General features: G+C 71.7%; 94 protein-coding genes and 1 pseudogene. 52 read left to right on the top strand and 43 right to left on the bottom strand.

Annotation, left to right across the window (positions count from 1 at the left end):
• Both FJ694_RS11885 and FJ694_RS11880 read left to right on the top strand, forming a co-directional pair.
• On the top strand, window positions 1-1,114 hold a 1,114-nt coding region (locus FJ694_RS11885), incomplete at its 5' end, for a DNA polymerase Y subunit UmuC family protein (protein WP_157267418.1).
• Complete coding sequence (locus FJ694_RS11880) at window positions 1,098-4,253, top strand: error-prone DNA polymerase (RefSeq protein ID WP_157267416.1); 3,156 nt, start codon at window positions 1,098-1,100, stop codon at window positions 4,251-4,253. The genes FJ694_RS11885 and FJ694_RS11880, both read left to right, overlap by 17 nt.
• Here the strand turns inward: FJ694_RS11880 and FJ694_RS11875 are convergent.
• Window positions 4,246-5,061, bottom strand: a complete 816-nt coding sequence (locus FJ694_RS11875; RefSeq protein WP_157267414.1) for a ceramidase domain-containing protein — start codon at window positions 5,059-5,061, stop codon at window positions 4,246-4,248. The genes FJ694_RS11880 and FJ694_RS11875 overlap by 8 nt on opposite strands.
• A gap of 178 nt (window positions 5,062-5,239) precedes the next feature.
• Between FJ694_RS11875 and FJ694_RS11870 the strand changes: the two genes are divergently transcribed.
• Entirely contained in the window at window positions 5,240-6,970 is a 1,731-nt protein-coding gene (locus FJ694_RS11870; RefSeq protein WP_157267412.1) for a hybrid sensor histidine kinase/response regulator, read from the top strand.
• 17 nt (window positions 6,971-6,987) lie between these two features.
• Window positions 6,988-7,386, top strand: a complete 399-nt coding sequence (locus FJ694_RS11865; protein WP_157267410.1) for a PAS domain-containing protein — start codon at window positions 6,988-6,990, stop codon at window positions 7,384-7,386.
• A 68-nt stretch (window positions 7,387-7,454) separates the two neighbouring features.
• Here the strand turns inward: FJ694_RS11865 and FJ694_RS11860 are convergent, their stop codons facing one another.
• From FJ694_RS11860 to FJ694_RS11840, 5 genes are all read right to left on the bottom strand, one after another.
• On the bottom strand, window positions 7,455-8,291 hold the full coding sequence (locus tag FJ694_RS11860) for a sensor histidine kinase (RefSeq protein ID WP_157267408.1): 837 nt from the start codon (window positions 8,289-8,291) through the stop codon (window positions 7,455-7,457).
• A 239-nt stretch (window positions 8,292-8,530) separates the two neighbouring features.
• Window positions 8,531-10,084 (bottom strand): DegQ family serine endoprotease, encoded by a 1,554-nt coding sequence (locus FJ694_RS11855; RefSeq protein WP_157267406.1) that lies wholly within the window; start codon window positions 10,082-10,084, stop codon window positions 8,531-8,533.
• A gap of 82 nt (window positions 10,085-10,166) precedes the next feature.
• On the bottom strand, window positions 10,167-11,495 hold the full coding sequence (locus FJ694_RS11850) for an ATP-binding protein (RefSeq protein WP_157267404.1): 1,329 nt from the start codon (window positions 11,493-11,495) through the stop codon (window positions 10,167-10,169).
• A gap of 169 nt (window positions 11,496-11,664) precedes the next feature.
• Complete coding sequence (locus FJ694_RS11845) at window positions 11,665-12,324, bottom strand: response regulator (protein ID WP_157267402.1); 660 nt, start codon at window positions 12,322-12,324, stop codon at window positions 11,665-11,667.
• Between the two features lie 20 nt (window positions 12,325-12,344).
• The gene (locus FJ694_RS11840; RefSeq protein WP_157267400.1) at window positions 12,345-13,025 is read right to left on the bottom strand and encodes a DUF2076 domain-containing protein; all 681 of its coding nucleotides are present in this window, start codon (window positions 13,023-13,025) and stop codon (window positions 12,345-12,347) included.
• 204 nt (window positions 13,026-13,229) lie between these two features.
• Here FJ694_RS11840 and FJ694_RS11835 point away from each other — a divergent pair, with 204 nt between their 5' ends.
• Genes FJ694_RS11835 through FJ694_RS11805 form a run of 7 tightly spaced genes read left to right on the top strand, consistent with a single transcriptional unit; the run spans window position 13,230 to window position 19,765 of the window.
• Complete coding sequence (locus FJ694_RS11835; RefSeq protein ID WP_157267398.1) at window positions 13,230-14,135, top strand: STAS domain-containing protein; 906 nt, start codon at window positions 13,230-13,232, stop codon at window positions 14,133-14,135.
• 4 nt (window positions 14,136-14,139) lie between these two features.
• Window positions 14,140-14,550, top strand: coding sequence for an STAS domain-containing protein (locus FJ694_RS11830; protein WP_157267396.1), 411 nt, complete (start codon window positions 14,140-14,142; stop codon window positions 14,548-14,550).
• A complete protein-coding gene (locus FJ694_RS11825) occupies window positions 14,531-14,932 on the top strand; it encodes an anti-sigma regulatory factor (RefSeq protein WP_157267394.1) in 402 nt (133 codons plus the stop codon). The genes FJ694_RS11830 and FJ694_RS11825 overlap by 20 nt, the downstream gene beginning before the upstream one ends.
• A 44-nt stretch (window positions 14,933-14,976) precedes the next feature.
• Window positions 14,977-15,972: a SpoIIE family protein phosphatase gene (locus FJ694_RS11820; RefSeq protein ID WP_157267392.1), complete on the top strand. Its 996-nt coding sequence runs from the start codon at window positions 14,977-14,979 to the stop codon at window positions 15,970-15,972.
• A gap of 3 nt (window positions 15,973-15,975) precedes the next feature.
• A complete protein-coding gene (locus FJ694_RS11815) occupies window positions 15,976-17,745 on the top strand; it encodes an ATP-binding protein (protein WP_157267390.1) in 1,770 nt (589 codons plus the stop codon).
• Window positions 17,742-19,517, top strand: a complete 1,776-nt coding sequence (locus FJ694_RS11810) for a response regulator (protein ID WP_157267388.1) — start codon at window positions 17,742-17,744, stop codon at window positions 19,515-19,517. The genes FJ694_RS11815 and FJ694_RS11810 overlap by 4 nt, the downstream gene beginning before the upstream one ends.
• A gap of 44 nt (window positions 19,518-19,561) precedes the next feature.
• Complete coding sequence (locus FJ694_RS11805) at window positions 19,562-19,765, top strand: DUF3079 domain-containing protein (RefSeq protein WP_157267432.1); 204 nt, start codon at window positions 19,562-19,564, stop codon at window positions 19,763-19,765.
• On the opposite strand, the gene FJ694_RS11800 is transcribed toward FJ694_RS11805, so the two are convergent.
• From FJ694_RS11800 to FJ694_RS11755, 10 genes are all read right to left on the bottom strand, one after another.
• Window positions 19,766-20,353 carry an O-methyltransferase gene (locus FJ694_RS11800; protein ID WP_157267386.1) on the bottom strand — a complete coding sequence of 196 codons (588 nt, stop codon included), beginning with the start codon at window positions 20,351-20,353 and terminating at the stop codon, window positions 19,766-19,768.
• 17 nt (window positions 20,354-20,370) lie between these two features.
• The gene (locus FJ694_RS11795; RefSeq protein WP_157267430.1) at window positions 20,371-21,006 is read right to left on the bottom strand and encodes a glutathione S-transferase family protein; all 636 of its coding nucleotides are present in this window, start codon (window positions 21,004-21,006) and stop codon (window positions 20,371-20,373) included.
• Window positions 21,007-21,033: 27 nt separating this feature from the next.
• Window positions 21,034-21,429 (bottom strand): type II toxin-antitoxin system death-on-curing family toxin, encoded by a 396-nt coding sequence (locus tag FJ694_RS11790; protein WP_157267384.1) that lies wholly within the window; start codon window positions 21,427-21,429, stop codon window positions 21,034-21,036.
• Window positions 21,426-21,650, bottom strand: a complete 225-nt coding sequence (locus FJ694_RS11785; protein WP_157267382.1) for an AbrB/MazE/SpoVT family DNA-binding domain-containing protein — start codon at window positions 21,648-21,650, stop codon at window positions 21,426-21,428. Before FJ694_RS11785 ends, FJ694_RS11790 begins: the two co-directional genes overlap by 4 nt.
• 93 nt (window positions 21,651-21,743) lie before the next feature.
• Window positions 21,744-23,012, bottom strand: a complete 1,269-nt coding sequence (locus FJ694_RS11780; RefSeq protein WP_232539997.1) for a cation:proton antiporter — start codon at window positions 23,010-23,012, stop codon at window positions 21,744-21,746.
• Window positions 23,013-23,208: 196 nt separating this feature from the next.
• Window positions 23,209-23,754, bottom strand: a complete 546-nt coding sequence (locus tag FJ694_RS11775; RefSeq protein ID WP_198320803.1) for a hypothetical protein — start codon at window positions 23,752-23,754, stop codon at window positions 23,209-23,211.
• Between the two features lie 41 nt (window positions 23,755-23,795).
• A complete protein-coding gene (locus FJ694_RS11770; protein ID WP_157267376.1) occupies window positions 23,796-24,074 on the bottom strand; it encodes a hypothetical protein in 279 nt (92 codons plus the stop codon).
• Between the two features lie 793 nt (window positions 24,075-24,867).
• Window positions 24,868-25,404 carry a peroxiredoxin family protein gene (locus tag FJ694_RS11765; RefSeq protein ID WP_157267374.1) on the bottom strand — a complete coding sequence of 179 codons (537 nt, stop codon included), beginning with the start codon at window positions 25,402-25,404 and terminating at the stop codon, window positions 24,868-24,870.
• A 349-nt stretch (window positions 25,405-25,753) separates the two neighbouring features.
• On the bottom strand, window positions 25,754-28,447 hold the full coding sequence (locus FJ694_RS11760; RefSeq protein ID WP_157267372.1) for a bifunctional acetate--CoA ligase family protein/GNAT family N-acetyltransferase: 2,694 nt from the start codon (window positions 28,445-28,447) through the stop codon (window positions 25,754-25,756).
• A 73-nt stretch (window positions 28,448-28,520) separates the two neighbouring features.
• A complete protein-coding gene (locus FJ694_RS11755; RefSeq protein WP_157267370.1) occupies window positions 28,521-29,447 on the bottom strand; it encodes a histone deacetylase family protein in 927 nt (308 codons plus the stop codon).
• Between the two features lie 191 nt (window positions 29,448-29,638).
• Between FJ694_RS11755 and FJ694_RS11750 the strand changes: the two genes are divergently transcribed.
• Both FJ694_RS11750 and FJ694_RS11745 read left to right on the top strand, forming a co-directional pair.
• Window positions 29,639-30,013 carry a hypothetical protein gene (locus FJ694_RS11750; RefSeq protein WP_157267368.1) on the top strand — a complete coding sequence of 125 codons (375 nt, stop codon included), beginning with the start codon at window positions 29,639-29,641 and terminating at the stop codon, window positions 30,011-30,013.
• A gap of 174 nt (window positions 30,014-30,187) precedes the next feature.
• Window positions 30,188-31,354, top strand: coding sequence for a hypothetical protein (locus tag FJ694_RS11745; RefSeq protein ID WP_157267366.1), 1,167 nt, complete (start codon window positions 30,188-30,190; stop codon window positions 31,352-31,354).
• On the opposite strand, the gene FJ694_RS11740 is transcribed toward FJ694_RS11745, so the two are convergent.
• A complete protein-coding gene (locus FJ694_RS11740; protein WP_157267364.1) occupies window positions 31,326-32,444 on the bottom strand; it encodes an NADH:flavin oxidoreductase/NADH oxidase in 1,119 nt (372 codons plus the stop codon). The two genes, FJ694_RS11745 and FJ694_RS11740, sit on opposite strands and share 29 nt — an antisense overlap.
• 153 nt (window positions 32,445-32,597) lie before the next feature.
• On the opposite strand from FJ694_RS11740, the gene FJ694_RS11735 reads away from it, so the two are divergent.
• Window positions 32,598-34,124, top strand: a complete 1,527-nt coding sequence (locus tag FJ694_RS11735; RefSeq protein ID WP_157267362.1) for a DNA recombination protein RmuC — start codon at window positions 32,598-32,600, stop codon at window positions 34,122-34,124.
• A gap of 12 nt (window positions 34,125-34,136) precedes the next feature.
• Here FJ694_RS11735 and FJ694_RS11730 read toward each other — a convergent pair whose 3' ends face one another.
• Window positions 34,137-35,123 carry a polyprenyl synthetase family protein gene (locus FJ694_RS11730; protein WP_157267360.1) on the bottom strand — a complete coding sequence of 329 codons (987 nt, stop codon included), beginning with the start codon at window positions 35,121-35,123 and terminating at the stop codon, window positions 34,137-34,139.
• Between the two features lie 254 nt (window positions 35,124-35,377).
• Between FJ694_RS11730 and FJ694_RS11725 the strand changes: the two genes are divergently transcribed.
• From FJ694_RS11725 to FJ694_RS11710, 4 genes are read left to right on the top strand one after another with little or no spacing between them, the layout of a single operon-like run.
• Window positions 35,378-36,667, top strand: coding sequence for a glycosyltransferase (locus tag FJ694_RS11725; RefSeq protein WP_157267358.1), 1,290 nt, complete (start codon window positions 35,378-35,380; stop codon window positions 36,665-36,667).
• The gene (gene crtY / locus FJ694_RS11720; RefSeq protein ID WP_198320802.1) at window positions 36,657-37,853 is read left to right on the top strand and encodes a lycopene beta-cyclase CrtY; all 1,197 of its coding nucleotides are present in this window, start codon (window positions 36,657-36,659) and stop codon (window positions 37,851-37,853) included. Before FJ694_RS11725 ends, crtY begins: the two co-directional genes overlap by 11 nt.
• Complete coding sequence (locus FJ694_RS11715; protein ID WP_232539996.1) at window positions 37,850-39,364, top strand: phytoene desaturase; 1,515 nt, start codon at window positions 37,850-37,852, stop codon at window positions 39,362-39,364. The genes crtY and FJ694_RS11715 overlap by 4 nt, the downstream gene beginning before the upstream one ends.
• Window positions 39,361-40,362 carry a phytoene/squalene synthase family protein gene (locus FJ694_RS11710; RefSeq protein WP_232539995.1) on the top strand — a complete coding sequence of 334 codons (1,002 nt, stop codon included), beginning with the start codon at window positions 39,361-39,363 and terminating at the stop codon, window positions 40,360-40,362. The genes FJ694_RS11715 and FJ694_RS11710 overlap by 4 nt, the downstream gene beginning before the upstream one ends.
• Window positions 40,363-40,689: 327 nt before the next feature.
• Here FJ694_RS11710 and FJ694_RS11705 read toward each other — a convergent pair whose 3' ends face one another.
• Entirely contained in the window at window positions 40,690-41,178 is a 489-nt protein-coding gene (locus tag FJ694_RS11705) for a sterol desaturase family protein (RefSeq protein ID WP_157267356.1), read from the bottom strand.
• 81 nt (window positions 41,179-41,259) lie between these two features.
• Between FJ694_RS11705 and FJ694_RS11700 the strand changes: the two genes are divergently transcribed.
• Together FJ694_RS11700 and FJ694_RS11695 are read left to right on the top strand one after the other, a co-directional pair.
• Entirely contained in the window at window positions 41,260-41,997 is a 738-nt protein-coding gene (locus FJ694_RS11700; RefSeq protein ID WP_232539994.1) for an ABC transporter ATP-binding protein, read from the top strand.
• Window positions 41,994-43,202: an ABC transporter permease gene (locus tag FJ694_RS11695; RefSeq protein ID WP_157267354.1), complete on the top strand. Its 1,209-nt coding sequence runs from the start codon at window positions 41,994-41,996 to the stop codon at window positions 43,200-43,202. Before FJ694_RS11700 ends, FJ694_RS11695 begins: the two co-directional genes overlap by 4 nt.
• An 82-nt stretch (window positions 43,203-43,284) precedes the next feature.
• On the opposite strand, the gene FJ694_RS11690 is transcribed toward FJ694_RS11695, so the two are convergent.
• Window positions 43,285-44,037 carry a fatty acid desaturase gene (locus FJ694_RS11690; RefSeq protein ID WP_157267352.1) on the bottom strand — a complete coding sequence of 251 codons (753 nt, stop codon included), beginning with the start codon at window positions 44,035-44,037 and terminating at the stop codon, window positions 43,285-43,287.
• Between the two features lie 87 nt (window positions 44,038-44,124).
• Here FJ694_RS11690 and FJ694_RS11685 point away from each other — a divergent pair, with 87 nt between their 5' ends.
• Together FJ694_RS11685 and pncB are read left to right on the top strand one after the other, a co-directional pair.
• Window positions 44,125-45,489, top strand: coding sequence for a glycosyltransferase (locus tag FJ694_RS11685; RefSeq protein WP_157267350.1), 1,365 nt, complete (start codon window positions 44,125-44,127; stop codon window positions 45,487-45,489).
• Window positions 45,489-46,676, top strand: coding sequence for a nicotinate phosphoribosyltransferase (gene pncB, locus FJ694_RS11680; RefSeq protein ID WP_157267348.1), 1,188 nt, complete (start codon window positions 45,489-45,491; stop codon window positions 46,674-46,676). Before FJ694_RS11685 ends, pncB begins: the two co-directional genes overlap by 1 nt.
• Before the next feature lie 16 nt (window positions 46,677-46,692).
• Here the strand turns inward: pncB and FJ694_RS11675 are convergent, their stop codons facing one another.
• From FJ694_RS11675 to FJ694_RS11660, 4 genes are all read right to left on the bottom strand, one after another.
• Complete coding sequence (locus tag FJ694_RS11675; protein WP_232539993.1) at window positions 46,693-47,718, bottom strand: TRAP transporter substrate-binding protein; 1,026 nt, start codon at window positions 47,716-47,718, stop codon at window positions 46,693-46,695.
• A gap of 60 nt (window positions 47,719-47,778) precedes the next feature.
• On the bottom strand, window positions 47,779-48,720 hold the full coding sequence (locus FJ694_RS11670; protein ID WP_157267346.1) for a Dap2 family DHDPS-related protein: 942 nt from the start codon (window positions 48,718-48,720) through the stop codon (window positions 47,779-47,781).
• A 110-nt stretch (window positions 48,721-48,830) separates the two neighbouring features.
• Window positions 48,831-49,775, bottom strand: a complete 945-nt coding sequence (locus tag FJ694_RS11665) for a ribokinase (RefSeq protein WP_157267344.1) — start codon at window positions 49,773-49,775, stop codon at window positions 48,831-48,833.
• 52 nt (window positions 49,776-49,827) lie between these two features.
• A complete protein-coding gene (locus FJ694_RS11660) occupies window positions 49,828-50,577 on the bottom strand; it encodes a GntR family transcriptional regulator (protein WP_157267342.1) in 750 nt (249 codons plus the stop codon).
• Between the two features lie 161 nt (window positions 50,578-50,738).
• Between FJ694_RS11660 and FJ694_RS11655 the strand changes: the two genes are divergently transcribed.
• Window positions 50,739-50,900 carry a hypothetical protein gene (locus FJ694_RS11655; RefSeq protein WP_198320801.1) on the top strand — a complete coding sequence of 54 codons (162 nt, stop codon included), beginning with the start codon at window positions 50,739-50,741 and terminating at the stop codon, window positions 50,898-50,900.
• Window positions 50,901-50,916: 16 nt separating this feature from the next.
• Here FJ694_RS11655 and FJ694_RS11650 read toward each other — a convergent pair whose 3' ends face one another.
• The 5 genes from FJ694_RS11650 to FJ694_RS11630 all read right to left on the bottom strand — a co-directional run bounded on the left by FJ694_RS11650 (window position 50,917) and on the right by FJ694_RS11630 (window position 57,601).
• Window positions 50,917-53,052 (bottom strand): alpha/beta hydrolase domain-containing protein, encoded by a 2,136-nt coding sequence (locus FJ694_RS11650; protein WP_157267340.1) that lies wholly within the window; start codon window positions 53,050-53,052, stop codon window positions 50,917-50,919.
• Between the two features lie 35 nt (window positions 53,053-53,087).
• Window positions 53,088-54,707 carry a tannase/feruloyl esterase family alpha/beta hydrolase gene (locus FJ694_RS11645; protein WP_157267338.1) on the bottom strand — a complete coding sequence of 540 codons (1,620 nt, stop codon included), beginning with the start codon at window positions 54,705-54,707 and terminating at the stop codon, window positions 53,088-53,090.
• 152 nt (window positions 54,708-54,859) lie between these two features.
• A complete protein-coding gene (locus FJ694_RS11640; RefSeq protein WP_157267331.1) occupies window positions 54,860-55,849 on the bottom strand; it encodes a Bug family tripartite tricarboxylate transporter substrate binding protein in 990 nt (329 codons plus the stop codon).
• A 37-nt stretch (window positions 55,850-55,886) separates the two neighbouring features.
• A complete protein-coding gene (locus FJ694_RS11635) occupies window positions 55,887-56,258 on the bottom strand; it encodes an AtuA-related protein (RefSeq protein WP_157267329.1) in 372 nt (123 codons plus the stop codon).
• Window positions 56,255-57,601: an acyclic terpene utilization AtuA family protein gene (locus FJ694_RS11630; RefSeq protein WP_157267327.1), complete on the bottom strand. Its 1,347-nt coding sequence runs from the start codon at window positions 57,599-57,601 to the stop codon at window positions 56,255-56,257. Before FJ694_RS11630 ends, FJ694_RS11635 begins: the two co-directional genes overlap by 4 nt.
• 114 nt (window positions 57,602-57,715) lie before the next feature.
• On the opposite strand from FJ694_RS11630, the gene FJ694_RS11625 reads away from it, so the two are divergent.
• Window positions 57,716-58,627, top strand: coding sequence for a LysR family transcriptional regulator (locus FJ694_RS11625; protein WP_157267325.1), 912 nt, complete (start codon window positions 57,716-57,718; stop codon window positions 58,625-58,627).
• Between the two features lie 43 nt (window positions 58,628-58,670).
• On the opposite strand, the gene FJ694_RS11620 is transcribed toward FJ694_RS11625, so the two are convergent.
• Window positions 58,671-60,392, bottom strand: a complete 1,722-nt coding sequence (locus FJ694_RS11620; protein ID WP_157267323.1) for an AMP-binding protein — start codon at window positions 60,390-60,392, stop codon at window positions 58,671-58,673.
• Window positions 60,393-60,647: 255 nt separating this feature from the next.
• Here FJ694_RS11620 and FJ694_RS11615 point away from each other — a divergent pair, with 255 nt between their 5' ends.
• Window positions 60,648-62,087 carry an NAD-dependent succinate-semialdehyde dehydrogenase gene (locus FJ694_RS11615; protein ID WP_157267321.1) on the top strand — a complete coding sequence of 480 codons (1,440 nt, stop codon included), beginning with the start codon at window positions 60,648-60,650 and terminating at the stop codon, window positions 62,085-62,087.
• Between the two features lie 40 nt (window positions 62,088-62,127).
• Here FJ694_RS11615 and FJ694_RS11610 read toward each other — a convergent pair whose 3' ends face one another.
• From FJ694_RS11610 to FJ694_RS11600, 3 genes are read right to left on the bottom strand one after another with little or no spacing between them, the layout of a single operon-like run.
• Window positions 62,128-63,339: an acetyl-CoA C-acyltransferase gene (locus tag FJ694_RS11610; RefSeq protein WP_157267319.1), complete on the bottom strand. Its 1,212-nt coding sequence runs from the start codon at window positions 63,337-63,339 to the stop codon at window positions 62,128-62,130.
• Between the two features lie 45 nt (window positions 63,340-63,384).
• Entirely contained in the window at window positions 63,385-64,521 is a 1,137-nt protein-coding gene (locus FJ694_RS11605) for an acyl-CoA dehydrogenase (protein WP_157267317.1), read from the bottom strand.
• Window positions 64,522-64,544: 23 nt separating this feature from the next.
• Complete coding sequence (locus FJ694_RS11600) at window positions 64,545-65,312, bottom strand: SDR family NAD(P)-dependent oxidoreductase (RefSeq protein WP_157267315.1); 768 nt, start codon at window positions 65,310-65,312, stop codon at window positions 64,545-64,547.
• A gap of 185 nt (window positions 65,313-65,497) precedes the next feature.
• Here FJ694_RS11600 and FJ694_RS11595 point away from each other — a divergent pair, with 185 nt between their 5' ends.
• The 5 genes from FJ694_RS11595 to FJ694_RS11575 all read left to right on the top strand — a co-directional run bounded on the left by FJ694_RS11595 (window position 65,498) and on the right by FJ694_RS11575 (window position 73,346).
• On the top strand, window positions 65,498-66,550 hold the full coding sequence (locus FJ694_RS11595) for an AraC family transcriptional regulator (protein ID WP_157267313.1): 1,053 nt from the start codon (window positions 65,498-65,500) through the stop codon (window positions 66,548-66,550).
• 277 nt (window positions 66,551-66,827) lie between these two features.
• Window positions 66,828-68,081: an efflux RND transporter periplasmic adaptor subunit gene (locus FJ694_RS11590; RefSeq protein ID WP_157267311.1), complete on the top strand. Its 1,254-nt coding sequence runs from the start codon at window positions 66,828-66,830 to the stop codon at window positions 68,079-68,081.
• Window positions 68,082-68,105: 24 nt separating this feature from the next.
• Window positions 68,106-71,264, top strand: coding sequence for an efflux RND transporter permease subunit (locus FJ694_RS11585; RefSeq protein ID WP_157267309.1), 3,159 nt, complete (start codon window positions 68,106-68,108; stop codon window positions 71,262-71,264).
• Window positions 71,265-71,287: 23 nt separating this feature from the next.
• On the top strand, window positions 71,288-72,745 hold the full coding sequence (locus FJ694_RS11580) for an efflux transporter outer membrane subunit (RefSeq protein WP_157267307.1): 1,458 nt from the start codon (window positions 71,288-71,290) through the stop codon (window positions 72,743-72,745).
• Between the two features lies 1 nt (window position 72,746).
• The gene (locus tag FJ694_RS11575; protein WP_157267305.1) at window positions 72,747-73,346 is read left to right on the top strand and encodes a TetR/AcrR family transcriptional regulator; all 600 of its coding nucleotides are present in this window, start codon (window positions 72,747-72,749) and stop codon (window positions 73,344-73,346) included.
• Window positions 73,347-73,813: 467 nt separating this feature from the next.
• On the opposite strand, the gene FJ694_RS11570 is transcribed toward FJ694_RS11575, so the two are convergent.
• The gene (locus FJ694_RS11570; protein WP_157267303.1) at window positions 73,814-74,161 is read right to left on the bottom strand and encodes a hypothetical protein; all 348 of its coding nucleotides are present in this window, start codon (window positions 74,159-74,161) and stop codon (window positions 73,814-73,816) included.
• A gap of 210 nt (window positions 74,162-74,371) precedes the next feature.
• Here FJ694_RS11570 and FJ694_RS11565 point away from each other — a divergent pair, with 210 nt between their 5' ends.
• Window positions 74,372-74,797: a hypothetical protein gene (locus FJ694_RS11565; protein ID WP_157267301.1), complete on the top strand. Its 426-nt coding sequence runs from the start codon at window positions 74,372-74,374 to the stop codon at window positions 74,795-74,797.
• A gap of 38 nt (window positions 74,798-74,835) precedes the next feature.
• Here the strand turns inward: FJ694_RS11565 and ada are convergent, their stop codons facing one another.
• On the bottom strand, window positions 74,836-75,972 hold the full coding sequence (gene ada / locus FJ694_RS11560; protein ID WP_157267299.1) for a bifunctional DNA-binding transcriptional regulator/O6-methylguanine-DNA methyltransferase Ada: 1,137 nt from the start codon (window positions 75,970-75,972) through the stop codon (window positions 74,836-74,838).
• Window positions 75,973-76,077: 105 nt separating this feature from the next.
• Window positions 76,078-76,401: an H-NS family nucleoid-associated regulatory protein gene (locus tag FJ694_RS11555; RefSeq protein WP_157267297.1), complete on the bottom strand. Its 324-nt coding sequence runs from the start codon at window positions 76,399-76,401 to the stop codon at window positions 76,078-76,080.
• Window positions 76,402-77,056: 655 nt separating this feature from the next.
• On the opposite strand from FJ694_RS11555, the gene infA reads away from it, so the two are divergent.
• Both infA and FJ694_RS11545 read left to right on the top strand, forming a co-directional pair.
• Window positions 77,057-77,323: a translation initiation factor IF-1 gene (gene infA / locus FJ694_RS11550; protein ID WP_157267295.1), complete on the top strand. Its 267-nt coding sequence runs from the start codon at window positions 77,057-77,059 to the stop codon at window positions 77,321-77,323.
• Window positions 77,320-77,556 (top strand): hypothetical protein, encoded by a 237-nt coding sequence (locus tag FJ694_RS11545; protein WP_157267293.1) that lies wholly within the window; start codon window positions 77,320-77,322, stop codon window positions 77,554-77,556. The genes infA and FJ694_RS11545 overlap by 4 nt, the downstream gene beginning before the upstream one ends.
• A 48-nt stretch (window positions 77,557-77,604) precedes the next feature.
• Here FJ694_RS11545 and FJ694_RS11540 read toward each other — a convergent pair whose 3' ends face one another.
• The 4 genes from FJ694_RS11540 to FJ694_RS11525 all read right to left on the bottom strand — a co-directional run bounded on the left by FJ694_RS11540 (window position 77,605) and on the right by FJ694_RS11525 (window position 82,242).
• Complete coding sequence (locus FJ694_RS11540) at window positions 77,605-78,603, bottom strand: trypsin-like serine peptidase (protein WP_157267291.1); 999 nt, start codon at window positions 78,601-78,603, stop codon at window positions 77,605-77,607.
• 89 nt (window positions 78,604-78,692) lie between these two features.
• Window positions 78,693-80,222, bottom strand: a complete 1,530-nt coding sequence (locus FJ694_RS11535) for a hybrid sensor histidine kinase/response regulator (protein ID WP_198320799.1) — start codon at window positions 80,220-80,222, stop codon at window positions 78,693-78,695.
• A 164-nt stretch (window positions 80,223-80,386) separates the two neighbouring features.
• Window positions 80,387-81,223, bottom strand: a complete 837-nt coding sequence (locus FJ694_RS11530) for a CAP domain-containing protein (RefSeq protein ID WP_157267287.1) — start codon at window positions 81,221-81,223, stop codon at window positions 80,387-80,389.
• Window positions 81,224-81,303: 80 nt separating this feature from the next.
• Complete coding sequence (locus FJ694_RS11525) at window positions 81,304-82,242, bottom strand: NYN domain-containing protein (RefSeq protein WP_157267285.1); 939 nt, start codon at window positions 82,240-82,242, stop codon at window positions 81,304-81,306.
• 240 nt (window positions 82,243-82,482) lie between these two features.
• On the opposite strand from FJ694_RS11525, the gene FJ694_RS11520 reads away from it, so the two are divergent.
• The 3 genes from FJ694_RS11520 (at window position 82,483) to FJ694_RS11510 (ending at window position 85,801) form a co-directional block, all read left to right on the top strand.
• Window positions 82,483-83,607: a zinc-dependent alcohol dehydrogenase family protein gene (locus FJ694_RS11520; protein WP_157267283.1), complete on the top strand. Its 1,125-nt coding sequence runs from the start codon at window positions 82,483-82,485 to the stop codon at window positions 83,605-83,607.
• A 116-nt stretch (window positions 83,608-83,723) separates the two neighbouring features.
• Window positions 83,724-84,728, top strand: a complete 1,005-nt coding sequence (locus tag FJ694_RS11515) for a tyrosine-type recombinase/integrase (protein WP_157267280.1) — start codon at window positions 83,724-83,726, stop codon at window positions 84,726-84,728.
• Window positions 84,725-85,801 (top strand): hypothetical protein, encoded by a 1,077-nt coding sequence (locus FJ694_RS11510; RefSeq protein WP_157267278.1) that lies wholly within the window; start codon window positions 84,725-84,727, stop codon window positions 85,799-85,801. The genes FJ694_RS11515 and FJ694_RS11510 overlap by 4 nt, the downstream gene beginning before the upstream one ends.
• Here FJ694_RS11510 and FJ694_RS11505 read toward each other — a convergent pair.
• A complete protein-coding gene (locus FJ694_RS11505) occupies window positions 85,798-86,289 on the bottom strand; it encodes a flavodoxin family protein (protein ID WP_157267275.1) in 492 nt (163 codons plus the stop codon). The two genes, FJ694_RS11510 and FJ694_RS11505, sit on opposite strands and share 4 nt — an antisense overlap.
• Window positions 86,290-86,379: 90 nt before the next feature.
• Between FJ694_RS11505 and FJ694_RS11500 the strand changes: the two genes are divergently transcribed.
• Window positions 86,380-86,724, top strand: coding sequence for a thioredoxin family protein (locus tag FJ694_RS11500; protein ID WP_157267272.1), 345 nt, complete (start codon window positions 86,380-86,382; stop codon window positions 86,722-86,724).
• A gap of 21 nt (window positions 86,725-86,745) precedes the next feature.
• On the opposite strand, the gene FJ694_RS11495 is transcribed toward FJ694_RS11500, so the two are convergent.
• Window positions 86,746-87,123, bottom strand: coding sequence for a hypothetical protein (locus FJ694_RS11495; RefSeq protein WP_157267269.1), 378 nt, complete (start codon window positions 87,121-87,123; stop codon window positions 86,746-86,748).
• A 158-nt stretch (window positions 87,124-87,281) separates the two neighbouring features.
• Between FJ694_RS11495 and FJ694_RS11490 the strand changes: the two genes are divergently transcribed.
• The 4 genes from FJ694_RS11490 (at window position 87,282) to FJ694_RS11475 (ending at window position 91,795) form a co-directional block, all read left to right on the top strand.
• Complete coding sequence (locus FJ694_RS11490; protein WP_157267266.1) at window positions 87,282-88,277, top strand: tyrosine-type recombinase/integrase; 996 nt, start codon at window positions 87,282-87,284, stop codon at window positions 88,275-88,277.
• An 80-nt stretch (window positions 88,278-88,357) separates the two neighbouring features.
• Window positions 88,358-89,698 (top strand): toll/interleukin-1 receptor domain-containing protein, encoded by a 1,341-nt coding sequence (locus tag FJ694_RS11485; protein ID WP_157267263.1) that lies wholly within the window; start codon window positions 88,358-88,360, stop codon window positions 89,696-89,698.
• 155 nt (window positions 89,699-89,853) lie between these two features.
• Complete coding sequence (locus FJ694_RS11480) at window positions 89,854-90,663, top strand: SDR family NAD(P)-dependent oxidoreductase (protein ID WP_157267260.1); 810 nt, start codon at window positions 89,854-89,856, stop codon at window positions 90,661-90,663.
• A 118-nt stretch (window positions 90,664-90,781) separates the two neighbouring features.
• Window positions 90,782-91,795 carry a TRAP transporter substrate-binding protein gene (locus FJ694_RS11475; RefSeq protein WP_157267258.1) on the top strand — a complete coding sequence of 338 codons (1,014 nt, stop codon included), beginning with the start codon at window positions 90,782-90,784 and terminating at the stop codon, window positions 91,793-91,795.
• Window positions 91,796-92,069: 274 nt separating this feature from the next.
• On the opposite strand, the gene FJ694_RS11470 is transcribed toward FJ694_RS11475, so the two are convergent.
• Complete coding sequence (locus tag FJ694_RS11470; RefSeq protein WP_157267255.1) at window positions 92,070-92,771, bottom strand: GntR family transcriptional regulator; 702 nt, start codon at window positions 92,769-92,771, stop codon at window positions 92,070-92,072.
• Window positions 92,772-92,861: 90 nt separating this feature from the next.
• Between FJ694_RS11470 and scpA the strand changes: the two genes are divergently transcribed.
• The 11 genes and pseudogenes from scpA (at window position 92,862) to FJ694_RS11420 (ending at window position 107,001) form a co-directional block, all read left to right on the top strand.
• Window positions 92,862-95,015 (top strand): methylmalonyl-CoA mutase, encoded by a 2,154-nt coding sequence (scpA, locus tag FJ694_RS11465; RefSeq protein WP_157267252.1) that lies wholly within the window; start codon window positions 92,862-92,864, stop codon window positions 95,013-95,015.
• Between the two features lie 98 nt (window positions 95,016-95,113).
• Window positions 95,114-95,326, top strand: a pseudogene (locus tag FJ694_RS37095) (GIY-YIG nuclease family protein); the annotation flags it as partial.
• Window positions 95,327-95,974: 648 nt separating this feature from the next.
• The gene (gene meaB / locus FJ694_RS36685; RefSeq protein ID WP_232539998.1) at window positions 95,975-97,006 is read left to right on the top strand and encodes a methylmalonyl Co-A mutase-associated GTPase MeaB; all 1,032 of its coding nucleotides are present in this window, start codon (window positions 95,975-95,977) and stop codon (window positions 97,004-97,006) included.
• Window positions 97,007-97,061: 55 nt separating this feature from the next.
• Window positions 97,062-98,594: an acyl-CoA carboxylase subunit beta gene (locus FJ694_RS11455; protein WP_157267246.1), complete on the top strand. Its 1,533-nt coding sequence runs from the start codon at window positions 97,062-97,064 to the stop codon at window positions 98,592-98,594.
• 85 nt (window positions 98,595-98,679) lie between these two features.
• Window positions 98,680-100,707, top strand: a complete 2,028-nt coding sequence (locus tag FJ694_RS11450; protein WP_157267243.1) for an acetyl-CoA carboxylase biotin carboxylase subunit — start codon at window positions 98,680-98,682, stop codon at window positions 100,705-100,707.
• Window positions 100,707-101,180, top strand: coding sequence for a VOC family protein (locus FJ694_RS11445; protein WP_157267240.1), 474 nt, complete (start codon window positions 100,707-100,709; stop codon window positions 101,178-101,180). The genes FJ694_RS11450 and FJ694_RS11445 overlap by 1 nt, the downstream gene beginning before the upstream one ends.
• A 185-nt stretch (window positions 101,181-101,365) precedes the next feature.
• Window positions 101,366-102,763, top strand: a complete 1,398-nt coding sequence (bioA, locus tag FJ694_RS11440; RefSeq protein ID WP_157267237.1) for an adenosylmethionine--8-amino-7-oxononanoate transaminase — start codon at window positions 101,366-101,368, stop codon at window positions 102,761-102,763.
• Window positions 102,729-103,937: an 8-amino-7-oxononanoate synthase gene (locus FJ694_RS11435; protein WP_157267234.1), complete on the top strand. Its 1,209-nt coding sequence runs from the start codon at window positions 102,729-102,731 to the stop codon at window positions 103,935-103,937. Before bioA ends, FJ694_RS11435 begins: the two co-directional genes overlap by 35 nt.
• Window positions 103,934-104,677, top strand: a complete 744-nt coding sequence (gene bioD / locus FJ694_RS11430) for a dethiobiotin synthase (protein WP_157267231.1) — start codon at window positions 103,934-103,936, stop codon at window positions 104,675-104,677. Before FJ694_RS11435 ends, bioD begins: the two co-directional genes overlap by 4 nt.
• A gap of 48 nt (window positions 104,678-104,725) precedes the next feature.
• A complete protein-coding gene (gene bioB, locus FJ694_RS11425; protein WP_157267228.1) occupies window positions 104,726-105,775 on the top strand; it encodes a biotin synthase BioB in 1,050 nt (349 codons plus the stop codon).
• Window positions 105,772-107,001 (top strand): cytochrome P450, encoded by a 1,230-nt coding sequence (locus FJ694_RS11420; RefSeq protein WP_157267225.1) that lies wholly within the window; start codon window positions 105,772-105,774, stop codon window positions 106,999-107,001. Before bioB ends, FJ694_RS11420 begins: the two co-directional genes overlap by 4 nt.
• The last annotated feature ends 567 nt before the right edge of the window (window positions 107,002-107,568 follow it).

The following is a 107,568-nucleotide window of genomic DNA, read 5'->3' as shown; positions in this document are numbered from 1 at the left end:
GGCGCTGGCGCGCGCGGGCCACGGCGGTTGCGCGCTCGACGGCGGCGACGGCGACGGTGCCGCCGCCCCGGCGCTGGCCTGTGCGCTGCTCGACGCGCTGCCGCTGGAGGTGCTCAGCGCCGCGCGCGCGCATGTCCCGACGCTGCTGCGCAGCGGCTGCGCCACGCTGGGCGCGCTGCGGCAGCTGCCGCGCGCCGGCGTGGCGCGGCGCTTCGGCGCGGAGCTGCTGCAGGCGCTGGACCAGGCCTACGGGCTGCGGCCCGAAGCCTGGCGCTGGGTGGTGCCGGCCAAGCGCTTCGAGCTGGCGCTGGAGTTGCCCTGGCGCGTGGAGCAGGCCGGCGCGCTGGCGCAGGGCGCGCGCCGGCTGCTGCTGGCGCTGTGCGGCTGGCTGGCCGCGCGCCACGGCGGCGCCACTGCCTTCACCCTGCGCTGGGCGCATGACGCGATGCGCAGCCGCGCCGCGGGCGCCGGCGGCGAGCTGACTGTGCGCACGGCCGAGCCGACGCGCGACGTCGCCTTTTTGCACCGGCTGTTGAGCGAGCACCTGCACCGCACCGTGCTGCAGGCGCCCGTGGGCGCGCTGGCGCTGGCGCTGCTGGAGTGGCGCTCGCTGGCGCCGGCCAGCGCCGGGCTGCTGCCCGCGGGCCCCGGGTCAGCCGGCAGGGGCGAGCCGCTGGGGCAGGTGCTGGAGCGGCTGTCGGCGCGGCTGGGCGTGGAGCAGGTGTGCCGCCCGCTGCTGCTGGCCGATCACCGGCCGGAGTGGATGCAGCGCTGGCTGGGCGTGCACGAGGCGCTGCCGCGCGCGGCGCAGGCCGGCCCGGCGCCGGGCTGGGCGCTGCCGCAACCCGGTTTCGTGCTCGCGCAACCGCTGCGCCTGGCGGTGCAGGGCGACCGTCCCCTGTACCAGGGCCCGCTGCAGCTGCTGGCCGGGCCGCACCGCATCGAGGGCGGCTGGTGGCACCGCCTGGCCGGCGAGGCCGGCGCCGAGCGCAGCGGCCACGTGCAGCGCGACTACTGGCTGGCCTGGAGCGCGCACGCCGGGCTGCTGTGGATCTTCCAGACCCGGCTGGCCGACGACGCCACGGCCTGGTACCTGCATGGCAGCTTCGCGTGAGGTAGCGCCCGCAGCGGGCACAACGGCCGCGCTGCCCGACTACGCCGAGCTCTGGTGCCTGTCCAACTTCAGCTTCCTGCGTGGCGCGAGCCACCCCGAAGAGCTCGTCGAGCGCGCCGCGCAGCTGGGCTACCGCGCGCTGGCGCTGACCGACGAGTGTTCACTCGCCGGCATCGTGCGCGCGCACGGGGCGGCCAAGAGGCACGGCCTCAAGCTGCTGGTGGGCGCGCAGTTCGGCGTCGCGCCCGACGCCGCGCGCGGCACGCCCGGGGCCACGCTGGTGCTGCTGGCCTGCCACCTCGACGGCTACGGCAACCTGTGCCAGTTCATCACCCGGCTGCGCCGCGCCAGCGGCAAGGGCACGTACCTGCCGCCCCGGCTGGAGGATTTTGACTCCGCGGCGTTGGCCGATTGCCTGCTGCTGGCCGCGCCGGACCGGGCCGCCGCTGTCGAGCCGATCGAAGCCTTGGCGCATTGGCAAAGTAAGAACTTCGCCGGCCGCTGCTGGCTGATCGCGAACCTGCTGCGCCAGGTGGACGACGCCGTGCACCTGGAGCGGCTGCGCGAGGCGTCGCGGGCCAGCGGCGTGCCGCTGGTGGCCGCGGGCGACGTGCACATGCACCGGCGCTCGCGCAAGGCGCTGCAGGACGTGCTCACCGCCACGCGGCTGAAGCGGCCGCTCGCGCACTGCGGCTTTGGCCTGCAGCCCAACGCCGAGCGGCATTTGCGCACGCGGCTGCGGCTGGCGCAGACCTGCGCGCCGGCGCTGCTGGCGCGCACGCTCGAGGTGGCGGCGCGCTGCGAGTTCTCGCTCGACGAGCTGCGCTACCGCTACCCCAGTGAACTGATCCCCGCGGGCCACACGCCGGCGAGCTGGCTGCGGCAGCTCGCCTGGGAGGGCGCGGGGCGGCGCTGGCCGGGCGGCATCCCCGCGGGCGTGCAGGCGCAAGTGGCGCACGAGCTGGCGCTGATCGAGGAGCTGGGCTACGAGCACTACTTCCTGACCGTGGCCGACATCGTCGAGTTCGCGCGCTCGCGCGGCATCCTGTGCCAGGGCCGCGGCAGCGCCGCCAACTCGGTGGTGTGCTACTGCCTGGGCGTCACGGAGGTGGACCCGGCGCGCATGAGCCTGCTGTTCGAGCGCTTCATCAGCCGCGAGCGCAACGAGCCGCCGGACATCGACATCGACTTCGAGCACGAGCGGCGCGAGGAGGTCATCCAGTACCTCTACGCCCGCTACGGGCGCGAGCGCGCGGCGCTGGCGGCCACCGTCATCACCTACCGCGTGCGCAGCGCCGTGCGCGACGTGGGCAAGGCGCTGGGCCTGTCCGACGCCACCGTGGAGGCGCTGGCGCGCGACCACCAGTGGTGGGACGGCCCGCAGTTGCGCACGCAGCGTTTCGCGCAGCTGGGCCTGGACGCCGGCTCGCTGCTCATGCGCCAGTTCACCGAGCTGACCGGGCAGCTGGTGGGCTTTCCGCGGCACCTGTCGCAGCACACGGGCGGCTTCGTGCTGACGCAGGGGCCGCTGTCGCGGCTGGTGCCCATCGAGAACGCCGCCATGCCCGATCGCACCGTCATCGAGTGGGACAAGGACGACCTCGACGCGCTGGGCCTGCTCAAGGTGGACGTGCTGGCGCTGGGCATGCTCACCGCGATCCGCAAGGCGCTGGACTTCATCGGCGCGCTGGAGGGCCGGGCCTTCGGCGTGCAGGACATCCCGGCCGAGGACGAGGCCACCTACGACATGGTGTGCCGCGCCGACACGGTGGGCGTGTTCCAGATCGAGAGCCGGGCGCAGCAGGCGATGCTGCCGCGACTGAGGCCGCGCTGCTTCTACGACCTGGTGATCGAGGTCGCCATCGTGCGCCCGGGGCCGATCCAGGGCGGCATGGTGCACCCCTACCTGAACCGGCGCGAGGGCAAGGAGGCGGTGACGTTCCCGGGCCCGGCGCTGGAGCAGGCGCTGGGCCGCACGCTGGGCGTGCCGGTGTTCCAGGAGCAGGTGATGCAGGTGGCGATCCTGGCCGCGGGCTTTACAGCCGGCGAGGCCGACCAGCTTCGCCGCAGCATGGCGGCCTGGCGGCGCAAGGGTGGGCTGCAGCAGTACCACGACAGGATCGTGCACGGCATGACCGCGCGCGGCTACGAGGAGAGCTTCGCCCGGGCCATCTTCGAGCAGATCAAGGGCTTCTCGGAATACGGCTTCCCGGAGAGCCATGCCGCGTCCTTCGCGCTGCTGGTCTATGCCAGCTGCTGGATCAAGCGGCACCACCCGGCGGCCTTCCTGGCGGCGATGCTGAACTCGCAACCGCTGGGTTTTTATACGCCCTGGCAGCTGGTGCAGGACGCGCGCCGCCATGGCGTGGAGGTGCGCCCGGCGGACGCGATGCACAGCCACTGGGACTGCACGCTGGAGCCGGGAGCGGATCAGCCCGCCGTGCGGCTGGGGCTGCGGCTGGTGGTGGGTTTCAGCGAGGCGGCGGCCGTTCGCGTCGTGGCCGCGCGGGCGCAGGCGCCCTTCGACGATGCCGAGGACCTGGCCCGCCGCGCCCGGCTCGACGCGCGCGCGCTGCGGCTGCTGGCCGGCGCCGACGCGCTCATGAGCCTGGCCGGGCACCGGCGCCAGCAGGTGTGGGAGGCGGCGGCCTGGGCGACGCCGCCGCAGCTGCTGAGCGAAGCGCCGGTGCACGAGGACTTCATCGAGCTGCCGGCCGCGCCGGAGGGCGAGGAGATCGTGTTCGACCATGCCGCCACGGGGCTGACGCTGCGCCGGCACCCGCTGGCGCTGCTGCGCCCGCTGCTGGAGCCGCGGCGGCTGCTGTCGGCGGCGCAGTTGAGCGCGCAGCCGCATGGTCGGCTGGTGCGCGCCTGCGGGCTGGTGACGCTGCGCCAGCAGCCCGAGACGGCCAAGGGCACGGTGTTCGTGACGCTGGAGGACGAGACCGGCTCGGTGCAGGTGATCTGCTGGAAGCGCATCCGCGAGCGTCAGCGCGAGGTGCTGCTGCGCGCGCGGCTGCTGGCGGTGCACGGGCGCTGGCAGCGCGAGGGAGACGTTTGCGCCCTGGTGGCGGGCTGGCTGCAGGACCTCACGCCGCTGCTTGGGCGCTTCGTGGCGGGGAGCCGGGATTTCAGGTGAGCTTCAGGTGCGCCTCGCCGAGCGCCGCGCGCGGCCGCCGCCTGCTCATTCCCGCCACCATGCACCACAGGCTTCCCGCCGCCAGCAGGTGCTTGAGCGTGTGGCCGCTGAGCCCGCCCAGGTGCTCGTACAGCGCCGCGTCGAAGTGTTCCACCCCCTTGGCCACGACGTACAGCGCCAGCAGCAGCCACAGCCAGCCCACGCGCGTCAGCCGCGAGGGGAACAGCAGCAGGATCAGCGGCGTCAGCAGCACCGGCAGGAACTGCACCAGCAGGTACGGGCGCAGGTCCGAACCACCCAGCCGCTCGGACAGCACCCAGTACAGCACCGAGCCCAGGCCCGCCAGCAGCAGCGCCGGCAGCGCGCGCCGCGCCAGCCGCACGCCCAGGTGCTCGCCCAGCACGATGGCGAAGAAGGCCATGAAGGCCACGGTCATGGGCAGCCGGTCCCACGCCAGCGTGGCGCTGTCCGGACGCAGGTGGTACCACGCCGAGCCCAGCCCGATGCCCACCGCGCCGGCGAAGAAGGCGGCGTGGCAGGCCGCCAGCCCGGGCAGCACGCCCGGCGGCCGACGCCGCAGCCGCCACAGCCCGGCCAGTCCGAGCAGCACGAAGGGCAGGTTGGAGACGACGTTCCAGAAGTTCGGGATGCCCAGCAGGGTGCGTTCGTCGGCGAAGGCGTGGTAGCTCACCGGCTGCGCGATGGGCCCGTGCAGCGCGAGCGCCGCCAGCGCCGCGGCGGTGATGCCCCACAGCAGGCCCACGCGCCAGGGGAAGCGGACGGCAGCAAGGGAAGAGTCGGTGTGCATGGCTCATGGTCCCCGTGAAAGCCGGCCGTGACAAATCGTGACGAATTCACGGACCGTGCGGTTTCGCACATTCCGGCCCGGGCGGGCGGGAACGGGCTTCCTAGACTGCCCTGCCGAGCATGCCGGCCGCTTGCCGCGGCGGCATCCGGCCCTTTCCCCTGATTTCCGCGCCAGACCCATGGACGACATCCCGGACAAGCCCGCACGAGCGCCTGCGACGGCGGCCGAGGCGGCGCTGCGCGAACGCCTGGCCCGGCTCGAAGCCGAGGGCCGGCAACGGGACGCCTTCCTGGCGACGCTGGCGCACGAACTGCGCAACGCGCTGGCGCCGCTGCGCAGCGCGGCGCGGCTGCTGGAGCACGGCCCGGCGCCGGACGCCACCGCGCAGCAGGCCCGCGCCGTGATCGGGCGCCAGAGCGCGCAGCTTGCGCGCATGGTGGACGACCTGCTCGACGTCTCGCGCGTGGCCGCCGGCAAGATGGTGCTGCGCCGCGCCGTGCACGACGCCCGCGCCGTGGCCGAGGCGGCGGTCGAGGGTGCGCGCTCGGCCGTCGAGGCGCGCCAGCAGCGCCTGGAGTTGCGGCTGCCGCCGGCCGGCACGCTGTGGGTGGACGGCGACATGGCGCGCCTGGCGCAGGCGCTGGCCAACCTGCTGCTCAACGCCTCGAAGTACACGCCCGCGTACGGGCGCATCGAGCTGGCGCTGGCGGGCACGCAGGCGCAGTCGCTGGCGTTCTCGGTGAGCGACGACGGCGTGGGCCTGGACGCCGCGCTGCTGCCGCGGGTCTTCGAGCCCTATGCCCAGGCCGACGTGGCCTCGCAGCGCAGCGGCGGCGGCCTCGGCCTGGGCCTGGCGCTGGTGCGCAGCCTGGTCGAGATGCACGGCGGCAGCGTGGCCGCGCACAGCGACGGCCCGGGCCGCGGCGCCCGTTTCACCTTGCATCTGCCGCAAGCCTTGCCCCCGGCCGTCCCGGGCTGCCCGGGCTGCCCGGGCGAGCCGGACGCATCTCCCCGGCCGCCGCTGCGGCCGCGCCGCGTGCTGCTGGTGGACGACAACCCCGACGCCGGCCTGGCCCTGGCGCTGCTGCTGGAGCTCGACGGCCACCGGGTGACGCGCTGCCTGCGCGGCATCGAGGCGCGCGAGCGCGCGGGCGCCGAGGCCTTCGACGTGGTGCTGCTCGACATCGGGCTGCCGGACCTGGACGGCCTGTCCGTGGCGCGCGCCATCCGCGCCGGCGGCGCCAGCCGCCGCGCGCAGCTGATCGCCATCTCCGGCCTGGCCCAGCCCGAGGACCGGGCGGCGAGCATCCAGGCGGGCTTTGACGCGCACCTGGTCAAGCCCGTGGACGAGGCCGCGCTGCAGGCGCTGTTTGCCGCCGAGGACGCGCGCCGCAGCGTCGAGGAGCGCGTGGCGCAGCGCCTGGGCGACGCGCGGCTGCACCGCTTCCTGGACGCGTGGCAGGAGGTGCGCGGCGCGGCGCGCTGGGCGCCGCTGGCGCCGCTGCTGGACGCCACCGCCGCGCTGGAGCCGCAGCGCGCCGTGGCGCTCATCGAGGGCCGCCATCCCGCCTTCGCCATGCGCTTCATCGCCGTGGGCGCCGGGCTGGACGCGCTGCTGCCGCAGTCGCTGCTGGGCCGGCGCTTCGGCGATACCGACGTGGCCAGCGGCCGCCTGGAGGCGGCCTACCGCCTGGTGGCCCTGTCGGGCGAGCCCGGGCACGAATGCGTCGAGTACGACTTCGGGCCCGGCGACCGGCTGCGCTTCGAGCGCCTGATCGTGCCGGCCACGGCCGAGCCCGGCTCGGCGCTGCCCACGCACCTCGTGGCGATGGCGTGCTTCGACCCGCCGCCCGACACCGGATTTCCTGCCACACCCACAACGGCCCCGCCCGGGCCGGCGCCAGCCTGAGCCCGGGACCCGCCGCCATGACGACCCAAGAGACGATGACTGCCGACCCGCCCGACTACGACGATCCCGACCTGGCGCGCCGCGTCGAGGCGATGGCGCCCGCGGACATCGACGCGCTGCCTTTCGGCGCGCTGCGCGTGGACGCCGACGGGCAGGTGTGCTTCTACAGCCGGCGCGAGGCGCAGCTGTCCGGGCGCGACCTGCGCCCCACCGTGGGCCTGCACTTCTTCACTGAGATCGCCCCGTGCATGGACACGCCGCTGGTGCGCGGGCGCATCGAGCGCGCGCTGGCCGCGGGCACGCTGGACGTGCGCCTGCGCCACGTGGGCGACTTCGCCGACCGCAGCCGCACACTGGAGATGCGCGCCCTGTCAGCCGCGGGCGGCGGCTTCTGGCTGTTCCTGCGCCGGGTCTGACACCCATTGCTCCAGTCCGTGAAACCACGGCCGGGACAGGGTTCGGACCCGGCCGGCGCCTTCTTCAGTCAGTTCGGCGCCAGCGGCAGCTCGGCCACGATCAGGCCGCCGCCGCCGTCGGTGGCGCGGCGCGCCCAGACCCGGCCGCCGTGCAGCTCGACCAGGTGCCCGGCCAGCGACGCGCCGATGCCGGCCACGTGCAGCGGCTCGCGCTCGCGGGGCGGCGGCTGCAGCAGCGCCAGCAGCCAGTCCTCAGTGGCGTCCGCGCCGCTCTCGAACAGGCCGGCGACGGCCTGGCCCGCGACGACGCGGGTGGCCAGGTGCACGCGTGCGCCTGACGGCAGGCGGCGCGACGCCTCGATCAGCAGGTCGGCCAGCGCCTGCGCCAGCCGGGTGCGGTCGCCCAGGACCCAGGCCTCGGCCGGGCCCGGGTCGAGCCGCAACTGCTGGTCCTGCGCGCCCAGGTAGGGCTGCGCCACGGCGATGGCCACCTCGGCGGCGGCCTGCAGCGCGAAGCGGTCGCGGCGCAGCGCCAGGCTGCCGTCGCGCGCGCGGGCCAGGTCGCTGACCTCCTCCAGCAGCCGCGCCAGGTGGCTGAGCTGGCGCTCGATGAGCGGCTGCACCTGCGCGGCCAGCGCCGCGCCGCCGTCAGCGTTGCCGTCGCCGCGGGCACCGGCGCGCTGCAGCAACGAAAAGCCGCTGCGCAGCGAGGCCAGCGGGTTGCGCAACTCGTGCGCGAGCATGGACAGGAAGCCGTTGCGGGACTGCCGCTCCTGCTCCAGCTGCTGCGACACGGCCTGCAGCCGGGCGCGGGCTTCGCGCAGCTCGGCGGTGCGCCGGGCCAGGAGCGCCTCCATGCCTTCCACGCTTTCAATGTCGAGCTGGGCGGGTTCCAGGGATTCCATCGGGGGGGTCTCCAGGATCGTTCTCGTTGGTCCGGTGCGTGCTGCCGGTACTGCGGCCAGCCGGCCAGCCTAGCAGCGCGCAGGGCGCCAGGAGCCTCGGAAAGGCCGATCAAGGCAGATGCGGTGCGAATTACGGCCGGGAATCGGGCCGACCGCAATGGAAAAAGGCCGGCGCGTCGGCGCCGGCCTCAGGCTCTGGCCAGGAGCTGCCCGTCAAGCAATTCGCACCGTGCCGGACCTCACCCGATCCTCACCGGCACGAAGATCCGGCTGTCTCCGCGCTGGATCAGCAGTGCCACCGACTTGTCGGACTTCGAGACCACCTCGCGCACCTGCTCGATGCTCTTCACGGGCGTGCCGTTGACGGCCACCAGCACGTCGCCGGGCTGCACGCCGGCGCGCGCCGACGGGCCGGTGGCGTTCTCGACCACCAGGCCGTTGCCCACGCCGGCGCCGGCGCGCTCCTGCGGCTGCAGCGGGCGCAGTGCCAGGCCCAGCTTCGGCTGCTGACCCGCCGCGCCGGCGCCCTCGTCGGCCTGCGCCACCTGGGCCGGCCTCTCCGCGGCGTCGCCCAGCTTCGCGCTGAGCTCCTCGCGCTTGCCGTGGCGCCACACTTCCAGCGTGACCTTCTCGCCCGGCCGCGACTGGCCGATGAGCGCGGGCAAGTCGCCCGAGGCGACGATGGGCTGGCCATCCACCTTGCGGATCACGTCGCCGACCTGCAGGCCGGCCTTGTCGGCCGGGCCGCCCGGATCGACCGAGGCCACCAGCGCGCCCTCGGGCCGGTCGAGCTTGAAGGAGTCGGCCAGCGTCTGGTTCACCTCCTGGATCGCCACGCCCAGCCGCGCGTGGCTGGCCTTGCCGGTGGCCACGATCTGGTCCTTCACCTTGGTCGCCAGCTCGATCGGGATGGCGAACGACAGGCCCATGTAGCCGCCGGAGCGGCTGTAGATCTGCGAGTTGATGCCCACCACCTCGCCGCGCGCGTTGAAGAGCGGGCCGCCGGAGTTGCCGGGGTTCACCGCTACGTCGGTCTGGATGAAGGGCACGTAGCCGTCGTCGGGCAGGGAGCGGCCCTTGGCGCTGACCACGCCCACGGTGACGCTGTTCTCGAAGCCGAAGGGCGCGCCGATGGCCGCCACCCACTGGCCCGGGCGCAGCTCGCGCGTGCTGCCCAGCGGCGCCACGGGCAAATCCTTGGCGTCGATCTTGAGCACGGCCACGTCGGTCCGGGCGTCCTCGCCCAGCACCCTGGCCTGGAACTCGCGCCGGTCGGTGAGCTTGACCGTCACTTCCTTGGCGCCGTGCACGACGTGGGCGTTGGTCAGGATGACGCCGTCGGCGCTGACGATGAAGCCCGAGCCCTGGCCGCGGGTGAACTGCTGCGGCGCACGCGGGCCCGGCGCGCCGAAGCCCGGCGCCGGGATGCCGAAGCGGCGGAAGAATTCCTGGAACGGGTCGTTCGGGCCCATGCCGCCATGCGGCGCCGCGGCGGCCTGCTCGTCGTCCTCGTCATCGCCGGACGCGGTGCGCGTGCCGCTGACGGTGATGTTGACCACCGCCGGGCCGTGGCGCTCGGTGATCTGCGAGAAGTCGGGCGCGCCGCCGATGGCCTGGGCCTCGGTGGAGGTCGCGGTCGCGGTGGCGGCGGCCGCGGCAGGCGCCGGCGGCAGCGCCGCGCCGGCATGGCGGCTGGTGATGAAGGTGGCGCCGGCGCCGCCGATCGCGCCGGCCGCCAGCAGGGCCAGCGTCAGGCGGGCGGGGGTCATGGCCACGGGGGTGCGGGTGCTCATCGGTTGCGCTCCTGGAGTGAGTGACTCGTTGGACATGCAACCAATGTGGGGGGCGCTACTTAGGCGGCACTTAAACCCCGCTTCAACCCCGTGCCTTGAACTCCACCTCCACCCGCAGCCCGCCCAGCCGCGCCGACTGATCCAGCCGCAGCGCCGCCCCATGCATCTCGGCAATCGCCTTGACGATGGCCAGGCCGAGCCCGCTGCCCGGCGCCTCGCTGCCCGGCACGCGGTGGAAGCGGTCGAAGACACGCTCGCGCTCGGACGCCGGGATGCCCGGGCCACTGTCCTCGACCACCAGCCGCAGCCGCCCGTCCTCGCGCTCCACGCACAGGTCCACCGTGCCGCCGCCGGGCGTGTACTTCAGGGCGTTGTCGAGCAGGTTGCGCATGAGAATGCGCAGCGCCTCGGCGTGGCCCTCGATGTCGCCCGCCTCCAGGCGCGGCGCGCCCAGGTCGATGCCGCGCGCCTGCGCCAGCGGCGCGGCGTCGGCCAGCGCCAGCCGCGCCACCTCGGCCAGCGCCACCGGCTGCGCCGGCGTGGCCGCAGCCGTGCCGGCCTGGTGCCGCGCCAGGATCAGGAGCTGCTCCACCAGCCGCGTGGCGCGGTCGATGCCCGCGCTCAGGCGCTGCACGGCGCGCTCGCGCGCGGCGTCGTCGCCCGCGCGCTGCAGGCCCTGCACCTGCAGCTTCAGGGCCGCCAGCGGCGAGCGCAGCTCGTGCGCGGCGTCGGCGACGAAGCTCTGCTGCGCCTCGAAGGCCTGGCGCAGCCGGGCGAACAGCAGGTTGAGCTCGTCCACCAGCGGCCGGATCTCGTCGGGCAGGTCGCGCACGCCCAGCGCCGACAGGTCGTCGGCCTGGCGCGAGGCCACCTGGCGCCGCACGCGCTGCACCGGCGCCAGCGAGCTCGTCACCACGGCCCAGGCCAGGAGCATCAGCATCGGGGCGAGCACGCCGATGGGCGCGACCGTGCGCAGCGCCAGCGCGCGCGCCATGTCGCGGCGCACGGCCATGTCCTGCGCCACCTGGATCACCTGCGTGCGCGTCTGCAGCGAGAACACGCGGTAGGTGCTGCCGTTGGCTTCCAGGTCGGAGAAGCCCAGCACCGCGCGCTGCGGCAGCACGGCGCGGTGCGCGGACTGGAACACGCGCAGCCCGTCGGCGGTCCAGACCTGCACCATGAAGTCGAAGTTCTCGGCTTCCTCCAGGTCCGAAGGCAGGCCGCGCCCGGTCAGTCCCGGGCGCAGCGCCAGCGCCATCTGCTGCATGTGGTAGTCGAAGACCTGGTCGGCCTCGGCGCGCGCGGTGGCGTAGGCCGTCCAGCCCTGGGCCAGCGCCGTCAGCACGATGGCCGCCAGCAGCAGGCCCAGCAGGCGCGCGCGCAACGAGGGGGGCAGCGCCGTGTCGCGCATCGGGCCTGTTCCGCTTTCTGCCTTCATTTCATTCAGAAAAGTATTCCGTTCGCCCTGAGGTATCGAAGGGTGACGGCCCTTGCTGTCATGCCGCTATCCCCGCCTGGCGGATTCGTACTTCGATACCTCAGTACGGACAGGTCATTTCACCAGCACCGAACAACCGGAATCAGGCCTTGGGCACCATGTAGCCCAGGCCGCGCACGTTGAGGATCACGTCGGCGCCGAGCTTCTTGCGCAGCCCGTGGATGTAGACCTCCACGGCGTTGGAGCTGACGCCGTCCCTCCAGCCGTAGAGCTTCTCCTCCAGTTGCGCGCGCGACAGCACCAGCCCGGGCCGCGCGATGAGCGGCTCCAGCACGGCCCATTCGCGCGCGGACAGCACCACCGGCTGCCCGCCCACGCTGGCCTCGCGCGTGGCCGGGTTCAGCGCCACGCCCTTGTGCTCGTACACCGGCTCGGCGCGGCCCGCGGCGCGGCGCAGCAGGGCGCGGATGCGCGCCAGCAGCTCGTCGAGGTCGTAGGGCTTGAGCACGTAGTCGTCGGCGCCGGCGTCCAGCCCCTCGATGCGCTGCGCCACGGCGTCGCGCGCGGTCGTGATCAGCACGGGGGTGCGGTCCTTGCGGGCGCGCAAGGCGCGCAGCACCTCCAGCCCGTCGCGCCGGGGCAGGCCCAGGTCGAGCAGCAGCAGGTCATAGGCCTGGGTGCGCAGCGCCGTCTCGGCCATCTCGCCGTCCTTGACCCAGTCCACGGCGTAGTGCTCGGCGCGCAGCAGGTCGAGCACGGCCTCGCCGATCATCGTGTCGTCTTCCACCAGCAGCAGGCGCATGGCCTCGGGGTCCTTTCAGCTCAGGTCCAGTCCTCATCCCCACCGCCGTCAAACCCGCCGTCGCCCAGCATGTCCCCGCCGAGCAGGTCGCCGCCGCTGGGGTCGTTGGCCGGGTCGATGAAGTCGTTGCCGCTGAGCGCGTCCAGCGGCGCCTGCATGTCGCCCGACAGCAGCCCCTGGCCCGCGCCGTGGATGACGTCGCCGTGGTCGTGGAACAGCGAGTCCAGCCCGTGGAAGAGCAGGCTGCCGCCCAGCACGCCCGCGCCCACCGCGGCGGCGTTGCGCAGGAAACCACCGCCGGCGGACGGGGCCGCGCCCATCGGCGTGCCCGCACCCCAGGCCGGGCCCTGGCCCTGGCCCGCAAAGGCGCCCATGCCGGGCTGCCAGCCGCCGGCCGGGCGCAGCGGCGCGCGTGCCGTGCCGCCGGAGAAGGGCTGCAGCTGGCCGGCGCCCGGCGCCTGCCCGTGGCCCGAAGGCTGCTGCCCCGGCGCCTCGCCGCGCAGCTGCGCCAGCTCGGCCTGGGCGCGCTCCAGCGCCAGCTCCAGCATCAGCGCGCGCTGCATCAGCAGGTAGGGCGCGTCCGGGCGCACCTTCAGCAGCGCCGCCAGCTCCAGCGCGGCCTCCTCGTCCTGCGGCGTCTCGGCCTGGCGCGCCAGGCGCGTGACCAGGCGGGCCACCCGGAGCTTTTCGTCGGCATTCATGGTCGGTCTCCTTGGAAGGCTGTCGCGGCAGGGGGCCGCTGCCGGGACGGCGGCGGAAGAGTGCCCACCCGGCGCGCTCGATGTTCAGGGGCAACCCTTAGGCCGGACTGAATCCGGCGACCGGCGCCGACGCGTGCTCCCCCGCCGGGGGAGGCAAGGCTTCGCCTATGATGCCCCTACACCCCCAAGGGAGCGATGAAACACATGACACAGGCAGGCACGCAAGTCACTTCCACGCTGCTCGAAGCCCACGAGGCCGAGGTGCTGCAGCAGTGGATGCAGCAGCTCAGGGAGGACGGCGCCTTGCACAGCGGCCGCATCCGCGAGGCCGAGCTGCAGACCCAGTGCGGCCAGTTCCTGCGCCTGCTGCGCGAGGCGCTGGCCGGCGGCTCGCAGGACATCGAGTCCGCCGCCTTCGCCCCGCTGCGCGACCTGCTGGCCGACATCTCGGCCTCGCGCGCCACGCAGGGCTTCACGCCGCGCGAGACCACGCTCTTCATCTTCTCGCTCAAGCAGCCGCTGCTCGACGTGTTCGCGCGCCACGCCGGCGCCAGTCAGGCCGACGCGCTGGCGGCCAACTGGTCGATCGGGCTGCTGCTCGACCGGCTCGGCCTCTACACCATGGAGGCCTTCCAGAAGACGCGCGAGGAGCTGATCGTGCGCCAGCAGCAGGAGATCGCCGAGCTGTCCACGCCGGTCATCAAGCTCTGGGACGGCATCCTGGCGCTGCCGCTCATCGGCACGCTCGACAGCCAGCGCACGCAGGTGGTGATGGAGAACCTGCTGGAGTCGATCGTGCAGCAGAGCGCGGGCATCGCCATCATCGACATCACCGGCGTGCCCACGGTGGACACGCTCACCGCGCAGCACCTGCTCAAGACGGTCGCCGCGGCGCGGCTCATGGGCGCCGACTGCATCATCAGCGGCATCCGCCCGCAGATCGCGCAGACCATGGTGCACCTGGGCGTGGAGCTCGACGTGGTGTCCAAGGCCACGCTGGCCGACGCTTTTGCATTGGCGCTGTCGAAGCAGGGCCGCATGGTGGCGCGGCGCCGCACCGAGGCCGCAGCCTCCGCTCCCGCCCTGTCCGGCGGCCCGCGCCAGGGCTGAGCGCATGGAACGCATCCCGATCCTGAAACTCGGCGACGTGCTCCTGGTGACGATCCAGGTGGACATGCACGACGAGCTGGCCTCGGCGCTGGAGGAGGACCTGACGCAGCGCATCGTGGCCGTGGGCGCGCGCGGCGTGCTCATCGACATCTCGGCGCTGGAGATCGTGGACAGCTTCATGGGCCGCATGCTCGACAACATCGCCGCGGTGTCGCGCATCCTCGATGCCGACACGGTGGTGGTGGGCATGCGCCCGGCGGTGGCCATCACGCTGGTGGAGCTGGGGCTGTCGCTGCACGGCGTCAAGACCGCGCTGGACGTGGACCGCGGCCTGGCGCTGATCGCCAACTCGGCCCGCCACGCCTGGCGCCTGGCCGGCGGCGGCGACGACGAGGATGCCGACTACGGTGAGTGACACGCTCGACATCCGCAGCTCGGAGGACGTGGTTCGCGTGCGTCAAAGGGTGCGGGCCCTGGCCGTGGAGGCGGGCCTGAGCCTGGTGGACCAGACCAAGATCGTCACCGCCGCCAGCGAGCTGGCGCGCAACACGCTCGACTACGGCGGCGGCGGCACCGTGCGCATCGAGCTGACCATGGCGCCGCGGCGCGGCGTGCGCATGACCTTCGAGGACCAGGGCCCGGGCATCCCCGACATTGCCGCCGCGCTGCGCGACGGCTTCACCACCGGCGGCGGGCTGGGCCTGGGGCTGGGCGGCGCCAAGCGGCTGGCCAGCGAGTTCGCCATCGACTCCGCGCCCGGGCAGGGCACGCGCATCACCATCGCGCGCTACAAGTGAAGTGATCCCGTGATGGCAGCGACATTCGGAAAGCAGGCCGGCGCATGTTCGAAGTAGTGGTCAACGACTCCAGCGCCGTGGCGGAAGGCCGGCGCCGCGCCGTGGCCGCGGCGACGGCTTCCGGCTTCGACGAGCTGCGCGCCGGGCAGCTGGCCATCGTCGCCACCGAGCTGGGCACCAACCTGATCAAGCACGGTGGCGGCGGGCGGCTGCTGGTGGGCAATGGCGGCGAGCGCATCGAGCTGCTGGCACTGGACCGCGGCACGGGCATGGCCGACATCGGCGCCTGCCTGGCCGACGGCTTCTCATCGGCCGGCACCGCCGGCAACGGGCTGGGCGCGGTGCGGCGGCTGGCGCAGCAGTTCCACGTCGCGTCCTGGACGGGCAAGGGCACAGCCGTGTACGCCTGCCTGTCGCGCCAGGGCGAGACGGCGTGCGAGCCGCCGGCGGACGAGCCCATCGGCGGCGTGTGCATCGCCAAGCCGGGCGAGCAGGCCTGCGGCGACGCCTGGGCCTCGCACCTGGACGAGGCCGGGCGGCGCACGGTGTTCATGGTCGATGGCCTGGGCCACGGCACCGAGGCGGCGGTGGCGGCCAACGAGGCCGTGGCGCAGTTCCAGCGCAGCCGCCACGAGCCGCCGGCGCAGATCCTGCACGCCGTGCATCAGGCCCTGCGCCACACCCGCGGCGGCGCGGTGGCGGTGGCGCGCATCGACCCGGCCAGCGCCACGGTGGCCTATGCCGGGCTGGGCAACATCGCCGGGGCGGTGGTCACGCCCGGCGCGGCGGTGCGGCGCATGGTCTCGCACAACGGCACGGCCGGGCACAACGCGCGCAAGCTGCAGGCCTTCGACTACCCGTGCGGGCGCGGCGCGCTGCTGGTGATGCATTCCGACGGCCTGTCCGGCGGCTGGGCGCTCGACGCCTACCCGGGCCTGGCGCGCCAGCACCCGCTGCTGGTGGCCGGGGTGCTGTATCGCGACTTCGCGCGCGGGCGCGACGACGCCACGGTGGTGGTGGCGCGCGCAGACGGGGCCTGAGCCATGGAGCGGGTGCTGGCGCGCATGCCCGTGGCCGCCGCGGCCGACGTGGTCACGGCGCGCCAGAACGCGCACCGCGTGGCCGAGCGCCTGGGGCTGGACCGCCAGGCGCAGACGCGCATCGCCACGGCCGTGTCGGAGATCGCGCGCAACGCCTTCATGCACGCCGGCGGCGGCGAGATCGAGTTCGCCGTCGATGCCCCGGCGCAGCCGCAGCAGCTGTGCGTGACGGTGCGCGACCGCGGCCCGGGCATTCCCGAGCTCTCCGCCGTGCTCAGCGGCCAGAAGGCGCTGCCGGCCGGGCGCGGCACCGGGCTGCCCAGCGCGCGGCGCCTGGTGGACCGCTTCGAGATCGAGTCCGCGCCCGGCGCCGGCACCCGGGTGCGGCTGTGGCAGCGCATCCCGCGCGCGGCCGCGGCGCGGCTGACCGCACCGGCGCTGCAGGCCGTGGGCGCGGGGCTGTCGGGCACGCGCGCCGACCCGCTGGCGGCGCTGCACGAGCAGGACCGCGAGCTGATCGACAGCCTCAATGACCTGCAGGAGCGCCAGGCCGAGGCCGCGCGCCTGAACCGCGAGCTGGAGGAAACCAACCGCGGCGTGGTGGCGCTGTACTCGGAGCTGGACCAGAAGGCCGAGCAGCTGCGCAGCGCCAGCGACATGAAGTCGAAGTTCCTGTCGCACATGAGCCACGAGTTCCGCACGCCGCTGAACTCGATCCTGGCGCTGTCCAGGCTGCTGGCCGATGGCGTGGACGGCGAGCTCAACCACGAGCAGCAGCGCCAGGTCGAGTACATCCGCCGCTCGGCGCAGGGGCTGCTCGACATGGTCAACGACCTGCTCGACCTGGCCAAGGTCGAGGCCGGCAAGCTCGACATCCGGCCCAGCACCTTCAGCATCGAGGCGCTCTTTGCCGGGCTGCGCGGCTCGCTCAAGCCGCTGCTGGGCAATGCCGCGGTGGAGCTGGTCTTCGACGACCCGGCGGGGCTGCCCGACCTGCACGCCGACGAGCAGAAGGTGACGCAGGTGCTGCGCAACCTGATCTCCAACGCCCTGAAGTTCACGCCGCGCGGCCACGTGCGCGTGGGCGCGCGCTGCGACGCCGCGGCGCGGCGCCTGGTGTTCACGGTGGAGGACACGGGCATCGGCATCGCGCCGGAGCACCTGCAGGCCATCTTCGAGGAGTTCCAGCAGGTCGAGGGCGTGCTGCAGCGCGGCGGCACGGGGCTGGGCTTGCCGCTGTCGCGGCGGCTGGCGCAGCTCATGGGCGGCGACGTCACGGTGCGCAGCACGCCGGGGCAGGGCTCGACCTTCGAGCTGTTCCTGCCGGTGCGCTTCGGCGACTTCGCCGAGCCGCTGCCGGCCGAGGGCGACGACGCGGCGGCCATGGCGGCGGCGGCGCAGCTGGTGGTGATCGACGACGAGGAGGCCTTCCGCTACGTCATCCGCCACATCGCGCAGGACGCGGGGCTGCGCGTGCAGGAGGCCGCCGACGGCGAGGCGGGCCTGGCGCTGCTGCGGCAGGCGGCGCCGGACGTGGTGATCCTGGACCTGCACATGCCGCGCCTGGACGGCTTCGGCGTGCTGCAGGCGCTCGCCGCCGACGCCGCGCTGCGCGCCGTGCCCGTGATCGTGTGCACCTCGCAGGCCCTCAGCCTGGACCAGAAGCGCGCGCTGGCCGCGGCCTACGCCATCGTCCCCAAGCACGACGTGTCGCGCGAGGGCCTCACGACGCTCATTCACAACGTGGTCAACGAACGCCGGGGAAGCACATGAACGGCAACGACGACGCAAGCCCGGGCGGCTCCGGCGGCCAGGCCGCCGGCACGCAGGACGCCGCCATCGGCAAGGACAACGACAACGACAACGGCATCGAGGGCGCCACGATCCTGAACGTGGACGACACCGAGGCCGCGCGCTACGCCAAGAACCGCACGCTGCGCCACGCGGGCTTCAACGTGGTGGATGCCGTGTCGGGGCACGACGCGCTGGCGCAGCTGGAGGCGCTGCGTCCGGAGCTGGTGCTGCTGGACGTGCGGCTGCCCGACATCAACGGCATCGAGCTGTGCAAGATCATCAAGCAGCGCTGGCCCACGACCATGGTGCTGCAGACCTCGGCCACCTTCACCAGCGCCGCGGACCGCACGCGCGGGCTCGAAGGCGGTGCCGACGCCTACCTGATCCAGCCCATCGACCCCGAGGAGCTGGTGGCTGCCGTGCGCGCGCTGCTGCGGCTGCACGCGGCCGAGAGCGGCACGCGCGCGCTCAACGAGACGCTGGAGCGGCGCATCGAGGAGCGCACGCGCGCGCTGCACCAGGCCAACGTGCGGCTGCTGGAGCAGATCGCGCAGCGCGAGCGCGCCGAGGCGGTGCTGGTGCAGTCGCAGAAGATGGAGGCCATCGGCCAGCTCACGGGCTCGATGGCGCACGACTTCAACAACATCCTGGCTTCGATGGTGGGCTACATCCACCTGGTGCAGCGCCTGGCCGGCGACGCCAGGATCTCCGGGCTGCTGGACAAGGCGCTGGCCGCGGCCGAGCGCGGCAAGCAGCTCACGCTGCGGCTGCTGGCGTTCTCGCGCAGCAACGACCTGGTCACCGGCGCCATCGACGTGCGCGCGCTGCTGCTGGGCATGCGCGACTGGCTGCAGCAGGCGGTGGAGAGCGCCATCGCGCTGGACATGGCGGTGGAGGACGGCGCCGAGCTGGTCGCCGTGACCGACGCCAACCAGCTGGAGCTGGCGCTGCTGAACCTGGTGCTCAACGCCAAGGACGCCATGCCCGAAGGCGGCAGCATCACCATCGAGGCGCGCGCGCGCGTGCTCGACGCGGCCGAGGGCGACATCGCCGCGGGCCGCTACGTCGTCATCACGGTCGCGGACACCGGCACCGGCATGCCGCCGGAGGTGGCGAGCAAGGCCTTCGACCCCTTCTTCACCACCAAGCCGGTGGGCCGCGGCACGGGCCTGGGGCTGGCGCAGGTGGCCAACGTGGCGCGGCTGTCGCGCGGCGGGGCGCGCATCGACAGCGCGCCGGGCGCGGGCACGCGGGTGTCGCTGTGGCTGGCCGCGGGCAGCGGCGCGGTGGTGGCGCCGGTGGCCGAGGCCGGCGCGCCGGCGGACCTGGCCGGGCGCGGCGAGCGCATCCTGGTCATCGACGACGAGCCCGACATCCGCCGCACCATGGCCGAGCTGCTGCGCGGCAACGGCTACGAGGTGCTCAGCGCCGCGGAGGGCGGCGCGGGGCTGTCGGCCTATGGCGACTTCGCGCCGCAGGTGGTGCTGCTGGACCTGGGGCTGCCGGGACTTAGCGGCATCGAGGTGGCGAAGCGGCTGCGCGCGCTGGAGCCAGCGCTGCCGATCGTCTTCGTCAGCGGCCATGCCGAGCGCGAGCTGCTGTGGACCGCGGTGCCGGGCGTGCGGCTGCTGAGGAAGCCCTTCCAGAGCGCGGATCTGTACGCGGAGGTGCGGCGCTGCCTGGATGAAGACCGGGACCGGGACCGCGCCCCGGCCTCGGGCGCCGGGGCGGGCGACAGCGCGGCGGCTTGAAGCAGTTCAAGGCGCCCTGGGCGGCCGCGGTCTCCAATGCCGCCATGGCTGCCAAGAAATTTCCGCTCCATCCCGCCAACCCGCACCGGCTGTGCTGGGGCTGCGACCAGTACTGCCCGGCCGACTCGATGGCCTGCGGCAATGGTTCCGTCCGCACCCAGCACCCGGTGGAGCTGTTCGGGGAGGACTGGGCGGCGTGGGGGCTGGAGGCGGAACAGGAGGCGCCGCCACCGTCCCCCGCAGCCTGATCAGGCCCCCGCCTTCACCGCCAGCAGTTCCCCCTTGCCCACCGGCACCAGGCTGGTCGTGAAGCCGGCATCCGCCGCCAGCAGCGCCGCGAAGGGCGCCATCTCCTCGACGTGGGACGTGGCGTTGTCCACCACCAGCAGCCCGCCCGGGCGCAGCACGCGGCGCAGGTCCGGCCACCAGCCGGGGTACTCGGTGCGCTCGGAGTCGAGGAACACCAGGTCGAAGGCGGCGTCGGGCGTGCGCTGCAGCAGCGCGCCGGCGTCGCCGAGCACCTGCGTGATCGCCTCGTGCAGCCCGGCGCGCTCGAAGTTCAGGGCGGCCAGGTCCGCTTTCCACTCCTGGAACTCCACCGTCGTGACGTGCCCGCCGATGGCACGCGCGGCCTCGGCCAGCCACAGCGTCGAGTAGCCGTTGGAGGTGCCGACCTCCAGCACCCGGCGCGCGGCGGTGGCGCGCACCAGCACCGACAGGAACTCGCCCGTGTCGCGGGTGATGTTGAGCATGCGCCGCGGGCGGTCGCCGGTGCCGCGGTCGTTGTCCTCGCCGAAGCGCTCCAGCTCGGCCTTCAGGTCGTCCAGGGGAGTCATGGGCAGAAGTCGGTTGTTCAGGAAACCGCCTGCATCGCGGTCTCGCCATGCGGCGCGGCGCGGAAGGCGGGCAGGCTCTCGGCATGGGCAGACAGCGCCGCCAGCGCCGGGCAGTCCGCCTCGCCCACCAGACCAGGCAGCGCGCGCTGCGTGAAGTTCCAGAACACGGCGGCGCTGAGCGCGGGCTGCGCCAGCGTGTCGCCGTCGAGCCGCGGCGGGCGGCGCTGCAAGTCGGCCTCCAGCGCGGCGTAGGCGGCGCGCACCTGGCCCTCGATGCGCTGCGCCCAGGGCGCGTGCTGCTTCTCGGCCGGGCGCAGGTTGCGCTCGTAGAACAGGGCCACGCTCTTGTCGCCGGCGGCCAGCGCCAGGCCCAGGGCGTGCAGCGCGTGCTGCCATTCCAGCGGGTCGGCCGGCATGAGGCTGCGCGGGCGCGCCAGCCGCTCGGCATAGTCCAGGATCAGCGTGGAGTCCATCAGCACGACGCCGTCCTCGCTCACCAGCGTGGGCACGCGCACGACCGGGTTGAGCTGGCTGAACTCGTCGAAGTGACGGAAGACGGACAGCGCCCGATGCTCGAAGCGCAGTCCCAGCATCTGCAGCGACACCGCGACGCGGCGGACGTAGGGCGAGTCGAGCATGCCGACGAGTTTCAACATGGCGGGTCCTCCTTCGGTTGGGAATCAGTGGCGCGGCTGGACATGGTTGCGCAGCCAAGCCGCCAGGGTGGGTTCGTCAATGTCGCCGGCGGCCACGGCAAACATGGTCAGCGTCGCTTCGGCCTGCGTGGCCACTAGCCGGTGCCCGTTAAGCAGCAGGAACAGGCCGATGGCCAGGAAAGCCACGCGCTTGTTGCCGTCCACGAAAGGATGGTTCTGTGCCAGCCCGCTGCCGTAGGCCGCGGCCAGCGCGGCCAGGTCCGGCTCGGGCTGCCCGTAGGCCGCCAAGTGTTGCGGCCGGGCCAGGGCGGACTCCAGCAGGCCTTCGTCGCGCAGCCCCGGCGCGCCGCCGTGCTCGGCCAGACTCTCGTCGTGCAGCAGTTCCAGCGCCTTGCGGCTGACCCAGCGCCAGCCGCTCACTTGGCGAGCTGGTGGAAGGTGTCGCGGAACTCGCGCATGAATTCGCGCCCAAGCTTGAGCTGCTCGTCGAGCGCCGGGTCGTAGGGCGTGAGCAGCACGCCGTTGGCCGCATCGGTGACGAACACCGTGTCGCCCTTCTCCAGTTTCAGTTTGGCGAGCACTTCCTTGGGCAGGATGACGCCGACGGAGTTGCCGATCTGGGTGAGCTTCAAGGCCGTCATGAGATCTCCTTGGTGGTTCTAACGGTTGTTATACCAAGGCAGTGCCCGATTTCGTCCAGCGCGTTCTCTGCGGAAGCGGCCAGCGCGTGGCGCTCAACCCGAGTGCCGCAGCCGCCGCTGATACAGCGCCATCGCCGGCGTGGCCGTGGAGCCGTGCAGCAGCACCGACAGCGCGATGGTGACCAGCACCGCCTCGCCGACGAGGCGGGTCTCGGCCGTGAAGGCGCCGTGCGACTCGGCGTAGGCCAGGTAGTAGAGCGAGCCCACGCCGCGCACGCCGAACCAGCAGGCCAGCACCCGCTGCAGCCGGCTCCAGGGCAGGTGCCACGTGCTCAGCCACACCGCCGCGGGCCGCGCCACCAGCAGCAGCACCGCCGCCACGCCCAGGCTGTGCCAGCCCAGCATGGCGGCATTGAGCAGGCTGCCGATGAGGAGCATGACGGTCAGCTCCACGAGCTTCTCCAGGTCGAGCGCGAACTCCAGCGCCGCCGGCGCGATGTAGGGCTGCTCGCCGGGCTCGACGGCTGCCTCCTCGTCGGCCGGCTGGGCCGGGTGGTCCACGTGCTCGACGTGGCGCATCGCCAGCCCGGCGGCGAACACGGCCAGGAAGCCGTAGGCGTGGAGCTTGAGCGCCACGCCGTAGGCCAGCGCGATGAGGCCCAGCGCCAGGAAGTTCTCCATGCCGATGGCCTGCAGGCACTCGCGGCGCATCCACAGCACCAGGCGCGCGAAGCCGGTGCCCATGAACCAGCCCAGCAGCAGCCCGCCGGCGATGGCCCAGGCCACGTCCACCGTCCACCAGCGCCAGCCGTGCTCGCCCAGCTCGTGCAGGCCCAGCAGCCCCAGCGCCAGCATCACGAAGGGGAAGGCCGTGCCGTCGTTGAGCCCGCCCTCGGCGGTGAGGCTGAAGCGCAGCCGGTCACGGTCGCCGACCTCCTCGACCTGCACCTCCGAGGCCAGCACCGGGTCGGTCGGCGCCAGCACCGCGCCCAGCAGCACCGCGGCGCCCAGCGACAGGCCCAGGCCCCAGAAGCCCAGCGCCGTGATGGCGGCGATGGTCAGCAGCATGGCGACGCTGGCCAGCAGCACGGGTGCGCGCCAGAGCCGGTCGGTGAGGTGCACGCGCAGCCGCAAGCCCACGGCGAACAGCGACACCAGCACCGCCACCTCCGTGACCCGCTCGATGAGCTGGGCGTCGCGCACGAAGTCGAGCTGGACGAAGCCCAGCGCCTGCGGCCCCAACAGGTAGCCCACGGCCAGGTACAGCATCGCCGCGTTGATGGGCAGCCGCTTGAGCAGCGAGCCCGACAGGCCCATCACGACCAGCAGCGTGCCGATGAGCAGGCACCAGGTGGCGAACAAGGGGCGGCTCCTGGAGGCGGAGGCCGGGGCGCCCGGCGGGGCGGCGGTCTGCCGGGGCGGCAGCGGCAGCCTGGGCAAGGCAATGGGCATGCCGAATTGCGGCCTGCGGCCCGCACCGGGCCCGAACGGAAAACGGCCGCGCAGGCGGCCGTCCCGTGCGGAGGGGCCGGCGCCTGCCGGCCCGCTCAATGCCCGATCAACGCGGCTGGGAAATGCGCCCCGAGAAGCTCACGAAGCCGGTGGCCGGCACGGGGTTGGTGATGTCTTCCAGCACCTCCAGCTCGCCCTTGCCACGCACGCCCGCGAAGCGCCCGGAGCCGCCCGTGATGTTGAAGGTGCCCGACAGTTTCAGCACCGTTGCCGAGCCGATGATTTCCGGTGAGCCCGAGCCCTGGTAGCTGCCCCAAAGATGCTCGCCGGACTCGGTGGTGATCAAGAATTCGCGGCTCTTGAAGGTGAAAGGCGGCTGGAAAAAGGCACTGCGCGACGTGACGCAATCCACGGCCTTGAAGGTGAACTTGCCGATGAGATTGCCCAGGCCGGCGCCTGAATTGATGCCTATCGCGGCGCTGCCGCCGGCGGGGGCCTCGCTTTCGCAGCCGTTGTTGGGCAAGGGATTCAGGAATTCGGTCAGCGAGGCCTGGGCCTGGAAAGGCACCATATTCTGGGCCTGCGCCGCGGACCAAGGGGCGGCCAAAGCCGCGACGGTTGCGAAACACGCGGCAAAGCGTTGGATCGACATGGTTTTCATGCTCCCGAAAATGATATGGGTGTCAGGGAGCTTCAAGCCGAAAGCGCCGGCTTGAAGTCCGGCGCGGAGCATATCGGGAGCTGGGGGTAACAAATATCGTTCGGGTAAATATGCGACGGCTGACCCCCTGAATGGATGGTAATGTGGTTACAGAATGTTTTGAATACTGGAGTTAAAGGCTTGGTTTTCATGGGTTGGCGGAAGAAAACATCAAGTGTTGAGTTTTCTTCAGCAATTTTGTTGAGCTGAATCTTGCCGAAGTGCCCGAAGCAGAAGGCTTCCGACATCGAGGAGGCCACGATGATTCGCACCCGGACCGGTCATGCCGGCGTGAGCGGGAATCCACGCGTGCTGCTGTGGCGGCATGGTGGGCATCGGCATGTGACAGCACTGCCCGGTGAAGCATCGCGGCATTCGCGGATTCCGGCTTGCGCCGGAATGACGACGCCATTTTACTGGCGCGTGGGGGCGTCACGGCCATGCAGCAGGTTTTGATCCGGTGTTTTGGAAAACTTCCCGCGCGAGCGGCGATGCAGGCCGTAAGAGGAAACATCGTCATGCCCGCGGACGCGGGCATCCAATTTTGGCCGTCCGACAGGACGGCGGATTCATGCAGCGGCGTTGGATCCGGACCCTAGGGGCCGGTCTGGCAGCCGGCATGAAATTGAATGTCCGCATTCTCGCGCCGCTATCCAGGGGAAACGGGGAGTGGCTGGTGGCCCATGGGCACGGGCGGTCCGCACCCCGCTCCGTCATTCCCACGAAGGCGGGAATCCAGACGGTCCCCAAGCCAGCCGCCAGCTGACGTGCAGCGCCTACCGGGCCTTGAATGTTGATAAGCCAACCGACCGGCTGCTGGCTGCCTTGGGTCCGCTTGGTTCCCGGCCTGCGCGGGCATGACGACATTTCTTCTTCGGCCTGTCAGGCGGGATAGGATGGGTTAAATACAAAGAGGCGCGCTCGAAGATTCTCGCCTTTTGCCTTTCGTCCACCCCGGGATGAGTTTTGCTTGAGGCAGGTGGTAACAAGAGGGGGCAAAAGGCAAGAACTGACCGCCTCCGCGCTCGCTGACCCCCTCCGCGCTTGAAAAAACTGTGGGTCGCCTCAGTGATTCAAGACGTTCGATATGGCGGCATCGATGCCGGATTCGACGCCGCGTCCGGTTTCGAGCTTCGATCTCACGATGCCCTTGGAGTCGAGGATGATGGCCGTAGGGAATTTATAGATTCTCCCGAAATCAACGAGATCCTTCACGCCGAAGGGGCAGGATCGGGGCGGGCAGGTGTCTAGCGCAGGCATTGCAATCGGAATGCCGGTGGTTGCGGCTTCCTGCGCCTTGTGCTCGCGCAAGGCATTGTCGTCCATCGAAAAGAACACGAATTGCAGGCCCTGCGCTTTGTATTTTTGATGTGCCGCCTTGATGGCGGGATAGCCGCGCGTACGGCAAGGCTCGCACCAATCGCCACCGAAGTAGAGAACCGTGGGATGGCCGCGCAGTTTCTCCAGCGAAACCTTCGTTCCGTCGGTGTATTCGACGTTGCCTGGATTGGCGGGTGCTTCTCCAATTTCCGGCTTCCAGGCGTGGGCGGTGCCTGCCGCCATCAACAGGCCTATCTGCAGGAAAGTCAGCAATCTGAACATGCTCGTGCTCATCGAATGGGGTGCGTTGCAGCTTGGAAATGTAATGCCGATGGCCGGCAAAGTCAGCGCCAAAGGGCGCCGGGCGACTGCCTTGCGCTTTTGCGGTGCAGTGGCTCGCGCTGCATCAGGAATACGCTTGAAGCGGGCCTCGCGTCAAGCCGGAATGGGCGGGAAGCAGGAATCGGGACTTTCGGCTTGAAAGAAGGCAAATTGTTTTCGCTGACGGTAATACTCGGGCCCAACATTCCTGGCATTTCATGAAAAACCCGAACGCCATACGGCGATCGGGCTTTTTGCTGCTTATTGAATATTCTTGCTGATTTTTATTTGAACAGCAGGATTGTCGTCATCACAACACATGCGTCACCAGTTTGAAATCCGGATCCTCCTCGAACGCCTTGACGGTGAACCCGAGTGAGCGCATCAGCTTGAGCATGTTCGGATTGTTCGCCAGCACCAGCCCGTCAATCTCCGCCAGCCCCTTGTCCCGCGCCACTTCCATGATGCTTTCCATCATGCGCGAGCCGATGCCCTTGCCGCCGAAATCGTCGGCCACCAGCAGCGAGAACTCGCAGCTGGATTGGTCCGGATTGGTGATGTAGCGCGACACGCCGATGATGCGCTCGGTTTCGACGATGTCCCCGTCGGAATTGGCATTGCGGGTCTTGACCACCGCCACCAGCGCCATTTCCCGGTCGTAATCGATCATGGTCAGCCGCGCCAGCATCGAGGGCGGCAATTCCGTCATCGAGGATACGAACCGGAAATACCGGCTCTCGGGCGACAAACCGTGCACCAGGTCCTGGAGCTTTTGCGCGTCGTCCGGGCGGATCGGGCGCACCAGGTATTCGCCGCCGCCGCGCAGCGGCCAGATCTGCTCGTAGCGCGCCGGGTAGGGCGAGATGCACAGGTGCGGATAGCTCTGGCCGCGGCCGCCGCCAGCGGGCGCCGGGGCGTTGTCGATGACGATGCGCGCGTCCACCGCCACCGCGCCGCTGGCGTCCACGATGATCGGGTTGATGTCCATCTCGCGCAGCTGCGGCAGCGCGCACACCATCTCCGACACGCGCAGCAGCACCTGCTCCAGCGCGTCGAAGTCCACGGCCTCGGCGCCGTGCCACTCGCCCAGCGTCTCGGCCACGCGCGAGCGCTCGATCAGCCGCCGCGCCAGGAAGCGGTTGAGCGGCGGCAGCTCCATCGCCCGGTCGTTGATCAGCTCCACCATCGTGCCGCCGCCGCCGAAGACGATGACGCGGCCGAACGGGTCGTCCGAGATCAGCCCGATGTGGATCTCGCGCCCGCGCCGCGCGCGCGCCATCTTCTGCACCGTCACGCCGTTGATGCGCGCGTTCGGCTCCATGCGGCGCACGCGCTCGACCATGTCGTTGTAGGTGTCGCGCGCGGCCGTCGCCGTCATGATCCCCAGCGCCACGCCGTGCACGTCGGACTTGTGCGTGATGTCGGGCGAGTCGATCTTCAGCGCCACGGGGAAGCCCATCTGCGTGGCGATCATCATGGCCTCGTGCGCGCTGCGGGCCAGCACCGTCTCGGTCACGCCGATGTGGAAAGCCGACAGCAGCGTCTTGCTCTCCATCTCGGTGAGCACCTTGCGCCGCTCGGCCAGCACGCTCTCGATCACCAGCCGCGCGCCCTCGATGTCGGGCTTGGCCAGCGACGACAGCGGCGCCGGCGTCTGCTGCAGCAGCATCTGGTTCTGATAGAAGCTGGCGATGTTGCCGAAGGCGCCCACCGCGGCCTCGGGCGTGCGGAAGCTCGGGATCGCCGCTTCGTTGAGCAGCACCCGCGCCTGCCCCACCGAGGCGTCGCCCATCCAGCACGCCAGCAGCGGCTTGGCCATGGAGCGCTTGATCTCCACCAGCGCCTTGGCCACGTCGTCCGGGTTGGTGCCGGCCTTGGGCGAGAAGATGGCGAGCACGCCGTCCACGTCGCGGTCCTTGTCCGCGGCCTGCAGCGCGGCGCGGAAATGCGCCGGGCTGGCGGTCTCGCCCAGATCGATCAGGTCGGTCAGCGAGGCATGCGCCAGCAGCTGCGGTGCCAGCGCCGCGCGCGTGGCGGCCGAGAGCCGGCCCAGGTCCAGCCCGATCTCGCTGATCCAGTCGGCGGCCAGCACGCCCGGGCCGCCGCCGTTGGTGACGATGGCCAGGCGCCGGCCCACCGGGCGGTAGCGCGAGGCCAGGCACTTGGCCGCGGAGAACAGCTCGACGAAGGAGCGCACCCGCACCGCGCCGGCGCGGCGCAGCGCGGCGTCGAACACCTCGTCGCTGCCGACGATGGTGCTGCTGTGCGTCTGCGCCGCCAGGTTGCCCGCCGACTTGCGCCCGGACTTGAGCACCACCACCGGCTTGGCGTTGGCCGCCGTGCGCAGCGCGCTCATGAAGCGGCGCGCGTCGGCAATGCCCTCCAGGTACACCACGATGGAGTGCGTCTGCGCGTCGTTGGCCAGGAAGTCCAGCACCTCGGCAATGCCCAGCGAGGTGTGCGGGCCCAGCGACACCACGGTGGAGAAGCCCACGCCGTTGCGGTCGGCCCAGTCCAGCATCGAGGCCGTGAGCGAGCCCGACTGCGACACCAGCGCCAGCGGCCCCGGCTTGGCCTGCACGCCCAGGGCGCTGGCGTTGAGCTTGTGGTGCGGGCGCTGGAAGCCCAGGCTGTTGGGGCCCAGCAGCCGGATGCGCTCGCGCCGCGCGATGCGGTGCAGCTCGGCGGCGGTGGCGGCGTCGATGCCGCCGGACAGCACCATGGCGGAGCGGCAGTGCATGCGCCCGGCCACCTCCAGCGCCGCGGCGGCATCGGGGCCGGTGAGGGCGATGATGGCCAGGTCGGCACGCACCTGCGCCAGGTCCGCCAGCGTGGCGCTGCCGCGGATGTCCATGAACTTCAGCTCGCCCTTGAAGGGCTCGGCCGTGAGCGCGGCGTGCAGCGAGCGACCCAGGTCGGTCCAGGTGTCGGGCGCCTCGGGGTCGCCGACGAAGGCAATGATGGAACGCGGGGCGAAAAGCGGGGTGAGGTAATGCTTGTCCATGAGTTGTTCAACCGCCGGTGGGTTCGACTTGCCCCGCGCCGGCCGCGGTTCCAGGTTCCAGGTTTCTTTTTCGTTAATCGGCGCCTATGAGCACCTTGACGTGCGCCGTGGCACTGCGCGCCAGCGGGCTGAGCACGTAGCCGCCTTCCAGGCAGGAGACGATGCGGCCCTGGCAGTGGCGGTTGGCCACGGCCACGAGCTGCTGCGTGACCCATTCGTAGTCGGCCTCGACCAGGGCCAGGTTGCCCATGTCGTCCTCGCGGTGCGCGTCGAAGCCGGCGGAGATGTAGATGAGCTGGGGCCTGAACTCGTCGAGCGCCGGAATCCAGTGCGTCAGCACGGCGTCGCGGAATTCCTTGCCGCCGGTGCGCGTGGGCAGCCCGACGTTGACCATCGTCGTGGTGTGGCCGGTCTCCTCGGGGAAGGGGTACAGGCCCTTCTCGAAGATGGAGCACATCAGCACCCGGTCGTCGTCCTTGAAGATGTTCTCGCTGCCGTTGCCGTGGTGCACGTCGAAGTCGATCAGCGCCACGCGCTCCAGCCCGTGCACGTCCAGCGCGTGGCGGATGCCCACGGCCACGTTGTTGAAGAAGCAGAAGCCCATCGCCGCGTCGTGCTCGGCGTGGTGCCCGGGCGGGCGCACCGCGCAGAACGCGGCCGAGACCTTGCCGCCGAGCACCAGGTCGGTGGCCTGCACCGCGGCCCCCGCGGCACGGCGCGCGGCCTGCAGCGTGAACGGGTTCATGTTGGTGTCGGGGTCCACGTGGTAGTAGCCCTCGCTGGGCGCGTTGCTCACGATCCCGCGCACGTGCAGCGCCGAGTGCGCGCGGCACAGCTGCTCGTCGGTGGCCAGCGGCGCGTCGTACGGGACCATGTAGTCCAGCAGCCCCTTGATGAGGAGCTGGTCCTGGATGGCGCCCAGGCGTTCGGGGCATTCGGGGTGACCGGGTCCCATCTCGTGGCGTGCGCAGTCGGGATGCGTGATGTAGGCGGCGAGCACGTGCAGTCTCCTGTAAGCCGGTCGTCAAGGACCGTGATTTGTTCGCGTTAACCCGAGTCTGCGATGCGAAGGGATGCAATTGCCTGATATGGCTCAATTTCGCGCCGCGCGTGCACGCGCGCGGGAGGCGCGATTGCTGCGCGCGCCATACTCCCGGCCCCGCCGTCCGGCACCCTGCAACCACCGCCCCGATGAAGAAACTCAGCCCCGACGAGGTCGTGCGCCTGGCGCAACTGCGCCCTGAACCCTGCGCCGAATGCGCGCCGCTGGCCTCCAGGGGCTGGGAATCCTTTCCCGGGGACAGGAGCGACGCGGTGCTGGAGCCGGTCGGCACGCTCTGGCTCGCCGGCGAGGAGGAGGAGCCGACGCTGGAGGAGCACCACCCGGGCGGCACGAATTACTGGTCGCCGGACGCGCCCATCGCGCTGGCGTTCTTCCCGGCAAACCGCAGCCAGGTCTGGCGCTGCCGGCATTGCGGGCACGGCTTCCTGCGCTACACGGAATACGGCGGGTATTACGAGGACCGGCGCATACGGTCGCTGCAGCCGGCGTTGATCGTCGAGTAAACCCCGGCCCGCGCCGCGCCGGTTTTCACCCGGGCGCAAATTGCCTTTGAAGGGCTGAAACAGCCGTTTCCGGGTATTCGATTCCGGCCTTGAACCACCGGCCCGGCCGCGGGTTGCGCGGCGCCCCCTGCCGTTCCTACGCTGCCGGCTGGTCAGTGGAGCGGAGAAATCGCCATGCGGGCTTTCTGGACGATGGCGCCGCTGGCGCTGGCGGCGGCCCTGGCGGCTTCCGCCGCGCAGGCCGCGCCGCTGAAGTACCGGGTCGAGGACATCGGCACCCTGCCGGGCAGCACGGCGCAGGAGCTCATCAACCTGAGCCTCAACGACGCCGGCACCGTCGTCGGCAGCGCGGCGCTGCAGGGCGGCGCCGGCCGCGTCGGCAGCTTCGTCTACCGTGACGGCCGCCTGCTGCCGCTGCAGCTCGGCGACCGCTGGGAGCAGGCCTACTACGCCGACGGCGTCAACGCCGCCGGCATGGCCGTCGGGCGCTACTTCGAGACACCCGGCGGCCCCGGCCATGCCGTGCTGTACCGCGACGGCCGGGTCATCGACGTGGGCCTGGCGCCGGGCGGCAGCAGCCGCGTCGAGCCGCGCGTCTTCATCAACGATGCCGGCACCGTGGTCGGCCAGGACGACGCGGGCGGCTTCATCCGGAACGGTACCGTCACGCAGCCGCTGACCATCGGGCCCGGCGCGGCGCCGTTCAGCCCCCGGGCGCTCAACGACCGCGGCCTGATGGCCGGCTGGAGCGGGCGCGACGCCCTGCTGTTCGACGGCACCCGCGCCACGCCGCTGCCGAAGCTGGCGGAGGTCGCGGACCTCACCCTGATGGACCTGAACAACGCCGGCCAGTTGCTGCTGTGGGCTCGCGTTTACGGTCCGGACGGTGCCGCCGCGAGCTTCCAGTCCTGGGTCTGGGATGCCGCGAGCGGCTACCGGGCACTCGGGCCGCTGGCCTCCGGCGCGGACACCCACTACGGCTGGGCCCTCAACGACCGCGGCGAGGTGGCGGGCTCCCGGCCCGCCGGGCCGGGCGGCGAGGGGCACGCCTTCCTGTGGCGCGACGGCGTCACCCACGATCTCAACGATCTGCAGCGCCCCGGCCCCGGCGGCCCGGCCTGGGTGCTGACGGGCGCCTGGGACATCAACGACCGTGGCCAGATCGTCGGCCTTGGCCGCCTCGAAAGCGACCCGGAGAGCGTGCGCCGCGGCTTCCTCGCCACGCCGGTGCCCGAAGGCGGCACGGCGGCGCTGATGCTGGCCGGGCTGGCGCTGCTGGGCGGATGGCTGCGCCGCGGCGCAGCCCCCGTGCTCACCGCTGCCCGAAGCGGCTGTCCTTGAACAAGTCCTTGAACTGCCGCGGCTGGCTGCGCCAGTACTGCTTCGGCGCGTGCACCTGCGCGCCCAGCTCGGCCGCGGCATGCCAGGGCCAGCGCGGGTCGTAAAGCATGGCGCGGGCGAGCGACACGGCGTCGGCCTCGCCGTTGGCGACGATGGCCTCGGCCAGCTGCGGCTCCGTGATTAGGCCCACGGCAATCGTCGGCAACCCGACTTCGGCCTTCACCCGCTGCGCGTAGGGCACCTGGTAGCCGGGGCCGAGCCTGATCGCCTGCGCCGGCGACAGCCCGCCGGTCGTCACGTGGATGGCGGCGCAGCCGCGCGACTTGAGCGCCTTCGACAAGGCGACGGTGCCCTCGATGTCCCAGCCGCCGGGCACCCAGTCGGTGGCGGAGATGCGCGCCCAGACCGGGCGTTCCGCGGGGAAGGCCGCGCGCACCGCGTCGAACACCTCCAGCGGCAGCCGCATGCGGTTGTCCAGGCTGCCGCCGTAGCCATCGGTGCGCTGGTTGGCCAGGGGCGAGAGGAACTGGTGCAGCAGGTAGCCGTGGGCGAAGTGCAGCTCGATGCCGTCCAGGCCCAGGCGCGCGGCGCGGCGCGCGGCCGCCGCGAAGTCGTCGCGCACCTTGGCGATGCCGGCAGCGTCGAGTGCCCGGGGCACGTCCTCGTCGGCGGCATGCGGCACGGGCGAGGGCGCCAGCGTCTTCCAGCCCAGCGGCTCGTCGGGGCGGATCTGCGTGCCACCGTCCCAGGGCGCGCGCGAGGACGCCTTGCGCCCGGCGTGCGCCAGCTGCACCGCGACGGCGATGGGCGAGAACGCCCGCACCGCGCGCAGCACGCGCGCCAGGCCGGCCTCGTTGTCGTCGCTCCACAGGCCCAGGTCGAAGGGCGAGATGCGGCCTTCGGGCGACACCGCCGTGGCTTCGAGGATCAACAAGCCCGCACCCGAGAGCGCGAGCTGGCCGAGGTGGATCAGGTGCCAGTCGCCGGGCGTGCCGTGCTCGTCGGCGGAGTACTGGCACATCGGCGCGATGGCGATGCGGTTGTCCAGGCGCAGGGTGCCGATTTCCAGGGGTTGAAACAGGGCGCTCATGGGGGGTGCGGTCGATGGCGGGAGCCGCGTCGGGGCAAGCCTTGCACCCGGGCGCCGGCTGCGCGCGCCGTGGCGCGCCGGCCCGGCCCGGCGGTTCGCGCAGGAAGCGGCCGGGATAATCCCGCCCTGGCGAAGGGCACGGGGGTAGGGGCGATGGATCTGGCGATGCTGGTGGCGGGCGTGCTCGCGGGCGCCGGGGCGGCGTGGGCGCTGATGCGCTCGCGCCAGCGCGTGGCGGTGGCGCTGGCGCTGGCCCAGGCCGAGGCCGAGGCACAGGCGCGGCTGGCCGCCGTGAGCGCCCGCGCCGACGGCGCCGAAGGCATGGCACGCCAGCAGGCCGAGGAGCTGCGCGTGCTGCGCGGCCGCGCCGAAGGGCTGCAGCAGGTGCTTGACGGCCTGCGCGACGAAGCCGCGCAGCTGCGCGAGCGCGCCGCGCGGCTGCCGCGGCTGGACGACGAGCTGCACGACCTGCGCCTGCAGCTGCAGGACGAGCAGGCCGCCCGCCAGCGCCTGGCCGAGCAGCTCGACGCCGAAAAGCGCGCCGGCGCCGAGAAGCTGGCGCTGCTGACCTCGGCGCGCGAGGCACTGAGCGACCAGTTCAAGGCGCTCGCCGCCGACATCCTGGAAGAGAAGTCGCGCCGCTTCACCGAGCAGAACCAGGTGAACCTGGGCCAGCTGCTGGACCCGCTGCGCACGCGGCTGGCCGACTTCCAGCGCAAGGTCGAGGAGGTCTACGTCAGCGAGGGCAAGGAGCGCTCGGCGCTGGCGCAGCAGGTGCGCCAGCTCGCCGAGCTGAACCAGGCGCTGAGCCAGGAGGCGAAGAACCTGACCTCGGCGCTCAAGGGCTCCACCAAGTCGCAGGGCAACTGGGGCGAACTGGTATTGGAGCGGGTGCTGGAGGCCGCGGGCCTGCGCAAGGGGCAGGAGTACGTGACGCAGGACAGCCGCCTCGGCGCCGACGGGCAGCGGCTGCAGCCCGACGTCGTGATCCACCTGCCCGAAGGCCGGCGCCTGGTGGTGGACGCCAAGTGCTCGCTGATCGCCTACGAGCGCTACGCCAACGCCGCGGACGAGGCGGCGCGCGCGGCCGGCCTGCGCCAGCACCTGGACTCGGTGCGCGCGCACCTGCGCGGCCTCTCCGACAAGCAGTACCAGCACCTGTACGGGCTGCAGTCGCTGGACTTCGTGCTGATGTTCATGCCGGTGGAGCCGGCCTTCATGCTGGCCGTGACGCACGACGGCGAGCTGTTCATGGATGCGTGGCGGCGCAACGTGCTGCTGGTCAGTCCCTCGACGCTGCTGTTCGTGCTGCGCACCGTGTCGCACCTGTGGCGCCAGGAGGCGCAGAACCGCAATGCGCAGGAGATCGCCCGGCGTGGCGCCGAGCTCTACGACCGGCTGTGCGGCTTCGCCAGCGAGCTCAAGCGCGCCGGCGACTCGCTGCGCGCGGCCCAGAAATGCTTCGACGACGCGGAGAAGAGGCTCTCCACCGGGCGCGGCAACGTGATCCGGCAGGCGGAGATGCTGAAGGAGCTGGGCATCAAGCCGGCGAAGCAGCTGCCGCAGCAGCTCACCGAGCGCGCCGAGGCCGACGAGGCCGCCGGCGTGGCGCTGGCGCGGACGGTGGCGGCGATCGAGGCGGGCGTCGGCACGGACGGCCTGGGCAACGGAGCGGGCTGACGGCGCCGCGGATCAGCCCGGCCGGACCGACGAGTCCGTCGCGGGCGGGCGGACGCTGCCAGGGCGCGGGCCTGGTGCCTGTGCTGCTTCGAACCCGCCCCCCAGCCGCAGCAGCCGCAGCACCGAGTCGTCGTCCGGGAAAGCCGCGGCCAGCAGCGACTCCACCCGGCGCAGGTGCCGGCGCAACCGGGCCCGCGCCGCGTCGCGGCCGAGCAGGTTGGGCAGCGTGGCCTTGCCGGCGTCCTGGTGCAGGTCCTTGCCGGTGGCGCCGAAGCCGCCGTCGTCCTTGAGGTCGTCCAGCAGCTGGAAGGCGTGGCCGATCTCGTCGCCGCAGCGCGACAGCAGCGCGCGGGTGCCGTCGCCGGCGCCGGCGGTGAGCGCGGCCATTTCCAGCGCGGCGCGGAACAGCGCGCCGGTCTTGGCCTGGTTCACGTCGGCGGCGTGCTGGGCCGTGCTGGCGTCCGGCGCGGCGCGCAGGTCGCGCAGCTGCCCGCCCACCAGGCCGCGGCAGCCCACGGCGTCGGCCAGCACCACCGTGACCTGCGCGCGCGCGGCCGGCTCCAGTGCGGGCGCGGCCGCCACCAGCCGGAAGGCGTGGCTCAGCAGCGCCACCACGGCCAGCGCCGCCACGTCCTCGCCGAACTGGCGGTGCAGCGTGGGGCGGCCGCGGCGCAGCGCCGCGTCGTCCATGCAAGGCAAGTCGTCCATGGCCAGCGAGGCGGCGTGCACCAGCTCCAGCGCGCAGGCCGCGTCCAGCGCCGCCGCCCAGGGCCGGCCCAGCGCCTGCGTGGCCGCCAGCAGCAGCAGCGGGCGCACGCGCTTGCCCGGCGACAGCACCGCTTCGCGCATCGCCGCCACCACCAGGTCGCCACGCCCGGCGGGCTGCGGCAGCGCCGCGGCGAGATGGGACTCGAAGCCGGCGCGCAGTGCGGACAGCGTCGCCTCGGCGGGCTGCGCGGCGGGGTGGAAGACCATCATCTCGTCGGGCAAACGCTTCATGGTGGGCGGCCGGAGGTCCGGGCGGTCGGTTGATCGGGCACCGGGCTGGCGATGCCTCGGCGCGCTGTTTGCTCCCGGGCTGCTCCCGGGCAACATGGGGACTTGTAGGGCAGGCGGCGCGCCAGCCTCGTTCCCTGCCCGGGTTGTCCCCCGGGTTCCAGCGTGGTCCGGGGCACACACTGTGCAGGAGGGCATCCCTTGAATGAGGCAGCGATGGTTTCCACTGGATCGATGTTTTCGTCTGCAACCAGGCCGTGAGCCACTTCGCCGTCATCGCGCCGCCCTTCCTCAGCCACGTGCGCACGCTGGAGGCGCTGCTGGGCGAGCTGCTGCGCCGGGGCCACCGCGTCACGTGGCTGGCGCGGCCGGAAGTGCGCGCGCTGATCCGCGACTCGCGCATCGGCTTCGCGCCGGTGGGCGCCGTCACCGACTGGAGCCGCCCACTGTCCGAGGTGGCGGCGCGCGCGGCGCGCCCGGGCAGCCCGTGGGGCCTGCGCCACGTCATCGAGGACATGGCCGAGGCCACCACGCGGCTGTGCGCGGCGGGCCGGCAAGCCTTGCGGCAAGCCGGCGCCGACGTCGTCATCGCCGACCAGATGGAAGCCGCCGGCGGCCTGCTGGCCGAGGCGCTGCGGCTGCCCTGCGTGTCGGTGGCCTGCGCGCTGCCGGTGAACCGCGAGCCGCTGGTGCCGCTGCCGGTGATGCCCTGGGCCTACGAGGACAGCGAGCGCGCGCTGCAGCGCAACCTGGCCAGCGCCCGCATCCATGACTGGTTCATGGCGCCGCACGCGCGCGCCGTGCAGGCTGCGGCGCTGGGGCTGGGGCTGCCGCCGCGCCAGGGACTGTGGGAATGCCTGTCGCCGCAGCTGCAGATCAGCCAGACCACGCCCGGCTTCGACTTCCCGCGCACGCAGTTGCCGGCGCATTTCCATGCCGTCGGCCCGCTGCGCGCGCCGCCCGCGGCCGAGCCGCCGCTGGCGCTGCCGGTGCGCGACGGCAAGGCGTTCGTGTTCGCCTCGCTGGGCACGATGCAGGGCAATCGCCTGGCGCTGTTCCGGCGCATCGCCGCAGCCTGTCGCGCGCTGGACGCGCAACTGCTGCTGGCGCACTGCGGCGGCCTGGACGCGGCGCAGGTCGAGGCCGTGGCACGCGCCGGCGCGACCTGGGTCACCGACTTCGCGCCGCAGCGCGCCGCCCTGAAGCGCGCCGACGCGGTGGTCTCGCACGGCGGGCTCAACACCGTGCTGGACGCGCTGGTGGCCGGCACGCCGATGCTGGCGCTGCCCATCGCCTTCGACCATCCCGGCTCGGCGGCGCGGCTGGTGCGCGCCGGCGCGGGGCTGAGCCTGTCGCCGCGGCTGGCCACGGCCGGCGCGATCCGGCGCCGGCTGCGGCGGCTGCTGAGCGACGGCAGCTTCCGCCGTCACGCCGCGCGCGCGGGCGCCGAGGTGGCCGCGGCCGGCGGCGCACCGCGCGCGGCGGACCTGATCGAAGGCACGTTCAATTTGCGCGCCGCGGCGCCGGAGGCACGCCTTGCCGGCTGACCACGCCTCTTCCGCACCGCTGGACGCGGACCTGATCCTCGTCGGCGGCGGCCTGGCCAACGGGCTGATCGCTTGGCGCCTGGCCCTGCAGCGCCCGGACGTGCGGCTGCTGCTGCTCGAAGCCGGGCCGACGCTGGGCGGCAACCACACCTGGTCCTTCCACGCCACCGACCTGACGGCGGCGCAGCAGGCCTGGATCGCGCCGCTGGTGGCGCACCGCTGGGCCGGGCATGAGGTGGTGTTCCCGCAGCGGCGCCGGCACCTGGGCGGCGGCTATGCCAGCGTCACCTCGGAGCGCTTTCACGCCCGGATCGCCGCGCTGCTCGGCGAGCGGGCGCGCCGCGGCGTGGCGGTGGCCGCGCTCGGGCCCACGCAGGTGACCCTGGCTGACGGCACGGTGCTGCGCGCGCGCGCCGTCATCGACGGCCGCGGCGCGCGCCGCAGCCCGCACCTGGTGCTGGGGCACCAGAAGTTCCTGGGCCAGGAGCTGAAGCTGGCCGCGCCGCACGGGCTGGAGGCGCCGGTGCTGATGGACGCCAGCGTGGCGCAGCACGACGGCTACCGCTTCGTCTACCTGCTGCCCTTCACGGCCGACACGGTGCTGGTCGAGGACACCTACTACGCCGACGGCGCCGCGCTCGACGCGCCCGCGCTGCGCCGGCGCATCGCGCAGTACGCGGCCGCGCGCGGCTGGCGCCTGGAGGGCGTGGTGCGCGAGGAGCAGGGCGTGCTGCCGATCGTGCTGTCGGGCGACCCGGAGGCCTTCTGGCGCGAGGCCCGCGGCGTGCCCTGCTCGGGGCTGGCGGCGGGGCTGTTCCATCCCACCACGGGCTACTCGCTGCCCGAGGCGGCGACGGTGGCGGAATTGATCGCGGCGCGGGTTGAACTGTCGGCGCCGGCGCTGTTCGAAAGCCTGCGCGCCCATGCGCTGCAACGTTGGCGGGCGCACGGATTCTTTCGCCTGCTCAACCGCATGCTGTTCCGCTCTGCCCCGCCTCAACTGCGCTGGAAGGTCATGCAACGCTTCTACGGACTGCCCGAACCCCTCATCGCCCGCTTCTACGCCGCGCAGCTCGGCGCCCTGGACAAGCTGCGCATCGTCAGCGGCAAGCCGCCGGTGCCGCTGGGCGCGGCGCTGCGCGCGGCACTGGACCGGCCGTCCTCGCGCGCGGAGGTGCGCCAGTGAATGCCGTGCTGAAAGACACGTCTCCCGGCGCGGCCGAGCGCCGCGCCGTCGTCATCGGTGCGGGCTTCGGCGGGCTGGCGCTGGCCGTGCGGCTGCAGTCCGCCGGCGTGGCCACCACGCTGGTCGAAGCCCGCGACAAGCCCGGCGGCCGTGCCTATGTCTACGAGGACGAAGGTTTCACCTTCGACGCCGGGCCGACCGTCATCACCGACCCGTCGGCGCTCGAAGAGCTGTTCGCGCTCAGCGGCCGGCGAATGAAGGACTACGTCGAGCTGCTGCCCGTGTCGCCGTTCTACCGGCTGTGCTGGGAGGACGGCTCGACCTTCGACTACGACAACGACCAGGCGCGGCTGGACGCGCAGATCCGCGCCCGCTGCCCGGCCGACGTCGAGGGCTACCAGCGCTTCCTGCGCTACTCGCGCGCGGTGTTCGAGGAGGGCTACCTCAAGCTCGGCACGGTGCCGTTCCTGTCCTTCAGGAGCATGGCCGCGGCCGGGCCGCAGCTGGCGAAGTTGCAGGCCTGGCGCAGCGTGTACTCGATGGTGGCGCGCTTCATCCAGGACGAGCAGCTGCGCCAGGCCTTCTCCTTCCACTCGCTGCTGGTGGGCGGCAACCCCTTCGCCACCTCGTCGATCTACGCATTGATCCACGCGCTGGAGCGGCAGTGGGGCGTGTGGTTCCCGCGCGGCGGCACGGGCGCGCTGGTGCGGGCGCTGGTGCGGCTGTTCCAGGACCTGGGCGGCACGCTGCGGCTGAACGCGCCGGTGGAGCGCATCGAGCTGCGCGACGGCCGCGCCTGCGGCGTGACGCTGCGCGGCGGCGAGCGGCTGCCCGCCGACCGCGTCGCCTCCAACGCCGACGTGGTCCACACCTACGAGCGGCTGCTCGGCCACGAGCCGCGCGGCGCGGCGCAGGCGCGCGCGCTCAAGGGCAAGCGCTTCAGCATGTCGCTGTTCGTCATCCACTTCGGGCTCAAGCGCTTCCACCCGGAATTGCGGCACCACATGGTGTGCTTCGGGCAGCGCTACCGGGCGCTGATCGACCAGATCTTCGCCGGGCCCTTGCCGGAAGACTTCTCGCTGTACCTGCACTCGCCCTGCGTCACCGACCCGTCGCTGGCGCCGCCGGGCTGCGGCAGCCACTACGTGCTGGCCCCGGTGCCGCACCTGGGCCACGCGCCGGTGGACTGGAGCGTGGAGGGGCCGCGCCTGCGCGACCGCATCCTGGAGTACCTGGAAGCGCGCTACATCCCGGGGCTGCGCGCCGACCTCGTCACCTGCCGGATGTTCACGCCGGCGGATTTCCGCGACGAGCTGGGCGCGCACCTGGGCTCGGCGTTTTCGCTGGAGCCGGTGCTGACGCAGAGCGCATGGTTCCGGCCGCACAACCGCGACGCCGTCATTCCCAACCTCTACATCGCCGGTGCGGGCACGCACCCCGGTGCCGGGGTGCCGGGCGTGGTGGGGTCGGCCAAGGCCACGGCCCGGCTGATGCTGGAGGACATTTCATGAGCACGATCCGCGATGCCACCGCCGCCGCCATGCGCGCCGCCGCGCTGAAACGCGCCCGCAGCGCCGCTCCGGACGACGCCGCGCGCCACGGCGGGCAGGTCATCCAGGCCGGCTCCAGCAGCTTCGCGGCGGCGGCGAAGCTGTTCGACGAGGCCACGCGGCACAGCACCGTGAAGCTCTACGCCTGGTGCCGGCACTGCGACGACGTGATCGACGGCCAGCAGCTCGGCCACGGCCAGCTCCAGGGCCGGCGCGACGCCGGGCTGCAGCGCCTGGCCGAGCTGGAGGCGCTCACGCAGCGCGCCTGCGACGGGCGGCCTTGCGGCAACGTCGTCTTCGACGGGCTGGCCGAGGTGGTGCAGCGCCACGAGATCCCGGTCTGGCTGCCGCTGGAGCACCTGCGCGGCTTCGCCATGGATGTCGAGGGCGTGCGCTACGAGACGCTGGCCGACACGCTGCTCTACTGCTACCGCGTGGCCGGCGTGGTGGGGCTGATGATGGCGCGCGTCATGGGCGCGCGCGACGCGGCCGTGCTGGACCGCGCCTGCGACCTGGGGCTGGCCTTCCAGCTCACCAACATCGCGCGCGACATCGTCGAGGACGCGGCCATCGGCCGCATCTACGTGCCGCTGCAGTGGCTGCGCACCGAGGGCATCGAGCCCGAGGCCGTGGCCGAGCCGCGGCACCGCGCCGCGCTGGCGCGGGTGGCGGCGCGGCTGGTGGCCTCGGCCGACCCTTACTACGCCTCGGCGCGCCAGGGCCTGGCGGCGCTGCCGGTGCGCTCGGCCTGGTCGGTGGCCACGGCCCGGGGCGTGTACCGCGAGATCGGGCGCAAGGTGTACCGCCGCGGCGAGCACGCCTGGGATGCGCGCGCACGCACCAGCGGCGCCGAGAAGGCCTGGCACGTGGCGCGCGGCATGGCGCTGGCGCTGGCCGCGCGCGCGCTGCCCGAAGCGCCGCGCGCGCCGGGACTGTGGCAGCGGCCGGATCGGGGGTGAGGGTTTTGATCGCCTCGCGCGCCGGGAGACCCTTTCGGGCTGACACGCATCGCTCTTGGTGCTCGAACACCACCCCGTTCGCCCTGACCCTTCGATACCTCAGGACAGGGTGCGCCTGCGGCGCATCGAAGGGTGAAGCCGTCAGGCTGGTACGCGAGCTGAGAGTTTTAAGCCCGTTGACCGGTCGGACTGATGCTTCGATACCTCAGCACAGGGTGCGCTACGCGCATCGAAGGCCGCACCTGACCGGCCCGGATGCCCGCACACGGTGCGGGCCGTTCACCCTTCGATACCCCAGGGCGAACGGGAGAGAAGCCGTTCCGGCGTCTACTTGAGGTCCGCCCCTCCTCCACGCACCTGCCGCAGCGCCTGCAGCTGAGCCCGCAGCCGCTGCGGCGAGGGCGCCCACAGGAAGCCGAAGGAAACCGCCCCCTCGCGGCTGCTCACGGCATGGTGCAGCCGGTGCGCCTGGTACAGCCGCTTGAGGTAGCCGCTGCGCGGCGTGATGCGCAGCGGCCAGCGCTGGTGCACCAGGCCGTCGTGGGCCACGAAATACAGCGCGCCGTAGACCGTCATGCCGATGCCGATCCACTGCAGCGGCGGGTGGCCGTTGAGGCCCAGCCAGATCAGCACCATGGCGGCCGCGGCGGCGAACAGGCCATACAGGTCGTTCTTCTCGAAGGCACCCTGGCGCGGCGCGTGGTGCGAGGCATGCCAGCCCCAGCCGATGCCGTGCATGAAGTACTTGTGCGTGAGCCACGCCAGGGCTTCCATGGCGGCGACGGTGAGCAGGACGATGGCGGCGTTGGTGAGCATCGGCGTGCGGGGGAGGCGAAGATGGAGGGCAGGGCGCTTGCCCGGAAGTCCTCAGATTAGCGCGACAAGGGAGTCGATGCCGTGACCGCTTCGCTGGTGATGAGTTTGCGCGGGGTGCGCAGGAGCTACCGCCTGGGCCGCCACGTGGTGCCGGCGCTGCAGGGCGTGGACTTGGACGTGCGCGCCGGCGAGATGCTGGCGCTGACCGGCCCGTCGGGCAGCGGCAAGAGCACGCTGCTGAATCTTTGCGGGCTCATCGATCGTCCCGATGCCGGCGCCATCGTGCTGCGCGGCGAGCCGGTGCACCGCCTCGACGAGCGCCGCCGCACGCTGTTGCGCCGCGACGCCATCGGCTTCGTGTTCCAGCACTTCAACCTGGTGCCGGTGATGACGGCCCAGGAGAACGTCGAGCTGCCGCTGTTCCTGGCCGGGCTGCCTGACGCCGAGTGCCGCCGCCGCGCGGCCCAGGCACTGGAGCGCGTGGGCCTGCGCACCCAGGCCCGCCAGCGCCCGGACGAGCTCTCGGGCGGGCAGCGCCAGCGCGTGGCCATCGCGCGCGCCCTCGTGAAGCGCCCGGCGCTGGTGGTGGCCGACGAGCCCACGGCCAGCCTCGACTCGCACACCGCCGAGGCCGTGCTGGAGCTGATGCGCGAGCGCTGCCACGGCGAGGGCGTCACTTTCGTCTTCGCCACCCACGACGAGCGCCTGTCCGCGCGCTGCGACCGCATCGTGCACCTGCGCGACGGGCGCATCGAGGACCCGCCGCACGCCGCCGCTTCGAGTGCCGGCCCGGTGGCCGTGGCGCGGAGCCCGGCATGAGGTGGCTGCGCTTCGCCGCACGCAACCTGCTGCGCAACCGGCGGCGCTCGCTGGTGGCGGCCTTCATCGCCGCGCTGGGCACGGCCGCGCTGCTGCTGGCCGGGGGCTTCGCGCTCTACACCTACGCCGCGCTGGAGAACAGCGCCGTGCGCGACAGCGGGCACCTGCTCGTCGGCACGCCGCGGCACTTCGACGCCGACGAGGCCGTGCCGCTGCAGCACGGCCTCGACGATGCCGCCGCGCTGCAGGCGCAGCTGCGTGCCGACCCCGCCGTGCGCCACGTGCTGCCGCGCGTGGAGTTCAGCGGGCTGCTGGGCAATGGCGAAAAGTCGGTGGGCATGACGGCCGTGGGCATCGACGCCGCGGCCGAGCTGCAGGCCAAGGGGCCGTTCCTGAATTTCGTCCAGGGCGGCATGCCCGAAGGCGGCACAGCCGGCTGGGTGCTGGTGGGCAAGGAGCTGGCGCGCACGCTCAAGGCCGAGCCGGGGCGCGAGCTGACCCTGCTGGCCACCGGCACGCGCGGCGCGCTGGAATCGGCGCCGGTCAAGGTGGCCGGCGTGATCAGCACCGGTGTGCCCGACCTGGACCGGCGGCTGCTCTACACCGACCTCGGCACCGCGCAGGCGCTGCTGCGCACGCCGCGCGTGTCGGTGCTGTCGGTGTTCCTGGCCGGCATGGACGACGTGGCACCGGCACAGGCGCGGCTGTCGGAACGATTCCCGGCGCTGATGCTGCGCACCTGGGAAGCGCAGGCCGGCTTCTACGACAGCGTGCGCGCGCTCTACCACCGCATCTTCGGCCTGATGGGCGCAGTGATCGGCGTGATCGTCGTGGTGGTGGTGGCCAACTCGATGGTGTCGGCGGTGATCGAGCGCACGCGCGAGATCGGCACGCTGCGCGCCCTGGGCACGCTGCCCGGGCAGCTGATCGGCGCGCTGGCGCTGGAAGGGCTGATGCTGGGCGCCCTGGGCGCGCTGCTGGGCGCGGCGGCGGCGGTCACGATCTCGACGCTGCTGCGCGTGTTTCCCGTGCAGATGCCGCCGCCGCCCGGGCACAGCGTGGGCTACCCGCTGCAGATCGACCTGGACACGCCGCCCGTGCTGATCACGGTGCTGTCGGTGGCGATCCTCTCCGCGCTGGCCTCGGCCTGGGTGGCGCGGCGCGCGATGCGCCAGCCGATCGTGGAGGCGCTGGCGCACGTGTGAGCCGGCCTGGTTGAGTTGATGGCCGGATCAATGATGGTTATGTCAACTCACTGGCGAGCCCAGCTCCTTGCCACCGGCAGATTCAGCGCTGGCGCACCGCCGGCAGCCGCCACCACGGCACGTGCGGCCACAGGTGGTGCTCGTGGTGGTAGCCGAAGTGGTAGCAGCCCAGCAGCGACGGCAGCCACGGCCAGCGCAGCGAGCGCGTGCGGTGCCGGTCGGCAAAGCTGTCGTCGCCATGGCGGTGCGGCAGCCAGGTGCCCACGGTGAAGAGCTGCAGCGCGGACAGCAGCGCCGGCAGCGCCCAGAACACGATCAGGTTCAAGGCTTGCGCGCCCAGCGCCAGGTACAGGATCAGCACCGCGGTGACGCGGGCGAACTCGGCCAGCCCGAAATGGCGCCGGAAGAAGGCATGCAGCCAGGCGGCGAAGGCGCGCGGCGCCGGGGCGTGGAAGTCCGGGTCGTCGGCGGTGCCCGGCGCCTCGTGGTGCAGCCGGTGCGACGCCGCCAGCCGCGTGAAGCGGAAGCCCGCGTACAGGCCCACGCACAGCTGCCCGATGGCGGCATTGAGCCGCGGCCGGCCCGGTGCCAGCGAGCCGTGGATGGCGTCGTGCGCCACGATGAACAGCCCCGTGGACAGCCAGGCCTGCAGCGCCACCAGCAGCGGTGCGCGCAGCCAGTCGATGCCGCTCCACGCGTGGAAGAACACGCCCCAGACATGCAAGGTCAACCAGCCGCCGACGATGGCCGCCGCCAGCGCCAGGCCACGGCGGCGCTGCTGCGCGGGCGTCACGGGGCTCGTGCCGGGCCGGATCGGGTCTTGGAGTGAAGGCATGGCCGCGCCAGTTTGCGGCATGTCGCGCATCGAATCGGCGCCAAGGGCATGAGCGCATGCCGCGGCCGCTGGCAGACTGGCGACGCCATGGCCCGCATCCTCGTTGCCACCGTCCCGATGACCGGCCACGTGCGGCCGATGGCGGCGCTGGTGCGCGCCCTCGCCGACCGCGGCCACGCCCTCGCCTGGCTGGCCGGGCCCAAGTTCGCGCCGCTGGTCGAGGCCTCGGGCGCGGCCTTCATCGTGCTGGAGGCGCGCCTGGACTGGGACGACGCGGACGTCGAGGCCGCCTTCCCGGTGCTGCGCGGCCGGCGCGGCCTGGCCCGGGTGCGGGCGCAGCTCGACGCGCTCTTCATCGCCCCGGCGCCGCTGCAGTGCCGCGCCCTGGAAGCTGCATCCGCAACGTTCCGGCCCGATGCCGTTCTGGCGGACCAGGCCTTCATGGGTGCGGCGCTGCTGCACGAGAAGGCGGGCCTGCCGTGGGCCGGCCTGGGCGTGAGCGCGCTGGGCATGCCCAGCGTGGACACGGCGCCCTTCGGCTCGGCCCTGCCGCCCGGGCGCGGCGCGCGCAACCGGCTGCTCAACGCGCTGATCCTGCGCGGCCTGTTTGCCGGCACCAACGCCGCGTGGCGCCGTGCCCGCGCAGCCGCGGGCCTGGCGCCGGGCCGGCAGATGTATTTCGAGAGCTTCTCGCCGCAGCTCTACCTGCAGCCCACCGTGCCGGGCTTCGAGTACCCGCGCTGCGACCTGCCGCCGCAGGTGCATTTCATCGGCCCGCTGGTGCTGCGCGAGCCGCCGCGGCCGCAGGCCCTGCCCGACTGGTGGGCTGACGTGGAGGCGGCGCGCCGCGACGGGCGGCCGGTGGTGCTGGTGACGCAGGGCACGCTGGCCACCGACCCGCGCGAGCTGATCGTGCCGGCGCTGCGCGCGCTGGCGCAGGAAGACCTGCTGGTCGTCGCCACCGCGTCGCCCGAAGGCGTGGCCGCGGCGCTGGGCGGCGCCCTGCCGGCCAACGCGCGCCTGGCGCCCTTCATCGCGTATCCCGCGCTGCTGCCGCTGCTGTCGGCGGTGGTGAGCAACGGCGGCTATGGCGGCGTGCAGCAGGCGCTGGCGCAGGGCCTGCCGCTGGTGGTGGCCGGCGGCAGCGAGGAGAAGCCGGAGATCGCCGCGCGCGTGGCCTGGAGCGGCGCGGGGCTGGACCTGCGCAGCGGCCGCCCTGCCCCGAGCCGGCTGCGCGAGGCCGTGCGGCGCGTGCTGCGGGAGCCGGCCTTCACGGCGCGCGCACGCGCGCTGGCGGCCGAGATGGCGGCTTGCGACGCGCCGGCGCTGGGCGCCGCGCTGGTGGAGCGGCTGGCGGCCACCGGCGCGCCGGTGCTGCGGGCCGAGGCGGCCGCGGGCGGCGCGGCGCTTGCTGCGCCCCTGGCGGACATGCCGCGCCGGAGTAGTTCCTGATGTCCCCCGTCATCCACAGCCTGCTCGAAACCGACCTCTACAAGTTCACGATGTGGCAGGCGATGCTGCACCGGCATCCGCAGGCGCAGGCCGAGTACCGCTTCGTGTGCCGCAACCGCGAGGACCTGCGCCTGGGCGAGCTGCTGCCGCAGGTCGAGCGCGAGCTCGACGCGCTGTGCGGCCTGTGCTTCACGAAGGACGAGCTGGCATACCTGCGCGGCCTGCGCTTCATCAGCAGCGACTTCGTCGATTTCCTGCGCATCTTCAAGTTCCAGCGCGAATTCATCCGCGCCTGGTCCGACGGCGGCGAGCTGCACATCGTGGCCGAGGGGCCGCAGGTGCACGTGATGGGCTTCGAGATCTACGTGCTGGCCATTGTCAGCGAGCTGCACCACCGCCGCTTCGAGGCCGCGCCGGCACTGGCCGAGGGGCGGCGCCGGCTGCGCGCCAAGATCGAGCAGCTGCGCGCCTTCGAGAATGAACCGCCGCGCCGCCATCCCTTCAGCCTGTTCGACTTCGGCATCCGCCGCCGCTTCAGCGGCGAGTGGCAGCGCGAGGTGGTGGCCGCGTTCCAGCGCGAGCTGCCGCAGTTCTTCAAGGGCACCTCCAACGTGCAGCTGGCCAGGGAGCTGAACCTGGTGCCGATCGGCACCATGGCGCACGAGTACCTGCAGATGTACCAGGCGCTGGGCGTGCGGCTGCGCGACCACCAGAAGGCGGCGCTGGAGGACTGGGTGCAGGAATACCGCGGCGACCTGGGCACGGCGCTGACCGACGTGGTGGGCATGCGCGCCTTCCTGCGCGACTTCGACCTCTACTTCGCCAAGCTCTTCGACGGCCTGCGCCACGATTCGGGCGACCCGGTCTGGTGGGGCGAGCTGGCGCTGGAGCACTACCGCAAGCTGCGCATCGACGCCCACACCAAGCGCCTGGTGTTCTCCGACGGGCTCGATCCGGACAAGGCGCTGGCCCTCTACCGCCACTTCGCCGACCGGGTGCAGTGCGGCTTCGGCATCGGCACCAACCTCACCAACGACCTGGGCCTGCCGCCGCTCAACATCGTCATGAAGCTGGTGCGCTGCAACGGGCAGCCGGTGGCCAAGCTGTCGGACTCGCCGGGCAAGACGATCTGCGACGACGCCACGTTCCTGGCCTACCTGCGCAGCGTCTTCGACGTGCCGGCCTGAGCCGCACCCCCGGGACCTACTTGCCGCCGCGCACGCGCGCCAGCTCGGCGGCGAGCTCGCCCATCAGCGGCTCGCCGACGTCGCGCGCGTACTTGTCCACCACCGGCTTGATCTTCTCGCGCACGCGCGCCACCTCGGCCGGCGGCAGCTCGCTCACCTTCATGCTCTTCTTCAGCGTCTCCAGGGCCTTGTCGTCCTCGGCACGCGCCACCTGGCGCTGGTAGGCCTGCGACTCGGTGGCGGCCTGCTGGATGATCTGCTGCTCGTCCCTGGACAGCTTGTCCCAGCTCTTCCTGCCGATCAGCAGCGACAGCGGGCTGTAGATGTGGCGCGTGAGCGCCAGGTGCGGCTGGACCTCGTAGAACTTGGAGAGCTGGATGCTGATGAGCGGGTTCTCCTGCCCGTCCACCGCCCGCTGCTCCAGCGCCGAATAGACCTCGGGGAACGGCATCGGCACGGCGTTGGCGCCCAGGGTGTTGAAGAGATCGATGTAGATCGGCGACTGCACCACGCGGATCTTGAGGCCCTTGAAGTCGTCGAGCCGCGCCACCGGGTGGCGGCTGTTGGTCAGGTTGCGAAAGCCCAGCTCCCAGTAGCCCAGCGGCACCAGGCCCTTGTCCAGCAGCTTGTCGCCGAGCTTCTTTCCGATGGGGCCGTCCACCACCGCGTCGGCCTCGCGGCCGCTGCCGAACATGAACGGCAGGTCGAAGAGCACGAACTCCCTGGCCTGGCCCGACAGCAGCCCCGAGCTCAGCGCCGTCATGTCGATCACGCCGCCCTGCAGCGCCGACACCACTTGCAGGTCACCCCCCAGCGTGCCGTTGGGAAACAGCTTCACGTTGATCTTGCCGTCGCTTTTCCGCGCCACCAGGTCGGCGAACCTCTGCGCGCCCACGCCGATCGGGTGGTCCTTGTTGCTCTGGAACGCGAAGCGCAGCGTGCGCTCCTTGACGTCCGCCGCGTGCCCGGCCGCCGCGGCGGCCAGCGCCAGCGCGGCGACGCAGGCCTGCGCCCAGACGGTCATCGAAGGCTTCTTCTTCATGTGCAGTCTCCTTGCTTGAATGGATGGGGATGGGGCTGAGGGGGGGCGCGGCGCACGGCTTCAGGCCGCAGTGGTTGCTTGCGCAATCCTGTCGCGCATCGCCTGCGTGCCCGCGGCGATGCGGTCCAGCACCTCGTCCAGCGCCCAGTGGCGCTCCCGGATGTCGTAGCTGACGGCGCGGCTGTGGATTGACTTGAACGTGCCCAGCCGCTGGTGGTAGAGCTTGGCCAGCGCCGGGTAGCCCAGCGACTCGCTCACGGCCGACAGCACGCAGAAGGTGTTCACTTCCTCGGCCAGCGCCGGGTGCCGCGCGCCCGACGTGCGCAGCCACTGGTACAGGTCGGGGTGGAAGTTGGTGAACACGCCGGTGAAGCCGCGCGAGCCCGCCTTCATCGCGTCGAAGGCAATGGCGGCGTTGGCGTTGACCACCGCCAGCGGCGAGCCCGCCGCCAGCGCCACGCGGCGCTCGACGGTGGCGAGGTCGCAGGAGACGTCCTTGAGCAGCACGAAGCGGCCGGAGTCCACGCAGGCCGACAGCTCCGCATCCGACAGCAGCCGCCGGTACGGCGCCGGGCACTCGTACAGGCCCAGCGGCACGTCCGCGGGCAGCCGCTTCAGCAGCAGCTCCAGGTTGCCCAGGAAGGCCTCGCTGCCGCGCCGGTGCGGGTCCAGGTGGTTCGTGACCAGCACCACGGCGTCGGCGCCGCTGTCCACCGCGGCGGTGAGCTCCTGGACCTGGCCGTGCAGGTCGTCGCTGACGTGACCCGACACCACCACCGGCACCCGCCCGGCGACGCGCTCGACCACGAAGCGGCCCAGCGCCGCGCGCTCCTCCAGGCTCAGGAACTGCATCTCGCTGGACTGCGCCACGGCGAACAGCGCATCGGCGCCATGCGCGAGATACCACTCGATGAGCCGCTCCAGCCCGCCGTAGTCGATGCGGTTGTCGTCATCGAAAGGCGTGAGCATGACGGGAATGATTCCCTCGATGGGGCGGGACATGGCTGTTTCCTTGGCAGATGAAGACGCGCGCACGCAACGGGTGCGCCGCGTCGTTGAAGGGCGGCACCGCAACCGGCCCGGGGCCGGTGCGGCGCAGGCGATGAAAGGGGTCAGGCCGCGGGCGTCGGCTCCAGCAGCGCGCGGGTGCGCGCCAGCGTCGGCATGGCGCCGATGGCGCCGCGGCCGGTGACGGACAGCGCGGCGGCCGCGTTGGCCCAGCGCAATGCCTGCGGCAGCGGCTCGCCGCGCGCCAGCGCCGCAGCCAGGCTGCCGGTGAAGGTGTCGCCGGCGCCCACGGTGTCGGCCACGGCCGGCATGCGCCAGCCGGCCACGGCGTGGCTGGCGCCGCCGTCATCCAGCCACAGCCGGCAGCCCTCGGCGCCCAGCGTCGCGACCACCGCGCCGACGCCGCGGCGCAGCAGCGCCTGCGCGCCCTGCTCCAGCGTGGCCCTGTCCAGGCCAGCCAGCGCCAGCAGCTCGGTCTCGTTGGGCGTGAGCACGTCGGTCAGCGCCAGCAGCGCGTCGGGCAGCGGCCGCGCCGGCGCGGGATTGAGCAGCGTGCGCACGCCATGGGCGCGCGCGATGCGAAAGGCCGCCAGCGTCGCATCGAGCGACACCTCGCACGAGGCCATCACGACCCGCGCCGCGGCGATGGTGGCCGCCGCCGCCTCAACCTGCCGCGCGCCCAGCCCGCTGCCGGCACCCGGCGCCACGGCGATGCTGTTGTCCCCGTCCGGATAGACCAGGATCTGCGCCACGCCACTGCGCTCGCCTGGCGCGACCTCGACGTGGCGCGCGTCGATGCCCTCGGCGACCCAGAGCTGCAGACCGTTGCGGCCGAAATCGTCGTCGCCGATGCGCGCCACCAGCGCCACGCGCGCACCCTGGCGCGCGCAGGCGATGGCGGCATTGGAGCCCTTGCCGCCGGGCGTGATGTCGAAGGCGTCGGCCAGCAGCGTCTCTCCGCGCGCCGGCGGGCGCGGCACGCGGCTGACGAGGTCGGTGTTCCAGCTGGCAATGCAGACCACGTCCGCGGTGATGGGCTCGTGCGCCATGTCGATCAGGCTCCGGGAGGAAAAGCTCGGGGAAGGCGGCGTCGTGCGCGGGTCACGGCCGCGCGGGCGCGCCAGGATCCAGCCGCTGCGGATGGTCTTCGAGCCGGAACGGGACTTCGGGCCGCGGCAGGCCCAGCACGCGGTGCTGCGCGCTGGTGATGTGCAGCTCGATGCGCTCGACCACGGCCCGCGTGTCGCGCGCCTTGAGCGCCTGCAGGAACCACAGGTGCTCGCGCAGCGCCGCCAGCAGGATGTCGGCATCGAGCGTGGCGCCCTCCAGCCGGATCAGCCGCACGCGCAGGCTGTTGATGCGGTAGGCATCCGACACCAGCTCGTTGTCCAGCGCATCGATCATGAGGTCGTGCAGGCCCCAGTCCACGGCCGTGGCATCGGTGAGCAGCTGCTCGTCGATGCCGTCGCGCAGGGCGCGCCGCACCAGCGCCCAGTGCGCCTCCTCGATGGCGTCCAGGTCGGCGTCGGTCGCCGTGGCGCAGAACTGCTCGGCGGCGTGGCGCTCCAGCACCCGGCGCAGCCCGAAGGCGTTCTTGACCAGCCGCATGTCCACGTGCGCGATCTGCAGCCCGCGCTGCGGCACGGTGCGCAGCAGCCCTTCCGCTTCCAGCCGCGGGATGAGCTCGCGCACCGCGCCCAGCGGCATGTCGAGCAGCTGCATGAGTTCGCGCTGCGTCACGAACTGCCCGGGCCGGATGTTGGCCTGCAGGATCTGCTGCCTGAAGTTCTCGTAGGCCTGCACCCGCAGGCTGGGCGCGGCGCCGGCGGCGCGGGGGCTGGGCAAGGACATGACGGACCGGGTTCGTGGCGGCACAACGACTGGTTGATGGCTGACATGTTAGCCGAATGCCAGTGACGTGGCGCTGGGGCAAACCCGCGCGCCGCGGCAGGCACGGCGCGAGCCCGGGCGCCCGGCCCTTCGTGCCGGAGAGGCGGGGTGCGGTGGCGGGCGTGTCGAACCTGCCGGTCTACGCCGTCACGCGCGGGCAGACGCTGGAAGCGTTCCAGGCCGCGCGCAACGCGCCCGGCGCGATGTATCCGGTGACGGGCAAGGACCCGGCCGTTACGTGGGACGGCGGCCAGCCGGCACGCTGGCGCGGCCGGCCGCCATGATCGTGCCCGGCCGTTGTTACGGCAGGATGGGCGTCGCCACCGCGCGCTGCACGATCAGGTCGGCGTCGCGCTGCAGCAGCAGCCGCTGCGACACCAGCTCCGCCGCGGCGGCGCGCACGGCGGCCTCGTAGCCGGCCTGCGTGCCATAGAGTTCCTCCAGCGAGGGCCGCGCGTCGCCCGCGGCCAGCCGCGCCGCCGTGGTCTTGTGGAAGGGAATGAAGCTGCCGGTGAGGTTGGACAGGTCCGTGATGCCCGGCGTGGCCACGTAGTTGAACTCGATGCTCGTGCCCAGCGGCACGCGCGCCTCCACGCTGCGCAGGCCCGCCAGCGTCAGGCCCGTCGATGGGCTGACCTGCGGCACCAGGATGGCGTAGTCGCGGTTCAGGTAGGCCGGCGGCAGCAGCGTGGCGATGCCCGACTCGTCCTGCGGCCGGTACTGCGGCCCGAAGTCCAGCAGCGGGAAGCCGTTGTGGCGCGCCAGGTACGTGAAGTCGGGGATCGGCGTGGCCGTGCCGTTGACGGGCCAGGTCAGGCCCTTCATCGCCGGGAAGGCGACCGCCTCCGGGCGCACCAGCGTGCCGTCGGCGATCTTCGGCACCTGGCTCGCCGGCGGTTCGACGCCGCGCACCACCCAGTCCTCCAGCGCCACGAACAGCGCGCGGAAGGTGTCGTTGAAGTGCACCACCGTGCCGGACGGGTAGACGTTGCGCGTGGGCGCGAAGGCGATGCTGGCCGTGCCGCCGGCGCCGCCGTGCTGCGTGCTGCCGTAGTAGTAGATGCGCGCGTTGGCCGGCTGCTGCAGGTCGCGCAGGCCGTACGCGTCGGTGAGCACCGGCGAGCCCTGCAGCTGCCAGAACTCGGTGCCCGACAGGCCCAGGAAGAACTTCGGGCAGGTGGCCGTGGCCTCGCAGCGCGCCATCACGCCGCCCTTGCGGCCGCTGACCTCGTCCACGTAGTCCTTGTCCAGCCCGCGCGGCGCGGTCTGGCCGAAGGCGGTGTGGTCGGTGCGCAGGCCGCCGCCACCGCCCGGCACCGCGAAGCGCGTGTTGATGTTGGTCTGGCGCGCGGCCACGTGCGCATACAGGCCGTCGAACACCTTCGAGCCGTCCAGCGCCTGGTTGAAGCCCAGGTGCAGGAAGGTCTTCATGGCGTTGCCCGACTGCGAGGTGCCCTGGCCGATGGTGTTGACGATCTTCCCGGCCACCGGGTTGGCCTTGCCGTCGGCGTCAGCCGCCGCGTGGCGGAAGAAGCTCACCGTGTCGCGCAGCGCGGCCAGGCCCACGCCCATGACCTTCGGGTCCTTGGCGACGTAGACCACCTCGTAGAGGTACTTCGGGTCGAAGCCGCCCTTGAGGCAGATGCTGGCGGGATCGGGCGTGCCGGGGAACGGTGTGGCGGCGTCGCACTTGGCGAACTTCCAGTCGCCGGCCGGGATGAGCTGGCGCGCATCGGTCTCGTTGGCGCGGCGCGTGAGCGAGAAGCCGGGCTGGGTGTTGTCGAGCGTGGCGGGCTCGTAGGGAATCATGCTGCCGTTGAACACGCCGCCGGGCAGCGCCATCGCCGGCGTGGGTGCGGAACCGCCGGGCACGAGCTCGGCGCGGTACGGGCCGGTGATGCTGGTGCCGTCCTTGTTCCTGGCCACCGGCACGGTGGCGGTCAGCCGCGCGGCGCTGCTCTTGGGCACGTCGCCCTGCCACGCGGCGTAGAGCACCACGTAGCCGCGCTCCAGGTACACCGCGTCGCTGGGCGTCGCGGTGGGGTTGATCATGGTGAGGATGTTGCCGCGGTTGGGCGCGTCGTAGCGCAGCACGCCGCTGGCCTTGCTCATGTCCTTGGGCTTGAGCATCACGAACTCGGTCTGGTACTCGACCAGGCCGCGCGCATTGACCGGGGCGAGCTCCAGGTCCTGGATCACGGCGTTCTTCGGGTCCTTCGGGTCCACCTCACCGCTGATCACGCCGGTGAGCTTTTCATAGGCGCCGACGCTGCCGTAGGTGCCGGGAAAGTCCTCGGTGGCCGTGACGGACAGGCGCAGCTGCGGCGCGACCGGCGTCGAAGGGGTGGACGCTGCCGGCGCGTCGCCGTCGCCGCCGCAACCGGCGAGCAGCGCGGCGCCGGCGCACAGCGCCAGCAGGCTTTTCTGGAACTGCATGGTGTCTCCTCTGTGATGAATCGGCTGGGCCGCCTTCAGCGGCAGGTGAAGCTGGCGGCGTCGTCGGTGCTGCCGCTGCCGTTCCAGACGGCCTGCTTCGGATACGGGCACAGCGGCCGCGTGCGCACCGTGCTGCCCGCGACCACGCGCGAGGCGACGATCTGGTCCGGCGCCACGCCCTGCTCGACCCACTGGTCCAGCGCCATGAGCACGTCGCGCTGAGAGCTGAGCACGGGCGAGGGGCCGCCCTGGTTGCCGAAGTGGGCGGTGCCGGTGCCGCCGCCGCAGTGGCCCATGCCGGGCACCAGGAACAGCCGGAAGAAGGCGTCGGTCCCGGCCTGCGAGCCTTGCCGGGCCCGGACCTGCTCGTAGTAGGCGATGGTGTCGGCGGCGTTGACCACCGGGTCGGACCAGCCCTGGTAGACGATGGCCTTGCCGCCGCGCGCCTTGAAGGCGGCGATGTCGGGGTTGGTCTGGTCCACCAGCGCGCCGAGCTTGGCGTCGGTGAAGGCCACGTCACGGTCGTAGTCGAAGGTCCACCAGTTCCACTGCGGGTTCTCGAAGCTCCACAGCCGCCAGAAGTCGGCGCGCACCGGCTCGCTGCCGCCCCAGTAGCCCGGCCAGCCGGCCTCGGTGCCCACCACCAGGCCCGGGTAGATCTGGGCGCCGGTGCGCGGGTTCTTCGGGCCGGCGTAGATCTTTTGCGCCACCGCGACCTGTGCGGCGGTGAGGCAGCTGGCCGTCTCGGCGCCGCTGCATTGCAGCGAGGCGACGTCGAACTTGTCGGCAGTGCAGGCGCGCGGATCGCCGATGACGCCATCGTTCACGCCGTCCAGAGCGTCGCAGGCGGCCACCGCCGCGCCGTTGATGAGCGTGGCCTTGGCCGGCGGCAGGATCAGCGTGGTGTTGTCGCCGGGATGGCGGTTGGAGAGGAAGCGGTGCAGGAACTCGACGTTCAGGCGCACCCGGTTGTTGCCCGGCGCGCCGGCGATCACGCCGTCAAAGTCCTCGGGATAGCGCTGGATTTCCGCGTAGCCCTGGTGCCCGCCGGTGGAGCAGCCGTAGTAGTAGGCCCGGCTGGCGGCCTTTCCCTGCAGCTCGGCCAGCAACTGCTTGCCCGGCACCGTGATGGCGTGGATGGAGCGCGTGCCCCAGTCGGCGATCTTTTCCGGATGCCCCACGCCCCAGAACATCTCGTTGGGGTCGGCCGACTGGTGCCCGGTGTCACCGCCCATGACGGCGTAGCCCTGCCGCATGGCGTAGGCCATGTCGCCGTAGTTGAGCGTGGGGCTGTAGCCGCCGTTGCCGGTGGTCACGAGCTTGCCGTTCCAGGCCGCGCCCGACGGTACCCACAGCTCGAAGTTGACGAGCGAGTCCGCCGTCGGCGTGGCTTGCCCCTTGACCACGCAGAACGCCGGCAGGTTCTCCAGCGCCGCGGTGCCGCCCGCGGGCGTGTAGCTGCCCGCCGGCACGGGCGCGGCCGACTTCACGCTGGCGGCATCCAGCTTGAGCGCGGCGAAGCTGGCCGGGTCGCAGGCCTTGGGCGTGGCGGCCTGGGGTGGCGGCGCCGGGGCCGGAGCGCCGTCCCCGCCGCCGCAGGCGGCCAGCAGCGCCACGCTGGCTGCCAGTGCCAGCGGGGTCTTGCGTGAGTGCATGGTGTCTCCTTGGGTCGTGGTCGGGCACACGGCCGGCTCGTCCGGCAGTGGCTCAAGGGGCCTTCGTTCCGAGCGAAGGCCTGGGGAAATGAAGGGGAGCGGCACCGGCGCCAAGGCCGCCGGCGCTGCCGTCCCGGCTCAGCCGGGCGCGCTCACTCGGCCTCGATGCCGGCGGCCTTGATGACGCGGCCCCACTTCTGCGTCTCCTCGGCCTGGAACTTCGCCAGCTCCTGCGGCGAGGCGCTCCAGGCCTCGGCGCCGCTGCCCTCGAAGAAGGTCTTCGCGGCGGCGCTCTTCACGGCCACGGCCAGCAGCTCGTTGATGCGCGCCACCACCGGCTGCGGCGTGGCCGCGGGCACGTAGGCGGCGAACCAGTAGCCCATGTCGTAGCCCTTGACGCCGGCCTCGGCGATGGTCGGGACCTCGGGCAGCTGCGGGCTGCGCTTCGTGGTGGAGTAGCCCAGCGCGCGCAGCTTGCCGGCCTTGACCTGCGGCACGCCGGTGGCGGTGTCGGTGATCATCAGGTCGATCTGCCCGCCCAGCAGGTCCGTCACCGCCTGCGGGTTGCTCTTGTAGGGCACGTGCAGGATGTCGGTGCCGCTGAGCTGCTTGAACATCTCGCCGGCGACGCGGCTGGAGGAGCTGCCGCTGCCGAAGCTGAGCTTGCCGGGGCGCTTCTTCGCGTCGCCCACGACGTCCATGACGCTGCGGTAGGGCGAGTCCGCGCGCACCACCAGCACCTGCCCGCCCTTGGCCAGGCCGGCCACGGGCGCGAAGTCCTTCACCGGGTCGTAGGGCAGCTTCTTGTACAGGTGCTCGTTGGCGGCATGCGTGGTGTTGGTCGTGATCAGCACCGTGTAGCCGTCAGCCGGCGCGCGCGCCGCGGCCTGCGCCGCCATCATGCCGCTGGCGCCGGCCTTGTTGTCCACCACCACGGCCTGCTTCGTCTGCTCGGTGATGGACTGCCCCAGCGCGCGCGCGAGCTGGTCGGTGGCACTGCCCGCGGCAAAGGGGACGATGAAGGTGACGGGCTTTTCCGGGTATTTCACTTGCGCCTGCGCGGCGGACGCGCCCAGCAGCGCCAGGGTGGCGGCGCAGGCGGTGGCCAGGACGTGGCGGCGGGAAGGCGTGGAACGGTTCATGTCTTGTCTCCTTGGATGTCGATGGGGTCTTGGTGCTTCAGGCCGGTTGCCGCAGCAACGGCACCAGCGCGGCGGGCACGTCGATGTCCATGTCCAGCAGCAGGAAGGCCAGCGCCTTGCCGTGGCTGTCGAGGTTGAGCGCGTCGTTGACGCCGCCGTCGAGCACGCCCTCCAGCACGAAGTTCATGGCGTGCAGCCTGGGCAGCAGGTGGCGCGTGACGCGGCTGGGCCGCCGGTGAGCGAACTGGCGCGCCACGGCGTCCTCGGTCACCTGCGCTACCAGCAGCTCCCACAGCGCCGGGTGCCAGGCGATGACGCTGATGTTGGAAATGTTGCCCTTGTCGCCCGTGCGCCCATGCGCCAGGCATTGCAGGGGCACGCGCACGGCGGCTTGATCGGTGTTGCTCATTCAATGAACTCCAGTTGCGCCTGCACCCGCTCGCGCGGCACCAGGCACGACAGGGTGCCCAGCCGCTGGCGCAGCCCCGTGCGCACGCCGCCGCCGCCGGCCGGGCCGCAGGTGTAGAGCGCGGTGACCTCGCGCGCCAGCCGCTCGGCCTGCGGCTTGTCGGCGTGGTTGAGCGCCACGCGCAGCCGCACGTCGCGCGCATCGCCCACCGGCTGGCTCGACAGCCAGCGCCCGCCGTCGTCGCCGAAGACGCTGGACACGCCGATCAGGTCCACGCGCAGCGCGCCGCAGCCGGCCAGGCGCCGGCGCAACACGTCGCCGGCCAGCCGCGCGCGCGCCTCGGCGCCGCGCCCGGCATAGGAAATCTCCCCTTCGGCCAGCCAGCCCTGGGCATGGAAGACGTTGACCTTCAGGGCCGCGGGCCGCGCATGGCCGCGCACGCCGTGCAGCCGCACGCGGTCGGCGCCCACCGTCTCGACCCAGGCATCGCTGATGTCCGCCACCACGTCCGGCGTGAGGTAGGCAGCCGGGTCGTGCAGCTCGTACAGGAGTTGCTCCTTCACGGTGTGCTCGTCCACGCGCCCGCCCGTGCCCTCGGCCTTGCCGATGACGCAGCCGCCGTCGGTGTCGATCTCGGCAATGGGGTAGCCGACTTCCGCCAGGTCCGGCACGTCCTTGAAACCCGGGTCGGCGAAGTAGCCGCCGCAGACCTGCGCGCCGCATTCGAGCAGGTGGCCGGCCATGGTGGCGCGCGCGAGCCGGTCCCAGTCGTCGCTGGCCCAGCCGAAGTGCGCCAGCGCCGGGCCCACGGTGAGCGAGGGGTCGGACACGCGCCCGGTGATGACGACGTCCGCCCCCGCGCGCAGCGCCTCGGCGATGGCTTCCGCGCCCAGGTAGGCGTTGGCGCTGGCGATCTGCAAGTCCTGCGCCACCGCGCCCAGCGCCTCGTGCAGCAGGCCGCGGTGCGCCTCGTCCGACAGGTCGTCGCCGCTGACCACCGCCACGCGCGGCGCGCGGGTGCCGAGCTCGCGCGCCAGCGCCAGCACCCGGCGCGCCGCGGCGTGCGGGTTGGCCGCGCCGAAGTTGCCGACGATGCGGATGCCGTGCGCCAGGCAGTCGGCCAGCACCGGCGCCAGCAGCTCCGGCAGCAGCGGCTCGTAGCCGGCTTCCGGGTCGGCGCGGCGCGCCAGCTGGGCCAGCGCCAGGGTGCGCTCGGCCAGGGTCTCGAAGATCAGCACGGCGGGCTGGGCGCGCCGGATGAGCGTGTCCACCACGGGGCGGGCGGCGTCGGTGCGGTCGCCGGAAAAGCCGGCGGCACAACCGATGAGAAGGATGTCTTTCATGCACTCCAGCCCGGCGAGGGCCGCTTGGTGAGGCCACGAGGCGATGCGGTCACTGTAGGCAGGTCGGTCAAAGAGGAGAATTCGTTTGTTTGGATCAATTCATCCGCTTCGCAAATGAATGAGCCCGACCTGTCCTCGCGCCAGCTGCGCGCCTTCGTGGCGCTGGCCGAGACGCGCAACTTCACCCGCGCCGCGGCGCGGCTGCACCTGTCGCAGCCGGCGTTCAGCGCGCTGATCCGGGCGCTGGAGGAGGCCGTGGGCGCGCGGCTGTTCGACCGCAGCACGCGCCACGTGGAGCCGACCGTGGAGGGAGCGCTGTTCCTGGAGAGCGCGCAGCGCCTGCTGCGCGACCTGTCATTGAGCGTGGCCGACCTGGGCGAGCACGTGGCGCGCCGGCGTGGGCGGGTGGCCCTGGCCGCGCTGCCGGCGCTGGCCGCCGGCTGGCTGCCGCCGCTGCTGGCCGCGTTTCGCGCCCGCTACCCGGACATCGAGCTGGACGTGGCGGATGCGCTGTCCGAGGGCTGCGTGGAACGGGTGCGCGCCGGCCATGCCGACTTCGCGCTGGCGGCCGTGCGCGCCAGCGCGCCGGAGCTGCTGGCGCAGCCCTTCTGCTCCGACGGCTTCCACCTGGTGTGCCCGCGCACGCATGCACTGGCGCGGCGCGACACGGTGCGGCTGCGCGACCTGGCGGGCGAGCCCTTCATCCACCTGGCCCGCACGAGCAGCGTGCGCCAGCGCGTGGAGTCGGCGCTGGGGCCGGGCGCGCCGGCGCTCAGGCCGGTGATGGAGCTGGAGCAGCTCAGCACCGTGGCCGGCATGGTGCGCGCCGGGCTGGGCATCACGGTGGTGCCGGCGCTGACGCTGTTTCACTTCGAGCACCCGGATCTCGTCACCCGGCCGGTGGACGCGCCCGGGCTGCGGCGGCAGATCTACAGCATCCGCCGCCGCGACCGCAGCCTGTCCATCGCGGCCCAGGCGCTGTTCGACGAGCTGCTGGCGCATCGGCCCGTCCTGCGGGAAACCTGAGGTTCTCGCCGCGCCGCGGGCGGCTCCCGGCGCGGCACGGGGCTCAGGCCGTTCTGCTCTCGCCGAGCCCCAGCTCCTCGATCATGCGCTGGCGCATCACGAACTTCTGCGCCTTGCCGGTCACGGTCATCGGCAACTCGGGCACGAAGCGGATGTAGCGCGGCACCTTGTAGTGCGCGATCTGCTCCCTGCAGAAGGCGCGGATCTCGTCTTCCACGGCCATCTCGCCGGGCTTGAGCACGATCCAGGCGCACACCTCCTCGCCGTACTTCGGGTCCGGCACGCCGAACACCTGCACCGACTGCACCTTCGGGTGGCGGAAGAGGAACTCCTCGATCTCGCGCGGGTAGATGTTCTCGCCGCCGCGGATGAGCATGTCCTTCACGCGGCCGACGATGTTGCAGTAGCCGTCGGCGTCGAGCGTGGCCAGGTCGCCGGTGCGCATCCAGCCGTCCGTCACCGCCAGCCGGGTCTTCTCCGCGTCGCCCCAGTAGCCCTTCATGACCGAGTAGCCGCGCACCCACAGCTCGCCCTTCTCGCCCACGGGCACGGTCTGGCCGGTGCCGTCCACCACCTTGGCCTCCAGGTGTGGCTGGATGCGGCCGACGGTGGAGACGCGGTGCGCCAGGTCGTCCTGCGCCGAGCTCTGGAACGACACCGGGCTGGTCTCGGTCATGCCGTAGGCGATGGTGATCTCGCGCATGTGCATCTGCGAGACCACGCGCTTCATGGTCTCGATCGGGCACGGCGAGCCGGCCATGATGCCGGTGCGCAGCCGGCCCAGGTCGAACCGGGCGAAGTCCGGATGGTCGAGCTCGGCGATGAACATGGTCGGCACGCCGTGCAGCGCGGTGCAGGCTTCCTCGGCCGCGGCCGCCAGCGTTGCACCCGCATCGAAGACCTCGCCTGGAAACACCATCTGCGCGCCCGTGGACACGCAGGCCAGCACCGCCAGCACCATGCCGAAGCAGTGGTACAGCGGCACGGGGATGCACAGCGAGTCCTGCTCGCTGAAGTTCATGGCCTGGGCCACGCAGCGCGCGTTGTTGACCACGTTGTGGTGCGTGAGCGTGGCGCCCTTGGGGTTGCCGGTGGTGCCGCTGGTGAACTGGATGTTGATGGCGTCATGGCAGTCCAGCGCGGCGTCCAGGGCGTCGAGCCCGGCCGTGCCGGCGGCGTCGCCGCGCGCGAGCACGTCGTCGTAGTTGAGCATCCCGGGCGTGCGCTCCTCGCCCATGCGGATCACGATCTCCAGGCCCGGCAGCCGGCTCGCCTTCAGTCGTCCCGGCGCGCAGCCGGCCAGCTCGGGCGCCAGCGCCTGCAGCATGCCCAGGTAGTCGGAGCTGCGCAGTTGCCGCGCCGACACGATGGCGCGGCAGCCCGAGGCATTGAGCGCGTATTCCAGCTCCGCCAGCCGGTAGGCCGGGTTGATGTTGACCAGGATGACGCCGATGCGCGCCGTGGCGAACTGCGTGACGAGCCACTCCACGCGGTTGGGCGACCAGATGCCCAGCCGGTCGCCCGGCCGCAGGCCCAGCGCCGCCAGTCCGGCGGCGAAGCGATCGACCTCGGCCTGGAACTGCGCCCAGGTCCAGCGCACGCCCTGCTCGCGGAACACCACCGCCGGCCGCTGCGGCCAGCGGGTGGCGGTTTGCGCCAGCAGCTGCGCGATGGTGGCCGTGGACAGCGGCGTGTCCGTCGCGCCCCGCACGTGCGACAGCCCTTCGCGCGGCGCCACGCCCAGGGATGCACCGGCATCGACCATGCTTTCGTCTCCTGTGGTTCTTGGAAGCTGGGATCTGGAACAGGGCCGCCAAGTTAATCGGCTGCGGTGCTTCATTGCTGCCGTGGTGGTTGCAGATCCTGCCAATGCGGCCGGTGGCCCATGGGTCGGGACGACGCGCGCGGGGGCGATGCCGCCCGGGCCCCGGCGTCCGGGCACCGCCGTTTAGAGTGCGTGATTCGGGCACACGTCGCCGACGTTTCCACGACCCCCTCCGTTCCCCGCAAGAGGCTCAGCATGACCTACCCCAACACGCAACTCTTCATCAACGGCCAGTGGCGCGACGCCGCGGACGGCAGGACGCTGGCCGTGTTCAACCCGGCCACGGGCGCGGAGATCGGCCGCGTCGCCCATGCCGGTCAGGCCGACCTGGACCAGGCGCTGGAGGCCGCGCAGAAGGGCTTCGAGACGTGGCGCGACATGACGGCCGCCGAGCGCAGCAAGATCATGCGCAAGGCCGCCGCGCTCATGCGCGAGCGCGCCGGCGAGATCGCCCCGCTGCTGACGCAGGAACAGGGCAAGCCGCTGGCCGAAGCCAAGGGCGAGGCGCTGGCGGCGGCCGACATCATCGAGTGGTTTGCCGAGGAGGGTTTCCGCGTCTATGGGCGCATCGTGCCGTCGCGCGCCAACCTGGCGATCCGGCAGATGGTGCTGAAGGACCCGGTGGGCCCGGTGGCCGCGTTCACGCCCTGGAACTTCCCGATCAACCAGGTGGTGCGCAAGGTCGGCGCCGCGCTGGCCGCGGGCTGCTCGATGCTGGTCAAGGCGCCCGAGGAAACCCCGGCCGGCCCGGCCGCGCTGATCCGCGCCTTCGCCGATGCCGGCATCCCGCCCGGCGTGCTGGGCCTGGTCTACGGCAACCCAGCCGAGATCTCCAGCTACCTGATCCCGCACCCGGTGATCCGCAAGGTCACCTTCACCGGCTCCACGCCGGTGGGCAAGCAGCTCGCCGCGATGGCCGGCCAGCACATGAAGCGCGTGACGATGGAGCTCGGCGGCCACGCCCCGGTGATCGTCTGCGACGACGCCGACATCGCGCTGGCCGTCAAGTCCGCCGGCGCGGCCAAGTTCCGCAACGCCGGCCAGGTCTGCATCTCGCCGACGCGCTTCCTGGTGCACGAGAGCATCAAGGCCGAGTTCGCGCAGCAGATGGCGCAGTACGCGCAGGGCCTAAAGGTCGGCGACGGCCTGGCCGAGGGCACGCAGATGGGCCCGCTGGCCAACCCGCGCCGCCTCACGGCCATGGCGCAGTTCCAGGAGGACGCCGTCCAGGCCGGCGCGCAGGTGCTGGCCGGCGGCAAGCGCATCGGCGAGTCCGGCAACTTCTGGGAGCCGACCGTGCTGCTCGACGTGCCGCTGCAGGCCAGGATCTTCAATGACGAGCCCTTCGGCCCGGTGGCGGCGATCCGCTCCTTCGAGCGGCTGGAGGACGCGATCGCGGAAGCCAACCGCCTGTCCTTCGGACTGGCCGGCTACGCCTTCACGAAGTCGCTGAAGAACGCCGACCTGCTCGCGCGCCGCGTCGAGGTGGGCATGCTCTGGGTCAACATGCCGGCCATGCCCAGCGCGGAGATGCCCTTCGGCGGCATCAAGGACTCGGGCTACGGCTCCGAGGGCGGCCCCGAGGCGCTCGATGCCTACCTGAACGCGCGAGCCGTGGCGGTGATGAACGTCTGACCGTGAACATGGCCGCCGGCCAAGCCGGCGGCCATGCGCGTCAGGCCAGCTCCACCGCCAGCGCCGTGGCCTCGCCGCCGCCGATGCACAGGCTGGCCACGCCGCGCCGGGCGCCGCGCTGGCGCAGCGCGCCCAGCAGCGTGACGATGATGCGCGCGCCGGTGGCGCCGATCGGGTGGCCCATCGCGCAGGCGCCGCCATGCACGTTGACGCGCTCATGCGGCAGCTCCAGCTCGCGCATCGCGGCCATGGTCACGACGGCGAAGGCCTCGTTGATCTCCCACAGGTCCACCTCGCCCGGCTGCCAGCCCAGCTTGGCCAGCAGCTTGCGGATCGCGCCCGCCGGCGCGGTGGTGAACCAGGCCGGCTCCTGCGCATGCGTGGCATGGCCGTGGATCACGGCCAGCGGCGCGAGGCCGCGCGCGCGCGCGGTGGACTGGCGCATCAGCACCAGCGCCGCGGCGCCGTCGGAGATGGAGCTGGAGTTGGCGGCCGTGACCGTGCCGTCCTTCGCAAACGCCGGCTTGAGCCCGGCGATCTTGTCGAGCTGCACCTTGCCCGGCGCCTCGTCGCCCTCGACGAGCTTCTCGCCGCCGCGGCCCGGCACCGCCACCGGCGCGATCTCCCAGCGGAACAGCCCGTCGCGCTGCGCCTGCTGCGCGCGCAGCGTGGACGTGGCGGCGTAGGCGTCCTGCTCCTCGCGCGTGAAGCCGAAGTGGCGCGCGCAGTCCTCGGCGAAGGTGCCCATCAGCCGGCCGTTGGTGGCGGCGCCGTAGCGGTCCTCCAGGCCGTCGAAGAACATGTGGTCGAGCATCTGGCCGTGGCCCAGGCGCTGCCCCGTGCGGGCCCTGGGCAGCAGGTAGGGCGCGTTGCTCATCGACTCCATGCCGCCGGCCACGATCACGTCCTGGCTGCCGGCCAGCAGCAGGTCGTGCGCGAGCATGGTGGCCTTCATGCCCGAGCCGCAGACCTTGTTGAGCGTGGTGCAGCCGGCGGACAGCGGCAGGCCCGCGCCCAGGGCCGCCTGGCGCGCCGGCGCCTGGCCCAGGCCCGCGGGCAGCACGCAGCCCATCAGCACTTCCTGCACCGCGTCGGGCGGCAGCCCGGCGCGCTCGACGGCGGCGCGGATGGCGTGAGCGCCCAGCTGCGGCGCCGCCAGCGCGGCGAGCTCGCCCTGCAGGCCGCCCAGCGGCGTGCGGGCCGCGCCGACGATGACGACGGGATCGTGGGGGGTGGCTGAAACGGTGGTCATTCGTGTCTCCTGCATGAGAGGGTCAGTTCACGGGAGCGGCGTGCGTCAGGCCCCGGCCACGGCGCGGGCGATGACCAGGCGCTGGATGTCGGAGGCGCCCTCGTAGATCTGCGTCACGCGCACGTCGCGGTAGATGCGCTCCACGGGGAAGTCGCTGACGTAGCCGTAGCCGCCGTGGATCTGGATCGCGTCCGAGCACACGCGCTCGGCCATGGTCGAGGCGAACAGCTTGGCCATGGACGCCTCCTTCAGGCACGGCTGCCCGGCATCCTTGAGCGTGGCCGCGTGCAGCACCAGCTGGCGCGCCGCCTCGACCTGCGTGGCCATGTCGGCGAGGCGGAAGGCCACGGCCTGGTGCTCGATGATGGGCACGTCGAAAGCGACGCGCTCCCTGGCGTACTTCACGGCCGCGTCCAGCGCCGCGCGCGCCATGCCCACCGACTGCGCCGCGATGCCGATGCGCCCGGCCTCCAGGTTGGACAGCGCGATCTTGTAGCCCTCGCCTTCGCGGCCCAGCAGGTGGTCCGCGGGGATGCGGCAGTTCTCGAAGGTGATGGTGGCCGTGTCCGAGGCGCGCTGGCCCATCTTGTCTTCCAGCCGGGACACGATGTAGCCGGGCGTGTCGGTGGGCACGAGGAAGCAGGAAATGCCCTTCTTGCCCGCGGCCTTGTCGGTGACGGCGAACACCAGGGCCAGCTGCGCGTGCTTGCCGCTGGTGATGAACTGCTTGGCACCGTCGAGCACCCAGTGCTCGCCGTCGCGCACGGCGCGGGTGTGCAGCGCCGAGGCGTCGGAGCCGGCGTGCGGCTCGGTCAGGCAGAAGGCGCCGAGCCACTCGCCGCTGGCCAGGCGGCGCAGGTAGCGGTCCTTCTGCGCGTCGGTGCCGTACTTGAGCGTGATGCCGCAGGCCAGCGAGTTCTGCACGCTGACGATGGTGGAGGTGGCGCCGTCGCCGGCGGCGATCTCCTCCAGCGCCAGCACCAGCGACACGTAGTCCAGCCCGGCGCCGCCCCACTCCTCGGGCACCACCATGCCCATGGCGCCCAGGCCGGCGAGCTCCTGCAGCGCTTCCCTCGGGAAGCGGTGCTCACGGTCCCACTCGGCGGCAAAGGGTGCCAAGCGCTCCTGCGCGAAGCTGCGCATGGCGTCGCGGATCATCTCCTGTTCGGGGGTCGGGATCATGCTGCTCTCTTTTGGCTGCTTGATTACTTAGCCGCCATGCGGATCGCGCCGTCGAGGCGGATGACCTCGCCGTTGAGATACGCGTTCTCGACGATGTGCTGCACCAGGCCCGCGAACTCGTCGGGCCGCCCAAGGCGCGAGGGGAACGGGACCATCCGGCCCAGCGCGTCCTGCACCTCGGTGGGCATGCCCTTGAGCATGGGCGTTTCCATGATCCCCGGCGCGATCGTCACCACGCGGATGCCGTGGCGCGCCAGCTCGCGCGCGATCGGCAGCGTCATCGCCACCACGCCGCCCTTGGACGCCGCGTAGCCGGCCTGGCCGATCTGGCCATCGAAGGCCGCCACCGAGGCGGTGTTGACGATCACGCCGCGCTCGCCGTCCGGGCCGGGCGCGCTCTCGGCAATGGCGGCCGCGGCCAGGCGCAGCATGTTGAAGGTGCCGACCAGGTTGACCTGCACCGTGCGCGCGAAGCTCTCCAGCGCGTGCGGGCCGTCGCGGCCGAGCACCTTCTCGGCCGGCGCGACGCCGGCGCAGTTGACGAGCCCGTGCAGCGCGCCGAAAGCCGCGCGGCACTCGGCCAGCGCGGCCTGCGCGCTGGCGGCGTCGGACACGTCGGTCTTCACGAAGCGTGCCGGCGCGCCCAGCTCGGCCGCGAGCGCGGCGCCGGCCGCGTCGTTCAGGTCGGCCAGCAGCACGCGCGCGCCGGCCGCCACCAGGCGGCGCGCCGTGGCCGCGCCCAGGCCGGAGCCGGCGCCGGTGACGATGAAGTTGCGGTCCTGGATCTGCATGTCGTGTCTCCTCTCGTCCTCTTGTGAAGGGGTGCCCGGGGCAGCGGGCGCCCGATCCGCGCAGCGTAAGCCGGCCGGCCGCGCCTGCCCATGTCCGGGCACGGCAGGCTGCATGGGGCGCGGGGACACTGTCCGGCGCTCAGTAACATCCCGCCATCTCTTTCTGGAGCGACACGGCCCGGCTCATGACGGCGGCACAAGACAAGGGCACGATTTCCGTCGGCCTCGTGCACGAGGCCCTGCTCGGGGCCCGGCAGCGCGGCCTGGACGTCGGCGCGGTACTGGAGCAGGCGCACATCGACCCCCGGCTGCTCGACGCGCCCCGGGCCCGCGTGCCGGCCTTGGCCTATGCCCGGCTGTGGGCGGCGCTGGCCGATGCCATGGACGACGAGTTCTTCGGCATGGACGCGCACCCCATGCGCCGCGGCAGCTACCGGCTGATGTGCCACGCCGTGCTGAGCTGCGACACGCTGGGCCGCGCGCTGCAGCGCATGCTGACCTTCCTGCGCGCCGTGCTGGACGACCTGCGCGGCGAGCTGCGCCTCGAAGGCGGGCACGCCGTCCTGGTGGTGCACGACCAGGGCCCGCCGCGTCGCATGTTCACCTACGCCACCTGGCTGATGCTGGTGCACGGCCTGGCCTGCTGGCTGGTGCGCCGGCGCCTGCCGCTGCTGGAGGCCCAGTTCCGCTGCCCGGAGCCCGAGGACGTGGCCGACTACCGCACCCGCTTCTGCGACGCCGCCCGCTTCGGCGCGCCGGTCACGCTGGTGCGCTTCGAGGCCCGGCTGCTGGAGCTGCCCATCGTCGAAAGTGAAGGCAGCCTGCCCGCCTTCCTGCGCGGCGCGCCCGCCAACCTGCTGGTGAGGTACCGCAACGAGGCCAGCCTCAGCGCCCAGGTGCGGCGCCGGCTGCGCGGCGTGGAGCCCGAAAGCTGGCCAGAGCTCGACGAGCTGGCACGCAGCCTGGCGATGTCGGGCACGACGCTGCAGCGGCGCCTGCAGTCCGAGGGGCTGAACTACCAGCGCCTGAAGGACGCGCTGCGGCGCGACATCGCCATCGAGCTGCTGGGCAAGACCGGGCTGGCGGTGGCCGACGTGGGCGCCCGGGTCGGCTTCCAGGAGACCAGCGCCTTCCATCGCGCATTCAAGAAGTGGACCGGCGTGAGTCCGGGGATGTACCGGCGTGGAAGCGGCGCGCCGCTGGCGGCCGCCATGCCCGTCCAGCCGCTCGAACGCTGAAGCGCGCGGCGCGGCGGCCGGCGCCGCTCTGAAATCAGGCTGCAACAACCGCCCGGCAAGCTTCGGGATGCGTTCTTGCGGGCGCACCGCTTGCCCGGGCCTGCGGCACCCACCGCGCCGCGCCGCCGGTTCGCGCGCCGGCGTTCCAGCATCCGGGTCATCGCCGACACCGTGTCGCAAGGACACCCCTACTGCGCTGCAGCATTCAGGCGAAACCCGTAGAATGAACGTTCATTCAGAAACCAGTTCCAGGCGTCTGACCGCGCCTGCTTCCGCCATGCCTTTGCTGCGACCGCCTTACCGCCTGACCCTTTCAACCACGCTGGTCGCCCTGGCCTGCAGCCTCGTAATGCTGGCCGGCTGCTCCAAGGGCGGGCAGCAGCAGGCGGCGCCGGCCGCGCCGCCGCCGGCGCAGGTGGGCGTGGTGACGGTGCAGGTGCAGCCGCTGACCCTGCGCACCGAGCTGGCCGGGCGCACCACGCCGTACCTGGTGGCCGAGGTGCGGCCGCAGGTGGGCGGGCTGATCCAGAAGCGCCTGTTCGAGGAAGGCAGCTTCGTGAAGGCCGGCCAGACGCTCTACCAGATCGACCCGGCCACGCTGCAGGCCAACCTGGAGAGCGCCCGCGCCTCGCTGGCCAAGGCGCAGGCCAACGTCGCCACGGCCGAGCTGCGCGCGCGCCGCTACGACGAGCTGGTGACGATCGACGCGGTGAGCAAGCAGGCGCGCGACGACGCCCAGGCGCAGCTGCTGCAGGCGCGCGCCGACGTGGCCACCGCCGCCGCGGCGGTGAAGACGGCGCAGATCAGCGTGCAGTACGCGCAGGTCAGCGCGCCGATCTCCGGCATTGCCGGGCGCTCCACGGTCACGCCGGGCGCGCTGGTCACGGCCAGCCAGGCCGCGCCGCTGGTGACGGTGCAGCAGCTCGACCCGATCTACGTGGACATCCAGCGCGCCAGTGCCGAGCTGCTGCAGCTGCAGCGTGCCTTTGCCGCGGGCAAGCTGCAGCGCGTGGACGCGGGCCGGGCCCGCGTCAGGCTGCAGCTGGAGGACGGCAGCAGCTACCCGCTCGAAGGCACGCTCAAGTTCGCCGAGGCCACCGTGGATCCGGGCACCGGCAACGTCACGCTGCGTGCCGTGTTCCCGAACCCGAAGGGCCTGCTGCTGCCGGGCATGTACGTGCGCGCGCTGCTTGAGGAGGGCTCGACGCCCAGCGCCATCCTGGCGCCGCAGCGCGCCGTCACGCGCGACCCCAAGGGCCAGGCGCTGGCGATGGTCGTGGGCCCGGACAACAAGGTGCAGCCGCGCCCGCTCAAGGTGGACCGCGCCGTGGGCGACCAGTGGCTGGTGGCCGAAGGCCTGCAGCCCGGCGACCGGCTGATCGTGGACGGGCTGCAGAAGGTGCGCCCGGGCGCGACGGTGCAGCCGGTGCCCGTGACCCCCGCGGCGTCCGCGTCCGGCGCGGGCACCGGCACGCCGGCGGCTTCGGCCTCGGCCTCCGCGATGGCCGCCTCCGGCGCCACCGCCAACTGATCACGACGCGAGGCGCATCAACCCATGTCACGCTTCTTCATCGATCGGCCCATCTTCGCGTGGGTGATCGCCATCATCATCATGCTCGCCGGCGCGCTGGCCATCCGCACGCTGGCCATCGAGCAGTACCCGCCGATCGCGCCGCCGCAGATCACGATCAACGCCGTGTACCCGGGCGCCTCCGCCAAGACGCTGGAGGACACGGTCACGCAGATCATCGAGCAGCGCATGAAGGGCCTGGACGGCCTGACCTACATGTCGTCCACCAGCGACGCGCAGGGCAACGTCGCCATCACGCTGACCTTCGACGCCGGCACCAACCCCGACATCGCGCAGGTGCAGGTGCAGAACAAGCTTGCCGCCGCAACGTCCCTGCTGCCGCAGGAGGTGCAGCGCCAGGGCGTGCAGGTGGTCAAGAGCCGCGTCAACTTCCTCATGGTGCTGGGCTTCGTGTCCGAGGACGGCAGCATGAACCGCACCGACATCTCGGACTACGTGTCGTCGCAGGTGGTCGATCCGCTCAGCCGCGTCCCCGGCGTGGGCGAGGTCACGCTCTTCGGCGCGCAGTACGCCATGCGCATCTGGCTCGACCCGGGCAAGCTCGACCAGTACCGGCTCACCCCGGCCGACGTCTCGGCCGCGATCCGCGCGCAGAACGCGCAGGTCTCGGCGGGCCAGATCGGCGCGGCCCCGGCGCAGCCCGGGCAGCAGCTCAACGCCACCGTGACGGCGCAGACGCGGCTGCAGACGCCGCAGCAGTTCGAGGCCATCCTGCTGCGCACCACCCCGGACGGCGCGCGGGTGCACCTGCGCGACGTGGCGCGGGTGGAGATCGGCGCCGAGACCTACTCGCTGGAGTCCCGCTACAACGGCAAGCCTGCCGCCGGCGTGGCGCTGCGCCTGGCCACCGGCGCCAACGCGCTGGACACGGCCGAGGCCGCGCGCGCCGAGCTCGCGCGCCTGGAGAAGAACTTCCCCGTCGGCATGAGGGCGGTGGTGGCGTACGACACCACGCCGTTCGTGCGGCTGTCCATCGAGGAGGTGGTCAAGACGCTGATCGAGGCCGTGATCCTCGTGTTCCTGGTGATGTACCTGTTCCTGCAGAACTTCCGCGCCACGCTGATCCCCACGATCGCCGTGCCGGTAGTGCTGCTGGGCACCTTCGGCGTGATGTCGGCGGCGGGCTTCACCATCAACACGCTGACCATGTTCGGCCTGGTGCTGGCCATCGGCCTGCTGGTGGACGACGCCATCGTGGTGGTCGAGAACGTCGAGCGCGTGATGACCGAGGAGGGACTCCCGCCGCGCGAGGCCACGCGCAAGTCGATGGACCAGATCACGGGCGCGCTGATCGGCATCGCGCTGGTGCTCAGCGCGGTGCTGGTGCCCATGGCCTTCTTCGGCGGCTCCACCGGCGTGATCTACCGCCAGTTCTCCATCACCATCGTCTCGGCCATGGCGCTGTCGGTGCTGGTGGCGCTGATCCTGACGCCGGCGCTGTGCGCCACCATGCTCAAGCCGGTGAAGAAGGGCGAGCACCACGCCAAGGGGCGCTTCTTCACCTGGTTCAACCGCAGCTTCGAGCGCGGCACCAACGGCACGCAGCGCGGCGTCTCGCGCATGATCAACCGGCGCGGGCGCTGGCTGGTGGTGTACGGGCTCATCGGCGTGGGCCTGGCGCTGCTGTTCGCGCGGCTGCCGCAGTCGTTCCTGCCCGACGAGGACCAGGGCATCCTGTTCACGCAGGTGCAGCTGCCCGCGGGCGCCACGCAGCAGCGCACGCTGCAGGTGATCGAGCGCGTCGAGCAGCATTTCCTGGGCTCGGAAGCGTCGCGCGTGCAGTCGATCTTCACGGTGGCGGGCTTCAGCTTCGCCGGCCGCGGCGAGAACATGGGCATCGGCTTCGTGCGCATGAAGGACTGGAGCGAGCGCAAGGGCGCCGAGAACGGCGTGCGCGCCATCGCCGGGCGGGCCATGGGCACCTTCATGAAGTGGCGCGACGCGATGGTGTTCGCCTTCGCGCCGCCGGCGGTGATCGAGCTGGGCAACGCCACGGGCTTCGATTTCTACCTGCAGGACCAGGCCGGCCAGGGCCACGACGCGCTGATGGCCGCGCGCAACCAGTTCCTGGGCCTGGCGGCGCGGGAGCCGTCGCTTGTGGGCGTGCGCCCCAACGGCCTGGACGACTCGCCTCAGCTGCGCATCGACGTGGACCAGGCCCGCGCCGGCGCGCTGGGCGTGTCGGTGGCGAGCATCAACGAGATGCTGGCCTCCGCCTGGGGCGGCTCGTACGTGGACGACTTCATCGACCGCGGCCGCGTCAAGCGCGTGTACATGCAGGCCGACGCGCCGTATCGCATGCAGCCCGAGGACCTGAACGACTGGAAGGTGCGCAACGCGTCGGGCCAGATGGTGCCCTTCAATGCCTTTGCCTCGGCGCACTGGGAGCTGGGCTCGCCTCGGCTGGAGCGCTTCAACGGCGTGAGCGCCGTGCAGATCCAGGGCCAGGCCGCGCCGGGCACGAGCTCGGGCGATGCGCTCAACACCGTGCAGCGGCTGGCCGCGCAGCTGCCGCCGGGCTTCGGCGTCGCCTTCAGCGGCCTGTCCTACCAGGAGCGCATTTCCGGCTCGCAGGCGCCGGCGCTGTTCGCCATCTCGATCCTGGTGGTGTTCCTGTGCCTGGCCGCGCTCTATGAAAGCTGGTCCATCCCCTTCGCGGTGATGCTGGTGGTGCCGCTGGGCGTGCTGGGCGCGGTGCTGGCCGCCTTCGGCCGGGGCCTGAGCAACGACGTGTACTTCCAGGTCGGCCTGCTGGTCACGGTGGGCCTGTCGGCGAAGAACGCGATCCTGATCGTCGAGTTCGCCAAGGAGCTGACCGAGAAGGGCATGGAGCTCAAGGCGGCGACGCTGGAGGCGGTGCGGCTGCGGCTGCGCCCGATCCTGATGACCTCGCTGGCCTTCGGCCTGGGCGTGCTGCCGCTGGCGCTGGCCACCGGCGCGGGCTCGGGCTCGCAGAACGCCATCGGCACCGGCGTGCTCGGCGGCATGGTCGCCGCCACGGTGCTGGGCGTGCTCTTCGTGCCGGTGTTCTTCGTGGCCGTGCGCAGCCGCTTCAAGGGCAAGCCCGCGCCTTCGGCCGCCGAATCGGCCAACGCTGCCAACTCCGGTCCGGTGGGGGCCTGACAGCCATGACGACTACGACAACGATGACGACTCGCTCCCGACCCCGCCTGGCCGCCGCCGCGCTGGCCGCCCTGGCCTTCCTGGGCGGCTGCGCGAGCCTGGCGCCCGACTACCAGCGCCCGGCCGCGCCGGTGCCCGCGCAACTGGGCACGGCGCCGGCCGACGCCTCGGCCACGACGCCGGTGGCCGACATCGGCTGGCAGTCCTTCTTCGCCGACGAGCGGCTGCAGCGGCTGATCGCGCTGGCGCTGGACAACAACCGTGACCTGCGCATCGCCGCGCTCAACATCGAGCGCGCGCGCGGCCTCTACGGCGTGCAGGCGGCCGACGCACTGCCCTCGGTGGGCGTGGCCGGCGGCGCCAATGCGCAGCGCATCCCGGGCGACCTCAACACCAGCGGCCAATCCGTCGTGTCGCGCCAGTACAGCGCGACGCTGGGTTTCAGCGCCTATGAGCTCGACCTGTTCGGCCGCGTGCGCAGCCTGCGCGAGTCGGCGCAGCAGCAGGTCTTCGCCACCGAGGAGGCGCGTCGCGCCACGCACGTCAGCCTGGTGTCGCAGGTGGCGGCGAGCTGGCTGACGCTGGCGGCTGACCTGGCGCGCCAGCAGCTGGCGCAGGCCACGCTGAAAAGCCAGTCCGACACGCTGCGCCTGACCGAGCGCCGGTTTGAGCTGGGCGTGTCCTCCGACCTGGACGTGCAGCGCGCGCGCACCACGGTCGAGACCGCCCGCGCCGACGTGGCACGCTTTGCCGGCCAGGTGCAGGCCGACCTGCAGGCGCTGCAGCTGCTGCTGGGCACGCCAGTGCCGCCGGAACTCATGCCCGGCACGGAGGCGACGGCGCTGGCCTTCACGCCGCTGCCGGCCGGGCTGTCGTCGGAGGTGCTGCTGCAGCGCCCGGACGTGGCACAGGCCGAGCGCGACCTGCTCGCGGCCAACGCCACCATCGGCGCGGCGCGCGCGGCCTTCTTCCCGCGCATCTCGCTGACCGCTTCCATCGGCACGGCCAGCTCCTCGCTCTCCGGCCTGTTCGGCTCGGGCTCGGGCATCTGGAGCTTCGTGCCGCAGCTGGCGCTGCCCATCTTCGACCAGGGCCGCAACCGCGCGAACCTGCAGGTGGCGCAGGCCGACCGCGACATCCGCGTCGCGGCCTACGAGCGCAGCATCCAGGCCGCGTTCCGCGAGGTGGCCGACGCGCTGGCGCAGCGCCAGAGCCTGGCCGAGCAGCTCGCCGCGCAGCGCGCGCTGGAGGACGCGGCGGCGCGGGCGCAGTTCCTGTCGCAGGCGCGCTTCGAACGCGGCGTGGACGACTTCCTGAGCGTCCTCGACGCGCAGCGCTCGCTGTACGCGGCGCAGCAGGGCCGGCTCACCACCGCACTGGCGCAGCAGGTCAACGCCGTGACGCTGTACAAGGCGCTGGGCGGCGGCTGGGCGGCGACGACGCGCACGGCGGACGCCGCCCCGGCGGCGGCGCAGCGCTGACATGGCGCCGACCAACGACGGCGACCGCGCCGAGGCGCGGCGCCAGCATCTGCTCGACGCGGCCGCGCAATGCTTTCGCGCCCATGGCTTTCATGGCGCGAGCATGGCCGAGATCGCGCGCACCGCGGGCATGAGCCCGGGCCACATCTACAACCTGTTCGAGAACAAGGAAGACCTGATCAGCGCCATCGTCGCGCGCGACCAGGCGAACTGGCTGGCCAAGGCCGAGGCGATGCTGCGCGCCCCGGACGTGGCGCAGGCCATGCTCGACGGCGTGGCCAGCGGCGTGCAGGACTGCACCGACCGCGCCGGTGCGGCGCTGCGGCTGGAGGTCGCGGCCGAGGCCGGGCGCAATCCCAAGCTCGCCACCGTCGTGCAGGCCGCCGACGCGGCCAGCCGCGAGCGCTGCGAGCGGCTGATCAGCGCAGCGCTGGCACAGCGTGGGGTCGCCCTCGACCCTGCCGCGCTGCGCGCCCGCGCCGCGGCGCTGGCCGCCCTCTTCGACGGGCTCATGGTGCGCAGCGTGCGCGATCCGGACATGGACAAGGCCATGCTCGGCGTGGAAGTGCAGCGCCTGGTGCGGGCGCTGATCGAGGCTTAAGTATTGCCGCGGCAGGGCGGCGGCGCAGGCCATATACAACATACGCGGGTCAAGCAACCGGAGCTCGGCATGACGACGAGCGTGACCCGCAGACCCGCCGCGGCGCCTTTTTCTTCCCCTTACCCCTCCTGTAAGCGCAGGACGCGGAACTGGTTTCGGCCTCCGACCCGCTCTGGTTCCGTTCCGGCGTTGGCGGACGGCTGTGCTGCCTTTTCTGCTCCTCCTCCGCCCCAGGCTTATTGCTGGCGGCCGACGTCCTGTTGAAGGGAATGTGAAAAGAGAAGTCAGGACAGGACAGGTGTTTTGGCTGGTTCAAGAGGTAGCCAGGAAGCGGATCAATGTATTTTGAGTGTATCGTGTATGTTGTATTTTGGCCTGGACATGCTCTGCGGACGTAGCAGCCATCTGCTGCGCAGGCACAAAAAGAGGCCGCCCGCGGCGGCCTCGCTGGCATCGGTGGCCGGAACTCAAGGCATCGGCGGCACTGCGGTCGCGGGCTGGCGCATCGCCTGTTGCGTGGCCTGAGCCAGCGTGGCGGGGGCTTGCTGCATCAGCGCTGCACTGCCCTGGCCCAGCGCCATCAGGAACTCCATGTAGTTCTTCATCAGGCCCATCATCAGGTCGCCCAGGGCATTGGCGGGCAGCGGCAACTGCGGCGGTGCGCCGGCTCCCGGATTGAGGAACATGCGCTGCGTTTGCGCCATGGCCTGCGCCATCACTTCGGGCGACAGCGAGAACTTGGTCAGCAACTCCAGGTTGGACTGCGCCAGCTTGGTGAAGGGCGCCATGAACGGCTGCATCAGGTCGGTGGGCATGGGAACTCCTTGGGGTGTTCGATGGAGGTCGGAAAAGGAAGCCGGCGCAGGGCCTGCGGCGCCGAGGCGCACGGTGGGGCGCGGCCAGGGTGCACGCCACTGGTCGGTCCGAGCCCCGGTCCGGAGCACATGGCGCTCCCGCCCCGGGTCCTCCGTTCTTGCAATCCCGCCCGCCACGCGGGTCGTGTCCGGCACGGGACAATCCCGGCCATGGCATCGAAGCATCTGGTTCTATTCGGCGCATTGCTGTTGGCCGGTGCCGCGCAAGCGCGGGCAGCGGACAGCGACAAGCTCCAGTGCGTGGCCGCACTGCGGCTGCATTCCAACCAACTGGCCGGGCAGGTGCGGGCCGGCGACGAAGCGCGCAAGCCCGAGCTGCTGCAGGTGTTGCGCCAGGGCGGCGCCTTCGTGGGCGAGGCCTGGCTCGACGGCCTGGGCAACGAGGACGCTGCCAAGGCGCGGCTGGCGCAGGCCGAGACCGAGGTCCGCGCCCTGGGCGCGTCGCAGGCCGGCGCGCTGCGCTCGCAGTGCGCGGCGCAGGCCGACGCGATGATCGAACACGCGCCGGGCTGGCAGCGCCGCGTCATCGACCGCTTCGCGCAGTCGCGCATGGACAAGATGCTGAAGGCGCATTGATTGAGCGGGTGGCCCGGCGCCGCGGCTCGGATGGCGCGTCAGCCTTGCGACGCCGGTCCCGGCGCCGAACCGATGTCCAAGCCGGTCTCCGCTCCTTCGGCCTCGCGCGCCAGCAGCGCGCGCTTGCGCTCCACGCCCCAGCGGTAGCCCGAGAGGCTGCCGTCGCGCCGCACGATACGGTGGCAGGGCACGGCCACGGCCAGCACGTTGGCCGCGCAGGCGCCGGCCACGGCGCGCACCGCCGCCGCGGCGCCGATGCGCGCGGCCAGCTCCGCGTAGCTCAGCGTCTGCCCGGGCGGGATCTGCTGCAGTGCCTGCCACACGCGCTGCTGGAAGGCGGTGCCGCGAATGTCCAGCGGCAGCACCGCCGGCGCGCGCGGGTCCTCGACCAGCGCCACGACCCGCGCCACCAGCGCGTCGAAGTCGGCGTCGCCGGCGTGCAGCCGGGCCTGCGGGAAGCGGTCCTGCAGCTCGCGCACCAGCGCGTCCGCGTCGTCGCCGAGCGAGATGGCGCACACGCCGCGCTCGCTGCAGGCCACCAGCAGCGCCCCGAGCGCGCACTGCGCCACGGCGAAGCGGACATTCATGCCGGCGCCGCCGGCGCGGTAGCGCCCGGGCGCCATGCCCAGCAGCGCGTCGGACTGCGCGTAGAAGCGGCCGCTGGAACCGAAGCCCGCGCCAAACAGCGCGCTGGTCACGGTGCTTTCGGCTTGCAGGGCGGACTGCAGCCGGCGCGCGCGCAGCGCCTGGGCGTAGCCGCGCGGCGTCAGCCCGGTGGCCGCCCTGAAGACGCGGCGCAGCTGCGCGGGGCTCAAGCCGGCCTCGCGCGCCAGGGCCTCCAGCGGCGGCGGCGCCTCGCAGGCCTCGATGTGCCGGCACAGTGCCGCCACCTGCTGCGCGCGCCGCGCGGCGCGGCCGGGGCCATCCGGATCGCAGCGCCGGCAGGCGCGGAAGCCCGCGGCGCGCGCCGCCGCGGCATCGTCGAAGAACAGCACGTGCTCAGGCCGGGCCTGGCGCGAGGGGCAGTCGGGCCGGCAGTACACGCCGGTGCTGCGCACGGCGTAGATGAAACGGGCCTCGGGGTCGCGCGCACGCACGGCAGCCCAGCGGGCGGCGTCAACGGCAGCTGGCGCGGCAGCGGGAGCGCAGGCGCGGGAGAGTTCGGCACAAGCCATGGCGGCGGCTTTCAGGCGGGTCGGGATGGCGCGACTGTAGGCGCCGCCGCTGCGCGCGGCACTCCGGAAACCGCCATCGAATTCGCCGGCGCACGGCCGGCGCCGTCAGCCGGCGTGGCCCGCCTGCGGCTGCAGCGCGGCGGGCGGGTGCTCCGCCTGGCCTTCGGGCTTGAGCTCGGCCACGCGGTAGCCCTCCTTGAGCAGTGCCCGGCGCAGCCACTCGGGATGCTCGCCCTCGCCGTCCCAGGTTTCGCCGGTGACGGGATGGCGGTATTTCACGAAGCCGGGCGGCGGCACGCAGCGGCGCAGTGCCGGCACGGCCCGCGGCGAGCCCAGCTCTTCGGGCGCGATGCTCCAGAACTCCATCAACTGCCGGATCTGGTGCAGGGCGATGCGCCGTGCCTTGGTTGCGTTGTCGAGGTCTGTCATCGCAGGACGAATGGGCTGGCGACCGGATCTGAAGAGGCCCGGCTCGCGCCAGGGTAAGAGCAATCCATGCGCCCGTATAACAATCTTACAAATTTACCGCAAACGGGGGATTTTCAGTCTTGCGTACTTCAGGTTCGACCTGATCTATTTCGACGGCAGCGCGTCCGGGCTTTCCACGCTCGTTGGTGCCTTGGTTATCGCTTGTGGCGTTTTGTCCAGCGACAACGATAAAAACGCGCTGAGAACCAGGTCGTTTTTCGCACCCTGCGTCGAAGGCCTGTGCAACTGATACCATTTTGCAACGTGCCGTCCCGCACGCCCGGTCCGTGCCGGAAGGCCTGCCGTAGGTCAGTGTGGGGCATCCGGCCCATCCGCTCCGGCTTTCATCGCGGCAGCGCCCGACCGTCGTGGCGACCGGCCCGCTGGAATTGCCGACTGGCGGCCCAGGGTACCGGGCCGCTCACCAGGCTTTTCACCGTCGCGGCAACGCGTGGCCCCGGGCGGCGCGAGGCCGGCCGGTTGCCCGTGTCCGGTCCCTCCACCCCATCAACCACGTCCGCTCCAGCCGCCGGGTGCCGCAAGGGCGGACGCAGCCGCAACGGCGCCGCGTGCACCGCTGCATTCGCATCCACCGCTTCGACGCAGGCATGAGCTCATGGCCAAGGAAGAACTGATCTCTATGAACGGCGTGGTGCGCGAAGTCCTGCCCGACTCGCGTTTCCGCGTGGAACTCGAAAACGGCCACGAGCTCGTGGCCTATACCGCCGGACGCATGCGCAAGCATCACATCCGCATCCTTGCCGGCGACAGCGTGTCGCTGGAGTTGTCGCCCTACGATCTGAGCAAGGCCCGCATCACCTTCCGCCATTTGGAGCGGCGCGGCCCCACGCCAGAAGCACCCGTCCGGAGAACCGCCCGATGAGCAGCAATACCACCAAGCCCGAAGCACCGGGTACCGTGATCCAGGACGACGGGCTGCGCTACAAGCGCAAGGCCGCCGGTTCGCCCTTCAGTCCGGGCGGCAGCGGCGGCTTGCACATGGCCACCATGTCCTGCTTCAAGTGCGGCCAGCACCGCCCGCGCGCCGAGCTCGCCACCAAGCGGCTGCTGGGCAAGAACCAGCTCGTCTGCGCCGCGGGCTGCAAGAAGGGCTGAGCCCGGCGCCCTCGCCCGCCAGGCTGCCCGCGCGGGCGTCCCCTCCAGTCAGGGCGCATCCCGCCACGAGGTGAGGATGCGCGCCACCGCGAAGTTGATGCGCGTGCCGCTGTTGCTGCCGCCCGCGGCGCCGTAGGCATGGATGGCAACCGCGCAGGTGCCCCAGCAGTCGGCGCGGCTGGGACCGCGGTCGGCCTCGATCACCGGCGCACCGCTCTCGCCGTCGGCGGTGTCCACGCCATAGCGCGTCTTGCGCACGTCATCGGCGACGATGTCGCCGCCGCCGCCCCACAGCGTGCCGGCGGGCTTGTCGCCGGCATAGCCCATCACCAGCACCGACAGCCCGGCCTGCGAGCCCGCGGTGGCGTAGTAGCCGAACCAGCCCGTGGTCAGCCCGATGTCGCAGTTGAGCTTCACGGCGCCGAAGTCGTGCGTCTCGCTGCCCTGCTCGGTCCATTGCGCCACCGCGTAGAGCCTGCGCGCGCTGCAGGAGCCGTAGGGCGCGCTGCCGCCATTGAGGGCCGGCGTGAACTTCACCTCGCGGCTCCAGTTGCCGCGCGCGCCCTCGTGCACGCAGTGCCCGGCGGTCACGACGGTGTCCTTGCTGATGAGGAAGCCGGTGCACAGGTAGCCTTGGCCGCCCTGGACGAAACTGAGCTGCCCGATGGCGCGGTAGGGAAAACCGGATTCCCGCGCCAGCACCCGGAAGCGCCGGTCACGCCCGATCAGCGACTCCGGCCGCGCCGCGTCCTCGGCGCGCGGCGCCCAGGGCGCGCGCTTGGGACGGAAGCGCTGGCCAAAAGCCGCCAGCTCGGCGGCACCCAGGCTGCGCGCCGGGAATTCGGCCCGCGCATCCAGGGCCGCACCGGCGAGGCGCTCGCCCTCGAAAGCCCGGCCCGCAGCCGCCGGGGCCTCGATGGCGGCCGGCGGCGCCAGCACGCTGCCGTCGCTGCTGACCGTGCGCAGCGGCGCGGATTGCGCCCATGCCGACCCCATGCCCAGCCCCGCGAGCGCGCAGGCCGCCGCGAGCCTTTTCGTCTTGTCCATGTCCCCGACTCCTGGTTGCAGGCCCCGCCGCACACGGGGCGATGCCGCGCCAGGAGCAGGCCACGCGCCCGTCCGCGCCGCAGCCTGGCTCAGCCCTGGGCCAGCTCCAGCGTCGCCGTGGTGCCCGCGCCGTCGCGGCTGTCGAGGTGCAGCGAACCGTCCATGACCTCGGCCAGGCGGCGCGAGATCACCAGCCCCAGGCCGGTGCCGGGAATGCCCGAGCGCTCGCGCCCGGCGCGCGCGAAAGGCTGGAACACCTGCTCCAGCTGCCGGGCGCTCATGCCCAGGCCGTCGTCGATGAACTCGACGCGCACCCGCCCGGACTCGCAGCGCGCCCTCACGCGCAGCGAGCCGCCCGGGCGGTTGTACTTGACGGCATTGGAGGCGAGGTTGGAGAGGATCTGCTGCAGCCGCGTCGGGTCGGCGCGCACCCGCAGCTGCGGCGGTACCTCCTCCACCAGGCTGACCTGCTGCGCGCGCGCCTGCGGCAGCAGCAGCAGCAGCGCCTGCTGCACGCTGTGCGCCAGCGGCACCGCCTCCAGCGCCACGTCGAGCTGCCCGGCATTGGCGCGCTGCAGCACCAGCAGGTCGTCGACCATGGCCAGCAGGTGGCGGCCGGCGGCCTCGATGTGTCCCAGGTACTCGCCGCCCTTGCCGCAGCCCTCGCCGGCGCCACAGCGCCCGCCCAGGCGCAGCAGCTGCGAGAAGCCCAGCACCGCGTTGAGCGGGGTGCGCATCTCGTGGCTGACGCGCGACAGCAACTGCTCCTGCGCCTCCTGCTGCGCGCGGCGCAGTTCCAGCGCCACGCGCTCGGCCTCGAGCTCGGCGCGCTGCTGCTGCGCCAGGCGCTGGGCACTGAGGTCCTGCACCTGGTAGAGCAGCCGCGCCGAGGCGTCGTGGGGCTCCAGCAGCGACACGCTGACCTGCGCCCACAGCACGCTGCCGTCGGCGCTCAGGTAGCGCTTCTCGAACTGCGCCGCGCCGGCGCGCGCGTCGCGCAGCGCGGCCAGATGCAGGCTTTCCGCGGCCACGTCGTCCGGGTGCGTCAGCGCCCCGTGCGGCCGGCCCTGCAGCTGCGCCCCGTCCAGGCCGAGCCACCGCGCCAGCGTGGCGTTGGCCTGCAGCACCTCGCCCTGCAGCGACACCAGCGCCATGCCCAGCGGCGCGTCGTCGAAGACGTGGCGCCAGCGCTGCTCGCTGTCGGAGAGGCGCCGCTCCATCTGCGCGCGCGCCAGCGCCACCTCGATGCTGGCGCGCAGCTCCCCGGGCTGGAACGGCTTGCCCAGGTAACCATGCGGCGCCGTGCCCACCGCCTGCGCCACCGTGCCGAGATCGGTATGCGAGGTCAGGAAGATCACCGGCATGGCATGGCCCGCGCGCTTGAGCTCCTCGGCGGTCTGCACGCCGTTGATCGGGCCGCGGATGTTGATGTCCATCAGCACCAGCTCGGCCCGCTCGCGCCCCGCCAGTGCCAGCGCCTTGGCGCCGCTGTCGGCAATGCCGGCCACGCGATAGCCCATGTCCTCCAGCTGCAGCTGCAGGTCCAGCGCGATCACGGCGTCATCCTCCACGATCAGGATCGCGGCGGACGCGGCGCGCGGCACCGGGGCGGAGGACATCAAGGGATCGAACTTCATGGCGTGGCAGCGGGTCCGGCGGCACCCACCCGGCAAAAGCGCCAAGCGTGCGTCAAACAGTAACATTCTCGAACAGAAGCAGCCGAATGGCGACGGGTGCAAGCCCGCGGCGTCGGCTTTGCGCAACCCTCGCCCGGGCGGCGGCCTCAGCGCGCCGTGCCGAACACCTGGGTCCAGTAGATCGCCGCGTCGCTGCCCGGACTGAGCGCGTAGGCCGCGCCCATCTCGGCAAAGGCGGGGTCCATGAGGTTGCGGCAGTGGCCGGGGCTGTCGATCCAGCCCTGCACCGTGTGCCGCGCCGACCCGGTGCCGAAGGCGATATTCTCGCCGACGCGGCGCCAGTCGTAGCCGGCGCGCCGGGCGCGCTCGTCCACCGCGGCGCCCTCCGGGCTGCGGTGCTCGAAGTAGCGGCGCCGCGCCATGTCGGCGCTGTGCGCCAGCGCTGCGGTGCCCAGGGCCTCGTTCCAGCGCAGGGGCGGAGCCGCGGCCATCGGCTCGCCGCCGCAGCGCCGCGGCGTGGCGCGCGCGGCGTTGGCCAGCGCCAGGACCTGCCGGCCGGCCTGGCGCCAGTCGCCCAGGTCGGCCGCCAGCAGCGGCTGCGCCAGCACGATGCGCCAGCGCGTACCCTGCTGGCGCACGCCCACGGCCGTAAGCTCCGGATCGGCCAGCGCCGCGCAGGTCCCGGCATCGCCGCGCAGCAGCGCCAGCACCCGCGCCGCGTCGCGCGGGCCCGAGGCCGTGAACACCTGCACGCGCGCCGCCGGGAAGCCGGCGGCGCCGAGCGCGCGGCGCAGCGCCGCGGCATCGTCGCCCTCGGCGCGTTCCAGGGCATCTCGCCGCGCCAGCGCCGGCGCGGGCGGCAGCGTGCGCTCGCCGCAGCGCTGCGGCTGCCGGCGTGCCTCGTTGAGCAGCGCGGCCAGGTCGTCGGCCGGCGCGGCACGGGCACCCGGCAGCCCGGCCAGGGCGGCGGCCAGGGCAGCCATGGCGATGGCCGCGGCCGGCGCCCACCCCCGCCGCGCAGGCAGGACCCGGACGATGCGGCGGCCGCGGCCGGGCATGGGCTTCAGGCCTCGCTGGAGGACGGCTGGCGCTGCGCGATGCGGATCTCGTGATCGTGCTCGCCGCGGCGCATCTCGATCACGTCGTGCAGCGACTCCAGCAAGTCCGAAAACGTATCAAAACCGAAATTCGATTCATGAAACGTCGGATCCATGCGCTGGATGAAGGGGCGTAACCCGGCCTTTTGCACCCAGGGTTCGCCGCGGCGTTCCGAGAGCAGTGCAATGGCGCGGCAGACCATGTCCGCCATTTCCTGGCGGCGCTTTTCGGCTTCCGCGGCGCGGTCGAGCAACAGGCGCAATTCCTCGGCTTGCGCCGCCTCCATCTCGGCTGCGTCAATCGAGGCCGGCATACCCGCCGCCTCCGCCGATGGGGTATTGGGCAAAACCCCTGGATAACCCGGCGCCATCGGCAGGCGGGATTCTTCAACGTTAACCGGCAGCAACGACTCGTAATATTTGAACTCGTGGCAGCTGCGGGCCCAGTGCTGATTGGTGCTGACACGGCTGCCAATACCGACGAGGGTTCGGCCGGCGGCCTTGACCTTGTAGGACAGCGGCATGTAGTCGCTGTCGCCGCCCACGACGATGACGGTGCGCACGTGGGGAAAGCGGGCCATGTCGTCCATCACGTCGAGACAGAGCTTGATGTCGGCGCCGTTCTTGGCATTGGAGCCCGGCGAAAACACCTGGATGAGCTCGACGGCCGAACGCAGCAGCGCGAAGCGGTATCGCGTGAACGATACCCAATTGGCGAAGGCCCGGTTGATGGCCACCGGGCCCAGCGACAGCGCGAATTCCAGGATGGCCGCGACGTCGATCAATTCCTCCTGCGGGCGGAAACAACTGGCGCGGTAGGCACCGAATCCTTGTTGCTGGTCGAGCAGGCTGGCGTGGAGGTTCTCGAAATCCCAGTAAAGAGCAACAGCTTCGTTGGAAGGCATGGCGCAATCGTATTTTGATACCCGGATCAGCAACCGTTGCGGGGCTCCTTTCGCGGCTGGCGCAAATCCCTCGGCCCCGTGTTGCGGACACGATGGTAAACCCGCCGCGGCATTTCCCATGACGGCGTCGTGACCGGGTGGCGCGATGGCCGTTTTCTTGCTGCCGGCTGCCGTGGTCCGTGCCGGGCCGCGGGCGGGCCCTAGACTGAGGCGGCCTCCACCCGAGCCCAGGACCCGCCCATGAAGATCCATGCCGCCGTGCTGACCCGCCTCGGAGCCCCGGCTCCCTACGTGCAATCGCAGCCGCTGCGGCTGCGCGAGCTGGAGCTCGATCCGCCCGGCCCGGGCGAGCTGCTGGTACGCGTGCGCGCGGCGGGGCTGTGCCACTCGGACCTGTCCGTGGTCAACGGCGACCGGCCGCGGCCGGTGCCGATGGCGCTGGGCCACGAGTCGGCGGGCGAGGTCGTGGAATGCGGCCCCGGCGTCACCGACCTGCGCCCGGGCGACCGCGTGGTGATGGTGTTCATGCCGAGCTGCGGCTGCTGCCTGCCCTGCGCCGAAGGGCGCCCCGCGCTGTGCGAGCCCGGCGCCGCGGCCAACGGCGCGGGCACGCTGCTGTCGGGCGAACGGCGATTGCGCATGGACGGCGAGCCGGTGCACCACCACCTGGGCGTGTCGTGCTTCGCCGACCACGCGGTGGTGTCGCGCCGCTCCTGTGTCAAGGTCGAGGCCGACATCAGCTTCGAGGAGGCGGCGCTGTTCGGCTGCGCCGTGCTCACCGGCGTGGGCGCGGTGTTCAACACCGCGCGGCTGGCCGCGGGCAGCAGCGCGGCCGTGCTGGGCCTGGGCGGCGTGGGCTTCAGCTCGCTGCTGGCGGCGGTGGCGGCGGGCGCGCGCGAGGTGGTGGCCGTCGACCTGCACGAGGACAAGCTGGCGCTGGCGCGCGAGCTGGGCGCGACCTTCACCGTCAACGCCGCCGACCCCGAGGCGGCCGAGAAGGTGCGCGCGCACACGCGCGGCGGCGTGGAGGTGGCCTTCGAGATGGCCGGCGCCGTGCCGGCGCTGGAGCTGGCCTGGCGCATCACGCGCCGCGGCGGCAGCACCGTCAGCGCCGGGCTGCCGCATCCGGACCGGCGCCTGGCGCTGCCGCCGGTGCAGCTGGTGGCCGAGGAGCGCACGCTGCGCGGCAGCTACATCGGCTCGGCCGTGCCGGTGCGCGACATCCCGCGCTACATCGCGCTCTACCAGCAGGGCAAGCTGCCGGTGAACCGACTCATGGGCGAGCGGCTGGCGCTGCGGGACATCCATGTCGCGCTGGACCGCATGGCGGCCGGGCATGCGCTGCGCGACGTGCTGATTCCCTGACCCGCAGGCACCGCCGAGCCGCGGGCTGCAAGCCACGGCGCTCCCGCCCCGGCAACTTGACTTTGACGCAGCCTGCCGTACCCAATCGGCCCGGCGTGTTGTATGTTGTGGGTACTGTGAAAGAACACACCCTCCCCACCCCGCCTGACGCCGCTGACGCTGACGCCCAGCGCTGGCATGCCGACCCGGTCGGCGCCAGCCTGCCGCGGCTGTCGCCCAAGTCGCGCCAGCTCTACACCCACTACTGGCTGGCCTGGCGCCGTTTCCTGGCCGGGCGCGAGGTGCCGGTGGAAGCGGCCACGCCGATCGAGGCGGTGGCCTTCCTCGCCGGCGAGCGCCTGAATCCCACCACGCAGGCGCGCTACCGCCGCGTGCTCGGCCGGGTCCACGCCGGCGGCGTGGTGTGCGGCGCGCTGCCGCCGGGCAACCCGTTCGACGACCTGGGCAACGAGGTCCCGCGCCGCGAGCAGCCGCGCTCGGTGGCCTTCACGCCGCCGGAGCGCGCGCAGCTGCTGCGCCGGCTGGAGGGCTGGCATCCGCTGGAGGTGCAGCCGCAGCGCGACCGGCTGCTGATCTGCCTGCTGCTGGCCGACGGTTTTACGTTGTCCGAAACCGCGGCGGCGCGTGTCGAGCATTTGGGGCGCGACGAGGACGGCGTCTGGTCGCTGGAGATCGGCGGCCCGCGCCGCAGCCAGTGGCGCACGATGCAGCTCAGCGCGCTCACGGCCGACGCCCTGGCGGCCTGGCTGCCGCGGCTGCCCAAGCCGGAGACGCCGCTGATCCCGGCATTGCCCGGCATGCGCGTGCCGCTGAGCCGGCAACCCTCGTTCCGCGCCGTGCAGGCCTTCCTGCAGCAGGCGCTGCAGGACGGCGTGCTGCGCCGCCTGCCCGGCGACACCGGCCCGGCGGCGCTGCGCAACAGCGCCATCGTGGCCTGGCTCAGCGAGGGCGTGCCGCATGCCGAGATCCTGCGCCGCGCCGGGCTGCAGCGCCTGGACGCGCTCGATCGGCTCGCGCCCATGCTCGACGACCGCACCCGTGACGCGCTCTTCGCCACCCACCGCGCGGAGGACGCAGCCGGCGTGCCGCACCCGCCGGTGGAGCCGGCGGCGGGGCCGTGAACGTGGTCCAGGGCGGCGGGGCCGCCCTGCTCAATCCCGGCTGGCTGCACAGCGTGCTGCGCGCGCGCGGGCTGCCGCTGCTGCCGGTGGAGACGCTGCGCGAGGCCGCGGCGCAGCTGCGCCCGGAGCAGGCCGAGGCGCTGCGCCAGGCCTGCATGGCGCTGCAGTCGGGCACCGACACCATGGCGCAGATGGACCGGGTGGCCGACTTCGTGCGCTGCGCCCGACCGGAGCATCGCGCCGCGCTGCGCGCCGCGGGCCTGAGCGACGACGTGGGTGCGCTGCTGGCGGCGCAGGCGGCGATGGGCACGCCCGCGCTGCTGGCCGCGCTGCGCGCCCTGCCCGACGCGGCGGTGGTCGAGGTGCTGCGCCCGCACCTGGGCGCGGCATCGGCAGATGAACCGGCGCCCGTGCCCGTCGCCGTGGCGCCGCGTGAACGTTTCAGCCGCGCTGAAGGGGAGCCGGAATGGCCGCCCGAGGACGCGATTCCCGATGAGGATGACTGGCCGCCGCCGGACGAGGCCTTCGATGCGCTGCCGCCGCCTCCTGCCCCAGCACCCGCGCCCGCGCCGCCGCCCGCCGCCGGAGCCGCCGGAGCCGCCGCCGGGCAGCCCGCGCGCGTGCTGCCGCGCGGCCACCACGTCTATGGCGCCAAGGCCGCGCTGCGCGTCGAGGAGGACCGCTGGCGCACCGACGATCCGGTGCGCTGCCACACGCTGCGCCTGGAAGTGGCGCAGGCGCTGGGCGAGCGCCGCTACGACTGGGAGCACAAGATCGCGGTGCAGCTCACCGCGCGTGAGCTGCCGGGTTTCGCCGCGGTGCTGCTGAACCTGCTGCCGCAACTCGCGGCGCAGGGACACGGCCCGGTCAACGACAAGTGGTTCGAGCTGCGCCGGCAGGCCGGCGGCGTGCTGGTGCGCGTGGGCCAGGGCCGGCGCGGCTGCGCCGTGCCGGTGGCCGCCGGCGATCTGTACGAGCTCACGCTGCTGGCGCTGGACGCGCTCAAGGCCAACGCGCCGCGTGCCGACACGGCGCAGGTGATGGCGGCGCTGCAGGCGCTCTCGGGAAGCTAGAACACGCCCAGCGCCAGCCCCGCGGCCAGCGCGGCACCCAACTCGCGGCAGGCGTCCAGGTCGGCCGATGCCAGCTGCTTCGGCGCCTGGATCGCGTCAGGCGTCTGCGCGTGCACGCAGGCAATGAACGGCGGCGCCACCGCTTTCAGCCGCCAGCCGGTGGCGATGCGCTCCAGCTGCCGCGCCGCACCCTGGCCGTCGCTGCCGGCGCACACCAGCGCCGCGTAGGGCCGGCCCTGCAGCCGCTCCAGCAGCGGGTAGTAGCAGCGGTCGAACAGGTCCTTCATGAGCCCGGCCATCGAGCCGAGCATCTCGGGCGTGGCGAACACGAAGCCATCGGCGGCGAGCAGGTCCTCCGGGGTGGCCTGCGGCGCCGGCAGCAGCCGCACCGCGACGCCGCCTTCCTCGCGCGCGCCCTCGGCCGCCGCCTCGGCCATCTGGCGCGTGCCGCCGGTGAAGGAGGCGTAGGCGATCAGCAGGGTCTTCATCGGACGGCGGCGAACGGTCGGGCCGGCCATTGTGGATGGCGGCGGCGCGGCACACTGGCGCACAGGTACATCGCTTGCACACGCCCGGACATGGCCTTCAATCCCCACTACGCAGCCGTCGAACCCGCCCGTGCCGACGTCGACGCGCTGCCCGGCGCCACGGTGCTGGAATTCGGCACGAACTGGTGCGGCTTCTGCGTGGCGGCCACGCCCGACATCGCGCAGGCGCTGGACGCCGTGCCCGAGGTGCGCCACCTGCGCGTGGAAGACGGCAAGGGCCGCCCGCTCGGGCGGTCCTACAAAGTAAAACTGTGGCCGACGCTGGTGCTGCTGCAGGACGGGCAGGAGATCGCCCGCCTGGTGCGTCCGCAGAACGTGGCCGAGATCCGCCAGGCGCTGCAGCAGTTCAGGTCGCCGGCCGGCGGCGCGGACTGAAGCGCCGGCGGCGCCGGCTGCTCACTCATCCGAAGCCAGGAACTCCTCGCGGAACGCGGCGCAGAAGTCGGCATGGCCGGCCAGCGTGAGCGTGAGGGTGTGGCGCAGCGTCTGGCTGCCCAGGCTCTCGCGCTCGAAGCGGTGCGCGCCGGGGTAGTAGCGCACGCGCTGCTGGGTGCTGCTCTCGCTGGTGGCCTGCAGGTCCACGTCCCACAGGCAACCGTCTTCGAGCGGGCCGGGGCCCGCGTCGGGAAAGGTCGCATAGGCCCAGTCCAGCACCCGCGCGATCTCCGCCTCCAGCGCCGGCAGCGCGCGCGGCGGCACCGAGGCCATGGCATCGAAGCTGCCGCTGCCGTCGTCGGCCTCGCTGAAATCGAAGGTCAGGTAGAGCAGCTCCATGGTCTCTTGCGCGCCTCGCGCCTTGTCGTGGCCGCCAGTCTGCCACCGTGACCATGCCGCCCGGCTGACGGCGCCCGGGGCCTTGGCGGCGCTGCCTAGAATCGGCGCCCGCCCGAATCCCGACGGCACCGCGTGCCCGCTCCCACGATCCCACCGCCATGAACCTGGACCTGTTCGAGGACAGCCCCCAAGCCGCCGGCCCGCTGGCCTTCCAGCGCGCCCTGGACGACTGGCTGCGCGCCAGCGCGCAGGCCGGCCAGGTGCGGCGCGACTCCTCGGCCTCCGTGTACGAGCACATGTGGTCGGCGCTGGCGCAGTGGTGCGTGGGCCGCGGCATCGCGCTCGACGACATCACGGCCCCGGACCTGGAGGCCTACATCGCCTCGCGCGGCGGCTTCGACGAGCTGACCTCGCGCTACGCGCTGCGCCTGCTGCGCCTGGTCGAGCGCGTGATGGAGCACCGCCGCCTGGCGCACGGGCTGCCGGCCAACCGGGCCGCGACGCAGCTCATCGCCTCGCGCGCCGAGGTGCGCTTCGCCGGCTCGCACGGCCGCGACCCGCTGCCCGACGTGCTCTCGGCGACCGAGGCCCGGCGGCTGGTCGTGCACCTGTGCGACAGCCGCCCGCGCCCGGGCGCGGCCGGCTACTGGCAGGAGCTGCGCAACCGCGCCTCCGTCGCCTTGATGCTGGGCGCCGGGCTCACGCCCGGCGACGTGCGCGCGCTCACGCTCGACGGCGTCGTCGCCGAGGGCGGACACGTCGCCGGCTTGCCCTGGAAGCTGCGGCTGCCGGGCAACGGCAACTCGCCCGCGCGCGAGACGCCCATCGCCCCATGGGCGGCGCGGCTGCTGGCGGCGTGGCTGCAGGTGCGCGCGCAACAGCGTATCCCCGGGCCGATGTGCTTTCCCTCCACCAAGTCTGCCGGCAAGCCCTGGGGCAAGGTGGCGCAGTACACGGCCGCGCGTGGGGTGCTGCTGGCCGCAGGCATCGAGGACGTCGAGGGCGGCAGCTACCGGCTGCGCCACACCTTCGCGCTGCGCCAGCTGCGCCGCGGCAAGCCGGCGGTGGAGGTGGCGCGCTGGCTGGGCCTGAGCGACCCGGCCATGATGGAGCGCTACCGGCGCATCCTGGCCGCCCCGGTGGAGCTGGCCTGAGCGCCAGCCACAAAAGTCACTTGCGTGGCCCTGTCGGTCGCACAACGGGCGACCTAGACTTTTCGCCGCATGACGCAGGCATGAAGGAGTTCGCCATGGCCGACAAGCTCAAGCTCTTCATCAGCCACAGCTCCAAGTACGCAGACATCGCCAGCCGCTTGACGAATGCGTTGCAATCGCTGGACCGGGACAAGCGGCTTGAGATCAGCTTCAGCAAGGGCATGGCCGGGGCCGTGGACTGGCGCAAGTGGATCGACGAGAACGCACGCTCTTCGGACGTGTTCGTGTTGTTGTACCCGCACGCCGGCATGGACCTGGGCTGGTGCAACTACGAGCTGGGCCGCTTCTACGGCTCGGGTCATCACGTCGTGTGCATCAAGAACACCAACATCGAGCAGCCGCCGCCGGCGTTTCGGCCTTACCAGGCGTACAGGGCTGACGAGACGGAGCTGATGAAGTTCCTGGAAGAGCTCTTCGTCACCGGCCAGTTCAGCAACAGCGAACCCCTGAACCCGGAGATCGGGGCGCTCGACAGCGCAATCCATGCCAAGGCTCGCGGTGTGGCCGCGAGCCTGGCCAAGGCCTTCGCGGACGCGCGGGTACGCGAGCAGCTCTACGAGCGGCGCATCGTCATCTCCGTGCGCCAGGACGGCGACAAGCTCGACGCCGAGAGGACGGAAGTGCAGGGCAATGCCGATGGACTGAGCCTGCTGGGGCTGGACGACAGCACGCAGATCCGCTGGTCGATGCTGCGCCAGGCGCTGGGCCCCAACGTCGAGTGGCCGCTGGAACTGGAGGCCGCGCTGTACAAGCTGGCCAACGGCGTGCTGCCGCCGTCGCTGTCGCCGTTTCGCGCCCACGCGGGCATGTACCTGCCCGTCATCACGCGCACCGAGAGCGTGGACGGCGTGCTGCGCCAGATCGTGCTGATCTTCGTGACGATGCAGGAGAACTGGCTGCGCCCGGTGCTGAACTGGCCGCTGCCACTCAACATGCCCAAGGAGCTGCAGTCGCTGGTCGTCCTCATGCGCTCGCTGTTCCAGGCGCGCTGGGAGTTCATCGAGCCGCGCTTCCAGGAGGTGCTGTTCCGGTTCCCGACGGCTGAGCGCTGCGTGGCGATCTCCCAGGAACTCGTCGCCTACTACGAGCGGCTGCAGAAGGAGCTGTCGCAGACCGACCTGGGCGGCGTGGACGCGTTCTACCGCCTGTTCGACCGCAGCCGCCATGGCGACATCGATGCCATGACCACCGAGTGGCTGGGCGTCATGCACTCGCTGCGTGACGGCGCCGGCGTGGACGCGGCGTCCCTGGCGCCGCTGCTGAAAACGCTACGCGCCAACAATGGCCGCTGGCTGGCCCTGGCCACGCGCCAATTCGGCAAGTCCATGGAGGACGTGGTAGACGTGCACTTCTTGGATTGAGCCTGCGCGCCCGCGTGACGCCGCATCCGGCCCACGCCTTGGACATGCCGGCGGCCCGGGCCGCCGGCGCGCCACCGCCGCTGTCCGACAATCTCCAGGCAACAACAACGGGCGCCCGAAGTCATGGGCGCCCTTCACTTTTCATGGAGACGAGGATGTCGAACGACAACAGGAACCTGCCCGTGGCCGTGGTCACCGGCGGCGCGCGCGGGATCGGCCTGGGCATCGGCCAGTGGTTCCTGGCCCATGGTTACCGGGTCGCCCTGATCGACCGCGACGCCGCCACGCTCGACGCCGCCGTGGCCACCATCGGCCGCCCCGGGGACGTGCTGGCCGTGCATGCCGACGTGTCGGTGCCCGAGCAGGTCGCCACGGCAGCGGCGGCCGTGCAGGCGCGCTTCGGCCGGGTCGATGCGCTGGTCAACAATGCCGGCGTGGCCGTGTTCAAGCCGGTGCTGCAGACCTCGTTCGCCGAGTGGCGCGAGGTGATGTCCACCAACCTCGACGGCGCCTTCCTGTGCGCGCAGGCCTTCGTGCCGCTGATGTCGCGGCAGCAGGGCGGCGCCATCGTCAACATCGCCTCCATCTCCGCGCTGCGCGCCAGCACGCTGCGCGTGGCCTACGGCACCAGCAAGGCCGCGCTGGTGCACTTCACCAAGCAGCTCGCGGTGGAGCTGGGCAACGTGGGCATCCGCGTCAACGCCGTGTGCCCCGGCCCGGTCGAGACCGAGATGGCCAAGCTCGTGCACAGCGTGGCCATCCGCAGCGACTACTACGACACCATCCCGCAGGGCCGCTACGGCACGGTCGAGGAGATCGCCGACGCGGTGGGCTTCCTGTGCAGCGCGCAGGCCAGCTTCGTCAACGGCCAGTACCTGGCGGTGGACGGCGGCTTCGACGCCTCGGGCGTGGGCATCCCCACGCTGCGCCGGCGCCTGGCCGAGGAAGGCCAGCAGCAAGGCTGAGGCGAAGGCGTCCGCCGGGCCTGTACAGTTCCCGGCGGCCGAGGCGCGCAAGGCGCGCGGCCGCCCTTCCACCAGGGAGCACAGACTCCCGATCCGCAACCTGCACCAGAGACAAGCAATGACCCTTTCCCGCCGTACCGTGCTGCGCAGCGCCGCCGCTGCTTCCGTGCTGGGCGCCGGCGCGCTGCGCCCGGCCTACGCCAAGGCCGAGTTCACCTACAAGTACGCCAACAACCTGCCGGCCACGCATCCGATGAACGCGCGCGCGCGCGAGATGGCCGCGGCGATCCTGGAAGAGACCAAGGGCCGGGTCGAGATCCAGGTCTTCCCCTTCAACCAGCTCGGCAGCGACACCGACGTGCTCAGCCAGCTGCGCTCGGGCGGCGTCGAGTTCTTCACGCTCTCGGGGCTGATCCTCTCGACGCTGGTGCCGGGCGCGGCCATCACCGGCGTGGGCTTCGCCTTCCCCGACTACGCCTCGGTGTGGAAGGCCCTGGACGGCGAGCTCGGCGCCCACGTGCGCGCGCAGATCGAGAAGGCGGGCCTGGTGCCGATGGAGCGCATCTGGGACAACGGCTTCCGCCAGATCACGACCTCGACCAAGCCGATCAACACGGCCGCCGACCTGGCCAACTTCAAGATCCGCGTGCCGGTGTCGCCGATGTGGACCTCGCTGTTCAAGGCCTTCGGCGCGGCGCCCACGTCGATCAACTTCGCCGAGACCTACTCGGCGCTGCAGACCAAGGTGGTGGAAGGCCAGGAGAACCCGCTGGCCGTGATCGAGACGGCCAAGCTCTACGAGGTGCAGAAGTACTGCTCGATGACCAACCACATGTGGGACGGCTACTGGTTCCTGGCCAACCGCCGCGCCTGGGAGCGGCTGCCGGCGGACCTGCGCGCCATCGTGGCCAAGCACATCAACGCCGCGGGCATGAACCAGCGCGCCGACGTGGCCGCGCTCAACGCCTCGCTGCAGAAGAACCTGGCCGACCGCGGCCTGGCCTTCAACAGCCCCAAGGTGGACACCTTCCGCGAGCAGCTGCGCAAGGCCAACTTCTACGGCGAGTGGAAGGGCAAGTTCGGCGACGAGGCCTGGGCGATCCTGGAGCGGGCGGTGGGGAAGCTGGCTTGATCTGAAGACAGTTGGGGCGGCCAGCCGGAGACTGGCCTGCTCCATCCACCAATGCCGTCATTCCCGCGAAGGCGGGAATCCAGGCGGCCCCAACTCCAGCGCAAGCAATGATGCAGGCGCACCAATGTCCAAACCTGGGCATGCAGCCGCGTCAGCCATCGGCTGCTTGGGGACCGCCGGGATCCCCGCCTGCGCGGGGATGACGAAGCAGCAGGCGAAACGCGTCAGCTACCCGCTGGCACGTCTTCGACTTTCACCAGGGGCGCCCCGCGCCCTACCCCCCTGACGCCGCCGCCAGCCCGTTGTCGAAGTGCTGGCGCATCAAAGCCTGCGCCTTCTCGGCGTCGCGCGCCTGCAGCGCGCGCACCAGCGCGCGGTGCTCGGCCAGCGACTCCTCCACCCGGCCCTGGCGGAACAGCGAGTGGTGCCGGTTGAGCTTCATGACCTTGCGCAGGTCGACCACGATCTGGCTGCGCCAACGGTTGCCCGAGATCTGCAGTAGCCGCGCATGGAACTCCTCGTTGGTGGCGAAGAACGCGTCGCGCTGCTGCACCTGCGCCTCCAGTTGCTCGTGCAACTTGCCCAGCTCGGCCAGCTCCGCGTCGCTGGCGCGGCGCGCCACGTCGGCCGCGGCATCGCTCTCCAGCACGCCCAGCAGGTGGTACACCTGCGACACGTCGTCGCGCGACATCTCGGTGACGTAGGCACCGCGGCGCAGCTTCATCGTCACCAGCCCCTCCACCGCCAGCACCTTCAGCGCCTCGCGCAGCGGCGTGCGGCTGATGCCCAGCGCCGCCGTGAGCTTCTGCTCGTCGATCCAGCTCCCGGGCTCCAGCTCGCGGTTGAAGATCTGCTCGCGCAGGCGCTCCGCCACCTCCTGGTAGAGCGGCCGCTGGGCCAGCGGCGCCGCCACGGGGCGGGGCGCCGCTACGACGGCAGCAGCGGCGGAAGCGGTGTCAGGTGCGGATTCGGCCATTTTTGTTCAAGCGCGTTGAATTTTGAATTATGCATCTTGTATGATTGATGACAAGCTTAGAACACCGCCCGAGTGCGAGGAGTCCCGAACATGTCGTCCGCCCCCGAGTTCAACCGAGCCACGCTGCAGCAATGGACCCAGGCCGCCGCCAAGTCGGCGCCCGGCGGCGACGTGAACGCGCTGACCTGGACCACGCCGGAAGGAATCGCCGTCAAGCCGCTCTACACCGCCGGCGACCTGGGGGGCCTGCCCTATACGGACACGCTGCCGGGCTTCGAGCCCTTCATCCGCGGCCCGCAGGCCACGATGTACGCGGTGCGGCCGTGGACCATCCGACAGTACGCGGGCTTCTCCACCGCTGAAGAGTCCAACGCGTTCTACCGCAAGGCGCTGGCCGCCGGCGGCCAGGGCGTGTCGGTGGCCTTTGACCTGGCCACGCACCGCGGTTACGACAGCGACCATCCGCGCGTCACCGGCGACGTGGGCAAGGCCGGCGTGGCCATCGACTCGGTCGAGGACATGAAGATCCTGTTCGACGGCATCCCGCTCGACAAGGTTAGCGTGTCCATGACGATGAACGGCGCCGTGCTGCCGGTGCTTGCCGGCTACGTGGTGGCGGCCGAGGAACAGGGCGTGAGCCAGGACAAGCTGTCCGGGACCATCCAGAACGACATCCTCAAGGAGTTCATGGTCCGCAACACGTACATCTATCCGCCCGAGCCGAGCATGCGGATCATCGGCGACATCATCGAGTACACGGCGAAGCACATGCCGAAGTTCAACTCGATCTCGATCTCCGGCTACCACATGCAGGAAGCCGGCGCGAACCAGGCGCTGGAGCTGGCCTTCACGCTGGCCGACGGCAAGGAGTACGTGAAGACCGCCATGGCCAAGGGCCTGGACGTGGACGACTTCGCCGGGCGGCTGTCGTTCTTCTGGGCCATCGGCATGAACTTCTACCTGGAGATCGCCAAGATGCGCGCGGCGCGTCTGCTGTGGTGCCGGATCATGAAGGGCTTCAACGCCAAGAAGCCCAAGAGCCTGATGCTGCGCACGCACTGCCAGACCTCGGGCTGGAGCCTGACCGAGCAGGACCCGTACAACAACGTGGTGCGCACGACCATCGAGGCCATGGCCGCGGTCTTCGGCGGCACGCAGAGCCTGCACACCAACTCGCTGGACGAGGCCATCGCGCTGCCCACCGAGTTCAGCTCGCGCATCGCCCGCAACACGCAGCTCATCATCCAGGAAGAGACGCACATCACCAGCGTGGTGGACCCCTGGGCCGGCTCCTACATGATGGAGAAGCTCACCCAGGAAATGGCCGACAAGGCCTGGGCCATCATCGAGGAGGTCGAGGCCATGGGCGGCATGACCAAGGCGGTGGACTCGGGCTGGGCCAAGCTCAAGATCGAGGCCAGCGCCGCGGAGAAGCAGGCGCGCATCGACTCGGGCAAGGACGTGATCGTCGGCGTCAACAAGTACAAGCTGGCCAAGGAAGACCCGGTCGAGATCCTGGAGGTGGACAACGTCAAGGTGCGCGAGGCCCAGATCGCGCGGCTGCAGCAGATCAAGGCCACGCGCGACGGCCAGAAGGTGCAGGCCGCGCTGGAGGCGCTGACCGCCGCCGCGCGTGAAGGCAGCGGCAACCTGCTGGGCCTGGCCATCGACGCCATCCGCGCCCGCGCCACCGTGGGCGAGGTCAGCGATGCGCTGGAAGTGGTGTTCGGCCGCCACCGCGCCGACATCCAGAAGGTCACCGGCGTTTATGCCGCGGCCTACGACTCGGCCGAGGGCTGGGACAAGCTGCGCGGCGAGATCGAGGCCTTCGCGCAGGAAGCCGGCCGCCGGCCGCGCGTGATGATCGCCAAGCTGGGCCAGGACGGCCACGACCGCGGCGCCAAGGTGGTGGCCACGGCATTTGCCGACCTGGGCTACGACGTGGACATGGGCCCGCTGTTCCAGACGCCGGAAGAGTGCGCGCGCCAGGCCATCGAGAACGACGTGCACGCGGTGGGCATCTCCACGCTGGCCGCGGGCCACAAGACGCTGGTGCCGGCCATCATTGCCGAGCTCAAGAAGCAGGGCGCGGACGACATCATCGTCTTCGTTGGCGGCGTGATTCCGCAGCAGGACTACGGCTTCCTGTTCGACGCCGGCGTCAAGGGCGTGTACGGCCCGGGCACGCCGATCCCGGCCAGCGCCAAGGACGTGCTGGAGCAGATCAAGGCGGCGCAGCGCTGAGCGTTGACGCACTCCATAACAGCTGAGCTGCAGCAGTTCCCGTTCGCCCTGCGGTCTCGAAGGGGGAACGGGCCGGCAAAGCAGGACGCCGCCCTTCCATGAAGCCGTTCTTCGTCTACATGCTGCGCTGCGCGGATGACTCCTATTACGTTGGGCATACCGACGAGCTGGAGCGTCGCGTGGCTCAACATGAGGCGGGCGAGATACCGGGCTACACGCACGACAGGCGGCCGGTGCTGCTGGTGTGGGCGCAGGAAGCCGCCACGCGAGACGAAGCCCTGACGGCGGAGCGGCAAATCAAGGGCTGGGCACGAGCCAAGAAAGAAGCACTGATCCGGGACGACTGGGGCGCCATCGAACGCCACGCCTGGGGCACGAGGAATCCAATGCCTGAACGACTTCAAGCCGACATGCCAGAGCCTGTTCATCCTTCGATACCTCAGGACGAACGGGCTGGGGGCGTTGTTCCGGTCGTCCAGCTTCCGGGCGGCGTGTCGGAGCCCGTCCACCCTTCGATACCTCAGGGCGAACGGGCTGGTGATGAGGCCTCACTCGGGCATCTCCGCGCAGTTGCATCTGAGCCCGTCCATCCTTCGATACCTCAGGACGAACGGGCTGGTAATGGCCCGGTAGATGGGGCTGGCGAGCCCGCGTCCGAACTCAGCCAGACCACCACCCCTTTTCCCGTTCGCCCTGAGGTATCGAAGGGTGAGCGGGCCGATGACTCCGCGGGCATTCGTCCTCATGCCGACATGCCCCTTCCCGTTCGCCCTGAGGTATCGAAGGGTGAGCGGGCTGGTGACTCCGCGGGCATTCGTCCCCATGCCGACACGCCCCTTCCCGTTCGCCCTGAGGTATCGAAGGGTGAGCGGGCCGATGACTCCGCGGGCATTCGTCCCCATGCCGACACGCCCCTTCCCGTTCGCCCTGAGGTATCGAAGGGTGAGCGGGCCGATACGGTGGCGCCAGGCCGTTCATCCGGAGCGCTGTCCGACCAAGCCCTGGCCGGCGCCATCCTCGGCGCCCCCGGCCCCGCGCAGCGCCGCGCCATCGCCAAGACCATCACGCTGCTCGAATCGACGCGCGCCGACCACCGCCTGCGCGCCGACGATCTGCTCAATGGCCTGCTGCCGCACAGCGGCCGCTCGCTGCGCCTGGGCATCTCGGGCGTGCCCGGCGTGGGCAAGAGCACCTTCATCGAGGCGCTGGGACTCTTCCTCATCGAGCAGGGCCATCGCGTGGCCGTGCTGGCGGTGGACCCCTCCTCCAGCGTCTCCGGCGGCTCGATCCTGGGCGACAAGACGCGCATGGAGCGGCTCTCGGCCGACGAGCGTGCCTACATCCGCCCGACGCCGTCGAGCGGCACCCTGGGCGGCGTGGCCGAGAAGACGCGCGAGGCGCTGCTGGTGTGCGAGGCCGCGGGCTACGACATCGTCATCGTCGAGACCGTGGGCGTGGGCCAGAGCGAGACGGCCGTGGCCAACATGACCGACATGTTCGTGCTGCTGCAGCTGCCCAACGCCGGCGACGACCTGCAAGCCATCAAGAAAGGCGTGATGGAGCTGGCCGACCTGGTGTGCATCAACAAGGCCGACATCGACCCCCACGCCGCCACGCGCGCCCGCGCCCAGATCACCAGCGCGCTGCGGCTCTTCGGCCAGCACGGCGACCCGCACCATGCCGCCCACGACCAGACCCTGTGGCAGCCCCAGGTGCTGCAGCTCTCGGCGCTCAAGGCACAGGGGCTGCCCGAGTTCTGGGCCGCGGTGAGCCGCTACCGCGAGCTGCAGACGGCCAACGGCCGCTTCGCCGCGCGGCGCAACAGCCAGGACCAGGCGTGGATGTGGGAGCGCATCGACGCCGGACTCAAGCAGCGCTTCCGCCAGCACCCCGCGGTGCAGGCGGCGCTGCCGATGCTCACGCAACAGGTGCGCGCCGGCGAGGTCGCCGCCTCGGTGGCCGCGCGCCGGCTGCTGGAACTGTTCAACTGACCCGATCCCACCCGACAAGCCGACCGACCGCAGTACGCGAAAAGAGGAAAATCCCATGCACGACATCCAGCAGATGCTCGAGGAAAAGCGCGCCAAGGCCCGTCTGGGCGGCGGCCAGCGCCGCATCGACTCCCAGCACAAGAAGGGCAAGCTCACCGCGCGCGAGCGCATCGAGATGCTGCTCGACGAGGGCACCTTCGAGGAATGGGACATGTTCGTGGAGCACCGCTGCACGGACTTCGGCATGGCGGACAACAAGGTCCCCGGCGACGGCGTCGTCACCGGCTACGGCATGATCAACGGCCGCCTGGTCTTCGTCTTCAGCCAGGACTTCACTGTCTTCGGCGGCGCGCTCTCCGAGGCCCATGCCGAGAAGATCTGCAAGATCATGGACCAGGCCATGAAGGTCGGCGCCCCGGTCATCGGCCTCAACGACTCCGGCGGCGCGCGCATCCAGGAAGGCGTGGCCTCGCTCGGCGGCTACGCCGAAGTGTTCCAGCGCAACGTCATGGCCTCGGGCGTGATCCCGCAGATCAGCATGATCATGGGCCCCTGCGCCGGCGGTGCCGTCTACTCGCCGGCCATGACCGACTTCATCTTCATGGTGAAGGACAGCTCCTACATGTTCGTCACCGGCCCCGAGGTGGTGAAGACCGTGACGCACGAGGACGTGACCGCCGAGGACCTGGGCGGCGCCTCGGCCCACACCACCAAGAGCGGCGTGTGCGACCTGGCCTTCGAGAACGACGTCGAGGCCATCCTGATGCTGCGGCGCTTCTTCAACTACCTGCCGCTCAACAACAAGGAAAAGCCCCCGGTGCGCCCCTCCGGCGACCCGGCGCAGCGCCTGGATTTCTCGCTCGACACCCTGGTGCCGGACAACCCCAACAAGGCCTACGACATGAAGGAGCTCATCGCCAAGGTGGTCGATGACGGCGACTTCTTCGAGCTGCAGCCCGACTACGCCGCCAACATCGTGGTCGGCTTTGCGCGCATGGACGGCCAGAGCGTGGGCATCGTCGCCAACAACCCGCAGGTGCTCGCCGGCTGCCTGGACATCAAGAGCTCCATCAAGGCCGCGCGCTTCGTGCGCTTCTGCGACGCCTTCAACATCCCCGTCGTGACCTTCGTGGACGTGCCCGGCTTCATGCCCGGCACCGCGCAGGAGTACGGCGGCATCATCAAGCACGGCGCCAAGCTGCTCTACGCCTACGCCGAGTGCACGGTCCCGAAGATCACCGTCATCACCCGCAAGGCCTACGGCGGCGCCTACGACGTGATGAGCTCCAAGCACCTGCGCGGCGACGTCAACTTCGCCTGGCCCAACGCCGAGATCGCGGTCATGGGCGCCAAGGGCGCGGTGGAGATCATCTTCCGCGAGGAGAAGGGCGACCCGGCCAAGCTCGCGGCCAAGGAAGCGGAATACAAGTCCCGCTTCGCCAATCCCTTCGTGGCCGGCGCGCGCGGCTTCATCGACGACGTGATCCAGCCCCACGAGACGCGCAAGCGCATCTGCCGCTCGCTGGTGATGCTCAAGGACAAGCAGCTCGACAACCCGTGGCGCAAGCACGGCAACATCCCGCTCTAACGTGACCATCGCCCGTTCATCCTTCGATACCTCAGGACGAACGGGCGAGAGGGGCTTCGATACCTCAGCCCGAACGGAATTTCATATGTTCAAGAAAATTCTCATCGCCAACCGGGGCGAAATCGCCTGCCGCGTCATCAAGGCCGCCAAGAAGATGGGCATCCTGACGGTGGCGGTGTACTCCGAGGCCGACAAGGACGCGCTGCACGTGGAGCTGGCCGACGAGGCCGTGCTGCTGGGCCCGGCGCCCTCGCGCGAGTCGTACCTGGTGGCCGACAAGATCATCGCCGCGTGCAAGCGCACCGGCGCCGAGGCCGTGCATCCCGGCTACGGCTTCCTGTCCGAGAACGAGGACTTCGCGCGCCGCGTGGAAGAGGAAGGCATCACCTTCATCGGCCCGAAGCACTACTCGATCGCGGCCATGGGCGACAAGATCGCCTCCAAGAAGCTGGCCAAGGAAGCCCAGGTCAACACCATCCCGGGCTGGAACGACGCCATCGAGACGCCCGAGCAGGCCGTGGCCATCGCCAAGGACATCGGCTACCCGGTGATGATCAAGGCCAGCGCCGGCGGCGGCGGCAAGGGCCTGCGCGTGGCCTTCAACGACAAGGAAGCCTTCGAGGGCTTCTCCTCGTGCCGCAACGAGGCGCGCAACAGCTTCGGCGACGACCGCGTCTTCATCGAGAAGTTCGTCGAGGAGCCGCGCCACATCGAGATCCAGATCCTGGGCGACGCGCACGGCAACGTCGTGTACCTCAACGAGCGCGAGTGCTCGATCCAGCGCCGCCACCAGAAGGTGATCGAGGAAGCGCCCTCGCCCTTCATCAGCGACGAGACCCGCAAGGCCATGGGCGAGCAGGCCGTGGCCCTGGCCAAGGCCGTGAAGTACCAGAGCGCGGGCACGGTGGAGTTCGTGGTCGGCAAGGACCAGAGCTTCTACTTCCTGGAGATGAACACGCGCCTGCAGGTGGAGCACCCGGTCACCGAGTGCATCACCGGGCTGGACCTGGTCGAGCAGATGATCCGCGTCGCGGCGGGCGAGGCGCTCTCCTTCACGCAGGCCGACGTCAGGCGCGACGGCTGGGCCATCGAGTGCCGCATCAACGCCGAGGACCCGTTCCGCAACTTCCTGCCCTCCACCGGCCGCCTGGTGCGCTTCCAGCCGCCGCAACAGAACCTGGAAGCCTCCAGGCCGATGACGGCCGAGGGCGGCGTGCGCGTGGACACCGGCGTGGTCGAGGGCGGCGAGATCCCGATGTTCTACGACTCGATGATCGCCAAGCTCATCGTGCACGGGAAGGACCGCAACGACGCCATCCACAAGATGCGCGAGGCGCTCAACGGCTTCGTGATCCGCGGCATCTCCAGCAACATCCCGTTCCAGTCGGCGCTGCTGGCGCACCCGAGGTTCGTCTCCGGCGACTTCAACACCGGCTTCATCGCGGAGAACTACCCGAAGGGCTTCAACGCCTCGGACGTGCCGCACGATGATCCGGACTTCCTGGTGGCGCTGGCCGCCGCGGCCAACCGCCGCTTCCTGGAGCGCTCGGCCGGCATCAGCGGCCAGCTCAAGGGCATGGAAGTGGGCATCGGCGAGGAATTCACCGTCATCGTCAAGGGCCCGGAAGGCAACAACCAGTACCGCGGCGTGACGGTCAAGGCCAACGGCGTGGTGGACGTGAGGGTCGAGGGCAAGCGCTACGAGCTGGCCAAGGACTGGCGCATCGGCAGCATCCGCGCCTCGGGCACCTGCAACGGCGAGCCCTTCACCGCGCAGGTCGAGCGCAAGGGCGTGTGGCTGCGCGTGGCGCACAACGGCCTGGTGATCGAGGCCCTGGTGCTGTCGCCCAAGAGCGCGGAGCTGGCCAGGCTCATGCCCTACAAGGCGCCGCCCGACACCTCCAAGTTCCTGCTCTCGCCCATGCCGGGCCTGCTGGCGGACCTGCTGGTGCAGCCCGGGCAGAAGGTGCTCGCCGGTGAGCGCCTGGCCGTGATCGAGGCCATGAAGATGGAGAACATCCTCGTGGCCGCGCAGGACGGCATCGTGGAGGCCGTGCTGGCCAACAAGGGCGAGAGCCTGGCCGTGGACCAGCCGATCCTGAGGTTCCAGTGATGAGCGCGACCAACGTGAAGCCCTTCCGCATCCTCGGCATCCAGCAGATCGCCATCGGCGGCCCGGACAAGCAGCGGCTGAAGTCGCTGTGGGTGGACATGCTGGGCCTGCAGGTCAAGAGCACCTTCGTCTCCGAGCGCGAGAACGTGGACGAGGACATCTGCGCCCTGGGCAGCGGCCCGACCGCCGTCGAGGTGGACCTGATGCAGCCGCTGGACATCGAGAAGAAGCCGGCCGTGCACGCCACGCCGCTCAACCACGTCGGGCTGTGGGTGGACGACCTGCCCAAGGCCGTGGAGTGGATGACGGCCAACGGCGTGCGCTTCGCGCCGGGCGGCATCCGCAAGGGCGCCGCGGGCTACGACATCTGCTTCATCCACCCGAAGGGCAACGACGAGTTCCCGGTGGGCGGTGAAGGCGTGCTGATCGAGCTCGTGCAGGCGCCGCCGGAGGTGGTGCAGGCGCTGGGTTGAGACAATAGGGACCAGCCCGTTCGCCCCGAGGTCTCGAAAGGCGAATCCGACAGGCTGCAATGGCGGCGCCCCGGCCGGGGCCGTTCATCCTTCGATACCTCAGGACGAACGGGATTTGGATAGCTCGGGACGAACGGAATACGGCGTCCGCCTCCCTTCTCAATGCCTGGAAGAAAGCAGTTCCCATGACCACCAACGCCGACTGGCAGCGCCGCAGCCTCGCGGCCCTGTGGCATCCGTGCACGCAGATGCAGCGCGCGGCCAGCGTGCCGCCGCTGCCGATGGTGCGCGGCCAGGGGCCGTGGCTGTTCGATGCCGAAGGCCAGCGCTACTTCGACGCGCTGAGCAGCTGGTGGGTCAACCTCTTCGGCCATGCCGACGCGCGCATCGTCGCGGCGGTCAAGGACCAGCTCGACACCCTGCCCCACGTCATGCTGGCCGGCTGCACCCACGCGCCGGCGGTCGAGCTGGCCGAGCAGCTCTCGGCGCGCACCGGCGGCGCGCTGGGCCATGCCTTCTTCGCCAGCGACGGCGCCTCGGCCGTCGAGATCGCGCTGAAGATGAGTTTTCACTTCTGGCGCAACACTGGCCGCGAGCGCAAGCAGGAGTTCGTCTGCCTGAAGCAGGGCTACCACGGCGAGACGCTGGGCGCGCTGGCGGTGACGGACGTGAAGGTGTTCCGCGACGCCTACGACCCGCTGCTGCTGCGCGCGCACCAAGTCATGTCGCCCGACGCGCGCCAGGCCGCGCCCGGCGAGACGGCCGCGGATGTCGCCGCGCGCGCCCTGGCCGAGGTGCAGGCGCTGTTCGAGCAGCGCGCGGATCGCATCGCCGCCGTCATCGTCGAGCCGCTGGTGCAGGGCGCCGCGGGCATGGCGATGCACGATGTGTCCTACCTGAAAGGCCTGCGCGCGCTGTGCACGAGGCACGAGGTGCACTTGATCGCCGACGAGATCGCCGTGGGCTGCGGGCGCACCGGCACCTTCTTCGCCTGGGAGCAGGCACTGCCGGCGGGCGCGCCCGACGCCGCGCGCCGCGCCGCTTGGCCCGACTTCGTGACGCTGTCCAAGGGCATCAGCGGCGGCTTCCTGCCGCTGTCGCTGGTGCTGAGCACGGATGCCGTCTATGCCGCCTTCCTGAGCGAGGACGTGGCACGCGGCTTCCTGCATTCGCACTCCTACACCGGCAACGCCCTGGCCTGCCGCGCCGCGCTGGCGGTGCTGGAGCGCTTCGACACCGAGGACGTGCTTGGGCGCAACGCCGCGCAGGCCGAAGGCCTGAGCCGCGCGCTGCAACCGGTCTTCGACGACCCGCGCATCGAGCACGCGCGGCGCTGCGGCATGATCTGGGCCTTCGACGTGCGCACCGAGCATGCCGGCGGCAACTTCGCCGAGCGCTTCCACCTGGCGGGGCGGCGGCACGGGCTGCTGATCCGGCCCATCGGCCGCACGGTGTACCTCATGCCGCCGTACGTGCTGGACGAGACGCTGTCGCCCTGGCTGGCGCAGCGGCTGCACGCCACGCTGACGGACGTGCTGGACCATCCCGATGCTGATCGAACACCTCAACCGCCGACTGCTTGAGCTCGACGCCGCGGCGCTGCGCCGGCGCCTGCGCGTGGCCGAGTCGCCCTGCGAGCCGCTGCAGGCCTTCGAGGGCGAGCACGGCGGCGAGCCGCTGCTGGCCTTCTGCAGCAACGACTACCTGGGCCTGGCCCACCACCCGGGCCTGGCCACCGTGCTGGCCGAGGGTGCGCGGCTGTGGGGCACCGGCAGCGGCGCCTCGCACCTGGTCAGCGGCCACCTGCGCCCGCATGCGCAGGTGGAAGAGCTGCTGGCACGCTGGTTCGAGCCGCACATACCGCATGCGCGCGCGCTGCTGATGTGCAGCGGCTACATGGCCAACCTGGCGCTGATGACGGCGCTGGGCGACGGCAGCGCCACGCTCTTCTGCGACAAGCTCAACCACGCCTCGCTCATCGACGGCGCGCGGCTGGCCGAGGGCGAGGTCAAGCGCTACGCGCATGGCCGCCTGGACGTGCTGGAGTCGCAGCTCGCGGCCTGCACCACGCCGATAAAGCTGATCGTCACGGATGCGGTGTTCAGCATGGACGGCGACATCGCCGACCTGCCGGCGCTGCTGAAGCTGGCCGAGAAGTTCGATGCCTGGATCGTGCTCGACGACGCGCACGGCCTGGGCGTGCTGGGCCTGCACGGGCACGGCGCGCTGGAGCATTTCGAGCTGCGCAGCGAGCGCTTCATCTGCATGGGCACGCTGGGCAAGGCCGCGGGCGTGTCGGGCGCCTTCGTGGCGGCGCACCCGGCCGTCATCGAATGGCTGGTGCAGAAGGCGCGCAGCTACATCTACACCACCGCCATGCCGCCGGCGCTGGCGCACGTGCTGGTGGCCAGTTTGAAGCTGATCGGGGGCAACGAGGGCCGGGTGCGCCGCGCGCGGCTGCTGGGGCTGATCGAGCAGCTGCGCACGGGGCTGCGCACGCTGGTGTCGGTGCAGCCGGGCTGGAAGCTGGGCGAGAGCGCCACGGCCATCCAGCCGCTGATCGTGGGCGACAACGAGACCGCCCTGAACCTGTCTGCCGCGCTGCGCCGCCAGGGCCTGTACGTGCCCGCCATGCGCCCGCCCACCGTGCCGCCGGGCACGGCGCGGCTGCGCATCACGCTCAGCGCCGCGCACACGCCGGCGCAGGTGCAGCGGCTGCTGCAGGCGCTGGCGCAGGCCATGGGAGAGACGCCATGACGGCACCATCGAGTCCCGCGAGCCCCGTCGAGCTGCGCGGCTGCTTCGTCACCGGCACCGACACGGGCGTGGGCAAGTCGCGCATCAGCGCGGCGCTGCTGCACTGGCTGGGCCGGCGCGGGCACCGTGCCGCCGGCTACAAGCCCGTGGCCTCGGGCCTGGAGCCCGGCGCCGACGGCCGCCTTGTCAACGAGGACGTGGAGGCGCTGCGCACCGCCGGCAGCGTGCCGCTGCCCGGGTCGCTGATCGGCCCGTGCCAGCTCAAGGAAGCCTGCGCGCCGCACATCGCCGCGGAGCTGGAGGGCGTGCGCATCGACCGCGTGGCGCTGCTGCGCGGCGCGCAGGAGGTGGCGCGCCGCGCCGACTTCATCGTGGCCGAGGGCGCGGGCGGGCTGGTCATCCCGCTGGGCGAGGACTGGGACAGCACCCAGCTGATGAGCGCGCTGGGCCTGCCGGTGGTGATGGTGGTGGGCCTGCGCCTGGGCTGCATCAACCACGCCCTGCTCACCGCGGACGGCCTCGCGCAGCGCCGCCTGCGGCTGGTGGGCTGGGTCGGCAACCAGATCGACCCGGCCATGCCGCACCTGCAGCGCAACGTCGAGACGCTGCGCCACGAGCTCTCCCGCCGCCACCAGGCGCCCTGCCTGGGCGTGGTGCCGCACCTGGCGCAGCCCGCGCCGGCGGCGGTGGCGGGATTTCTCGACGCTTTCGCGCTCCAAGGCCTGTTCGGCCTGGAGTGACAATTCCAACTTTTCCGGATTCCCGGTTCATCAAGAAGAGCAGTTCGCATGAGCACCGTTGCCACCATTTCCGTCGAATCCCTGCGCCGCACGGCTCCTGTCGAAGCTAAACCGGGCCGCTGGTCCGTGGCCGAGGTGCAGGCGCTCTACGACCTGCCGTTCATGGACCTGATGTTCAAGGCCCAGCAGGTGCACCGCGAGCACTTCGACGCCAGCGAGGTGCAGCTCTCCACGCTGCTGTCGATCAAGACCGGCGGCTGCGCCGAGGACTGCGGCTACTGCCCGCAGTCGGCGCACTTCGACACCGGCGTCGAGGCCTCCAAGATCATGTCCATCTCCGAGGTGCTGGGCGCGGCGCAGGCGGCCAAGGAACAGGGCGCCTCGCGCTTCTGCATGGGCGCGGCCTGGCGCAGCCCCAAGGAGCGCGACATGGAGCGCGTGACCGAGATGGTGCGCGAGGTGCGCGCGCTGGGCCTGGAGACCTGCATGACGCTGGGCATGCTCGACAAGGAGCAGGCCGCGCAGCTCAAGGACGCGGGCCTGGACTACTACAACCACAACCTCGACACCTCGCCCGACCACTACGGCAACGTGATCCACACCCGCACGTATCAAGACCGGCTGGACACGCTGCACAACGTGCGCGACGCCGGCATCAACGTGTGCTGCGGCGGCATCGTGGGCATGGGCGAGACGCGCGCGCAGCGCGCCGGGCTGATCGCGCAGCTGGCCAACCTCGACCCCTTCCCCGAGTCGGTGCCCATCAACAACCTGGTGCCCGTGCCCGGCACGCCGCTGGCCGACAGCGAGCCGATCGACCCCTTCGAGTTCGTGCGCACGATCGCCGTGGCGCGCATCACGATGCCGACCACGATGGTGCGGCTGTCCGCCGGCCGCGAGCAGATGGACGACGCGCTGCAGGCGCTGTGCTTCATGGCCGGGGCCAACTCGATCTTCTACGGCGATCGCCTGCTGACCACGACGAATCCGCAGGCCGAGAAGGACCGCCGCCTTTTCGAGCGGCTGCAGCTGCGCCCGCAGGGCCAGCGCCCGGAGGTGCAGGCGCACCTGGACGTGTCGGGCGCGGTCGCCAAATGAGCGCGGTGCTGGCGCCGCGGGCGTCGGTGGCCCCGTTCGTGGACCTGGAGTTCCTGCAGGACCCGTATCCGGCGTACCGCGAGCTGCGCGAGGCCGGGCCGATCCACTGGAGCGAGGAGTTCTTCGGCGGCGCCTGGCTGCTGACGCGCCATGCCGACGTGGAGGCCGCGCTGCGCGACCCGCGCCTGTCGGCACGGCGCACGGGCGGCTGGGTGATGCGCGCGGCCGAGCCCGATGGGCGGGCCGAGCTCACGCCGATGCAGCGGCTCTTCACGCGCTGCCTGCCCTTCCTGGACGCGCCGGACCACACCCGGCTGCGCAAGGTGCTGCAGCCCGCGTTCCGGCCGGACCGTATCCAGGCGCTGAAGCCCGTGACGCAGGCGCTCATCGACGAGCTGCTGGACGAGGCCGGGCCACACTTCGACTTCATGGACAAGCTCGCGCGCCCGCTGCCGGCGCGCGTGATCGCGAAGCTGATGGACGTGGACGCGTCGGTGTACGGCGACTTCACGGCCTGGAGCGAGGACATCGCCGCCTTCCTGGGCTCGGTGAACCCCACGCAGGCCGAGGTGCGCGCCGCGCAGCGCAGCGTGGTGGCGCTGGCCGGCTACTTCGAGCGCGAGCTGCTGCCGCGGCGCCGGCGCGAGCCGGGCGACGACCTGCTGAGCGGGCTGCTGGCGGCGCAGGCCGACGGCAGCGTTGAAGACGGCGCGGAGCTGCTGGCGCAGTGCGCGATGCTGCTCTTTGCCGGCTACGAGACGACGCGCCACCTGCTGGGCAACGCGGTGCACGCGCTGCTGACGGAGCGGGAGCAGTGGGAGCGGCTGCGGGCCGAACCCGAGTTGCTGCCGAACGCCGTGCGCGAGCTGCTGCGCCACGACACGCCGGTGCAATGGAGCGGGCGGCGCGCGATGGCCGATTTCACGCTGTGCGGCCAGCGCGTGCGCCGGGGCGACCTGGTGCTGGCGCTGATCGGCTCTGCGAATCGCGACCCGGCGCGGCACGAGTTTCCGGAGCAGCTGGACGTGGCGCGGGCCAACCCGGGTGCCCTCGCCTTCGGCACCGGGCCGCACGTGTGCCTGGGCGCGTCGCTGACGCAGCTGGAAACCCAGACGGTTCTTGCGACGCTGCTGCGCCGGCGCCCGGAGCTGGATCTGGCGGGGATTGCGATACGGACGCAGAGTCCGCTTTATCGGGGGTTCATGAGGTTGCCGGTGGCGGGATGACCAGTTGGCGGCATTCGATTAAGGAATGGCTGACCCATACCCATTGATTCCAACTTGCAATAGACAGTGAAGTATTCCGTTCGCCCTGAGGTATCGAAGGGTGGACGGCCCGCACGGTGTGCGGGCATCCGAGCCGGTTGGATTCGGCCTTCGATACCTCAGTCCGAACGGTTCAAGGCGCTTGCAATTCCCGGCCTCCATACCAGCCTGACGGCTTCACCCTTCGACGCGCCCATAGGGCGCGCCCTGTGCTGAGGTATCGAAGCATCAGGGCGAACGGGTCATTTCACAGAAAAGCCGGAGTTGGAATGGAAGACCGCATTCAGCGGTCCTTTCATTTTACCAAGGTTACTGCTCTTGGAAGCGATACCAATTCACGTCAGCCGGTAAAATAGCGAAAGGCTGGGTTACTTCTCCGGCTGAAGCAAGCCAGAATCAGGTTATTAACCCGGCAATCAAACAGTGCATGCACCGATTTGTTCGCCGGCGTACGCGAGATGTGAACCTCGAAAGTAGTTCATGATTCGTTGCGGCATGCCTTGCAAAACCTTCATGAAATCGTGTGCG

This window comes from Azohydromonas aeria (genome assembly GCF_009760915.1).
In the GTDB taxonomy this organism is placed as follows: domain Bacteria; phylum Pseudomonadota; class Gammaproteobacteria; order Burkholderiales; family Burkholderiaceae_C; genus Azohydromonas; species Azohydromonas aeria.
Note: the sequence above shows the minus strand (reverse complement) of the source record. Positions and strands in the feature narration are given on the sequence as shown.

Bases quoted from the DNA above. Each gene is read 5' to 3' on its own strand.
- FJ694_RS11880 (WP_157267416.1), top strand. From the start codon at position 1,098: ATGGCAGCTTCGCGTGAGGTAGCGCCCGCAGCGGGCACAACGGCCGCG.
- FJ694_RS11875 (WP_157267414.1), bottom strand. From the start codon at position 5,061: ATGCACACCGACTCTTCCCTTGCTGCCGTCCGCTTCCCCTGGCGCGTG.
- FJ694_RS11870 (WP_157267412.1), top strand. From the start codon at position 5,240: ATGGACGACATCCCGGACAAGCCCGCACGAGCGCCTGCGACGGCGGCC.
- FJ694_RS11865 (WP_157267410.1), top strand. From the start codon at position 6,988: ATGACGACCCAAGAGACGATGACTGCCGACCCGCCCGACTACGACGAT.
- FJ694_RS11860 (WP_157267408.1), bottom strand. From the start codon at position 8,291: ATGGAATCCCTGGAACCCGCCCAGCTCGACATTGAAAGCGTGGAAGGC.
- FJ694_RS11855 (WP_157267406.1), bottom strand. From the start codon at position 10,084: ATGAGCACCCGCACCCCCGTGGCCATGACCCCCGCCCGCCTGACGCTG.
- FJ694_RS11850 (WP_157267404.1), bottom strand. From the start codon at position 11,495: ATGCGCGACACGGCGCTGCCCCCCTCGTTGCGCGCGCGCCTGCTGGGC.
- FJ694_RS11845 (WP_157267402.1), bottom strand. From the start codon at position 12,324: ATGCGCCTGCTGCTGGTGGAAGACGACACGATGATCGGCGAGGCCGTG.
- FJ694_RS11840 (WP_157267400.1), bottom strand. From the start codon at position 13,025: ATGAATGCCGACGAAAAGCTCCGGGTGGCCCGCCTGGTCACGCGCCTG.
- FJ694_RS11835 (WP_157267398.1), top strand. From the start codon at position 13,230: ATGACACAGGCAGGCACGCAAGTCACTTCCACGCTGCTCGAAGCCCAC.
- FJ694_RS11830 (WP_157267396.1), top strand. From the start codon at position 14,140: ATGGAACGCATCCCGATCCTGAAACTCGGCGACGTGCTCCTGGTGACG.
- FJ694_RS11825 (WP_157267394.1), top strand. From the start codon at position 14,531: ATGCCGACTACGGTGAGTGACACGCTCGACATCCGCAGCTCGGAGGAC.
- FJ694_RS11820 (WP_157267392.1), top strand. From the start codon at position 14,977: ATGTTCGAAGTAGTGGTCAACGACTCCAGCGCCGTGGCGGAAGGCCGG.
- FJ694_RS11815 (WP_157267390.1), top strand. From the start codon at position 15,976: ATGGAGCGGGTGCTGGCGCGCATGCCCGTGGCCGCCGCGGCCGACGTG.
- FJ694_RS11810 (WP_157267388.1), top strand. From the start codon at position 17,742: ATGAACGGCAACGACGACGCAAGCCCGGGCGGCTCCGGCGGCCAGGCC.
- FJ694_RS11805 (WP_157267432.1), top strand. From the start codon at position 19,562: ATGGCTGCCAAGAAATTTCCGCTCCATCCCGCCAACCCGCACCGGCTG.
- FJ694_RS11800 (WP_157267386.1), bottom strand. From the start codon at position 20,353: ATGACTCCCCTGGACGACCTGAAGGCCGAGCTGGAGCGCTTCGGCGAG.
- FJ694_RS11785 (WP_157267382.1), bottom strand. From the start codon at position 21,650: ATGACGGCCTTGAAGCTCACCCAGATCGGCAACTCCGTCGGCGTCATC.
- FJ694_RS11775 (WP_198320803.1), bottom strand. From the start codon at position 23,754: ATGTCGATCCAACGCTTTGCCGCGTGTTTCGCAACCGTCGCGGCTTTG.
- FJ694_RS11765 (WP_157267374.1), bottom strand. From the start codon at position 25,404: ATGTTCAGATTGCTGACTTTCCTGCAGATAGGCCTGTTGATGGCGGCA.
- FJ694_RS11760 (WP_157267372.1), bottom strand. From the start codon at position 28,447: ATGGACAAGCATTACCTCACCCCGCTTTTCGCCCCGCGTTCCATCATT.
- FJ694_RS11750 (WP_157267368.1), top strand. From the start codon at position 29,639: ATGAAGAAACTCAGCCCCGACGAGGTCGTGCGCCTGGCGCAACTGCGC.
- FJ694_RS11745 (WP_157267366.1), top strand. From the start codon at position 30,188: ATGCGGGCTTTCTGGACGATGGCGCCGCTGGCGCTGGCGGCGGCCCTG.
- FJ694_RS11740 (WP_157267364.1), bottom strand. From the start codon at position 32,444: ATGAGCGCCCTGTTTCAACCCCTGGAAATCGGCACCCTGCGCCTGGAC.
- FJ694_RS11735 (WP_157267362.1), top strand. From the start codon at position 32,598: ATGGATCTGGCGATGCTGGTGGCGGGCGTGCTCGCGGGCGCCGGGGCG.
- FJ694_RS11730 (WP_157267360.1), bottom strand. From the start codon at position 35,123: ATGAAGCGTTTGCCCGACGAGATGATGGTCTTCCACCCCGCCGCGCAG.
- FJ694_RS11710 (WP_232539995.1), top strand. From the start codon at position 39,361: ATGAGCACGATCCGCGATGCCACCGCCGCCGCCATGCGCGCCGCCGCG.
- FJ694_RS11705 (WP_157267356.1), bottom strand. From the start codon at position 41,178: ATGCTCACCAACGCCGCCATCGTCCTGCTCACCGTCGCCGCCATGGAA.
- FJ694_RS11695 (WP_157267354.1), top strand. From the start codon at position 41,994: ATGAGGTGGCTGCGCTTCGCCGCACGCAACCTGCTGCGCAACCGGCGG.
- FJ694_RS11690 (WP_157267352.1), bottom strand. From the start codon at position 44,037: ATGCCTTCACTCCAAGACCCGATCCGGCCCGGCACGAGCCCCGTGACG.
- FJ694_RS11685 (WP_157267350.1), top strand. From the start codon at position 44,125: ATGGCCCGCATCCTCGTTGCCACCGTCCCGATGACCGGCCACGTGCGG.
- pncB (WP_157267348.1), top strand. From the start codon at position 45,489: ATGTCCCCCGTCATCCACAGCCTGCTCGAAACCGACCTCTACAAGTTC.
- FJ694_RS11675 (WP_232539993.1), bottom strand. From the start codon at position 47,718: ATGAAGAAGAAGCCTTCGATGACCGTCTGGGCGCAGGCCTGCGTCGCC.
- FJ694_RS11670 (WP_157267346.1), bottom strand. From the start codon at position 48,720: ATGTCCCGCCCCATCGAGGGAATCATTCCCGTCATGCTCACGCCTTTC.
- FJ694_RS11665 (WP_157267344.1), bottom strand. From the start codon at position 49,775: ATGGCGCACGAGCCCATCACCGCGGACGTGGTCTGCATTGCCAGCTGG.
- FJ694_RS11660 (WP_157267342.1), bottom strand. From the start codon at position 50,577: ATGTCCTTGCCCAGCCCCCGCGCCGCCGGCGCCGCGCCCAGCCTGCGG.
- FJ694_RS11650 (WP_157267340.1), bottom strand. From the start codon at position 53,052: ATGCAGTTCCAGAAAAGCCTGCTGGCGCTGTGCGCCGGCGCCGCGCTG.
- FJ694_RS11645 (WP_157267338.1), bottom strand. From the start codon at position 54,707: ATGCACTCACGCAAGACCCCGCTGGCACTGGCAGCCAGCGTGGCGCTG.
- FJ694_RS11640 (WP_157267331.1), bottom strand. From the start codon at position 55,849: ATGAACCGTTCCACGCCTTCCCGCCGCCACGTCCTGGCCACCGCCTGC.
- FJ694_RS11635 (WP_157267329.1), bottom strand. From the start codon at position 56,258: ATGAGCAACACCGATCAAGCCGCCGTGCGCGTGCCCCTGCAATGCCTG.
- FJ694_RS11630 (WP_157267327.1), bottom strand. From the start codon at position 57,601: ATGAAAGACATCCTTCTCATCGGTTGTGCCGCCGGCTTTTCCGGCGAC.
- FJ694_RS11625 (WP_157267325.1), top strand. From the start codon at position 57,716: ATGAATGAGCCCGACCTGTCCTCGCGCCAGCTGCGCGCCTTCGTGGCG.
- FJ694_RS11620 (WP_157267323.1), bottom strand. From the start codon at position 60,392: ATGGTCGATGCCGGTGCATCCCTGGGCGTGGCGCCGCGCGAAGGGCTG.
- FJ694_RS11615 (WP_157267321.1), top strand. From the start codon at position 60,648: ATGACCTACCCCAACACGCAACTCTTCATCAACGGCCAGTGGCGCGAC.
- FJ694_RS11610 (WP_157267319.1), bottom strand. From the start codon at position 63,339: ATGACCACCGTTTCAGCCACCCCCCACGATCCCGTCGTCATCGTCGGC.
- FJ694_RS11605 (WP_157267317.1), bottom strand. From the start codon at position 64,521: ATGATCCCGACCCCCGAACAGGAGATGATCCGCGACGCCATGCGCAGC.
- FJ694_RS11600 (WP_157267315.1), bottom strand. From the start codon at position 65,312: ATGCAGATCCAGGACCGCAACTTCATCGTCACCGGCGCCGGCTCCGGC.
- FJ694_RS11595 (WP_157267313.1), top strand. From the start codon at position 65,498: ATGACGGCGGCACAAGACAAGGGCACGATTTCCGTCGGCCTCGTGCAC.
- FJ694_RS11590 (WP_157267311.1), top strand. From the start codon at position 66,828: ATGCCTTTGCTGCGACCGCCTTACCGCCTGACCCTTTCAACCACGCTG.
- FJ694_RS11585 (WP_157267309.1), top strand. From the start codon at position 68,106: ATGTCACGCTTCTTCATCGATCGGCCCATCTTCGCGTGGGTGATCGCC.
- FJ694_RS11580 (WP_157267307.1), top strand. From the start codon at position 71,288: ATGACGACTCGCTCCCGACCCCGCCTGGCCGCCGCCGCGCTGGCCGCC.
- FJ694_RS11575 (WP_157267305.1), top strand. From the start codon at position 72,747: ATGGCGCCGACCAACGACGGCGACCGCGCCGAGGCGCGGCGCCAGCAT.
- FJ694_RS11570 (WP_157267303.1), bottom strand. From the start codon at position 74,161: ATGCCCACCGACCTGATGCAGCCGTTCATGGCGCCCTTCACCAAGCTG.
- FJ694_RS11565 (WP_157267301.1), top strand. From the start codon at position 74,372: ATGGCATCGAAGCATCTGGTTCTATTCGGCGCATTGCTGTTGGCCGGT.
- ada (WP_157267299.1), bottom strand. From the start codon at position 75,972: ATGGCTTGTGCCGAACTCTCCCGCGCCTGCGCTCCCGCTGCCGCGCCA.
- FJ694_RS11555 (WP_157267297.1), bottom strand. From the start codon at position 76,401: ATGACAGACCTCGACAACGCAACCAAGGCACGGCGCATCGCCCTGCAC.
- infA (WP_157267295.1), top strand. From the start codon at position 77,057: ATGGCCAAGGAAGAACTGATCTCTATGAACGGCGTGGTGCGCGAAGTC.
- FJ694_RS11545 (WP_157267293.1), top strand. From the start codon at position 77,320: ATGAGCAGCAATACCACCAAGCCCGAAGCACCGGGTACCGTGATCCAG.
- FJ694_RS11540 (WP_157267291.1), bottom strand. From the start codon at position 78,603: ATGGACAAGACGAAAAGGCTCGCGGCGGCCTGCGCGCTCGCGGGGCTG.
- FJ694_RS11535 (WP_198320799.1), bottom strand. From the start codon at position 80,222: ATGTCCTCCGCCCCGGTGCCGCGCGCCGCGTCCGCCGCGATCCTGATC.
- FJ694_RS11530 (WP_157267287.1), bottom strand. From the start codon at position 81,223: ATGGCTGCCCTGGCCGCCGCCCTGGCCGGGCTGCCGGGTGCCCGTGCC.
- FJ694_RS11525 (WP_157267285.1), bottom strand. From the start codon at position 82,242: ATGCCTTCCAACGAAGCTGTTGCTCTTTACTGGGATTTCGAGAACCTC.
- FJ694_RS11520 (WP_157267283.1), top strand. From the start codon at position 82,483: ATGAAGATCCATGCCGCCGTGCTGACCCGCCTCGGAGCCCCGGCTCCC.
- FJ694_RS11505 (WP_157267275.1), bottom strand. From the start codon at position 86,289: ATGAAGACCCTGCTGATCGCCTACGCCTCCTTCACCGGCGGCACGCGC.
- FJ694_RS11500 (WP_157267272.1), top strand. From the start codon at position 86,380: ATGGCCTTCAATCCCCACTACGCAGCCGTCGAACCCGCCCGTGCCGAC.
- FJ694_RS11495 (WP_157267269.1), bottom strand. From the start codon at position 87,123: ATGGAGCTGCTCTACCTGACCTTCGATTTCAGCGAGGCCGACGACGGC.
- FJ694_RS11490 (WP_157267266.1), top strand. From the start codon at position 87,282: ATGAACCTGGACCTGTTCGAGGACAGCCCCCAAGCCGCCGGCCCGCTG.
- FJ694_RS11485 (WP_157267263.1), top strand. From the start codon at position 88,358: ATGAAGGAGTTCGCCATGGCCGACAAGCTCAAGCTCTTCATCAGCCAC.
- FJ694_RS11480 (WP_157267260.1), top strand. From the start codon at position 89,854: ATGTCGAACGACAACAGGAACCTGCCCGTGGCCGTGGTCACCGGCGGC.
- FJ694_RS11475 (WP_157267258.1), top strand. From the start codon at position 90,782: ATGACCCTTTCCCGCCGTACCGTGCTGCGCAGCGCCGCCGCTGCTTCC.
- FJ694_RS11470 (WP_157267255.1), bottom strand. From the start codon at position 92,771: ATGGCCGAATCCGCACCTGACACCGCTTCCGCCGCTGCTGCCGTCGTA.
- scpA (WP_157267252.1), top strand. From the start codon at position 92,862: ATGTCGTCCGCCCCCGAGTTCAACCGAGCCACGCTGCAGCAATGGACC.
- FJ694_RS11455 (WP_157267246.1), top strand. From the start codon at position 97,062: ATGCACGACATCCAGCAGATGCTCGAGGAAAAGCGCGCCAAGGCCCGT.
- FJ694_RS11450 (WP_157267243.1), top strand. From the start codon at position 98,680: ATGTTCAAGAAAATTCTCATCGCCAACCGGGGCGAAATCGCCTGCCGC.
- FJ694_RS11445 (WP_157267240.1), top strand. From the start codon at position 100,707: ATGAGCGCGACCAACGTGAAGCCCTTCCGCATCCTCGGCATCCAGCAG.
- bioA (WP_157267237.1), top strand. From the start codon at position 101,366: ATGACCACCAACGCCGACTGGCAGCGCCGCAGCCTCGCGGCCCTGTGG.
- FJ694_RS11435 (WP_157267234.1), top strand. From the start codon at position 102,729: ATGCTGATCGAACACCTCAACCGCCGACTGCTTGAGCTCGACGCCGCG.
- bioD (WP_157267231.1), top strand. From the start codon at position 103,934: ATGACGGCACCATCGAGTCCCGCGAGCCCCGTCGAGCTGCGCGGCTGC.
- bioB (WP_157267228.1), top strand. From the start codon at position 104,726: ATGAGCACCGTTGCCACCATTTCCGTCGAATCCCTGCGCCGCACGGCT.
- FJ694_RS11420 (WP_157267225.1), top strand. From the start codon at position 105,772: ATGAGCGCGGTGCTGGCGCCGCGGGCGTCGGTGGCCCCGTTCGTGGAC.